Origin of the sequence: Synechococcus sp. W4D4 (genome assembly GCF_047716805.1) — a bacterium.
In the GTDB taxonomy this organism is placed as follows: domain Bacteria; phylum Cyanobacteriota; class Cyanobacteriia; order PCC-6307; family Cyanobiaceae; genus Vulcanococcus.
Genome location: NZ_CP180404.1, coordinates 2,246,670 through 2,353,904 on the forward strand (window position 1 = coordinate 2,246,670; position 107,235 = coordinate 2,353,904).

Annotated in this window: 116 protein-coding genes, 1 tRNA gene and 1 riboswitch (2 of these 118 running past the window's edge); of the genes, 43 read left to right on the forward strand and 74 right to left on the reverse strand. The window is 63.4% G+C overall.

What is annotated here, in order from left to right:
* Positions 1–349, reverse strand: partial view of a molybdenum cofactor biosynthesis protein MoaE gene (locus ACLM42_RS12295; protein WP_247909884.1) — the 5' portion only. Its footprint begins 104 nt before the window's first position; the window shows 349 of its 453 coding nt (coding positions 1–349); its start codon is at positions 347–349; the stop codon falls past the left edge of the window.
* On the reverse strand, positions 349–597 hold the full coding sequence (locus tag ACLM42_RS12300) for a MoaD/ThiS family protein (protein WP_247909885.1): 249 nt from the start codon (positions 595–597) through the stop codon (positions 349–351). The genes ACLM42_RS12295 and ACLM42_RS12300 overlap by 1 nt, the downstream gene beginning before the upstream one ends.
* A gap of 65 nt (positions 598–662) precedes the next feature.
* Here ACLM42_RS12300 and moaB point away from each other — a divergent pair, with 65 nt between their 5' ends.
* Both moaB and ACLM42_RS12310 read left to right on the forward strand, forming a co-directional pair.
* The gene (gene moaB, locus ACLM42_RS12305) at positions 663–1,166 is read left to right on the forward strand and encodes a molybdenum cofactor biosynthesis protein B (protein ID WP_247909886.1); all 504 of its coding nucleotides are present in this window, start codon (positions 663–665) and stop codon (positions 1,164–1,166) included.
* Positions 1,163–1,936 carry a sulfite exporter TauE/SafE family protein gene (locus ACLM42_RS12310; protein ID WP_415399275.1) on the forward strand — a complete coding sequence of 258 codons (774 nt, stop codon included), beginning with the start codon at positions 1,163–1,165 and terminating at the stop codon, positions 1,934–1,936. Before moaB ends, ACLM42_RS12310 begins: the two co-directional genes overlap by 4 nt.
* Here ACLM42_RS12310 and moaA read toward each other — a convergent pair.
* Entirely contained in the window at positions 1,933–2,961 is a 1,029-nt protein-coding gene (gene moaA / locus ACLM42_RS12315; protein ID WP_415399276.1) for a GTP 3',8-cyclase MoaA, read from the reverse strand. The two genes, ACLM42_RS12310 and moaA, sit on opposite strands and share 4 nt — an antisense overlap.
* The gene (locus tag ACLM42_RS12320; protein ID WP_247909889.1) at positions 2,958–3,545 is read right to left on the reverse strand and encodes a molybdenum cofactor guanylyltransferase; all 588 of its coding nucleotides are present in this window, start codon (positions 3,543–3,545) and stop codon (positions 2,958–2,960) included. Before ACLM42_RS12320 ends, moaA begins: the two co-directional genes overlap by 4 nt.
* A gap of 268 nt (positions 3,546–3,813) precedes the next feature.
* On the opposite strand from ACLM42_RS12320, the gene ACLM42_RS12325 reads away from it, so the two are divergent.
* Both ACLM42_RS12325 and ACLM42_RS12330 read left to right on the forward strand, forming a co-directional pair.
* Positions 3,814–5,367, forward strand: coding sequence for a NarK family nitrate/nitrite MFS transporter (locus tag ACLM42_RS12325; protein ID WP_247909890.1), 1,554 nt, complete (start codon positions 3,814–3,816; stop codon positions 5,365–5,367).
* Between the two features lie 81 nt (positions 5,368–5,448).
* Positions 5,449–7,671 (forward strand): molybdopterin oxidoreductase family protein, encoded by a 2,223-nt coding sequence (locus ACLM42_RS12330; protein WP_415399277.1) that lies wholly within the window; start codon positions 5,449–5,451, stop codon positions 7,669–7,671.
* On the opposite strand, the gene ACLM42_RS12335 is transcribed toward ACLM42_RS12330, so the two are convergent.
* Positions 7,652–8,119 (reverse strand): nitrate reductase associated protein, encoded by a 468-nt coding sequence (locus tag ACLM42_RS12335; protein WP_415399278.1) that lies wholly within the window; start codon positions 8,117–8,119, stop codon positions 7,652–7,654. The two genes, ACLM42_RS12330 and ACLM42_RS12335, sit on opposite strands and share 20 nt — an antisense overlap.
* A 132-nt stretch (positions 8,120–8,251) precedes the next feature.
* Here ACLM42_RS12335 and ACLM42_RS12340 point away from each other — a divergent pair, with 132 nt between their 5' ends.
* Both ACLM42_RS12340 and ACLM42_RS12345 read left to right on the forward strand, forming a co-directional pair.
* Positions 8,252–8,413, forward strand: a complete 162-nt coding sequence (locus ACLM42_RS12340; protein WP_247909893.1) for a hypothetical protein — start codon at positions 8,252–8,254, stop codon at positions 8,411–8,413.
* A 27-nt stretch (positions 8,414–8,440) separates the two neighbouring features.
* Complete coding sequence (locus tag ACLM42_RS12345; RefSeq protein ID WP_415399279.1) at positions 8,441–8,638, forward strand: hypothetical protein; 198 nt, start codon at positions 8,441–8,443, stop codon at positions 8,636–8,638.
* A gap of 9 nt (positions 8,639–8,647) precedes the next feature.
* Here ACLM42_RS12345 and ACLM42_RS12350 read toward each other — a convergent pair whose 3' ends face one another.
* Entirely contained in the window at positions 8,648–9,712 is a 1,065-nt protein-coding gene (locus ACLM42_RS12350; RefSeq protein ID WP_415399280.1) for an anthranilate phosphoribosyltransferase family protein, read from the reverse strand.
* A gap of 223 nt (positions 9,713–9,935) precedes the next feature.
* Here ACLM42_RS12350 and cynS point away from each other — a divergent pair, with 223 nt between their 5' ends.
* Entirely contained in the window at positions 9,936–10,388 is a 453-nt protein-coding gene (gene cynS, locus ACLM42_RS12355; RefSeq protein ID WP_415400185.1) for a cyanase, read from the forward strand.
* 69 nt (positions 10,389–10,457) lie between these two features.
* On the opposite strand, the gene ACLM42_RS12360 is transcribed toward cynS, so the two are convergent.
* The 4 genes from ACLM42_RS12360 to ACLM42_RS12375 form a co-directional block, all read right to left on the reverse strand.
* On the reverse strand, positions 10,458–11,243 hold the full coding sequence (locus tag ACLM42_RS12360) for a hypothetical protein (RefSeq protein ID WP_415399281.1): 786 nt from the start codon (positions 11,241–11,243) through the stop codon (positions 10,458–10,460).
* A gap of 3 nt (positions 11,244–11,246) precedes the next feature.
* Complete coding sequence (locus ACLM42_RS12365) at positions 11,247–12,137, reverse strand: formate/nitrite transporter family protein (RefSeq protein ID WP_247912008.1); 891 nt, start codon at positions 12,135–12,137, stop codon at positions 11,247–11,249.
* A 305-nt stretch (positions 12,138–12,442) separates the two neighbouring features.
* On the reverse strand, positions 12,443–13,996 hold the full coding sequence (locus ACLM42_RS12370; RefSeq protein WP_415399282.1) for a ferredoxin--nitrite reductase: 1,554 nt from the start codon (positions 13,994–13,996) through the stop codon (positions 12,443–12,445).
* Between the two features lie 212 nt (positions 13,997–14,208).
* A complete protein-coding gene (locus ACLM42_RS12375) occupies positions 14,209–14,400 on the reverse strand; it encodes a hypothetical protein (protein ID WP_415399283.1) in 192 nt (63 codons plus the stop codon).
* A gap of 63 nt (positions 14,401–14,463) precedes the next feature.
* Between ACLM42_RS12375 and ACLM42_RS12380 the strand changes: the two genes are divergently transcribed.
* Together ACLM42_RS12380 and cobA are read left to right on the forward strand one after the other, a co-directional pair.
* Entirely contained in the window at positions 14,464–15,057 is a 594-nt protein-coding gene (locus ACLM42_RS12380) for a hypothetical protein (protein WP_415399284.1), read from the forward strand.
* The gene (cobA, locus tag ACLM42_RS12385; protein ID WP_247909901.1) at positions 15,054–15,848 is read left to right on the forward strand and encodes a uroporphyrinogen-III C-methyltransferase; all 795 of its coding nucleotides are present in this window, start codon (positions 15,054–15,056) and stop codon (positions 15,846–15,848) included. The genes ACLM42_RS12380 and cobA overlap by 4 nt, the downstream gene beginning before the upstream one ends.
* Here the strand turns inward: cobA and ACLM42_RS12390 are convergent.
* The gene (locus ACLM42_RS12390) at positions 15,835–16,206 is read right to left on the reverse strand and encodes a hypothetical protein (protein WP_247909902.1); all 372 of its coding nucleotides are present in this window, start codon (positions 16,204–16,206) and stop codon (positions 15,835–15,837) included. The genes cobA and ACLM42_RS12390 overlap by 14 nt on opposite strands.
* 51 nt (positions 16,207–16,257) lie before the next feature.
* On the reverse strand, positions 16,258–16,461 hold the full coding sequence (locus ACLM42_RS12395) for a hypothetical protein (protein WP_247909903.1): 204 nt from the start codon (positions 16,459–16,461) through the stop codon (positions 16,258–16,260).
* A gap of 327 nt (positions 16,462–16,788) precedes the next feature.
* On the opposite strand from ACLM42_RS12395, the gene ACLM42_RS12400 reads away from it, so the two are divergent.
* Positions 16,789–17,139 (forward strand): PilZ domain-containing protein, encoded by a 351-nt coding sequence (locus ACLM42_RS12400; RefSeq protein WP_415399285.1) that lies wholly within the window; start codon positions 16,789–16,791, stop codon positions 17,137–17,139.
* Here ACLM42_RS12400 and ACLM42_RS12405 read toward each other — a convergent pair.
* Positions 17,132–18,697 (reverse strand): APC family permease, encoded by a 1,566-nt coding sequence (locus tag ACLM42_RS12405; protein WP_415399286.1) that lies wholly within the window; start codon positions 18,695–18,697, stop codon positions 17,132–17,134. The genes ACLM42_RS12400 and ACLM42_RS12405 overlap by 8 nt on opposite strands.
* A gap of 74 nt (positions 18,698–18,771) precedes the next feature.
* On the opposite strand from ACLM42_RS12405, the gene ACLM42_RS12410 reads away from it, so the two are divergent.
* Positions 18,772–19,242, forward strand: a complete 471-nt coding sequence (locus ACLM42_RS12410) for a hypothetical protein (protein WP_247909906.1) — start codon at positions 18,772–18,774, stop codon at positions 19,240–19,242.
* A gap of 11 nt (positions 19,243–19,253) precedes the next feature.
* Here ACLM42_RS12410 and ureC read toward each other — a convergent pair whose 3' ends face one another.
* From ureC to ACLM42_RS12430, 4 genes are all read right to left on the reverse strand, one after another.
* Positions 19,254–20,966: an urease subunit alpha gene (ureC, locus tag ACLM42_RS12415; RefSeq protein WP_415399287.1), complete on the reverse strand. Its 1,713-nt coding sequence runs from the start codon at positions 20,964–20,966 to the stop codon at positions 19,254–19,256.
* Between the two features lie 10 nt (positions 20,967–20,976).
* Positions 20,977–21,294 carry an urease subunit beta gene (locus tag ACLM42_RS12420; RefSeq protein WP_415399288.1) on the reverse strand — a complete coding sequence of 106 codons (318 nt, stop codon included), beginning with the start codon at positions 21,292–21,294 and terminating at the stop codon, positions 20,977–20,979.
* Positions 21,295–21,300: 6 nt separating this feature from the next.
* On the reverse strand, positions 21,301–21,603 hold the full coding sequence (locus tag ACLM42_RS12425) for an urease subunit gamma (RefSeq protein WP_247909909.1): 303 nt from the start codon (positions 21,601–21,603) through the stop codon (positions 21,301–21,303).
* A gap of 65 nt (positions 21,604–21,668) precedes the next feature.
* On the reverse strand, positions 21,669–22,580 hold the full coding sequence (locus tag ACLM42_RS12430) for an urease accessory protein UreD (protein WP_415399289.1): 912 nt from the start codon (positions 22,578–22,580) through the stop codon (positions 21,669–21,671).
* Between the two features lie 78 nt (positions 22,581–22,658).
* Here ACLM42_RS12430 and ureE point away from each other — a divergent pair, with 78 nt between their 5' ends.
* The 8 genes from ureE to urtE all read left to right on the forward strand — a co-directional run bounded on the left by ureE (position 22,659) and on the right by urtE (position 29,807).
* Complete coding sequence (gene ureE / locus ACLM42_RS12435) at positions 22,659–23,159, forward strand: urease accessory protein UreE (RefSeq protein ID WP_415399290.1); 501 nt, start codon at positions 22,659–22,661, stop codon at positions 23,157–23,159.
* Entirely contained in the window at positions 23,152–23,826 is a 675-nt protein-coding gene (locus tag ACLM42_RS12440) for an urease accessory protein UreF (RefSeq protein ID WP_415399291.1), read from the forward strand. Before ureE ends, ACLM42_RS12440 begins: the two co-directional genes overlap by 8 nt.
* A 45-nt stretch (positions 23,827–23,871) precedes the next feature.
* Positions 23,872–24,477 (forward strand): urease accessory protein UreG, encoded by a 606-nt coding sequence (gene ureG / locus ACLM42_RS12445; protein ID WP_415399292.1) that lies wholly within the window; start codon positions 23,872–23,874, stop codon positions 24,475–24,477.
* Positions 24,478–24,673: 196 nt separating this feature from the next.
* On the forward strand, positions 24,674–25,963 hold the full coding sequence (urtA, locus tag ACLM42_RS12450) for an urea ABC transporter substrate-binding protein (RefSeq protein WP_247909914.1): 1,290 nt from the start codon (positions 24,674–24,676) through the stop codon (positions 25,961–25,963).
* A gap of 92 nt (positions 25,964–26,055) precedes the next feature.
* Positions 26,056–27,210 (forward strand): ABC transporter permease subunit, encoded by a 1,155-nt coding sequence (locus ACLM42_RS12455; RefSeq protein ID WP_415399293.1) that lies wholly within the window; start codon positions 26,056–26,058, stop codon positions 27,208–27,210.
* A 4-nt stretch (positions 27,211–27,214) separates the two neighbouring features.
* A complete protein-coding gene (urtC, locus tag ACLM42_RS12460; protein ID WP_415399294.1) occupies positions 27,215–28,348 on the forward strand; it encodes an urea ABC transporter permease subunit UrtC in 1,134 nt (377 codons plus the stop codon).
* Positions 28,345–29,100: an urea ABC transporter ATP-binding protein UrtD gene (urtD, locus tag ACLM42_RS12465; protein ID WP_247909917.1), complete on the forward strand. Its 756-nt coding sequence runs from the start codon at positions 28,345–28,347 to the stop codon at positions 29,098–29,100. The genes urtC and urtD overlap by 4 nt, the downstream gene beginning before the upstream one ends.
* Positions 29,097–29,807, forward strand: a complete 711-nt coding sequence (gene urtE / locus ACLM42_RS12470; protein WP_247909918.1) for an urea ABC transporter ATP-binding subunit UrtE — start codon at positions 29,097–29,099, stop codon at positions 29,805–29,807. Before urtD ends, urtE begins: the two co-directional genes overlap by 4 nt.
* Positions 29,808–29,809: 2 nt before the next feature.
* On the opposite strand, the gene ACLM42_RS12475 is transcribed toward urtE, so the two are convergent.
* From ACLM42_RS12475 to gcvT, 9 genes are all read right to left on the reverse strand, one after another.
* A complete protein-coding gene (locus ACLM42_RS12475) occupies positions 29,810–30,631 on the reverse strand; it encodes an aminotransferase class IV (protein ID WP_247909919.1) in 822 nt (273 codons plus the stop codon).
* Positions 30,628–31,932 (reverse strand): anthranilate synthase component I family protein, encoded by a 1,305-nt coding sequence (locus ACLM42_RS12480; protein WP_247909920.1) that lies wholly within the window; start codon positions 31,930–31,932, stop codon positions 30,628–30,630. Before ACLM42_RS12480 ends, ACLM42_RS12475 begins: the two co-directional genes overlap by 4 nt.
* A 3-nt stretch (positions 31,933–31,935) precedes the next feature.
* Positions 31,936–32,628, reverse strand: coding sequence for a 7-cyano-7-deazaguanine synthase QueC (gene queC / locus ACLM42_RS12485; protein ID WP_247909921.1), 693 nt, complete (start codon positions 32,626–32,628; stop codon positions 31,936–31,938).
* A 14-nt stretch (positions 32,629–32,642) separates the two neighbouring features.
* A complete protein-coding gene (locus ACLM42_RS12490) occupies positions 32,643–33,272 on the reverse strand; it encodes a 7-carboxy-7-deazaguanine synthase QueE (protein WP_247909922.1) in 630 nt (209 codons plus the stop codon).
* On the reverse strand, positions 33,269–34,918 hold the full coding sequence (locus ACLM42_RS12495; protein WP_415399295.1) for a CTP synthase: 1,650 nt from the start codon (positions 34,916–34,918) through the stop codon (positions 33,269–33,271). The genes ACLM42_RS12490 and ACLM42_RS12495 overlap by 4 nt, the downstream gene beginning before the upstream one ends.
* A gap of 59 nt (positions 34,919–34,977) precedes the next feature.
* The gene (locus tag ACLM42_RS12500) at positions 34,978–35,463 is read right to left on the reverse strand and encodes a Dps family protein (RefSeq protein ID WP_247909924.1); all 486 of its coding nucleotides are present in this window, start codon (positions 35,461–35,463) and stop codon (positions 34,978–34,980) included.
* A 38-nt stretch (positions 35,464–35,501) separates the two neighbouring features.
* On the reverse strand, positions 35,502–36,650 hold the full coding sequence (locus ACLM42_RS12505) for an RNA polymerase sigma factor, RpoD/SigA family (protein ID WP_415399296.1): 1,149 nt from the start codon (positions 36,648–36,650) through the stop codon (positions 35,502–35,504).
* Positions 36,651–36,742: 92 nt separating this feature from the next.
* Entirely contained in the window at positions 36,743–38,566 is a 1,824-nt protein-coding gene (gene aspS / locus ACLM42_RS12510; protein ID WP_415399297.1) for an aspartate--tRNA ligase, read from the reverse strand.
* 45 nt (positions 38,567–38,611) lie between these two features.
* Positions 38,612–39,724, reverse strand: coding sequence for a glycine cleavage system aminomethyltransferase GcvT (gene gcvT / locus ACLM42_RS12515; protein ID WP_415399298.1), 1,113 nt, complete (start codon positions 39,722–39,724; stop codon positions 38,612–38,614).
* A 183-nt stretch (positions 39,725–39,907) separates the two neighbouring features.
* Here gcvT and ACLM42_RS12520 point away from each other — a divergent pair, with 183 nt between their 5' ends.
* Both ACLM42_RS12520 and ACLM42_RS12525 read left to right on the forward strand, forming a co-directional pair.
* Complete coding sequence (locus tag ACLM42_RS12520) at positions 39,908–40,087, forward strand: hypothetical protein (RefSeq protein ID WP_247909928.1); 180 nt, start codon at positions 39,908–39,910, stop codon at positions 40,085–40,087.
* Positions 40,088–40,201: 114 nt separating this feature from the next.
* Positions 40,202–40,597: a Crp/Fnr family transcriptional regulator gene (locus tag ACLM42_RS12525; protein ID WP_415399299.1), complete on the forward strand. Its 396-nt coding sequence runs from the start codon at positions 40,202–40,204 to the stop codon at positions 40,595–40,597.
* Between the two features lies 1 nt (position 40,598).
* On the opposite strand, the gene speB is transcribed toward ACLM42_RS12525, so the two are convergent.
* The 8 genes from speB to ACLM42_RS12565 form a co-directional block, all read right to left on the reverse strand.
* Entirely contained in the window at positions 40,599–41,453 is an 855-nt protein-coding gene (gene speB / locus ACLM42_RS12530; protein WP_415399300.1) for an agmatinase, read from the reverse strand.
* A complete protein-coding gene (gene speE / locus ACLM42_RS12535) occupies positions 41,450–42,319 on the reverse strand; it encodes a polyamine aminopropyltransferase (protein WP_247909931.1) in 870 nt (289 codons plus the stop codon). Before speE ends, speB begins: the two co-directional genes overlap by 4 nt.
* 65 nt (positions 42,320–42,384) lie before the next feature.
* Entirely contained in the window at positions 42,385–43,347 is a 963-nt protein-coding gene (locus tag ACLM42_RS12540; protein WP_415399301.1) for an amidohydrolase family protein, read from the reverse strand.
* A gap of 5 nt (positions 43,348–43,352) precedes the next feature.
* Positions 43,353–43,994: an AAA family ATPase gene (locus ACLM42_RS12545; RefSeq protein ID WP_415399302.1), complete on the reverse strand. Its 642-nt coding sequence runs from the start codon at positions 43,992–43,994 to the stop codon at positions 43,353–43,355.
* Position 43,995: 1 nt separating this feature from the next.
* The gene (locus tag ACLM42_RS12550; RefSeq protein ID WP_415399303.1) at positions 43,996–44,769 is read right to left on the reverse strand and encodes a Coq4 family protein; all 774 of its coding nucleotides are present in this window, start codon (positions 44,767–44,769) and stop codon (positions 43,996–43,998) included.
* Positions 44,770–44,812: 43 nt separating this feature from the next.
* On the reverse strand, positions 44,813–45,622 hold the full coding sequence (mazG, locus tag ACLM42_RS12555) for a nucleoside triphosphate pyrophosphohydrolase (RefSeq protein ID WP_415399304.1): 810 nt from the start codon (positions 45,620–45,622) through the stop codon (positions 44,813–44,815).
* A gap of 29 nt (positions 45,623–45,651) precedes the next feature.
* Positions 45,652–46,338 (reverse strand): class I SAM-dependent methyltransferase, encoded by a 687-nt coding sequence (locus ACLM42_RS12560; RefSeq protein WP_415399305.1) that lies wholly within the window; start codon positions 46,336–46,338, stop codon positions 45,652–45,654.
* A 23-nt stretch (positions 46,339–46,361) separates the two neighbouring features.
* Positions 46,362–46,835 carry a metal-binding protein gene (locus ACLM42_RS12565; protein WP_415399306.1) on the reverse strand — a complete coding sequence of 158 codons (474 nt, stop codon included), beginning with the start codon at positions 46,833–46,835 and terminating at the stop codon, positions 46,362–46,364.
* Between the two features lie 38 nt (positions 46,836–46,873).
* On the opposite strand from ACLM42_RS12565, the gene ACLM42_RS12570 reads away from it, so the two are divergent.
* Positions 46,874–46,945 (forward strand) — tRNA-Val (locus ACLM42_RS12570).
* A gap of 441 nt (positions 46,946–47,386) precedes the next feature.
* Here the strand turns inward: ACLM42_RS12570 and ACLM42_RS12575 are convergent.
* Entirely contained in the window at positions 47,387–47,575 is a 189-nt protein-coding gene (locus ACLM42_RS12575) for a hypothetical protein (protein WP_247909938.1), read from the reverse strand.
* Between ACLM42_RS12575 and ACLM42_RS12580 the strand changes: the two genes are divergently transcribed.
* The 3 genes from ACLM42_RS12580 (at position 47,559) to zupT (ending at position 49,612) form a co-directional block, all read left to right on the forward strand.
* Positions 47,559–47,960 carry a tyrosine-type recombinase/integrase gene (locus ACLM42_RS12580; protein ID WP_247909939.1) on the forward strand — a complete coding sequence of 134 codons (402 nt, stop codon included), beginning with the start codon at positions 47,559–47,561 and terminating at the stop codon, positions 47,958–47,960. The genes ACLM42_RS12575 and ACLM42_RS12580 overlap by 17 nt on opposite strands.
* A gap of 26 nt (positions 47,961–47,986) precedes the next feature.
* Positions 47,987–48,135: riboswitch (cobalamin riboswitch) on the forward strand.
* Positions 48,136–48,245: 110 nt separating this feature from the next.
* Positions 48,246–48,770, forward strand: coding sequence for a HupE/UreJ family protein (locus tag ACLM42_RS12585; RefSeq protein ID WP_247909940.1), 525 nt, complete (start codon positions 48,246–48,248; stop codon positions 48,768–48,770).
* Positions 48,771–48,823: 53 nt separating this feature from the next.
* Positions 48,824–49,612: a zinc transporter ZupT gene (gene zupT, locus ACLM42_RS12590; protein WP_247909941.1), complete on the forward strand. Its 789-nt coding sequence runs from the start codon at positions 48,824–48,826 to the stop codon at positions 49,610–49,612.
* 177 nt (positions 49,613–49,789) lie between these two features.
* Here zupT and ACLM42_RS12595 read toward each other — a convergent pair whose 3' ends face one another.
* From ACLM42_RS12595 to phnC, 6 genes are read right to left on the reverse strand one after another with little or no spacing between them, the layout of a single operon-like run.
* On the reverse strand, positions 49,790–50,395 hold the full coding sequence (locus ACLM42_RS12595; protein WP_247909942.1) for an HD domain-containing protein: 606 nt from the start codon (positions 50,393–50,395) through the stop codon (positions 49,790–49,792).
* The gene (locus ACLM42_RS12600; protein WP_247909943.1) at positions 50,392–51,162 is read right to left on the reverse strand and encodes a phytanoyl-CoA dioxygenase family protein; all 771 of its coding nucleotides are present in this window, start codon (positions 51,160–51,162) and stop codon (positions 50,392–50,394) included. Before ACLM42_RS12600 ends, ACLM42_RS12595 begins: the two co-directional genes overlap by 4 nt.
* Complete coding sequence (locus tag ACLM42_RS12605) at positions 51,159–52,160, reverse strand: phosphonate dehydrogenase (protein WP_415399307.1); 1,002 nt, start codon at positions 52,158–52,160, stop codon at positions 51,159–51,161. The genes ACLM42_RS12600 and ACLM42_RS12605 overlap by 4 nt, the downstream gene beginning before the upstream one ends.
* Positions 52,160–52,966, reverse strand: coding sequence for a phosphonate ABC transporter, permease protein PhnE (phnE, locus tag ACLM42_RS12610; protein ID WP_247909945.1), 807 nt, complete (start codon positions 52,964–52,966; stop codon positions 52,160–52,162). Before phnE ends, ACLM42_RS12605 begins: the two co-directional genes overlap by 1 nt.
* Before the next feature lie 55 nt (positions 52,967–53,021).
* Positions 53,022–53,918 (reverse strand): phosphate/phosphite/phosphonate ABC transporter substrate-binding protein, encoded by an 897-nt coding sequence (gene phnD, locus ACLM42_RS12615; protein ID WP_247909946.1) that lies wholly within the window; start codon positions 53,916–53,918, stop codon positions 53,022–53,024.
* Between the two features lie 45 nt (positions 53,919–53,963).
* Positions 53,964–54,728, reverse strand: coding sequence for a phosphonate ABC transporter ATP-binding protein (gene phnC / locus ACLM42_RS12620; RefSeq protein ID WP_247909947.1), 765 nt, complete (start codon positions 54,726–54,728; stop codon positions 53,964–53,966).
* A gap of 491 nt (positions 54,729–55,219) precedes the next feature.
* Here phnC and ACLM42_RS12625 point away from each other — a divergent pair, with 491 nt between their 5' ends.
* Positions 55,220–55,609 carry an arsenic resistance protein gene (locus tag ACLM42_RS12625; RefSeq protein ID WP_247909948.1) on the forward strand — a complete coding sequence of 130 codons (390 nt, stop codon included), beginning with the start codon at positions 55,220–55,222 and terminating at the stop codon, positions 55,607–55,609.
* Positions 55,610–55,623: 14 nt separating this feature from the next.
* Here ACLM42_RS12625 and ACLM42_RS12630 read toward each other — a convergent pair whose 3' ends face one another.
* The gene (locus ACLM42_RS12630; RefSeq protein ID WP_247909949.1) at positions 55,624–56,049 is read right to left on the reverse strand and encodes a hypothetical protein; all 426 of its coding nucleotides are present in this window, start codon (positions 56,047–56,049) and stop codon (positions 55,624–55,626) included.
* 1,294 nt (positions 56,050–57,343) lie between these two features.
* Here ACLM42_RS12630 and ACLM42_RS12635 point away from each other — a divergent pair.
* Positions 57,344–57,922, forward strand: coding sequence for a CAAD domain-containing protein (locus ACLM42_RS12635; protein ID WP_247909950.1), 579 nt, complete (start codon positions 57,344–57,346; stop codon positions 57,920–57,922).
* Between the two features lie 193 nt (positions 57,923–58,115).
* Here ACLM42_RS12635 and ACLM42_RS12640 read toward each other — a convergent pair whose 3' ends face one another.
* From ACLM42_RS12640 to ACLM42_RS12655, 4 genes are all read right to left on the reverse strand, one after another.
* Positions 58,116–58,433, reverse strand: a complete 318-nt coding sequence (locus tag ACLM42_RS12640; RefSeq protein WP_415399308.1) for a hypothetical protein — start codon at positions 58,431–58,433, stop codon at positions 58,116–58,118.
* Between the two features lie 333 nt (positions 58,434–58,766).
* A complete protein-coding gene (locus ACLM42_RS12645; RefSeq protein WP_247909952.1) occupies positions 58,767–60,191 on the reverse strand; it encodes an AAA family ATPase in 1,425 nt (474 codons plus the stop codon).
* A complete protein-coding gene (locus ACLM42_RS12650; RefSeq protein WP_247909953.1) occupies positions 60,191–60,331 on the reverse strand; it encodes a hypothetical protein in 141 nt (46 codons plus the stop codon). The genes ACLM42_RS12645 and ACLM42_RS12650 overlap by 1 nt, the downstream gene beginning before the upstream one ends.
* A 434-nt stretch (positions 60,332–60,765) precedes the next feature.
* Positions 60,766–61,068, reverse strand: coding sequence for a hypothetical protein (locus ACLM42_RS12655; protein WP_247909954.1), 303 nt, complete (start codon positions 61,066–61,068; stop codon positions 60,766–60,768).
* A gap of 517 nt (positions 61,069–61,585) precedes the next feature.
* Here ACLM42_RS12655 and ACLM42_RS12660 point away from each other — a divergent pair.
* Positions 61,586–61,813, forward strand: coding sequence for a hypothetical protein (locus tag ACLM42_RS12660; protein WP_247909955.1), 228 nt, complete (start codon positions 61,586–61,588; stop codon positions 61,811–61,813).
* A gap of 3 nt (positions 61,814–61,816) precedes the next feature.
* On the opposite strand, the gene ACLM42_RS12665 is transcribed toward ACLM42_RS12660, so the two are convergent.
* The 7 genes from ACLM42_RS12665 to ACLM42_RS12695 all read right to left on the reverse strand — a co-directional run bounded on the left by ACLM42_RS12665 (position 61,817) and on the right by ACLM42_RS12695 (position 67,604).
* On the reverse strand, positions 61,817–61,981 hold the full coding sequence (locus tag ACLM42_RS12665; RefSeq protein ID WP_247909956.1) for a hypothetical protein: 165 nt from the start codon (positions 61,979–61,981) through the stop codon (positions 61,817–61,819).
* Positions 61,978–62,214: a hypothetical protein gene (locus tag ACLM42_RS12670; RefSeq protein ID WP_415399309.1), complete on the reverse strand. Its 237-nt coding sequence runs from the start codon at positions 62,212–62,214 to the stop codon at positions 61,978–61,980. Before ACLM42_RS12670 ends, ACLM42_RS12665 begins: the two co-directional genes overlap by 4 nt.
* A gap of 238 nt (positions 62,215–62,452) precedes the next feature.
* On the reverse strand, positions 62,453–63,619 hold the full coding sequence (locus ACLM42_RS12675) for a tyrosine-type recombinase/integrase (RefSeq protein ID WP_247909958.1): 1,167 nt from the start codon (positions 63,617–63,619) through the stop codon (positions 62,453–62,455).
* Positions 63,620–64,023: 404 nt separating this feature from the next.
* Positions 64,024–65,562, reverse strand: coding sequence for a SulP family inorganic anion transporter (locus ACLM42_RS12680; protein WP_415399310.1), 1,539 nt, complete (start codon positions 65,560–65,562; stop codon positions 64,024–64,026).
* A 31-nt stretch (positions 65,563–65,593) separates the two neighbouring features.
* Positions 65,594–66,508, reverse strand: a complete 915-nt coding sequence (locus ACLM42_RS12685) for an oxidoreductase (RefSeq protein ID WP_415400186.1) — start codon at positions 66,506–66,508, stop codon at positions 65,594–65,596.
* A 14-nt stretch (positions 66,509–66,522) separates the two neighbouring features.
* Positions 66,523–67,338 carry a methyltransferase domain-containing protein gene (locus ACLM42_RS12690; protein WP_415399311.1) on the reverse strand — a complete coding sequence of 272 codons (816 nt, stop codon included), beginning with the start codon at positions 67,336–67,338 and terminating at the stop codon, positions 66,523–66,525.
* Positions 67,339–67,349: 11 nt separating this feature from the next.
* A complete protein-coding gene (locus ACLM42_RS12695) occupies positions 67,350–67,604 on the reverse strand; it encodes a hypothetical protein (RefSeq protein ID WP_247909961.1) in 255 nt (84 codons plus the stop codon).
* Between the two features lie 53 nt (positions 67,605–67,657).
* Here ACLM42_RS12695 and ACLM42_RS12700 point away from each other — a divergent pair, with 53 nt between their 5' ends.
* From ACLM42_RS12700 to ACLM42_RS12715, 4 genes are read left to right on the forward strand one after another with little or no spacing between them, the layout of a single operon-like run.
* Positions 67,658–68,116, forward strand: a complete 459-nt coding sequence (locus tag ACLM42_RS12700) for a protein phosphatase (RefSeq protein WP_415399312.1) — start codon at positions 67,658–67,660, stop codon at positions 68,114–68,116.
* Positions 68,116–68,739, forward strand: a complete 624-nt coding sequence (locus ACLM42_RS12705; RefSeq protein ID WP_415399313.1) for a 2OG-Fe(II) oxygenase — start codon at positions 68,116–68,118, stop codon at positions 68,737–68,739. The genes ACLM42_RS12700 and ACLM42_RS12705 overlap by 1 nt, the downstream gene beginning before the upstream one ends.
* Positions 68,740–68,788: 49 nt before the next feature.
* Positions 68,789–71,569, forward strand: a complete 2,781-nt coding sequence (locus ACLM42_RS12710; RefSeq protein WP_415399314.1) for a valine--tRNA ligase — start codon at positions 68,789–68,791, stop codon at positions 71,567–71,569.
* On the forward strand, positions 71,569–72,174 hold the full coding sequence (locus ACLM42_RS12715) for a TVP38/TMEM64 family protein (protein ID WP_415399315.1): 606 nt from the start codon (positions 71,569–71,571) through the stop codon (positions 72,172–72,174). The genes ACLM42_RS12710 and ACLM42_RS12715 overlap by 1 nt, the downstream gene beginning before the upstream one ends.
* On the opposite strand, the gene ACLM42_RS12720 is transcribed toward ACLM42_RS12715, so the two are convergent.
* The 3 genes from ACLM42_RS12720 to ACLM42_RS12730 are packed head-to-tail and all read right to left on the reverse strand — an operon-like array spanning position 72,159 to position 74,815.
* Positions 72,159–72,332 (reverse strand): hypothetical protein, encoded by a 174-nt coding sequence (locus tag ACLM42_RS12720; protein WP_247909966.1) that lies wholly within the window; start codon positions 72,330–72,332, stop codon positions 72,159–72,161. The genes ACLM42_RS12715 and ACLM42_RS12720 overlap by 16 nt on opposite strands.
* Positions 72,329–74,374, reverse strand: a complete 2,046-nt coding sequence (gene ligA, locus ACLM42_RS12725) for an NAD-dependent DNA ligase LigA (protein ID WP_415399316.1) — start codon at positions 74,372–74,374, stop codon at positions 72,329–72,331. Before ligA ends, ACLM42_RS12720 begins: the two co-directional genes overlap by 4 nt.
* 12 nt (positions 74,375–74,386) lie before the next feature.
* Positions 74,387–74,815, reverse strand: coding sequence for a DUF4864 domain-containing protein (locus ACLM42_RS12730; RefSeq protein WP_247909968.1), 429 nt, complete (start codon positions 74,813–74,815; stop codon positions 74,387–74,389).
* A gap of 83 nt (positions 74,816–74,898) precedes the next feature.
* Here ACLM42_RS12730 and ACLM42_RS12735 point away from each other — a divergent pair, with 83 nt between their 5' ends.
* Together ACLM42_RS12735 and ACLM42_RS12740 are read left to right on the forward strand one after the other, a co-directional pair.
* Positions 74,899–75,429, forward strand: a complete 531-nt coding sequence (locus ACLM42_RS12735) for a SprT family zinc-dependent metalloprotease (protein ID WP_415399317.1) — start codon at positions 74,899–74,901, stop codon at positions 75,427–75,429.
* Positions 75,430–75,562: 133 nt separating this feature from the next.
* On the forward strand, positions 75,563–76,138 hold the full coding sequence (locus tag ACLM42_RS12740) for a hypothetical protein (protein ID WP_415399318.1): 576 nt from the start codon (positions 75,563–75,565) through the stop codon (positions 76,136–76,138).
* On the opposite strand, the gene ACLM42_RS12745 is transcribed toward ACLM42_RS12740, so the two are convergent.
* The 7 genes from ACLM42_RS12745 to ACLM42_RS12775 form a co-directional block, all read right to left on the reverse strand.
* Positions 76,075–76,431 (reverse strand): hypothetical protein, encoded by a 357-nt coding sequence (locus ACLM42_RS12745; RefSeq protein WP_247909971.1) that lies wholly within the window; start codon positions 76,429–76,431, stop codon positions 76,075–76,077. The two genes, ACLM42_RS12740 and ACLM42_RS12745, sit on opposite strands and share 64 nt — an antisense overlap.
* A gap of 70 nt (positions 76,432–76,501) precedes the next feature.
* Positions 76,502–77,167 carry a chorismate lyase gene (locus ACLM42_RS12750; protein ID WP_415399319.1) on the reverse strand — a complete coding sequence of 222 codons (666 nt, stop codon included), beginning with the start codon at positions 77,165–77,167 and terminating at the stop codon, positions 76,502–76,504.
* Positions 77,127–77,807, reverse strand: a complete 681-nt coding sequence (locus ACLM42_RS12755) for a hypothetical protein (protein ID WP_415399320.1) — start codon at positions 77,805–77,807, stop codon at positions 77,127–77,129. Before ACLM42_RS12755 ends, ACLM42_RS12750 begins: the two co-directional genes overlap by 41 nt.
* A gap of 24 nt (positions 77,808–77,831) precedes the next feature.
* Positions 77,832–79,754, reverse strand: a complete 1,923-nt coding sequence (mnmG, locus tag ACLM42_RS12760) for a tRNA uridine-5-carboxymethylaminomethyl(34) synthesis enzyme MnmG (protein ID WP_415399321.1) — start codon at positions 79,752–79,754, stop codon at positions 77,832–77,834.
* 9 nt (positions 79,755–79,763) lie between these two features.
* Positions 79,764–81,179 carry a replicative DNA helicase gene (gene dnaB / locus ACLM42_RS12765; protein ID WP_247909974.1) on the reverse strand — a complete coding sequence of 472 codons (1,416 nt, stop codon included), beginning with the start codon at positions 81,177–81,179 and terminating at the stop codon, positions 79,764–79,766.
* A 115-nt stretch (positions 81,180–81,294) separates the two neighbouring features.
* Positions 81,295–81,753, reverse strand: a complete 459-nt coding sequence (gene rplI / locus ACLM42_RS12770) for a 50S ribosomal protein L9 (RefSeq protein WP_247909975.1) — start codon at positions 81,751–81,753, stop codon at positions 81,295–81,297.
* A gap of 38 nt (positions 81,754–81,791) precedes the next feature.
* The gene (locus ACLM42_RS12775; RefSeq protein ID WP_415399322.1) at positions 81,792–82,694 is read right to left on the reverse strand and encodes an acyl-CoA desaturase; all 903 of its coding nucleotides are present in this window, start codon (positions 82,692–82,694) and stop codon (positions 81,792–81,794) included.
* 62 nt (positions 82,695–82,756) lie between these two features.
* Between ACLM42_RS12775 and ACLM42_RS12780 the strand changes: the two genes are divergently transcribed.
* Positions 82,757–83,533 (forward strand): hypothetical protein, encoded by a 777-nt coding sequence (locus ACLM42_RS12780; protein WP_415399323.1) that lies wholly within the window; start codon positions 82,757–82,759, stop codon positions 83,531–83,533.
* On the opposite strand, the gene ACLM42_RS12785 is transcribed toward ACLM42_RS12780, so the two are convergent.
* Positions 83,530–84,393, reverse strand: coding sequence for an acyl-CoA desaturase (locus ACLM42_RS12785; protein ID WP_415400187.1), 864 nt, complete (start codon positions 84,391–84,393; stop codon positions 83,530–83,532). The two genes, ACLM42_RS12780 and ACLM42_RS12785, sit on opposite strands and share 4 nt — an antisense overlap.
* A gap of 288 nt (positions 84,394–84,681) precedes the next feature.
* Between ACLM42_RS12785 and ACLM42_RS12790 the strand changes: the two genes are divergently transcribed.
* From ACLM42_RS12790 to ACLM42_RS12805, 4 genes are all read left to right on the forward strand, one after another.
* The gene (locus ACLM42_RS12790; protein WP_415399324.1) at positions 84,682–85,980 is read left to right on the forward strand and encodes an aminotransferase class I/II-fold pyridoxal phosphate-dependent enzyme; all 1,299 of its coding nucleotides are present in this window, start codon (positions 84,682–84,684) and stop codon (positions 85,978–85,980) included.
* A gap of 27 nt (positions 85,981–86,007) precedes the next feature.
* Positions 86,008–86,397, forward strand: a complete 390-nt coding sequence (gcvH, locus tag ACLM42_RS12795) for a glycine cleavage system protein GcvH (protein WP_415399325.1) — start codon at positions 86,008–86,010, stop codon at positions 86,395–86,397.
* Positions 86,397–89,324 (forward strand): aminomethyl-transferring glycine dehydrogenase, encoded by a 2,928-nt coding sequence (gcvP, locus tag ACLM42_RS12800; protein ID WP_415399326.1) that lies wholly within the window; start codon positions 86,397–86,399, stop codon positions 89,322–89,324. Before gcvH ends, gcvP begins: the two co-directional genes overlap by 1 nt.
* Positions 89,325–89,439: 115 nt before the next feature.
* Positions 89,440–89,703 (forward strand): hypothetical protein, encoded by a 264-nt coding sequence (locus ACLM42_RS12805; RefSeq protein WP_247909981.1) that lies wholly within the window; start codon positions 89,440–89,442, stop codon positions 89,701–89,703.
* Here ACLM42_RS12805 and ACLM42_RS12810 read toward each other — a convergent pair.
* The 8 genes from ACLM42_RS12810 to ACLM42_RS12845 form a co-directional block, all read right to left on the reverse strand.
* Complete coding sequence (locus ACLM42_RS12810) at positions 89,700–89,906, reverse strand: hypothetical protein (RefSeq protein ID WP_247909982.1); 207 nt, start codon at positions 89,904–89,906, stop codon at positions 89,700–89,702. The genes ACLM42_RS12805 and ACLM42_RS12810 overlap by 4 nt on opposite strands.
* Before the next feature lie 101 nt (positions 89,907–90,007).
* Positions 90,008–91,837, reverse strand: a complete 1,830-nt coding sequence (locus ACLM42_RS12815; RefSeq protein WP_415399327.1) for a flavin reductase — start codon at positions 91,835–91,837, stop codon at positions 90,008–90,010.
* Complete coding sequence (locus tag ACLM42_RS12820) at positions 91,837–93,576, reverse strand: diflavin flavoprotein (RefSeq protein WP_247909984.1); 1,740 nt, start codon at positions 93,574–93,576, stop codon at positions 91,837–91,839. Before ACLM42_RS12820 ends, ACLM42_RS12815 begins: the two co-directional genes overlap by 1 nt.
* 134 nt (positions 93,577–93,710) lie before the next feature.
* Complete coding sequence (locus tag ACLM42_RS12825; protein WP_415399328.1) at positions 93,711–94,106, reverse strand: Hsp20/alpha crystallin family protein; 396 nt, start codon at positions 94,104–94,106, stop codon at positions 93,711–93,713.
* Positions 94,107–94,267: 161 nt separating this feature from the next.
* A complete protein-coding gene (locus ACLM42_RS12830) occupies positions 94,268–94,762 on the reverse strand; it encodes an MEKHLA domain-containing protein (protein ID WP_247909986.1) in 495 nt (164 codons plus the stop codon).
* Position 94,763: 1 nt separating this feature from the next.
* Complete coding sequence (locus ACLM42_RS12835) at positions 94,764–95,663, reverse strand: SWIM zinc finger family protein (protein ID WP_247909987.1); 900 nt, start codon at positions 95,661–95,663, stop codon at positions 94,764–94,766.
* Positions 95,664–95,667: 4 nt separating this feature from the next.
* Positions 95,668–98,787: a DEAD/DEAH box helicase gene (locus ACLM42_RS12840; protein ID WP_247909988.1), complete on the reverse strand. Its 3,120-nt coding sequence runs from the start codon at positions 98,785–98,787 to the stop codon at positions 95,668–95,670.
* An 18-nt stretch (positions 98,788–98,805) separates the two neighbouring features.
* Positions 98,806–99,252: a hypothetical protein gene (locus ACLM42_RS12845; RefSeq protein ID WP_247909989.1), complete on the reverse strand. Its 447-nt coding sequence runs from the start codon at positions 99,250–99,252 to the stop codon at positions 98,806–98,808.
* A gap of 11 nt (positions 99,253–99,263) precedes the next feature.
* On the opposite strand from ACLM42_RS12845, the gene alaS reads away from it, so the two are divergent.
* A complete protein-coding gene (alaS, locus tag ACLM42_RS12850; protein WP_415399329.1) occupies positions 99,264–101,930 on the forward strand; it encodes an alanine--tRNA ligase in 2,667 nt (888 codons plus the stop codon).
* A 91-nt stretch (positions 101,931–102,021) separates the two neighbouring features.
* On the forward strand, positions 102,022–102,213 hold the full coding sequence (locus tag ACLM42_RS12855) for a hypothetical protein (RefSeq protein ID WP_247909991.1): 192 nt from the start codon (positions 102,022–102,024) through the stop codon (positions 102,211–102,213).
* Positions 102,214–102,217: 4 nt separating this feature from the next.
* Here ACLM42_RS12855 and speA read toward each other — a convergent pair whose 3' ends face one another.
* Complete coding sequence (gene speA / locus ACLM42_RS12860) at positions 102,218–104,152, reverse strand: biosynthetic arginine decarboxylase (RefSeq protein WP_415399330.1); 1,935 nt, start codon at positions 104,150–104,152, stop codon at positions 102,218–102,220.
* Positions 104,153–104,267: 115 nt separating this feature from the next.
* On the opposite strand from speA, the gene ndk reads away from it, so the two are divergent.
* Positions 104,268–104,726 (forward strand): nucleoside-diphosphate kinase, encoded by a 459-nt coding sequence (gene ndk, locus ACLM42_RS12865; protein ID WP_247476780.1) that lies wholly within the window; start codon positions 104,268–104,270, stop codon positions 104,724–104,726.
* 67 nt (positions 104,727–104,793) lie between these two features.
* Here ndk and ACLM42_RS12870 read toward each other — a convergent pair whose 3' ends face one another.
* A complete protein-coding gene (locus ACLM42_RS12870; RefSeq protein ID WP_415399331.1) occupies positions 104,794–105,900 on the reverse strand; it encodes an FAD-dependent oxidoreductase in 1,107 nt (368 codons plus the stop codon).
* 93 nt (positions 105,901–105,993) lie between these two features.
* On the opposite strand from ACLM42_RS12870, the gene gatB reads away from it, so the two are divergent.
* A protein-coding gene (gene gatB, locus ACLM42_RS12875; RefSeq protein WP_415399332.1) for an Asp-tRNA(Asn)/Glu-tRNA(Gln) amidotransferase subunit GatB crosses the window boundary here: on the forward strand, positions 105,994–107,235 show its 5' portion. 231 nt of this gene lie beyond the right edge of the window; the window shows 1,242 of its 1,473 coding nt (coding positions 1–1,242); it begins with the start codon at positions 105,994–105,996; the stop codon falls past the right edge of the window.

Sequence of the window (107,235 nt, forward strand, 5' to 3'; positions counted from 1 at the left end):
AGCAGCGTTGGGCAGGACCGCGGCGGTCGGCCCAGACCGCGACGCAAACGATCGCCTCGTCCACCGCGATGCGGCCGACCCGATGTTCGATTAGGCAGGCCAGAGCGCCATGGCGTGTGCTGACGGATGCGGCGATGCGCTGCAGTTCCGCTTCCGTCATCCCGGGGTAATGCTCGAGCTCGAGTGCCACCACGCCATTGCCTGCGCGCACGCGCCCGATGAAGGAGCTCGTGGCCGCCGCCCGCGGGAGGCCGGCCTCCAGTAGTCCTTCCTCCCAGTGCTGCAGCGCCTCCAGGGGATCGAACTGCTCGGGAAGCAAACGAATTGCAATCGGGATCGGCCTGTCCATCAGCCCCCACTGATCGGCGGCAGGAAGGCCAGCTCGTCTCCGCTCTCGAGCGGCGTGTCGGTGCTGGCAAAGCGTTGGTTGATGGCCACCCGCACCCCATCGAGGGATCGGTCGAGGCCCAGTTCACCCCAAAGCTGTTGAGCGGTCGTGGGCTGGGCGAGCGGCCAGTCCCGCTCCCCCCAGCCAGCCTGCTCCCGCAAGCTGGCGAAGAGGCGGATGCGGATTGACCCTGGTGCGCTGGAGCCCATGGTTCAAACGCTACCCAGCAGGACGGGGAGGTTTGGCAGCATCAAAGCTCCGCTGCATCCCGCGCTTGGGCCTTTCGATTGCGCTGTTGACCGTCTCTGACACGCGGACCCTCGCCGAGGATCGCTCTGGGGCTGCGCTGCAGCAGCGGCTCGAGGCGGCGGGCCATCAACTGCACGAGCGGTGTTTGGTGCCGGACAACCGCTACCAAATCCGCTCCGAACTCAGCCGTTGGATTGCTGATGAGGCGGTGCAGGTGGTGATCACCAGCGGCGGCACCGGTTTGACCGGACGGGATGGGACGCCGGAGGCCGTCGAGCCGCTCCTGGACAAAACCATCGAGGGCTTCGGCGAGCTGTTCCGGGTGCTCTCCTTCGAGAGCATTGGCACCAGCAGCCTCCAGAGCCGGTGCCTAGCCGGCGTGGCCAATGGGACGGTCGTCTTTGTGTTGCCGGGGTCGCTGGACGCGGTGGAAACCGCCTGGGATCGCCTGATTGCGGCCCAGCTCGACGCCACGACCCGCCCCTGCAACTTGGTGCAGCTGTTCCCCCGTTTGCGCGAAGCGCCGTGACCGGCCTGGAGCCCGGGCTGCTGTTCGCCCTGGGGCTCATTGCCTTCCTCTATGCCTGCGTCGGCCATGCCGGTGCCTCCGGCTACATCGCCAGCCTGGCCCTCTTTGCGGTGCCGCTGGAGTGGATCCGGCCCATGGCCCTGGTCATGAACCTGGTGGTGGCGAGCCTGGCCAGTTGGCGTTTTTACCGCGATGGCCACCTGCCGGTTGTCGTTCAGCGGCGCCTGCTGTTCCCGCTGCTCTCCTGCTCCATCCCTGCGGCCCTGCTTGGCGGCAGTTTGCGCTTGCCCAGTGACGGCTTGAGCCTCTTCTTGGCCGTTGTGTTGCTCTTTTCTGCGCTGCGGCTTTGGCGCTCTCCCCAAGAGCGCACGGGCGGGGCGGTGGCCTTGCCGTCATGGCCTGTGGTTGTCCTGACGGGCGCGGTGCTGGGCCTGCTGGCCGGGTTGAGCGGGACCGGTGGCGGCATCTTTTTGACGCCGCTGGCGCTGCTCGCGGGTTGGCTTCCGATCCGCCTGGCGGCCGGGGTGTCCTCGGCCTTTATTTGGTGCAATTCCTTGGCGGGGCTCAGTGGTTGGTTGCTGAGCTATGGCGCTTCAGTCCTGCCTCCCGCTCCGCTCTTGCTGGCCCCTTTGCCGCTCGTGGCCTTGGCGGGAGCCCTTGGGAGTTGGTGCGGCAGTCGCCGTTTTCAAGAGGTCTGGATTCGCCGTCTGTTGGCGCTGGTGCTGCTGCTGGCCAGCCTGAAGTTGTCCGGCCTCTTGCCCTTGCCCTAGCCCCCCAGGTAGGCCATCTCCGCTTTGGGCTGTCCCGCGCGGGACGAGCGCTCTTCGCTGTAGCGGTCCTGGCGCTGACGCCAGAGCTGGCCCATCGCGAGCCGTAGCTCGCTTGGGCTTTGCAGCCAAGGCTTGAGGTCTTGGCCTTCGGAGGCAAACAGGCAGGTGTAGGCCATGCCATTGGCGGTGACCCGCAGCCGGTTGCAATCGCCGCAGAAGGGTTGGCTGATCGAGGCCACGACGGCGACCGAGCCGTTGCCATCGCGGTAACGCCAGCGGCTGGCGGTGCCATGGGCGGCCCGCCCGAGGGGCTCCAGGGGCCAGTGGCGGCTGAGGCGTTGGAGCATGTCCGCGGCGGGGACGACGTCCTCGGGGGACCAGCCATTGCGGTTGCCCACATCCATGGTTTCGATCAGCCGCAACTCCAGGCCGTGCTCTCGGGCGAGGGCGGCGAGGGGGAGCAGTTGATCGTCGTTGCGCCCGCGTTGGATCACGCTGTTGAGCTTCAGCGCCCCTGCGGCTGGATCAAATCCAGCGGCCTTGGCCGCGGCGATGGCCGCCAGGACCTGCTCCAAAAGCTGCTCCCCCTGCTGCGGCCGGCCACTCATCTCCCCCACCCGCTCAGGGTCGACGGCATCGAGGCTGATGGTCAGGCGTTGCAGCCCGGCTTGCCGCAGCCGCAGGGCGCGGGCTGGGCTGAGCAGGACGCCATTGGTCGTCAGCGCGATGTCCTTCAGGGCGCTGAGGGGGCTGCCTGTTTCCCGGCGGCCCTGGTCGATCGCCTCGAGCAGGTCGTCGAGATCGGGTGCCAACAGAGGTTCTCCGCCGGTGAGGCGCAGGCTGCTGACCCCCAGGCTGCAGGCCGCTTCGATCACCCGCAGCCGCTGCTCGGTGCTCAGCCTGTCGGCGGGTTCTTGGCCGTCGGGCTGGCAGTAGGGGCACGCCAGGTTGCAGCGCGCCGTCAGGGAGAGCCGCAGGACTCCGAGGGGACGCTGGAGTTGATCGGTGGCGGTGCCTGCGCTCATGCCATCAGCCTGGCGCGCTCGGCCGGGGTGTTCGCATTGATCAGCGGCTGGGCTGGGAGCACTACAGCTTGATGGGGGATGGTGGCGAGCCAGGCCTGCCAGCGCCGCTCTCCGCTGGCCAGGACCTCGGCCAGGCCGTTGCGTTGCTCGGGTCCACCGGGATAGATCCCCAGCAGGGGCTGCAGCCGCTCGCCGTCATGGGCAACGGCGGCCTGGCTGGGGGAGCGCCTCCAGTGCTCGATCAATGAGTCCAGTGTTCTTCGGTTGAGCTGGGGCATATCCACCGGCACCACTAGCAGGGCGCTGTCGCTGCCCCTGGGAAGGACCAGCTGCAGGGCGTGGAGGGGGCCTTGGGCGGGTGCGGGCTCCAGGGCCAGTGCAACACGCTCGAGCCCGGCGATCAGGTCGGCATGGCTGCTGTCTTGGCTGCAGACCGCCACGGAGGGGCAGACCTGGCTTAGGAGTTCAGCGGCACGCGACAGCCAGCTCCCGCCGTTGGGGTGGGGGAGGGCTGCTTTGTCCTGGCCCATCCGCCGGCTGGCGCCGCCGCAGAGCACTGCTCCCTGGAGCCGCATCGGAGTCATCGCTGCACGATGTAACCCCAGGAACCCCTGGAAGCGTCGCTGTTGCTACAAAACAGGCCTTGAACTACTACCTGCGGGATAAGTGATAAGTGCCATTAATTCCTCTCATTAGGCCGCGCCCTGCTTTGCGGTCGAGTTGCTCTTTGGTAACTGTCGTTACCCGAGTCAGTAGGTGGCGAGTGGTCCAATCTCTTCAGCGCTTGATGCGCTGTCCCCCTGGTCGCTGCTTTTTTGAAGGCCTGGGCTCATCCCACTGTCCCTGTCCTCCATGCTTAGCGATCTTTGGTCGCTCCAGGGGAGATATCGCACTCTTCATCTCACCTGGTTCGCCTTCTTCCTGACGTTTGTCGTCTGGTTCAACCTTGCTCCTCTAGCGACAACCGTTAAGGCCGACCTTGGCCTTGACCTAGGTCAAATTCGTACCGTTGCGATCTGCAACGTTGCACTCACGATTCCCGCTCGCGTGCTGATTGGCATGCTGCTGGACAAGTTCGGTCCCCGTAAGACCTATTCGGGCATTCTTGTCTTCTCGGTGATTCCCTGTCTGCTGTTTGCATCAGCGCAGGACTTCAATCAGCTGGTGGTTGCTCGCCTGCTGCTCTCCATTGTTGGTGCCGGCTTTGTGATCGGTATCCGCATGGTGGCTGAATGGTTTCCGCCCAAAGAGATCGGTCTGGCGGAAGGGATCTACGGCGGTTGGGGCAACTTTGGTTCGGCCTTCTCCGCACTGACTCTCGTCGCCCTGGCTGGCTTCCTCTCCTTCTCAGGTGGCTTCGAGCTCCCCACCGGCGCCATCTTGAATTGGCGTGGAGCAATTGCTCTGACCGGCATTATTTCGGCCGTCTACGGGGTGATCTACTTCTTTAACGTCACCGATACTCCCCCGGGAAAGACCTACCAAAAGCCCGCTAAGTCCGCTGGTCTTGAAGTGACCTCCATGCGGGACTTCTGGGGCCTGCTGGGCATGAATGTTCCCTTCGCGGCCATTCTCTGCGTGCTCTGCTGGCGCCTGCAAAAGGTTGGCTTCCTGAACGCCGGCACCTATCCCCTGGCGCTCCTCGCAGTTCTCGTTTGGTTTGGCTTCCAGACCTGGGGCATTATTCGCACCAACCGCGACCTGATCAACGGCGTTAAGCAATACCCCAAGGACGACCGCTACGAGTTCAAGCAGGTCGCCATTCTGGAGCTCACCTACATCGTGAACTTCGGATCTGAGTTGGCGGTTGTCTCCATGCTGCCGACATTCTTTGAGACCACGTTTGATCTTCCGAAGGCAACTGCCGGCATCCTGGCGTCCTGTTTTGCCTTTGTGAACTTGGTGGCTCGCCCCGGTGGCGGCCTGATTTCCGACAAGCTCGGTAGCCGCAAAAACACCATGGCCTTCCTCACCGGTGGCCTGGGCATTGGTTACTTGATCATGAGCATGATCAAGCCGGGCACCTTCTCCGGTTCCCTGGGCATCACCGTCGCGGTGTTGATCACGATGCTCGCCTCGTTCTTCGTCCAGGCCGGTGAAGGCGCCACCTTCGCGATGGTGCCCCTGGTCAAGAAGCGCGTCACGGGTCAGATCGCAGGTCTGGTGGGCGCCTACGGCAACGTTGGTGCGGTTGCTTACCTGACGATCTTCAGCCTGCTGCCGATGTGGATGGGTGGCGGCAAGGATCCCTCTGCAGAGATCGTCGCTTCCTCCAACAGCGCCTTCTTCCAGATCCTCGGGATTGCCGGATTGATCGTTGCTTTCCTCTGCTTCTTCTTCCTCAAGGAGCCCAAGGGTTCCTTCTCTGCAGAGCACGCTGACGAGAAGGTGCTCGTCAACGCTTGATTCACCCCCAACACAGGGGTCTGTTCGGGGCGGCCCCGTTGAGCTGCCCCTTTTTCATTTGACGCTGTTTTGGGTGTGGTGATGGCCTCCGGCAACGTGCGCAGCCAATGTCCCTACTGCGGGGTGGGCTGTGGTCTTGAACTGATTCCACCGGCCTTGCCGGGCCAGGCGGTCAAGCGTGATGCCGAGGGCAATCCCATGTGGACGGCTCGCGGTGACCGCCAGCATCCCTCGAGCCTGGGCCAGGTCTGCATCAAGGGGGCGACCGTTGGCGAGACCTTGGCCCGGGGGCGCCTTCGCGAGCCCCTCTATCGCGCCAGCCTGGACGAACCGTTCCAACCCATCACTTGGGAGCAGGCGATGGACCTGCTGGTGGGCCGCATCCGCAGCACCTTGGCCACCAAGGGCCCCGATGCGATTGCGATGTATGGATCGGGCCAGTTCCACACCGAGGACTACTACCTGGCTCAGAAGCTGTTGAAAGGTGCGTTGGGCACGAACAACTTCGATGCCAACTCCCGCCTGTGCATGAGCTCCGCGGTGGCGGGCTACACCCGCAGCCTGGGCTCCGACGGCCCCCCGGCCTGTTACGAGGATTTGGACCACTGCACAGTGGCCTTCCTGATCGGGACCAACACCGCGGAATGCCACCCGGTGCTGTTTCAGCGCCTCTTGAAACGCAAAAAGCGCAATCCCGGCAGCGTGAAGATCGTCGTCGTCGATCCCCGCTTAACGGAGACCGCGAAGGCTGCGGATGTGCATCTGCCCATCGCTCCTGGCACGGACCTGGCGTTGCTCCACGGCCTGGCCCATCTGGTCCTCCGTGAGAACGGTCAGGACCCGGCGTTCATTGACGATCACACCGAGAACTACAAGGCCTTCTTTGATCTCGCGGCTCGCTGGACGCCGCGCAAGGTTGCTCGGTTCTGCAACATTCCAGAAAAGCGGCTGCGGGAGGTGGCGGAGCTCTTCCACCGCCGTGAGCGGGTGCTCAGCCTGTGGTCGATGGGGGTCAACCAGCGGCGCGAAGGCACCGCGGTGGTGGGTGGTCTGATCAACCTGCATCTGTTGACCGCTCAGATCGGCAAGGAGGGTGCGGGTCCCTTCTCCCTGACGGGCCAGCCCAATGCCATGGGTGGACGCGAGGCCGGGGGCCTGGCCCATCTGTTGCCGGGCTACCGCGTTGTGACCAATTCCGAGCACCGCCAGGAGGTTGAACAGGCCTGGCAGTTCCCCGCCGGACGCATTGCGGCGGCCCCCGGCTTGGCGGCCTGGCAACAGGTGGAGGCGATGGAGCGGGGTGAGCTGGATTTGTGGTGGGTGGCCGCCACCAATCCTTTGGTGAGCATGCCGGACCTCGATCGGGTCAAGGCCGCGATGCGGCGCTGCCCGTTGGTGGTGGTCAGTGACGCCTACGCGGATACCGAAACCTCCCACTACGCGCACCTGTTGTTGCCCGCGGCCCAATGGAGTGAAAAGGCTGGGGCGATGACCAATTCGGAGCGTCGGGTGACCTATTGCCCGGCCTACCGGCCCCGCCATGGCGAGAGCCGCCCGGATTGGGAGGTGTTTGCCGAGGTGGGCCGGCGTCTGGGTTTTGAGGAGCAATTCAGCTACGCCTCTGCCGCGGAGGTGTACGCGGAATTCAGCCAGCTCACGGCGGGGCGTCTCTGTGATGTCTCCGGCCTCAGTCACGCTTTGTTGGAGGAGGCGGGCCCGCAGCAGTGGCCCTTCCCCGCGGGGGCATCAGCCAGCGGTGAGGCCAAGCGGCTCTACAGCGACCATCAATTCGCAACGCCTTCGGGTCGTGCCCGCTTCTGCACGGATCAACCCATGGGTCTGGCGGAGCCCCCCTGCGAGACCTACCCGTTGGTGCTCACCGTGGGCCGGTATCTCGGTCAGTGGCACACGATGACCCGCACGGGGAAGGTCGAGCGGTTGCAGACCATGCACCCGAAGCCCCTGTTGGAGGTGCATCCGCAAGATGCCCTGGAGCTGCACTTAAGGGATGGGGAGCTTGCCGCCGTGAGCTCCCGCCGCGGACACATCACGGCGACTGTGAAGGTCACCGATCGCATCCGACGGGGCTCCGTGTTTCTCCCGATGCATTGGGGGTTCACCCAGGAGAACGCCTGTGAGGCCAACACCTTGATGCACGATCAGGCCTGCCCGGTTTCCAAGCAGCCGGAACTCAAGGCCTGCGCCGTGATCGTTGCTCCAGCGGTGTCGGTGGTCAAGCCGCTCGAGCAGGAGGCCGGACGGCTCGAGGCACTCCGCCGCTGGTTTACGCCAGCACTTCACTGAAGGCCGCCTCCAGGTTGTGGTGGTCATGCCCCGGCCGCGCCAGCTTGCAGAGGGCAAAGCGCTCGAGCTCGCTGAGGGCGGACCACTGCTCAGGCCGGAGGGTGATGCCGCGGTTCTGGGCGGCGGCGGTGAGGAGCTCGGGGATCTCGAGGGGGTTCTGCCAGGTCTCCCCGGTTGAGATCGGCAGCGTTTTGGCCTGACCGTCGGCCATGGACTCGGTGCACGCCAGCAGGTGTTGGCGCAGTTGAGCGAGGCCCTCCGGCGTGTCCTCCCAGTCGACGATGCTCTGCCGTTGCGTTTGGTTCAGGGCCAGCCAGTGGTTGAGCTTGAGCTTGACGCCACAGAGATCCAGCTTGCGGCGCACGCAGAGGGGAATGCAGCGCCAGTTGCCGATGAAATCGCTCTCGAAGTCGAAGCAATGGCTTGCCGAGGGGGCCTCAGAGGTCACGGCCAGACGGGGTTCTGGTAGTGATTTTGACGCTTCTGGGGATTGCTGGCAGTGGGGTGAACGGTTTGGTGTCAACGGCACCCAAATGCGTCCGTTGATCTCTTCAAACTCACCTCAATCAACCGCTCTGCCATGCGTCTCGCCGTTGCTCTTGGGGTGTTGCTGGGCGGTTCCCATGGCTGGCTGAGCAGCGATCGTCTGTTGGCCGGCGCAGCCGCTTGGTCCATCGCACCGGCGGCTTCCACAACGTTTTGGACCGGTTCAGCTGGCGATGGCTGGCTGGCGTCTCCATAGTGGTTGGGTCGAATCCCTTCTGCCGTCATGGCAACCAAAACTGGAGTCGCGGCTCAGGGCCGCCATCCCCTGACCATTGCTACGGGTTTCCTCGGAGCCTTTGTTGTGGCGTCCTTGGGCGTTCAGCTCATCCGTAGCGCTTCCGTCGCGACCTCTGCACCCGCTCCGGTGCAGCCCGTGATCGCTGGTCAAGCCGCGATGTGGCAAGTCCTGGGCGAGCGCTGAGTTCGCTTGTCAACCCATCTCCTGGCGGAGCCGTTGGAGATGGGTCATGACGGCCCCTGAGCTGAGCAGTTCCCGGCAACGCTCCAGTCCGTTGGCATGGGTGCTCTCAAGACCCGCCTGCCATACATAGGTGCCGGCATTCCAGATCAGAGCAGTCGCGAGTTCCCCTTGCCCGCCGAGGGCGGCTGCGGCTTGGCTGCTCCAGGTCTCCAGTCCTTCCCAAAGGGGGTCGGCCCCGTAGCAACCGTTGTCCCTGGGGTGAAGGATCTGGCGTCCCTCGGCCTCGGGGCCTGGTCGGCCGGTGACGCAAGCCCGGCTGATGGGCAGATCGGTGCTTCCTTCGAGACCTTTCACGGTGAGCACGTTGGTTTCTCCGGCGAGTTCGAGTGCTTTCCAGGCCCGCGCTTCGGTGGGTGGGTGCACAAAGCCACTGACCAGGAGATGCTCGCCTTGGTGCGCAGTCCAGAGCAGTTCCAGGCTCGCGAGGGGTGGCCTCTTGCCAAGGTCCTCTCGATAGGGAATCAGGGATTCGGCATCGGGTAGGTGATCGGGTTGATGCACCAGGGCCAGATCGCAGCACTGGAGCTTCTCTTGCACCCACGCAACACTGCGGCCGGCCAGTTGGAGCCCCAGGGCGGCGAAGAGCTCCATGGCCGTGATTCCGTACTTCACCGGGATCCGGCCCGCCCCTTGCAGGACTACGGGCAGTCCGGCGCTGGAGAGCACTAGAGCGGTGAGCGGATAAATCGGGGCCGTTCGGGTCCGCCCGTCGAAGGGCATGCCGAAGCTGATGGCCGGCTTCTCGGTCCTGAGTTGAGGGCCCCGCTGGCGGTAAACATCGAGCATCCCGGTGAGTTCCTGGGGCTCGGGCCGGCGGATGCGGTGTGCGATCAGGAAGGCACCGATTTGGGCCGGACTGGCCGCTCCGTCGAGCATGAGCTCAAGGGCATGGGCGGCCTCTTCTCGGCTGAGACCACGGCTGGTGTGCTCACCACTGCCCACCTTTTGCAGGTACGCCTTGAATGTTGCTCGGCCTTGGGGCGTGCTGTCGGTGACGGGTGCGGCGACGGTCATGCCGACAGAGGGACAATGAATTGATTTTCTGTGGCCACAGGACCGGTTCTGGTAGCAGCGGCTACTAATCGGTTGCCGGCTCCGTAGCAACGGCTGCGCAGCGCGTGCGCAACTGCGGCGATTCTTGTTGCTGAACGGATGGCAGATAGCGCTCCATTCTGTTCGCTCCTCTCATCGCTATTGGCCTGTCTCCATGACGGTTACTCCCGCTTCCATGCCCTCGCTGGCTGCTCCTTCGCCAGCCACAATCACCGCCACCTTGATGGCAGCAAAGAAGGCCAAGGGCCTCAGCTTTGCCGACCTGGAATCCGCGCTGGGTCGTGACGAGGTTTGGATTGCTTCGTTGTTCTACGGCCAGTCCACCGCCTCGCCCGAAGAGGCTCAAAAGCTCGCTGAACTGTTGAGCCTCGATCACGCCATCACCGAGGCCCTGCAAGCCTTCCCGACCAAGGGTGGCCTGGATCCCGTGATCCCTACCGACCCACTGATCTATCGCTTCTACGAGATCATGCAGGTCTATGGAATGCCCCTGAAGGACGTCATTCAAGAGAAGTTTGGCGACGGCATCATGAGTGCCATCGACTTCACTCTGGATGTCGACAAAGTTGAAGATCCCGCTGGTGATCGCGTCAAGGTCACCATGTGCGGCAAATTCCTTCCCTATAAAAAGTGGTGAGTTGATCTCCCCATGCAAAAGCCCCCGAAAGGGGGCTTTTTTTATGGTCACAAACCTCAGAGTGAAAACCTAGGCATTGATGGCTTGTTCAATCCAGGCGCGATGTCGGATCTGGGCCTTGAGCTGACGCTCCAGCGGCTCTTCGAGCACTGTGCCGGCTAGCTGGCTGCGTAGGGCGAGCAAGTGTTGGCAGCTCTCGAGGCTGCCGATGCAACCGAGGGCTTGAAGAGCTGTCTCAGCCACACCTGGCAGTGCATCCAGGCTGATGCGGCTGCTGATCGCCTCTAAGACGACGGGTTCGTTGCGCCTTTGCAAAAGCTTGATTGTGGCGATGACAACCTCGGACCGGAAATCCTCCAGGAGAGGGGTCGTCAGCCGCAGAACTTCGCTGGCTTCGAGGCTGCGGTTGCGGAAGGTCAGCAGCGTCAGTCCTGCCAGGCGATGGCTTTGGCCAGGGGCCCTCAGTGCGTCTTCGATGATCGTGATGTCGATCAGGTTTCCCCAGCAACCCAGCGCTTCAAGCACCTCAGGCTCAAGCACGCCGGCATTGGGGAGCCAGGCCAAGAGTTGCTCGCAGGCTTGGGGGTGGTGACAGATGCCCAGTGCGCGGATCAGCGGTCTCGTGATGCCCTGCGATTGGCAGAGGGGAAGGATCCAATCGATAGCCTCGGGTCCAGCCATCCCCAAGCGCTCAGCCAGGCTGAGGGCCAGGGATGGATCACAGACCCGAGGCAGAAGGTTGCTCAGTTCCTCAAGGGAGAGGGGCTGCCGCCGCCAGCGTCCCAGCCGCTCGCTTAAAGCAGCTTCCTCCAAGGGTGAGAGGAGCCCGGAAACGGAGGCGACAGCGGTTCCCATGGATCAGCGAGCCCCCAGCTCAGCGGCCAGCTCGCGCTCGAGCTTGTCGTCGTGCTCGTTAGGCAGAACGTTGGCCATCTTGGTGCGATGGGTGCTGTAGAAGAGCATCCCGATGAACACCATCCCGCCGACGATGTTGCCAAGGGTGACGGGGATGAAGTTCCAGACGATCACCTTGCCGAAGGGGACGCCAGAGCCCAGCAGGGGACCGGCGGTGTGAAGGAACTGGTTCACCACGATGTGCTCCATGCCCATCGTTTGGAAGGCCGTGATCGGCAGCCAGCAGGCGAGCAGTTTGCCGGGGACGCTCTTGCTCACCAAGGCCATGGTCACGCCCAGGCAGACGAGCCAGTTAGCGACCAATCCGCGTAGGAAAGCCAGGAAGAAGCCAGTGCTGCCGAGGGCTTCGTACTTGGTGATGACGTTGAGCTTGTTCAGTTTGATGATCGTGGCGGCCACGACCTGCCAGCCCTTGCCTCCATCGGCAGCGGCCAGGGGTTCAACGGTGCCAGCGCTGGTGAGGCTGACCCACATGATCAGCGCCACCACCAAGGTGCCGATGAAGTTGCCGATCCAGACCCAGGTCCAGTTGCGGAAGGTGGAGCCCCAGCTCGCCTTGCCCGCCCAAACGCTCATGGGCAGCAGGGCGAAGTTGCCAGTGACGAGCTCCATGCCGAAGAGCACGATGCTGGCGAAACCGAAGGGGAAGAGCAGTGAGCCCAGGAACGGCATCTTGCTCTGGGCGGCCACAGTCAGAGCAAGAATGACGGCGAGGCCAAGGATGGCGCCGGAATAGAAACCGCGGATCAGCAGGTTCTTGACGCTGACCGTGGCCTTTTTGCCGCCGGCGGCAATCATGCCGTCGACGAGCTCGTTGGGTAAGACGTAGTCCATTTGTGAGGCTGTAGCGCTCATGTGCCGCTATAGAGAAGGTGGATGGGTGGTGGACTTAACCGCTGATGCGGTTCATCAAGCGAGAAACGATGTCTTGACTGCCGTTGGGCCGATTGACCGGAGCTTTGTCGTTGCCACTACTGCTGATCCAATTGACAAAGCGAGAAAAAAGATCGCGTTTGTTTGGGGTTGTTGTTGAAGTCATGTTGAGGATCAAGATGTCATCCAATTGAGGACAGGCTTCAGAAGAAAGGAGCACCTGATCTCAAAAACTGCGACTAATTTGTATTGACGACTGCGGTGTTCTAAGTCCGAGGCTTGGCGCCAAACTGTTCAATTAGAACTTCTTTAAGGACCGCTTGGATTTGACTTGCCGGTATTCCTTTGCGGTGCATTTCACCGACCTGTGGATTGGCACCTTGTGAACCGCCAATGGTGAGGTTGTAGCCCTCGCCCATGCCGCCGTCGGGTTGTTTGGTTTTGGTCCCGGTGAGGCCGATGGCTCCCATGTAGGCCTGGCCGCAGGTGTTCGGGCAGCCTGTCCAGTGGATCTTCAGCTCCTCCGGCAGAACCAATTCGCGATCGAGGGCCTCAGCGGCTGCGAGGGCCTGATCTTTGGTGTTGGTGAGGGCAAAGCTGCAGTAGGTGTTGCCTGTGCAGCTCACGGTTCCAGCGGCGATGTGGCTGGGGTGGAGGCTGAAGCGCTGCAGCAGCGGCTCGGCCTCAAAGGCCTGGATCTGGGTGCTGGCGATTCCAGTGAAGATGACGTTCTGATCTTCCGTGAGCCGGACTGAACCATCGCCATGGCGCTCGGCAAGTGCGGCGATGTCCTGGAAGTCTTCGGCGCGCAGGCGGCCGACGGGGATATGGACGCCGGCGTAGTGCAGGTCCTCTTGTTTCTGAGGGTGGATGCCGTAGTGGGAGCGGGGTTCGGCATCAAAGACTGAGCCCGGATCGGGGGTGAGGGGTCCGAAGCGCTCTTCAACCATGGCCCGGAATGTCTCCAGCCCCACCTCGTCGAGGTACAGCCGGAAGCGGCCCTTGGGGCGCTTGTCCCGTTCACCGTTGTCGCGCCAGATCTTGATGACGGCCTCGGTGATCGCGCAGATCTGATCCGGCTTGACCCAGGCATTCAAGGGGATGGCATAGGCATTCATCTGGGAGGAGAGGATGCCGCCAATCCAGACGCCGAAGCCCATCTCACCGTTGTTCTCAACGGGGTGGAAGGCGATGTCGTTGTGGAGCAGGAAGTTGTCGCGGGCGCCGGCGACAGCCGTGTTCCACTTCCGCGGCAGGTTGGAGAACTCGGGGTTGCCCTGGTGGTTGCTGGTGAGGAAGTTCTCAAGCTCCTGGGTGTAAGGCCGGGTGTCGAGAATTTCCAGGGGGTCGATGCCGGCAATCGGATTTCCGGTGACGTTCCGAGGGTTGTCGAAGGCCGACTGAATCGTGGTCAGGCCGACCGCTTTGAGTTGGTCCAGGATCTCGGGCAGGTCCTCCAGGAGGATGCCGCGCATCTGAATGTTCTGGCGCGTCGTGATGTCGGCGCTTCCGTTGCTGCCGTAGCGGGCAACGACATTGCCCACGACCCGCAGCTGCTCTGCGGAGATCACCCCATTGGGGACCCGCAGTCGCATCATGAAGAGCCCCGGTGTCTTGGGCCTCCAGAACATGCCGTACCACTTCAGGCGCAACTGAAGGTCGGTCTCGTCAACGTTTTCCCAACCCAGTTGGGCGAATTTTTCAATCTCACTACCAACAAGCAGGCCATCTTTGGCTGCCTTGTTCTGCTCAATCTTGTTGAGCTTTTTGCCTTCGAGCCAGCTGGGCAGTGTGTTGGACAGTGTTGGCGTTGCCACCATGGGAAAAAGGTTCAGATGAAGTCAGCAACTGAGCCGTTTCCAAAGAAATGAACGACTAGTGAGCTGAATAAAATCACTCTCCCTGTGCCCTGCTGTGTCGCCGTTGCTACGGATCGACGTTGTTCCTGGCCAGTGAGAAAAAGGGTGTCAACGGCTACCTAATGGGGCCCCGTCTTCCGGGTTGATGGTGTCGCTTTTTCGCCCCTGGCTGCTCAGTATTGGCGTCCGATTTCGCCCAGCATTCGCGTCGCACCCGTGCGAATCATTTGCCAGACCTTGCCCATGGCAGCGAGGTCAGCGTCCAGCTCACGCCTCCAGTGCGGGACGGGCTGCATCTGCCGGTAGCGGGGACGTTCGTAGGCAGGCCGTCGGCGGGAGCTGGGCAGGGGGCGAGTGGATGGCATCGTGAACCTATGGATCCGGTGGCAGCGACTCCATCAGCAGGGCCGGGGTGCTGGCGGTGGCCGTTGCTACCGAAGCCCCCTGGTGTAGAGCGCGCCCCCCTGCTCTTGGTGGTTCATGGCCACGCTGGTGGTCAGATCCCTCAGGTTCTGCTGGATCTCGTCGGAGATTTGGCCCGGGGTCGCCAAGCTCCCGTTTGGATGCAGGCCCTGACCGCGGAGCCCCTGGAGCTGCCCCCAGGTCTGCCGCTGGTCTTGGTTCCTCTTCTGCTGACTCCGGGCAGTCACGTACGCTCGGACGTCCCGGCCATTCGTCAGCGCTTGCGGGACCAAGGGCATCGTGTCCAAGCACTCCCTTTCCTGGGTGCGTGGGGGCCCTGGTTGGAGCACCTGCGCAGCTTGGCGGCACCCGCGGTCCTGCATCATCCGCTGCGGCAAGGGGTGGCGGACCGTTATCTCTTGGCCTTGAGCCAGTACCTGGGGGTGCCCTGCTTAAGTGCAGATCGCAGTGGTGAAGGCGATGCGGCGGCATTGCCCCTGGCCCTCGCTCCCAATCGGATGACGGCCCATCTGCGCACCGAAGACTCCGCCTGTCTGGCGTTGCTGGAGCGCTCCGCCACCCGTCAGTTTTTGCTCAACCTCCTCCTTGACCTGCCATGACCGCTGACATTGCCGGCAAGGTGTATTTGGTGGGCGCGGGTCCTGGTGATCCCGACCTATTGACGGTCAAGGCCCATCGCTTGCTGAGCCAGTGCGATGCGCTCGTCTACGACTCCTTGGTGCCTCGCGAGGTGCTGGCCTTGGTGCCGGAGGGCGCTGAGCAGCACTTTGTGGGTAAGCGCCGGGGGCATCACTCCGTGCCCCAGCCCAGCACCAACGCGGTGCTCGTTGAGATGGCCAAGCGCCATCGCTGTGTCGTGCGCTTAAAGGGTGGCGATCCCTTTCTGTTTGGTCGCGGTGGTGAGGAAGCGGCCCATCTGGAGCGCCATGGTGTGGCGGTGGAGGTCGTGCCCGGAGTGACCGCTGGCATTGCCGCACCGGCCTACGTGGGGATTCCCGTGACCCATCGCCGGGCGGGTAGTTCCGTCACCTTCGTGACGGGGCATGAGGAAATCGACAAGCGACGACCCGGTGTCGATTGGCGCGGTTTGGCCCGCAGCAGTGACGGTCTGGTGATCTACATGGGACTGCACAACCTGCCCCATATCTGTGAAGAGTTGATCGCTGGTGGCTTGGAGGCGTCCACCCCTGCGGCGGCGGTGCAGCAAGGCACGGTTCGCGGTCAGAAGGCGGTGGTTTCCACCTTGGGCGGTCTAGCCGCAGCCGTTCAGGAGGCTGAGTTGGCCTCACCTTCGATCGTCGTGATTGGCGATGTAGTGAATCAACGGGTCGAGAGCTGTGCCCCCGAGCCGGCGATGGTGGAGATGCCGATTCCCCTCAAACAGGGTTGAGTGCGATCTGCGGGCGCCGGGGTCGTCTCAGGTGCAGCCGCTGCAGGGACCAGCCCCGCTCAGGACTCATTTGCTGGGCGCTCAGCCAGCTGTCGTCGCGATCTTTAAGCGCTGCTCGATCGCTGACCTCTTCTCCGCCATAGAGCAGATGGATGATCCGATCGGGATCAATGTCCAGTTCAGCCACCTCATCCCAGAGGGATTGGCTGGCGTGGGCATCCGCCCGTCCGATTTGTGCATCCGCCAACTGCTGGGACAGAAGGATCACCAGGGCTTGTTCTTTGCGAGCGGTAAAGCTGTCACTGCTCACCATGGCCCGGCCCGGGCGGTTGGTGCAGCTGCTGGAGGGGGCTGTCATTGCAACCTTCCAATGATGGGACTAACGCTACTCAGATCCGCGCGAATTGGCTTAAGCCTCAGCGCGCCAATTCGGTAGTCCGAGCGCATCCCGCTGGCTGAAGCGTTCGCAGACGGCATAGGCCGCGGGCAGGTTGGCCACGCGCTCCCAGCTTCCGTCGCTGTCGTTGTGGTTCACGACGTAGCCACCGCCCCCATCACGGGCGATGCGGCAGCCGTCACCGGTGAGTCCGACGAGATGCAGATGGTTGCCCATGAATCCGACTGCTGATTGATTGATTTCTAAGGCCTGCGAATGGGCTCGGACTCTGTGTTCGTTTCCCCACGCAATCAAACTTGAGCCTTCAGAACACAATTGGAAGGGCCCTTCATTTTTTCTTCGGGATCGACCCTGATTGTGGCTGAATTCTTGGTTTTTGTAGGTCCATATGCTTAGGGCGGAGCACGCTGCGATGGATCGCCACTGATCCCCGATTGCGTTAAGTGTCAGGAACTCGTCATCCCTCGGGTTGTTTCTGGCTGAGGTATTGCCTCTCGCGCTGAATAGCTTGCGTTTGAAGAATCAGGCAGAGGGCTGGGTTCCGTGTCAGAGCCACTGGCTGAGCACCGACGAGAAAAGCGCTTCCCTGCGGTGCTTGCAGTCACCCTTCCCCTGCGCAGGTTCACCGCCGCACCTGGTCTGGATCATCGGCCTTGGCAGCCGGCTGATCTCTTGGATCTCAGCTCTTGCGGCGCGGCTGTGTTGGTCCAGGCCATCCAGCCTTTCGAGACTGGTGCTGAGCTCAGCCTCGATTGTTCAGGCCTAGCGAGTCTCGGTCGATCGCAGCTCGAGGCCGTCGTCCGTTGGTCGCAAGTCGCTGCGCATTTGGACGATTTGGGGCTGCTGGGCCTGGAGTTCACGCAGCCCTTGGCGTCTTGGCCCTCGATTAGTTGATCTGCACTTTGGCTTCGCTGGAGGCCTGCTGCAGCCGGGCTCCCACAGCGATAGGGAACATGGCTAGCGAGAACGCGCTGGCGAGGATGATCTGGGTCAGTTCGCCTCCCGGGACTAGGCGATCAGGACCGCTCACCTCGGCGAGCAGCAGCAATCCGAGCAAGTAGCCAAACCACCACCTGCCATGGGCTCCATCGACCCGTTGGCCGCGCCAGCGGTTGATCCCGGCAAAGATCAGGGCTGGAATGAGGACCAGGGCCATCGCTCCTTCAACCGCGCTGCGTCCGCACCACAGGACGGCGCAGCTGGAGATCATGAAGGTGAGTGGGCAGATGACCGCGGCCCAAGGCAGAGCAAAAGCGCGCTGGGCCGTCGGCAGCTGATGGCGCAGGGCCAGCAGGCTGACGGGGCCAACGGCGAGGGCAATCACCAAGCAGGCGGTGAGAAAGCTCACGACCTGCTGCCAGCTGGGTCCAAGCAGCAGCATCACGATTCCAATCACCAGGCTCAGGATCAGAGCCGTGCTGGGAACGGCTTGCCGGTTTAGATGCTCCAGTCGCTTGGGCAATAGGCCAAGGTTGCCCATCATCCAGGCGACCCGGCCTGACAGTCCCAAGTAGGTCATGGCGGTGGCTCCTGGGGAGATCACCGCGTCACTCAGCAGTAAACCCACCACCCAGCTCAGCCCGAGTCCCATGGCGATCGCGACGAGTGGTCCACCGTGGGCGCTGAGTTGCAGAGCCCCCCAGCCCCCGTTCAGGCTGCCGTGGGGGACGGCCACCAAGAACGCCAGTTGCAGCAACAGATAGATGGCAATGGAGAGGCCCAGGCCCAGGCCCATCGCCAGCGGGACGGTGCGTTGGGGATCTCTCGCCTCCCCCGCCAAATCCATGGCAGTGCGAAAGCCGAGCAGGCTGAAGAGGATGCCGCCGCCGCTGATGGCCTGAACGACTCCAGGCAGCCAGCTCTCCCCCTGGTTGGGAGGCCCGACACTCACCAGCAAATTGCTCCAGTCGGCGGCACTCAGCATCAGGGCGGCGGAGATCAGTAGGGGGACCACCAACTTCCAGCCGGTCAGCGTGTCGATCCAGCGAGCCAGGGTTTGCACCCCACACAGGTTGACCCAGGTCATCAACACCAAGAGCACGGCGGCGCAGCCCATCCCCAAGGGACTGAGCACCTGGCCTTGGCCGCCATCGAGGGTGAGCCACGGAAGGTCGCTGGCCAGGTACTGGATCATGGCCAGCACCTCAATGGTGGGCAGGGCCAGGTAGGCGATCCAGGCGCACCAGCCGCCGATGAAGCCAGCGAGGCGGCCATGGCTGAGCATCGGGATTTGCGCCAGGGCGCCTGAACTAGGGACAAGGGCTCCCAGTTCGGCAAACACCATGGCCAAGCCAAAGGCCAGAACCCCGCCGAGGACCCAAGCGATCAAGCTGGCGGCCCCGGCACTGCGGGCGGCATAGAAGGGAGCAAAGAGCCAGCCCGAGCCGATGGTTCCGCTGACCACAGCCAGGGTCAAGCTGCGCAGGCCGAGGCTGCGTGTGAGGCCGCTCATCGCCCTGACTCAGTATTTCGCTTCCCATCCTGGTTGGCTCTGGCTAAAGCGAAACCAGCGACCGTTGTCTTTTGATGTCGGCTTTCTTGCGTGCCGGGCTCACCGCCTTGATCAGTGGTGGTGCCCTGATGGCGTCTGCCCCAGCTCTGGCTTCCTGTCAGTTCCTTACCCCTGTGGGAGGCAATGGCCAGAGCAACGTCGTCACCAAGACCATCAGCCTCGGCAGCCCCTTGCCCTTCAGTCGTCCGAACTGGAACACCGACTTCTTCGTGAATCAGCCCTACCGCCGCTACAAGCTGTTCTTCACCGCCAACTCCTCAGTCAGTGCCACCTATCCAATCCAGGCTTTTCTGAAGTTCACCGATGGCTCGAATCTCCAGGTGGTGAACGAGTCCTATGCCCCCAATCTGGGGTCCGGGCGTCAGTGGGACATTCAGGCCGTTCCTGGCAAAACGGTGAACCAGGTGAACTTCAAGATTGGGGCCAGTCGTGATCAGGCGGCCACGGGCTTCACCTATCGAATCTCCGTGCAGGGCTGTAACTAACTCTTCTTTGCTCAGAGCAGGAAGTAGCGCTGCGCCATCGGCAGCACCTCGGCGGGTTCGCAGCTGAGCAATTTGCCGTTGGCAAACACCTCATAGGTCTGGGGGTCGACCTCCACCTTCGGTAGGGCGGTGTTGTTTTTCATCGCCGCCTTGCTGATGCCACTGCGCGTATTCAGGACCGGGACACAGGCGCGCTCCAGTCCCAGTTTCCGCGGTAGATCGGCATCGAGAGCTGCTTGGCTCACGAAGGTCAGGCAACTGGGGGCCAGCGCTTTCCCGAAGGCCGCGAACATGGGCCGGCCGTGCACGGGGCCGGGCGTGGGGATTGAGGCGTTGGCGTCGCCCATCTGCGCCCAGACGATCGAGCCACCCTTGATGACCAGCTCCGGTTTCACCCCAAAGAAGCCCGGCTTCCAGAGCACGAGATCCGCCAGCTTGCCCACCTCAACGGAACCGACCTGTTGATCGAGGCCATGGGCGATCGCTGGATTGATCGTGGTTTTGGCGATGTAGCGCTTGAGGCGGGTGTTGTCGTTGCGGCTGCTGTCCTCTGGCAGCGCGCCCCGCTGCACCTTCATCTTGTGGGCGGTCTGGAAGGTGCGGGTGATCACCTCCCCCACGCGGCCCATGGCCTGGGAGTCGCTGGCGATGATCGAGAAGGCACCAAGGTCGTGAAGGATGTCTTCGGCGGCAATGGTCTCCCGCCGGATGCGTGACTCGGCGAAGGCCACATCCTCTGGGATCTTGGGATCGAGGTGGTGGCACACCATCAGCATGTCGAGGTGTTCCTCGAGCGTGTTGCGGGTGTAGGGCCTTGTCGGATTCGTGCTGCTGGGCAGGACGTTGGCTTCGCCGCAGATCTTGATGATGTCCGGGGCATGACCGCCTCCAGCCCCCTCGGTGTGGAAGGTGTGGATCGTGCGTCCGCCGATGGCCCGGATCGTGTCTTCGACAAACCCCGCCTCGTTGAGCGTGTCGCTGTGGATGCAGACCTGCACATCCAAGCGATCGGCAACGCTTAAACAGCAGTCGATGGCGGCTGGGGTGGTTCCCCAGTCCTCGTGAAGCTTGAGCCCGCAAGCGCCGGCGTGGACCTGCTCTTCAATCGCCTCGGGGGTGGAGGCATTGCCTTTGCCGAAGAATCCCAGGTTGACCGGCAGACCCTCGGCCGCTTGCAGCATCCGGCCGATATGAAAGGCCCCTGGAGTGCAGGTGGTGGCGTTGGTTCCCGTGGCCGGTCCTGTTCCGCCGCCGAGCAGTGTTGTCACCCCACTGGCGAGTGCCGTTTCGATCTGCTGGGGGCAGATGAAGTGAATGTGGGTGTCGATCGAGCCCGCTGTGAGGATGTGGCCCTCCCCAGCAATCGCTTCGGTGCCTGGGCCCACGACGATGTCGACCCCGGCCTGGGTGTCAGGGTTGCCCGCCTTGCCGATGCCGCAGATGCGGCCATCGCGGATGCCGATGTCCGCTTTGACGATCCCCCACCAATCAAGAATCAGGGCGTTGGTGATGACGGTGTCGACGGCTCCATCGGCGCGGGTGGTCTGGGCTTGGCCCATGCCGTCGCGGATGACCTTTCCGCCGCCGAACTTCACCTCATCGCCGTAGACGGTCAGGTCCCGCTCCACCTCGAGGATGAGTTCGGTGTCCGCCAGGCGCAGGCGATCGCCGGTGGTGGGGCCGTAGGTCTCGGCGTACTGACGGCGGGAAATCCGGTAGGGCATGGGGTGTCAGTCAGTCGAGGGGGCCGTTGATCAGGCCGTTGAAGCCAAAGACGCGCCGCGTTCCGGTAAAAGGAACCAGTTGCACTTCGCGGCTGTCGCCGGGTTCAAAGCGGATCGCTGTGCCGGCAGGAATGTCGAGCCGTTGCCCCCGGGTGGCCTCGCGGTCGAAGTGCAGGGCGGCGTTGGCCTCAAAGAAGTGGAAGTGCGAACCCACCTGAACGGGCCGATCCCCCGTGTTGGCCACCAGCACCGTGGTGACGGGGCGGCCGCTGTTGAGTTCCATCTCGCCAGGTTCAGGAATCAGTTCCCCGGGAATCAATCCAGCCATGGCCGATCAGCGAATGGGGTCGTGCAGGGTCACGAGCTTGGTGCCATCGGGAAACACCGCCTCAATCTGGACTTCATGGACCAGCTCAGGGATCCCCTCCATCACCTGATCGCGGCTCAGCCAGGTGGTCCCCTCGGCCATCAGCTCAGCCACGGTTCTCCCGTCCCGAGCTCCTTCGAGCACAAGAAAACTCAGCCAGGCCACCGCTTCGGGATGGTTGAGCTTGAGACCGCGGTTCAACCGGCGTTCGGCCAGGAGGGCCGCGGTGACGATCAGGAGCTTGTCCTTCTCCTGAGGGGTCAGGTGCATGGCGGGGCAGAAGCCTGACATGACTCTGGTTCCGGGATGGGCTGTCCTCTGTTCAGGCTGAACAGTCAGGCACGTGTTCCAAGGGGGCTCTCCTGGAATGGCCAGACCCGCGGCGGCTCTGGCGTGGCTTGTCCTTGGACCGAGCGGATCAGGGCCCAAATCCGGCAAAACCAGAACCGGGCGGCCTGGCTGGAGGGGCCGCGGTAGCGGGCCACCAGTCCCTGCTCGAGGGCGCCGCAGGCCATGGTTCCCTCCAGGCCGGCTCGCTGTTCACGGCAGCTTTGGAGCAAGTTCTCGAGCGCTGATGGGCTCAGCACTTCCCCCGCAACCCAGGCCAGGGAGCCGAAGACCGGCTGAGCGGCCATGCCGTGCTCACCGGTTAGCGCTGCATCCTTGAGCTCGAGGCGGTCCACCAATTCCCAGCGCCCGCCGTTGGCTCCGTTGCGGTGGATCTCGAGGGCAGAGCGCCAACAGCCCTGCTCGAGGTCTTCGCCTGCTGCCGTTCGTCCCAGCCGCACGATCTCCGCGCCCAGAAAGCTGGCACCGGGTTCCAACTCGACGCGGCAGGTCTGCTCGAAGAGGCCATTGGCGTAAAGCACCAGTTCCTGCGGGAGCCATTCCAGTTGACTGCCACCCTTGAGGTCGAACTGCAGGGCTTGCCGAGACCAGATCCCCTGCGGTTGTTGACGGGAGCGTCCCACGCTTCCGTAGACCTTCTGGGCCGCGACGCTGGTGAGCAGGGCTTGGCTCTTGGCTGAGAGCTGGGCCGTGATCTGCAGTTCGTCCCCGCCTACGAGTCCGCCGGCGGTGTGCAGGATCGGCAGCTCGCAATGGCCACTGCTCTGCCATTGCGCCCGCTGCAATTTGAGCGGGGAGCTGGCCTGGCCTTGATGAATGGTGCGTTGGCTGTCCGCTGAGCCCCGCCTCTCGAACTGGAGGTCCAGCCGACCCCTCCAAGCGGATTGAGATTCAGCCATGGGCGCATACTCCGGCCCCGTCGCGCCCGCTTTGGTAGCAACCGGCACAAAGGTCGGGTGCGATGTCTCGTCAGGGTGATGGCCTTCGGATCGCATCAGGTGGAGCACGGTTCAGCCATTGTTTTGGTGGAGCGTTACCCCCAGGGCGTGCTGCTGGAGTCCGAGGCCTCGGCTCTGCAGTTGCCCCTCACGGCGGATGAGCGCACCAGCCTGCGGGGGCATCGCCGCAGCCGCTGCGGACGGGATTTGGTGCTGCAGCTTCCTCGGGGCGCGGCCCTCAAGCCCGGGGATCGTTTGTTGAGCAACGACGGCCAATGGCAGGTGCAGGTCGAGGCTGCGCCGGAGGCGGTGATGCAGGTGCGCAGCACCGAGCCTTTGGCCCTGCTGCAGGCGGCCTATCACCTGGGGAATCGCCATGTGGCGATGGAGCTGCACCCCGATCGCTTGGTCCTGTTGCAGGACAGCGTGCTGGCGGAGCTCCTACGTCAACGGCAGCTGCAGGTGGAGTGTCTCGATGCGCCCTTTCAGCCCGAGGCCGGTGCCTACGAGGGCGTTCCCCATGCCCACTCCCATGGTTAGTCGGCTTCGGCTCTATCAACTGGTCAGTCCTGCTTTGCCGGTGGGGGCCTTCAGTTATTCCGAGGGTCTGGAGGTGCTGGTTCAGGCCGGTCAGCTCACCTCGGAGCAGTCGATGGAGGATTGGCTCACCGCTGAGGTGCTGCGTGGTGGGGTGGCGATTGAGACCGCCGCGCTCGCGCCCTTGATGGCTCTTCTGCGCGCCTGGAGGGATGGAGCGCCGGAGGCGGAACACGAGCTGCGCAGCCTTGATCGCTGGTTGCTGGTGCAGCGGGAATCGGCGGAGCTGCGGGCTCAGCAACGTCAGATGGGCCGTTCGCTGTTGCAGCTGCTGGCCGATCTGGGCTGGCCCTTGCCTTGCGCCGGTGAGCCATTGGCCTGGCCGGCGGCCTATGCCTGGGCCTGCGCGGCCCTGGAGTTGGACTCCCCTGAGGTAGAGGAGGCCTACCTCTACTCCTGGGTTGCGAACCAGCTCAGTGCGGCGGTTCGCTTGGTGCCATTAGGCCCGACCCAGGCCCAGCGGTTGCAGTTGAAGCTCGCTCCGCTCCTCGCCGAGCGGGGGCAGGAGCTGGCGGCGAAGGACCCGAAGCAGCAGTGGAATGCTGCGGTGGGCGCGGGGATGGCCCAGTTGTTTCACGCGGAGCTCTACTCCCGCCTGTTCCGCAGCTGAGCCGATCACCATGCTCAACTTCAATGGTGCTAGGGGGCTGAGGCGATGACGACCAGTCGTTTGCGGGTTGGTGTGGCGGGACCGGTGGGCTCTGGGAAGACCGCCCTTGTGGAGGCCCTCTGCCTGCGCCTGCGCGATCGCCTTGAGCTGGCGGTTGTGACCAACGACATCTATACCCAGGAGGACGCCCAATTCCTGACCCGTGCTGGAGCGCTGGAGCCCGGGCGCATTCGCGGCGTGGAAACCGGAGGGTGTCCCCACACCGCCATTCGGGAGGACTGCTCGATCAACCGGGCTGCGGTCGCGGATCTGGAGGATGCCTATCCGAATCTCGATCTGGTGTTGGTCGAGAGCGGCGGTGACAACTTGGCAGCGAGCTTCAGCCCTGAGCTGGTGGATCTCTGCATCTATGTCATTGATGTGGCAGCCGGAGACAAGATTCCACGCAAGGGCGGTCCTGGCATCACCCGATCCGACCTGCTGGTGATCAACAAGATCGATTTGGCCCCGATGGTGGGAGCCAGCCTTGAGGTCATGGAGCGCGACACCGAGCGGATGCGCCCGGGCCGCAGCTGGTGTTTCACCAACCTCCATAGCGGGGAGGGCCTGGAGCAGGTCGAGGATTTCTTGTTGCAACAGCTACCGAAGTAGTCGCTGATTGGTTGCCATTGCTACCGCGGAATAGTTGTCTTCTCCTCTGATGAATTGGTGCAAGTCTGATCAGTCTCGCAATTGCCGATTTGGTGCTTCTTGCTACCTGGAGTTGCCTGCCTAGATCAATACATTCCTCGCACCGCTGAACGACGGCGGCGGCCTTCATCGAATCAAAGTTATGGCATCTCCTTTGATGCGCAAGTCTTCGTTGCGTCTGCTGACCGGTGCAACTGCCCTGGCTACTTCTCTGAGCTTGGTGGCCTGTGGCGGTGGTGACTCCGCCTCCAATGTTCAGTACGACGACACGGTCAAGGTCGGGATTCTTCACTCCCTGACCGGCACGATGGCGATCTCTGAATCCACTCTGGTGGATACCGAGAAGATGGCCATTGATGAGATCAATGCCGCCGGTGGTGTCACCGTTGATGGCAAGAAATACAAGATTGACTACATTGTTGAAGACGGCGCTTCCGATTGGCCGACCTTTGCTGAGAAGTCCAAGAAGCTGATCGACCAGGACAAGGTGCCTGTGGTCTTCGGTGGTTGGACGTCCGCCAGCCGCAAGGCGATGCTGCCCGTCTACGAGTCGAAGGACGCTTTCCTCTACTACCCGATTCAGTACGAGGGTCAGGAGTGTTCCAAGAACATCTTCTACACCGGCGCTACTCCAAACCAGCAGTCGGAGCCCGCGACCGAATTCATGTTCAAGAAGTCGCCTGCCGCCGGCAAGCCCTTCTTCCTGGTGGGATCCGATTACGTCTTCCCCCGCACCTCCAACACCATCACCAAGCAGCAGCTCAAGTCGCTGGGTGGCAAGGTCGTTGGTGAGGACTACCTGCCCCTGGGTAACACCGAAGTCGCTCCAATCATCGCCAAGATCAAGAAGGCGATGCCCAACGGTGGTGTGATCATCAACACCCTGAATGGTGACCAGAATGTTGCCTTCTTCAAGCAGATCCAGGACGCCGGTCTGACCCCGGCTAATGGCTACTACGTGATGAGCTACTCCATCGCGGAAGAAGAGATCAGCACCATTGGACCTGAGTTCCTGGAGGGCCATTACGGCGCCTGGAACTACATGATGTCGATCGACACTCCGGCATCGAAGAAGTTCGCCGCTGACTTCAAGAAGAAGTACGGCAGTGATCGCATGGTCGCTGACCCGCAGGAGTCGGCTTACAACATGGTCTACCTCTGGAAGGCCGCTGTTGAGAAGGCCAACAGCTTCGATGATGACAAGGTGCGCGAAGCCCTGATCGGCATTGAATTCGATGCACCCCAGGGCAAGGTCAAGGTGATGCCCAACCATCACTTGTCCCAGACCGTGCGCATCGGTGAGATCACCAAGGACGGTCAGTTCAAGATCCTCCAGTCCACCAACGGTCCTGTGGCACCCCAGGCCTGGAACCAGTACGAGCCCAGCTCCAAGGGCTACGCCTGCGACTGGACGGATGCCAAGAAGGGTGAGCGCTACAAGCTCTGATCGCTCTCTCCAGCTGCTCTGACTGATGGAGGAGTCCTTCCGGGGGCTCCTCTTTTTCTGCTTTCTTCCCTGCTTGCCTGCTTCGGATTTCCGTGCAACTGCTGTTTGAAAGCCTCTTCAACGGAGTAGCCATCGGCTCGGTGTTGCTGATGGCCGCCCTTGGACTGGCGATTGTGTTCGGCTTGATGGGGGTGATCAACCTCGCCCATGGCGAGCTGATCATGCTCGGCGCCTACACGACCTACGTCGTGCAGCTGATTTTCAAGCTGCCGGCCTTTGAACCCGTTTACAACCTCTATGTCTTGGTGGCGATTCCGTTGGCCTTTGTGGTGAGCGGCGTCGTTGGCATCCTGTTGGAGCGCACGGTGATTCGCCGCCTCTACGGCAATCCCCTCGAGACCTTGCTGGCGACCTGGGGGGTGAGCCTGATCCTCCAGCAGTTCGTGCGCAGTGTTCCCCTGGCGACGGCGGCGGGTGTGGTGCTTGCCCTGGTGGTGGGCTTCAGCTTGCCGTTACTCATGCCTGCCCCCTGGCTCGAGGGCCCGCGGGCTCGGATCGTGCGTGCCGGTTGCTGGGCGACCTCGGCCTTGGCTGGGGTGCTTTTGGCGGGGGGATTGGCCTCCCAGATCTCGCGGATTGCCCGCGCCACCTCTCGCAATGTCGATGTGACTGCGCCGCAATGGATGCGCGGTGGCTTGGAGTGGGCCGATCTCACCCTGCCGGTGCCCCGGTTGGTGATCATCGTGATGACGGTCGTCTCGGTCCTCGGCGTCACCCTGTTCCTCAACCGCAGTGTCTGGGGGACGCGCATTCGAGCAGTCACCCAGAACCGGTCCATGAGTGACTGCCTGGGTATCCCGACGGATACGGTCGACGTCTTGACCTTCGGCATCGGCTCTGGATTGGCCGGGATTGCCGGTGTGGCGGTCTCGCTCTTGGGTTCGGTGGGCCCAAACGTCGGCGGCTCTTACATCGTCGGTTGCTTCATGGTTGTTGTGCTCGGCGGTGTAGGCAATCTCTTTGGCGCCGTGTTGGCGTCGTTCGCCATTGGATGGCTCACGGATCTAATCGGTGCCGGTCGCCTGCTGACGCTCTGGCCAGCGATGCCGCCGCCGCTGGCCGCGACGGTGAAGTTCTTCGCCACGACGAGCATGGCGCAGGTGATGGTTTTCGCCCTGATCGTTCTGTTCTTGCAATTCCGTCCTGCGGGCCTCTTCCCGCAGAAGGGACGCATGGTGGAGGTCTGAGCAGATGTTCCAACGTTTTCAGCTTCAGCAGTCCCGCTGGCCCAAGCTCCTGCTTTGGGTGGTGATCATTGCCGCGATTGTCGCGGCACCAGCGGTCCTGCCGGTGTTTCGTCTCAACCTGCTGGGCCGTTTTCTCTCGCTCGCGATCGTGGCCCTTGGGATCGATCTGATCTGGGGCTTTACCGGCTTGCTCAGCCTGGGGCAGGGCATCTTCTTTGCCTTGGGGGGCTACGCCGCGGCGATGTACCTGCAGCTCAATAGCTCCGCCGATTTCCCCAATGGCATCCCGGAGTTCTTCGGTCTCTATGGCGTGAAGCAGCTCCCGGCGTTTTGGCTGCCCTTTCATTCGCCACTGTTCACCCTGGTGGCGATCTGGTTGATCCCGGCAGTCCTGGCTGCTGTGCTCGGCAACCTGGTGTTCCGCAATCGCATTAAAGGGGTCTACTTCTCGATCCTGACCCAGGCTGCCCTCCTGGTCTTTTTCAACTTCTTCAACGGCCAGCAGAAACTGATCAACGGCACGAACGGTCTCAAGACCGACGTGACCCAGTTGTTTGGTCAGATGGTGGGCTCGCCGGAGATGCAGCGCGGCTTCTTCTGGTTCACCGCTCTGATGGTGATCGCCGCCTGGGGGTTTGTGCGTTGGGTGGTTCGCGGTCGCTTCGGCGATGTGCTGATCGCCATTCGCGATGACGAGCCGCGGCTGCGGTTCGCGGGTTTCAATCCCACCCTGTTCAAGACGATCGTCTTCGCGATTGCCGGTGGCCTGGCCGGCATCGGTGGTGCGCTGTACACGGTGCAGTCGGGGATCGTTTCGCCCCAATACATGACCGTTCCCTTCTCGATCGAGATGGTCATTTGGGTTGCGGTTGGCGGCCGCGGCACCTTGGTTGGGGCCATCCTTGGCGCCGTTGCGATCAACTACGCCAAGAGCCTGGTCAGTGAAGCCTTGCCCCAGAGCTGGCTGTTCATCCAAGGCGGTCTGTTCATCCTGGTGGTCACGGCCTTGCCGGAGGGCGTGATCGGTTGGTGGCGCGGTGATGGGCCCCGCAACCTGCTCACGCGCTTTGGCATTGCCCGGCGGATTGGGACCTATCCGCAACTGGAACTGGAAGGACAAGAGGAGGTTCAGCCATGAGTGCGCCCTTGCTTGAACTGCGCCAGATCACCGTCAGCTTTGACGGATTTCTGGCCCTGCGTGATCTCAACCTCAGCCTCCAGTCCGGGGAGCTGCGGGCGGTCATCGGCCCCAATGGGGCAGGGAAGACCACCTTTTTGGATGTGATCAGCGGTAAGACCGCTCCCACCGAAGGGGACGTGGTGTTCAAAGGACGCTCCTTGGTGGGCCGGGCGGAGCACCGCATTGCCCGTCTGGGGATTGGCCGCAAGTTCCAGAGCCCCCGCGTCTTTGAGAAGCTCAGCGTTCAGGAGAACTTGGCCCTGGCGGTGAGCCGGCCCAAGCAGCCCTGGCCCCTGCTCTTCGGTGGCCTTGGCGGGGAGGAGCGCGACCGAGTGCATCACCTGATGGGCATCGTCAATCTCCAGAGCCGCGCCGACTGGGAGGCCGGAGCCCTCTCCCATGGTCAGAAGCAATGGCTGGAGATCGCGATGTTGGTGGGCCAAGACCCCGATCTTCTGCTGGTGGATGAACCGGTGGCTGGTCTGACGGATGAGGAGACCGACCTCACGGCTGACTTGCTCAAGTCCCTGGCCGGTGATCACACCGTGCTGGTGATTGAGCACGACATGGAGTTCATCCGCCGCCTGGAGAGTCCCGTGACCGTGCTGCACCAGGGCCATGTCCTCTGCGAGGGAACGATGGATCAGGTCCAGGCCGATCCCCGGGTGATTGAGGTTTATCTCGGAACATCAGAGGAGGAACACCCATGACCGCCCTGCTGGAGATCCGCGGTCTTAACACCTATTACGGCGAGAGTCACATCCTGCGAGATGTCGATCTCACCGTGAATGCCGGGGAGATGGTCTGCCTGATTGGCCGCAACGGGGTTGGTAAGACCACCCTGCTGAAGTCACTGATCGGTCTGCTTCGCGCGCGTCAGGGCACGATCGCGTTCAACGGCGTCGTCCTCGATCGCCAGGCGCCCTATCAACGGGCTCGCGCCGGCTTGGGCTATGTGCCGCAGGGGCGGGAGATCATTCCGCAACTGACCGTGGAGGAGAACCTGATGCTCGGGATGGAGGCTCTCCCCGGCGGGTTGGCTCGCCATCGCCGCATTGATCCCTTCGTCTACGAGCTCTTTCCGATCCTGCGGGAGTTCCTTCCCCGTAAGGGCGGGGACTTGAGCGGCGGTCAACAGCAGCAGCTGGCGATCGCCCGGGCGCTCTTGGGTCAGCCCAAGTTGTTGCTCTTGGATGAGCCCACCGAGGGGATTCAGCCCAACATCGTGCAGGACATCGAGTCCGCGGTGCGCCGGATCATTGCCGAGACCGGCATTGGGGTGCTGCTCGTGGAGCAGCACCTGCACTTCGTGCGCCAGGCGGACCGCTACTACGCGATGCAACGGGGGGGGATCGTTGCCAGCGGCCCCACTCGTGAGTTGAGCCAGGACGTGGTCAATCGCTTCCTCAGTGTCTGATCTCAGTCCATCAGAAGTGGATCAAAGAGTGCTCTGACCTCCTCCAGGGTTGAGTGGGGGAGAGCCTCTCCATCCACGCTCTTGATCGGCCTGCAGCTCAGGCTGTTGATCAGGAGCCAGCGGTCGCCGGCTTGGGGTTGGGCCTCGAGCCGAGCCTCCTGCGCGATGCCGCGTTTCAGCAGTTGCCCCCGCATGACCCCCGGCAGGCAGCCGCTGCTGAGCGCTGGCGTCAGCCATTGCCCCTGGCGCTGCACCAGCAGGTTGGCGGCGGTTCCGCAGCAGAGCTCACCGCTTGTGCTCAGCAGTAGGGCGTCATCGGCTCCTGCCGCTTGGGCCTCACGGCGGGCCTGGATTCCCTGTCCGTAGGCAAAGGTCTTGCAATGGCTCAGGCGGCTGGAGCCATTGCGCCGTTCATGGCGACTGACGATCGCCCGCAGCGGAGAAAACTGGGGGGGGGTGGCACTGAGCTGCAGCCAGAAGCGAGGCTCCAGGACTTCAGGTCGATCCAGACCGCGGCCGCCACTGCCCCCACTCCAGTTCAGCCGCAGGGCGCCATGGCCATCGGGCAGGTCGCAACGCACAATCGCTTCCTCCACCAGCGGTTGGACCACGGCCGTCTGGGGCGGCTCGGGTAGGCCCAGCAGTGCCGCACTGTGGCGCCAGCGCTCGAGGTGGGGCTCCAGCAACCGGGCGCGTCCATCCAGCACGAGCACCGTTTCAAACAACCCATCCGCGAGCAAGAGGCCGCGGTCGCTGAGGGGGAGCTGGAGCGCGTTGGGTTCGCCCCAGAGTCCATCGACCCAAGCCAGGCTGCGTCCCGTCATCCCAGGGCCTCCAGCAGCGGGTTCAGCTTCCAGCCCAGTTCCTCAGCCTCGGCTTGGGGATCGGAGTCGGCCACGATGCCGCAGCCCGCATGGCAGCGCAGGGTGGTGCCGTGTTGCAGCACGGTGCGGATCAGGATGCTGCTGTCGAAGCTGCCATCCCAATCTCGCCTGAGCAAGGAGCCGCAATAGGGCCCCCGGGCTACGGGTTCCAGTTCGGCGATGCGCTGGCAGGCGCGCAGCTTGGGTGCCCCGGTGATCGAGCCCCCTGGCCAGCAGGCCTCCAGTAGGTCCACCCAGCTGGTCTCCGCTCGCAGCTGCCCGGTGACAACAGAGGTGAGGTGGTGGACCTGCGCGTAACTCTCCAGGCCCACCAATTGCGGCACCTGAATCGAGCCGCTGTGGCAGACCCGGCCCAGATCGTTGCGCAGCAGATCGACAATCATCACGTTCTCGGCCCGGTCCTTGCTGCTGCAGACCAACTCCGCCGCCTGATCGGCATCCTGCTCGGGATCCCCCATCCGCGGCCGGGTGCCTTTGATCGGCCGGGTTTCGACCTTGCCGCTGGGACTGACCTGCAGGAAGCGTTCCGGGGAGGCCGAGATCACCGCTTCTCCGGGGGCGACCACCAGGCCGGCAAAGGGTGCGGGGCAGCGCCTTCGCAACCGCTCAAACAGCGCCAAGGGTTCAGCCGGAGCGTTCAGCTGGCTTGAGCAGCAGGCGGTGAGGTTGGCCTGAAAGATGTCCCCGCTGGCGATGCGCTCGCGGATCTGCTGGACCCCTTGGCTGAACTGCTCAAGGCTGCTATGCCATCGCCAGTCGGAGATGGCGGCTGCCGCTGCAGGGTCTGGCTTGCTGGCGGGCAGGCCTGCTGCCCAGCCAGCCATGGCTTCCAGGCGAGAGGGGTCGAGCCCTTCCAGCCAGAGCCGTCGCTCCTGCAGGTCGAATCGAAAGATCGGATCGTGGCGGGCGATCCAGAGGGTCGCCATCGCATCGGCCTTCCAGTGCGCCGCGGGTTCCACCCAGGCGGCGGCTTCGTAGCTCAGCCAGCCGCACCAGTGCCCCTCCGCCAGTTGTCGCAGCGCAGCAAAGGGATTGCTGCTGCCGGCTTCCTCTGGCAGGCCGCGGCAGACAATCTGCTCCAGCGGATCAGCGGCCAAGCTGGCCCAGCGCCCCAGGTTGCTGCCGTCTCCGTCGAGCCAGATCAGCCCTTCCGGGCCGAAGCGTGCGGCGAGGTGGCGGGCAAGGTCACCGGGTTCGATCCAGGGGAGCGGGTGCTGGCTCGGCAGTGGAGCTGTGCCCATCACTCAGGGGCTCGTGAGATCGGGGCGCCCGGCCTCGACCAGGGCCGCATCGCGAATGCGGCAGCTGTCGCAGACGCCGCAGGGCTGCTCGCCGCCGCTGTAGCAACTCCAGGTCTGCTCAATCGGGACCCCTAAGCGCAGGGCCTCCTCGACGATCTTGGTTTTGCTCCACTCCACCAGGGGCGCCCAGAGCTGGGTGCCATGGCCCTCTCGCCCCGCCTTGCTGGCCAGGTCCGCCAGGGTTTGAAAGGCGCCGAGGTAATCCGGCCGGCAGTCGGGGTAGCCGGAGTAGTCGACGGCATTGACCCCCAGCACGAGCCGTTCAGCCCCACGGGCTTCCGCCAGGCTGAGGCCGATGGCGATGAACACTGTGTTCCGCCCAGGCACATAGGTGCTGGGGATCACCCCTTCCTGCACCCCCTCGTTGGGAACCTCCATGGCGGTGTCCGTCAGGGCTGATCCACCCCAGGCGGCCAGGTTGACGCTGATGCTGTGGTGCTCGGCCAGGCCGATGGCTTCGGCCACAGCAGCGGCGGCTTGGAGTTCGCGCCGGTGGCGCTGGCCGTAGTCGAAGGAGAGACCGATGACGCGGTAGCCCTCCGCTTGGGCGAGGGCGGCGGCGGTGGCGGAATCCAGCCCGCCGGAGAGCAGGGCGATGGCGGTGGGCAAGGCTTCGGTGGAGGGCACCGTCTCCATGATGCCCACTCGCCTCAGCGCACCCCGAGCCACTTGTGGGATTGCAGGCTCAGGCGCCAGCGGGGCTGGGCTTGCACAAACTCCAGCGCCAGGGCCTGACCTTCGCGGCAGTCCCAGCCCGGTTGCAGCAGCCAAGTCGCCTGGGGGGCCTGGCTGGCACTCACCTCCGCAAACAGCAGGTCGGCGGGTTCGTGCACGACCACCTTGAGTTCATGGCAGCTCTGCAACAGCTCGGCCCGGGGTGGTTGGTGGCGCTTGGGCGAGAGGCTGATCCAATCGGGTGCTCCGCTGAGGGGATCCACTCCGCTGGTTTCCAGGTGAATGGGGAGCGAGCACCGTTGGCGGATGGCAGCGCAGAGGGCATCCAGGTTGTGGTGCAGCGGTTCTCCGCCGGTGATCACGACGAAGGAGGCCCCAGCGTTGGCTGCCTGAGCCGTCGCCTCAGCGAGGGCTTCGGGACTCTGCTGCGGGTGCACCTGGGCGGGCCAGGAGTGCTTGGTATCGCACCAGCTGCAACCCACCGTGCAGCCCCCCAGGCGGATAAAAAACGCGCTCCGTCCAGCATGGATCCCCTCCCCCTGCAGGGAGTGAAAGGTCTCCACGACGGGTAGGTCGCTGGAGCCCACTGGCTCCTGTTCACTCATGCGCCGGGGATGTTCGCCCCTTGGGCAATCGCTTCACTGGGGCTGGAGGGAAGGCGCTGTTGGGCTGCCTCGATCAGGCCGCGGAAGAGCGGGTGTGGCTGGCCGGGACGGGAGAGGAATTCCGGGTGGTACTGGCAGGCGGTGAAGAAGGGGTGGTTCTTCAGCTCAATCAGTTCCACCAGGCGCCCATCGGGGGAGGTGCCGCTGATCTCGTAGCCCGACTCCAGGAAGAGGTTCCGGTAGGCGTTGTTGAACTCGTAGCGGTGGCGGTGGCGCTCGTAGACCACCTCATCGCCGTAGAGGCGGTGGGCCAGGGTGCCGGGGGCAACCCGGCAGGGGTAGACGCCCAGGCGCATTGTCCCGCCGAGGTCCACCACATCCTGTTGTTCGGGCAGCAGGTGAATGACCGGGTGGGGAGTGTCCGCCTTCAGTTCAGCGCTGGTGGCACCGGTCAGGCCGGCCTGGTTGCGCGCCCACTCGATCACGGCGCACTGCATGCCCAGGCAGAGGCCCAGGAAGGGGACCCGTTGCTCCCGGGCCCAGCGGATGGCCGCCACCTTGCCATCAACGCCGCGGTTGCCAAAGCCCCCGGGGACGACCACGGCATCCATGCCGCGCAGCAGCACTTCCGGTCCTTGCTCTTCGATTTGTTCGGCGCAGATCCAATGCAGGTCCAGGGCCGCATCGCGGTCGATGCAGGCATGGCGGAGGGCCTCCACCACCGAGAGGTAGGCGTCGTTGAGCTGCACGTACTTGCCCACCAGGGCCACCTTCACGGCACGGCCGGGGTTGCGCAGCTTGGTGACCATCTGCTCCCAACGCTGCATGTCGGACTCGTGGTCCGTCAGCCCGAGGAGATCGAGGACCTCGCGGCAGAGCCCCTCCTGCTCGAGGGTGATGGGAACGGCGTAGATGCTGTCGGCATCGAGGGCGGGGATGACGGCTCGGGTGGGGACCCCGCAGAAGCCGCCGATCTTGCCCTTGAGGTCCTCGTTGATCTCGCGGTCGCTGCGGCAGACCAGCACGTCGGGCTGGATGCCAATGGAGCGCAGCTCCTTCACCGAGTGCTGGGTGGGCTTGGTCTTGAGTTCACCGGAGGTGCCGATGTAGGGCAGCAGGGTGACGTGGACATAGGCCGTGTCGTTGCGGCCCACATCGCCGCGGAATTCGCGGATGGCTTCCAGGAAGGGCAGCGATTCGATGTCGCCAACGGTGCCCCCGATCTCGGTGATCACGACATCGGCGCCGCTGTTGGCGGCGACGCGGTGAATGCGCTCGCGAATTTCACCGGTGATGTGGGGAATCACCTGCACGGTGCCGCCGTTGTAGTCGCCGCGGCGCTCCTTGTTGATCACCGATTGATAGATCGATCCGGTGGTCACGCTGTTCAGGCGCGACATGGCGGTGTCGGTGAAGCGCTCGTAGTGCCCCAGGTCGAGGTCGGTCTCGGCGCCGTCTTCAGTGACGAAGACCTCACCGTGCTGGAACGGGCTCATCGTGCCCGGGTCCACGTTTAAGTACGGGTCGAGCTTCAGGATCGACACGCTGTAGCCGCGGCTCTTCAGCAGGCGCCCCAAGCTGGCGGCCACGATCCCTTTGCCGATGCTGGACACCACGCCACCGGTCACGAAGACGAATTTGGCCATGGCTCCTGAAGCGACCCTTCAATGTACCGGCCGGATCTAGGGGCCCTCGCCGCTCAGGCCTATTGATCCAGAAGGCTGCGCAGCATCCAGGCGGTTTTTTCGTGAATCTGAAGCCGTTGGGTGAGCAGATCGGCGGTGGGTTCATCGCTGGCGGCATCGGCCAGCGGGAAGATGCTGCGGGCAGTCCTGGCCACGGACTCATGGCCACTGACCAGCAGCTGGATCATCTCCAGGGCGGGGGGCTGTTGCGGCGCTTCGGCAACGGAGGCCAGTTGGCCGAGGGCCGTGCCGCCATGGGGAGCGACGACCCCCAGAGCACGGATGCGTTCAGCGATGACGTCCAGGGCGGTCCAGAGCTCCGTGTACTGGTCCATGAACATCAGGTGGAGCGTGTTGAACATCGGCCCGGTGACGTTCCAGTGGAAGCCGTGGGTATTGCCGTAGAGGACGTAGGTGTCTGCCAGTAGGCGGCTGAGGCCCTGGGCGATCTCCTGACGCTGGGCTTCGGGGATGCCGATGTCAATCCTGGGCATGGAGCTGGCCATCTCTCGTGCGCGCTTCTGCGCGAGTGATAGCTGGATTTTCAGCTGCTGGGAGCGGTGTCTCCGTCGATGTTCAGCAAGTAGTCGTGAACGCGGCAGCGGCGTTGCGGTTGCCGCAGCTTGAGCAGGGCGCGGGTTTCGATCTGCCGGACCCGCTCGCGGGAGAGATGCAGGTCTTCGCCGATTTGGGAGAGGGTTTGAGGGGTGTCGTTCTTCAGGCCGAAGCGCAGGCGAATCACCTCGGCTTCGCGGCCGCTGAGTTCATCGAGAAGTGCCTCAAGGTCGTCGTGGAGTTGGGTCTTGGTCAGGGCTTGTTCCGGCGTGGCATGGCCGTCCTCAAGCAGTTCCCCCAATTCGGTGTCCTGATCACGGCCCACCCGGGTGTCGAGGGAGACGGAGCGCGGTACCCGCATCAGGGTGAGGCGAATCACCTCCTCGCTTAACCCCAACTCCTTGGCGAGATCACTGATGGAGGCGATCCGTCCGTGCTCGCTGGCGATCTTCCGCTGGGCTTTCTTGATTCGATTGAGCTTTTCGGTGACGTGAACCGGCAGTCGGATTGTTCGGCTTTGGGTGGCGATCGCACGGGTGATGCCCTGGCGGATCCACCAGTAGGAGTAGGTGCTGAAGCGGAAGCCACGGGTGGGGTCGTATTTCTCCACTGCCCGCTCGAGACCGAGGGTGCCCTCCTGGACCAGATCCAGCAGCTCCATGCCCCGTTGCTGGTACTTCTTGGCCACGGCGACCACGAGCCGCAGGTTCGCCTGGATCATGCGATCACGGGCGCGGCGACCTTGGTGGAGGGCCTGCTTGAGGTCGGTGATGTTGAGACCTGACAAGCTCGCCCACGCCTGCTGACCGACGCGAAGCGCCTCGCGCAATTCGCTGCAGTCGCGTTGAAGGTGGTCGGCCCAGAGGTGGAAGCTTGGCGCGTGTCCGAGGTGCGAGGCCAGTTGCTGACGGTTGTCCTCCAGGTCCACTAGGGCCTGGAGTTCCTTCGATTGCTTGGCGAGGGTTCGGCGTTCCCGCAGCAGCCGTTCTCGGCGCTGGACGAGGCGGGCAAGGGTGAGTTCCTCCTCATGGCTGAGCAGGTCAACGCGACCGATGTCCTGTAAGTACAGGCGCACCAGGTCGGTACTGGAGCGTTTACCGCTGGAGCGTGAAGGTGGACGGGGAGGACCTTTGGCCACAGACCGATGGCAGACGCCACTACACACCCTCGGGTCTCAACCGGCACTATCCAGAAAAGCCCCTATTTCTGTTCGGGTTGTGATCTGAAGGATCAGTCCTCTTCGTCCACCCAGGTGCTGGCCACATGCAGCTCCTCGAGCTGCTTCTCGGCCACGCCGCCGGGGGCGTTGGTCATCAAACAGCGCGCCTGCTGGGTCTTGGGGAAAGCAATGGTGTCGCGGATCGACTCCTCGCCCGCCAGCAGCATCACCATCCGGTCCAGGCCGAAGGCCAGGCCGCCGTGCGGCGGCGCGCCCATGTCGAGAGCCTCCATCAGGAAGCCGAACTGGGCATTGGCTTCCTCCAGGGGCAGGCCCACGGTTTCCAGGACCTGGCGCTGCAGCGCCGAATCATGGATGCGCAGGGAGCCGCCGCCGAGCTCCAGGCCGTTGAGCACCAGGTCGTAGGCCTGGGCGCGGGCCCCGGGCAGGGTCGTGGCCCACTGGTTGGGCTCTGTGCCTAGGTCCTCGGTATTCGGGGCGCAGAAGGGGTGGTGCAGCGCCTCGTAGCGGTTCTCGTCAGCGTTGAACTCGAACATCGGGAAATCCACCACCCAGAGGAAGTTCCAGCTGTCGTTCTCGCCGTCGGTCTTGACCATGCCCAGTTCCCGGGCGAGGTACTGGCGAACGCGGTCCAGTGCTTTGTTGACCGTGGCGGTGTCGCCAGCACCAAAGAGGATCAAGGTGCCGGGCTCGGCGCCCGTGCGCTGGAGCAGTTCGGCTTTCTTCTCGTCGCTGAGGTTGTCCTTGATGGCGCCGATCGTGTCGATCTCGCCGCCTTCGCGCACGCGGATGAAGGCCAGGCCGCCAGCCCCTGCCTTTTGGGCTTCGCTGAAGACATCACCGCCGGGCTTGATGCGCACATTGGAGACGGCGTCATTGCCGCCAGGGACGGCGATGCATTTGACCGAGCCGCCGGAGGCGACGGCGCCGCTGAAGACCTTGAAGCCCATGTCAGCGACAAGATCGCTGACGTTCACCAGCTCCATGCCGTAGCGGGTGTCTGGGCGATCGGTGCCGTAGCGCTCCATGGCGTCATGCCAGGTCAGCCGTGGGAAGGGGCGGGGCAGGTCGATGCCTTTAACGCTCTTCCAGATGGCGGCAATTAGGGATTCGTTGAGCTCCAGGATCTGCTCTTGATCCATGAAGCTCATCTCCATGTCCAGCTGGGTGAATTCCGGCTGGCGATCGGCCCGCAGGTCCTCGTCGCGGAAGCAGCGCGCCACCTGGTAATAGCGCTCGATGCCGCCCACCATCAGCAACTGCTTGAACAACTGGGGGGATTGGGGCAAGGCAAACCACTCGCCGCCGCAGACCCGGCTGGGGAGGATGTAATCGCGGGCGCCTTCGGGGGTGGAGCGGGTCAGGACCGGGGTCTCCACTTCGATGAAGCCCTGCTCTTCGAGGAAGCGGCGAGCCGCCTGGATGGTCTGGGCCCGCAACCTCAGGTTGCTGTTCATGCGCCCGCGGCGCAGGTCCAGGTAGCGGTGGCGCAGCCGCAGCTCCTCGCGGGTGTTCTCCTCGTCGTGCACCGAGACCGGGAAGGGCAGGTTGCCCTTGACGCTGTTCAAGACGGTGATGGAGCTCGCCAGCACCTCGATTTGACCGGTGGAGAGCTTGTCGTTGATCGCATCGGCGGGGCGCTCGCGCACCTTGCCCTCCACCTGGATCACCGTCTCGTTGCGCAGGTGTTCCGCCACGGCGAACATCTCGGCGCCGTTGTCAGGGTCAACCGTGATCTGAATGGTGCCGCTGCGATCGCGCAGATCAATGAAGATGACCCCGCCGTGATCACGGCTGCGGTCCACCCAGCCGCACAGCTGCACAGCCTGGCCGGTGGCGCTCTGACGCAGGTCGCCGCATCCGTGGCTGCGCATGTGGAAACAAGTGGGTGATCGGCGATTGTCCCACTTGGAGTGGGCTTAGCGCCGGTAGAAGGGGCGTTTGACCACCTCTGCAGCTTCGGCTTTGCCCCGAATCTCGACGGCTAGTCCGGTTCCAAGCTTGGCGGCGCCGGTGGCCACGCTGGCCAGGGCAATCCCGGCTTGAAGGCTGGGGGACCAGGTGCCGCTGGTGATGGTTCCGACCACCTGCCCGTCCTGGAGGACTGGGTAGCCATGGCGGGGGATGGCACGGCCCTGAAGCTTCAGCCCGACGAGGCGTCGTTTGAGCCCAGTGGCGGTTTGCTGCTCGAGGACCTCGCGGCCGATGAAGTCCTTGGGCATCTCCAGATGCACCAGCCAGCCCAGGCTGGCCTCCAGCGGGGAGGTGCTGGCATCCATGTCGCTGCCATAGAGATGCATGCCCGCCTCCAGCCGCAGGGTGTCGCGGGCGCCGAGGCCGCAGGGTTTGACGCCGCGCTCCAGGCAGGTTCTCCAGAAGCGTTGTCCTGCCTCGGCGGAGAGCAGCAGCTCAAAACCGTCCTCTCCGGTGTAACCGGTCCGTCCGACGAAGGCCTCGCCGATTTCAGGGAGCGTCAGCTCGCGGTGGCCAAAGCGCGGCAGGCCAGCCAGGGAGCAGCCGGCCAGTTCTTCCAGGTGTTGCGCGGCCTCTGGTCCTTGGAGGGCCAGGAGCGTGCCGGACCCTTTCAGATCGATCAGTTCGATCCCTGCGGGTTCCAGTTGGCTGCGCATCCAGGCCGTGTCGCTCTCGGCGCAGGCGGCGTTGATCACCAGCACCAGCTCATGAACTTGTTCGCTCTCCAGCCAGCCCCGGTCGTAAATGATCAGGTCGTCCCGGATCCCCCCTTCGGCATTGAGCAGGACGGAGTAGCAGGCCTCGCCGGGACCGATCCGAAAGAGGTCGCTGGGCACTAAGCCCTGCATGGTGTCCTTGACGTTGGCTCCCCGCAGCCGCAGGACACCCATGTGGGAGATGTCAAAGAGGCCGCATTTGCTGCGTACGGCTTGGTGCTCGTCGATCAGGCCGCTGAATTGCACGGCCATTTCCCAGCCGGCAAAGGGGACCATCCGTCCACCAGCATCCCGCGCCGCATCGAACAGGGGCGTGCGTTGGAGGGAAGGCGAGGCGGCCATGGCAGTCCAATGCTTATGCGGATCCTATGGATCTCTTTCAACAAGGGGAAGAGAACCGGGAGCTTTCCCAATCCCGGTGGCCGCCGGATGACGGCGTGATTACGTTTGGCAGCCCAAGCCATAAGAGCGATAGGCCCGCGTCCCTGCTGCAGAAGTTGCCGCCACTGCGCCTCCCCTAAGGGGGTGGAGTTGGGCTGGTGCCGTCTGCGCAAGCTGCCGATTCATCCGGAGCTGGCGGGGGAGTTGTGGTGCCACCACTGGACCGCTCGGCCGCCGCGTCTTCCTGTTGTGGGTCAAGGGGATGGTCTGCAGCCGGCGGTGCGCGACCGGCAGTTGGCCCTGGCGGACGTGCTTGAAAGCTGAAGCAAAGCCAAAGATCCGCTGTTTATTGGCTTTTGTTCTCTAGGCGTCCTGGCTGGCTCGGCTGAAGGTGTCAAGCTGACGCCATCCGGATGGGGTACGGGAGGTTTGAGGTCCATGGTCACTTCCACCGTCGCTACCCCCATTGAGTTGATGTCCGCCCAGGTGGACTGCGAGACCCTCTCCTTCCCGACGGGTGCGGCCATCTTCAGCAGCGGACAGACCGCGAACGCCATCTATGGGGTTCGCCGCGGGATCGTCGAGGTGATTGATTCCAAGGGCGACAAGCTTTGCTGCCGCCCCGGGGAACTGTTCAGCTACGAGGACATCGTCTGGAAAGACGGGGTCTATCGCAATGACGCCGTCGCCCGTACCCCGGTGGAGTTGGTCAAGCTCGATCGCCTGCGCTTCTTCAACCTGCTGCACAACCACCCCACCCTGGCGGTGCAGTTGATCGCCCAGCAGCATGAGCGCCTGCGGGAGCAGCGCTCCAGTGGCACCTGCGCCTACTGAATCAGCGATCCAACAGGAACAGCAGGCTGCGGACCACCTTGGCGGCCAGGACGCTGCTGACCCCGGTTGGATCGAGCATCGGCGCCAGTTCCACCACGTCGGCGGCCACCAGGTTGTGGTGACGGAGTTCATCGACCAGGGCCGCAAAGTCGCTCCAGAGGAATCCCCCCGGTTCCGGGGTGCCTGTGCCAGCCATCACGGCGGGATCAAACCAGTCCAGATCCACCGTGAGATAGAGCGGCTTGCCGCGCAGGGGCTTCAGTGCCTCGGCCATCCGCTCGATCGCTACCAGGCGCCCGGTCTGGCGCAGCTCTGAAAACTCCTCGCGGGTGCCGCTGCGGATGGCGATCTGCAGGAGGTGCTGGCTGGGAAGGACCTCCAGGCAGCGGCGCATGGCGCAGGCATGGCTGTGGTTGGCCCCCAGCCAGTCGTGGCGCAGGTCCGCGTGGGCGTCGAGTTGCACCAGCACCAGGTCGGGATGCTGCTCGGCAACGGCGGCAACTGCTCCAGAGCTGATCGAGTGCTCTCCGCCGAGCATCAGCGGTTTGAGACCCAGGCCGAGGACCGCCTCAGTGGCCTGTTTCACGGCGGCGACCACCGGCTCGGGGGCGCCGAAGGGGATGTCCACCGCACCGAGGTCGGCAATGGCCAGTTCCTCAAGATCGCGATCGAGCTGCGGGCAGTAGCTCTCCAGGCCTTGGCTGACCTCGCGGATGGCGGCTGGACCAAAGCGGGTGCCAGGCCGGAAGGAGGTGGTGCCGTCGTAGGGCACCCCAAACAGGCCCACCCGGCAGCCGGCGGGATCCCGTTGGCTGCCCATATAGATGGCGCCGTCGTTGTCAAATAGGTGGTTCATGCCTTGATCGCGCGTTCGATTGCGGCGGGGATGGCGTCAAAGGCGCCGCGCTGCCAGCGGGGGCTCCAGATCTCACAGCCATCGACTACGGCCGCGGCACGGGAGGGATCAGGCTCCAGATACCGGCGGCCGTCGATGGCCGCGAAGGTCCAACTCCACCAACCACTGGGGTACATCGGCACCCAGCCGTACATCGGGTCGGCGTGGCCAAAGACCTCGCGGATCACCTTGACGGTGTCGATGTGGACCTGGCGGAAGGCTTCGGGGGATTCGCTTTGGGTGGCGAAGACGCCGCCCGGTTTAAGGATGCGGCGGCACTGCTCAAAGAAGGCCCGATTGAACAGGCCTTCGGCGGGCCCAGCGGGATCCGAGCCATCGACGATCACGACGTCATAGCTAGCCGCTGCAGCGTTGGCGGCCCAGGCGATCCCGTCGCCCACGGTCAGCCGGAAGCGGGGATCACTCCAGCAGCCTCCACCGATGGAGGGCAGGTGCTGCTGGCTCCACTCCACCACCAGCCCATCGATTTCCACCATGTCGAGGTGCTGAACCCCAGGGTGGCGCAGGCACTCGCGGGCGGTCCCGCCATCGCCACCGCCAATCACCAACACCCGCTCCACCGAGGCGGCGCTGCAGAGGGCGGGGTGCACGATCGACTCGTGGTAATGCCGCTCCTGGCGCTCCGCGGTCATCCAGCAACCGTCGAGCAGAAGGCCTTTGCCGTAGCGCTCGCTCTCGATGATGGTGACCTTTTGGAAGGGGGATTGCGCTTCGGCAAGGACCCGACCAGCGAGGCCATAGCGAACACCGTCAAAAATCTCGTCCACCCAGCCAGGGGTTGGAGCGGGAGCGGCACTGTCGGCCATCACGGAGGCGTGGTGAGATCTCTCCAGATTTGCGCACCGCCGGTCCGCAGCTGCCCAAGGGTTGATCAGGTGTTCAGCTTCAGCAGTTGTCTGGCGTTCTGGTAGCCGATCGCCTCGCGTTCAGAGGCGCTTAGGGGCGTGTTCTGGATCCAGCGTCCCGCAAGAGCGATGTCTTCATAGGGGTAGTCCGTGGCAAACAGCACCCGATCGATTCCCATGGTCTCGATTGCACAGCGGAGCGGGGCCGGATCACAGACCCCGGAGGTGGTGATGTGAATGTGGCGGCGGATGACCTCGGAGGGACGCCCTTGCAGTTGGCTGGCGTAGCGGGTCACCGCGAATCGGCTGTCGAGCCGCCAGAGCAAGAAGGGCAGGGTTTCCCCCATGTGGCCAAGAATCACCTGGGCATCGGGGTGACGTTCGAACACGCCACTCACCACAAGCCGCAGGGCATGTTCGGCTGTATCCGCAGTCCAGGCCCAGGTGGCTCCCTCCAGTTGGGGTAGGCGGCTGCGCGGTGACTCCGCGGGGATGCCCGGGTGGAGATACAGCGGCACCCTGAGGCGCTCCAGTGTTCTCCAGAAGGGGGCAAAGCCGCTGTCGTCGAGAAAGCGTTGCTGGCTGCATCCATTCACCAGAGCGCCCACAAAACCCAGCTCTTCTACGCAGCGACTGAGCTCCGCGCAGGCGGCATCCACGTCCTGTAAGGCCAGGGCGGCGAAGCCGCGGAAGCGCTTGGGGTGCAGTTCGAGGCTGCGCTGAAGGTGGTTGTTGGCTTGGTGTGCGCAGGTCACGGCCTCGCTGGTGTTGCGGATGCCTTGCACGCCCGGTGCGGTTTGCGAGAGCACTGCGATCTGGATGCCGGCCTCATCCATGGCCCTCAGCCGTTCTTCGGCCAGCTCGGGCAGGAGGCGTTCGATCGCGACCAGTTGGTCTGGGTCGAAGAACGACACCTCCGCGGCCTCCGGCAGAAGACCAGGCGCGGCGAAGTGTTCCTCTAAGGCGATCAGGCTTGCTGGTGTTGCCATCGACGTCACGCGGTCATGGTCTGCATTGGAGGGCTCAACCCTTCCCCATGCGCGGCTGACCAATTCTGGATGGTGTCTTCCAGTTGCTTCACGCGATCAGTTCTTGATCCGGAGAGCTCCACCAGCAGCGGCACCTGTTCTGTCGGCATGACCTGCCAACGCTGTTGGCGGTAGATCTGCTTTAAGAGTTCATCCACCTCGTCGCGGTAGGCCAGGTCCACAGGGCGGATGCCGTCGTCTTCCATTGCGATCGGCCACTGCTCACTGATCGGAATGAAAACCAGAACGTCTAGGAACCTCAGGCTGTCTCGAACGGTGGGCACCAGTGCGTCCACAAAGGCATCGCAGATGTCTGTGGTGCCTTGATTGGCGGTGTACTGCGAATACGCGATGTAGTCGACCGGTGCGCGATCAAAGATCACGTTGTCTTGGCTGTCGTGATAGCGATTAACCCGGCTGGCGTTGTAGTGCAGCTGGATCCCGTTGTGGAGCCGCGTGGAACCGTCTTTGAATTCGATGGCGTACCAATCGCGTAAGGCCCGATAGGGCTCTTCTTCGCGGATGTACTCAGGGTGTTGATGAACCCAGTCATGCACAAAGGTGCTCTTGCCGAGTGAATGGGAGCCCGAGATCGCGATGCGCACCATCTCAAGCCTCTAAGGCTGCACTGATCTCTGGGTTGCTGCTCCAGCTCCAGGGGCCGCTGGTCACGGCTTCGAGCTGCAGCTCCTGGCGCAGCTCAGCGAGGTTGCGCTCCATCAGTTGCTCCCAGGGTTGAGCAAACAGAGGCTTGGCATTGGCCCCCATCTCCAGCCCTTCACTGATGCGGCCAAAGGCGTAGGCCGCGGTGTGGGCCCGCTCGGCGTGGGTCTCGAGTTCGTCGACAGGGGTGTCATCGCGGAACCAATTGAGCAGCAGGGCCATCAGGTCGGTGAAGGCCAGTCCGGGGTGGGAGAACTGGGCGACGCTGACGCTGATCACCCCCAATTCGCCGAAGTTGTCCAGGCTGAATCCCGTGAGGATGTGGTGCAGGTCGTGGGTCGCGTAGACCCGGTAGTTGATGTAGTCCGCGTCAGTCTCGAGGTTCCCGAAAAAGCTGGGCTCCGGGAAGAAGTTGATGTCGTAGCCCATGGCGCCTAGCACCGTGGCGTAGGTGTGCCCCAGGCTTCCCTTGGGGAGGGCCTTGAGGGCGGCAGCGTCATAGGGACCGCTCAGCTGCCGGTTCTTGATCAGCTGCTGGGCTTCGGGGTGCCGGGCGAGGCGCTTGCGGCAGAGCTGCATCGGGTTGGAGTCCCGCAGTCGGTGGGAGAGCTCAAAGACGTTCTGCGCGGAGTCCCCGCCGCCAGCCGCCAGGTCCATCAGGCCCAGGAAGCCTTGGATTTGCTCAGGGCTGGCTAGGCGATCGAGGTAGCGAAAACCCATCGGGGTTCAGCGCGGGATCCTCAAGCTAGAAACGGTTTTCTGTTCAGACCGCACCCTGCTGTTCGTTGCGGATCTGGGCCTTGGCCTGCTGCCAAAGGGTCTCCAGCTCTCGGATGCTGCGCCCTTGAAGGTCGCCGCCCAGGGCGGCCTCGACCCTTGAGAAGCGATCGAGAAAGCGCTGGTTGGTGCCGGCCAGGCCGGATTCGGGGTCAATGCCGCACCAGCGGGCCACGTTGACCAGGGTGAAGAGGACATCGCCGAGTTCCTCCTGGGCGTGGGCCTTGTCGCCTGAGGCCACGGCTTCCTTGAGCTCATCGAGCTCCTCGTGAACCTTCTCCCAGACCCCCTCCATGTCGTCCCACTCGAAGCCGGCCTTAGCGGCCTTCTTGGAGATGGTCATTGCTCCGGCCAGGGCGGGTTGCCCGCGCACCTTGCCGGTCAGGCGATCGCTCAGCGGGCTGGCGGATGGCGGGGCCTCGCCTTTCTCGCTGGCCTTGATCGCTTCCCAGGTCTCCTTCACCGCGTCGCTGTCCTCGGCGACGGCATCGCCAAAGACGTGGGGGTGGCGGCGGATCAATTTTTCGCTGATCCCCTGGGCGATGGCCTCGAGGTCGAAGCGCTGCTTCTCCTGGGCGATCTGGGCATGGAGGACCACCTGCAGCAGCAAATCCCCGAGCTCCTCCTTGAGGTGGGCGTCATCCCCGTGCCGGATGGCGTCGGCCACCTCGTGGGCTTCCTCGAGGACATAGGGAACGAGGGACTGGTGGGTTTGCTCCAGGTCCCAGGGGCAGCCCCCGTTGGGATCCCGCAGCTTGGCCACCACCGCGATCAGCTCATGGAGGGCGTCGCTCATGGGAATGGGCCAGCTAGACCCTCACGATCTCATTGACCCTGGGGCCTGCGGCTGAACCAGAGCCGGTTGAAGAGGGCCTGCAGCAGTGGCGTGGGGGGCTCCATTTCGGCGAGCCGCAACTGCGTTGCCAGGCGATCGGGATCCAGCGAGAAGACCCCGGCATTGCGGGAGGCCATCACGCGATCGATGGCCTCGGACTCCATTCCTTGGGCTTGGAAGCGGGCCCTGGCGATCGCCTGCCAGAGCTCCAGGTCCGCGTCCTTCTCTTCACTGAAGCTGCTGATCACCAGCACGCCCCCTGGGCTGACGCGGCCACACAGCTGCTGCAGGACAGGTTCTTGCTCAGCCGGTGGCAGGAGGTGCAGGACGTTCTGGCAGATCACCGCGTCAAAATGGCTCGCCACCTCCTTGAGCGCGTTGGGCCCCCAGGCGATTCGTTCGCCTCCTTGTGCTTCTGCAATCACGGTGTTGCAAAACCCCCGCATCTGCTCGCTCGGTTCCACCAGCTGCAGGGTTGCCTTAGGCATGGCCTTCAGCAGGCTTGGCAGTTCTTCCCCTGCCCCAGGTCCCACCACGAGCGCCGATGAGGCCGTTGGCACGAGGGCACCGAGGGCGGCCGCGGCGAGCTCAAGGTGGGCGTCGTAGGCGGGAATAATCCGGCGAATGCTCTGGTCGTAGTGGCGGCCGTAGTCGCCATCGAAGTCAAGGTGTGCCATCGCGCGGAACCGTTGCCTTTGCTTTAGCGACGTCTCCCCATCCGTGGCATCGGGTCCCCGTCCTGCACGAGGTGCAGCCAGGCACTGGCTTCGATCCCGATCAGGGCGACCAGCAGCAACCGCTCCGGCCGGCTCCATTGCTGCTGCATCCAGCTCAGCAGTTCTGTGCTCGAAGGTGGGTGGGCCAGGCCCGTCAGCAGCAGGGCGATGCCGATGAGATAACCGACGCGCACCAGGCTGCCGAGCACCGGCGCGTGGGACAGAACGGAGCGGTGCCGCAGGGCTTTGCGGTATGGCCACCAGAGCCAGCGCAGCGGTCCCCAGCGTTGGTAGGGCCGGGAGTTGGTGTCCAGATCAGGGGACAGCCAGAGGCCTCCCATCAAAAAGGCCAGGGTGCTGACGAGTGTTCCCATGGGCCCAAGCCAGGGCCACCAGAGCAGTCCATAGGGCAGGGCCAGCCAACAGGTGGCGCGGTCGTGTTGCTGGCCGCTGGCCATGGCCGGGGGTGAGCGCTGCCCTGCAGAATGCCTGAGCCGCCCGGTTAGCTCAGCGGTAGAGCGCCTGCCTTACAAGCAGGATGTCGCTGGTTCGAACCCGGCACCGGGCATTGCTCAGACCCCAGTCCAGTACTGGGGTCTTTTTGTATCTGCGAACAGGCGCACAGTTTGTCTAAATCAATTTGTGTGCAAAAGCGTGTGCAGATCGCTGGAGGTATCTCCGTTTTTGTGCGCATCGGAGCGGGTTTCGCACACGGCCCTGCCTCTTGATCCCGTCTGTTCGGAGTTGCCGAGCGATACCCCCAGAGCACCCCTCTGAGCGCTTAGAGAGGTCCCACGCCTGAGCCTCATCCGTGAGCGATACCCGAAAGAACCCCTACACAGGGGAGGCGTTCGAGCTCGAGCCTGGCGCTGAGCTTTATCAGTGGGGCGAGGCCAAGGTCCTGCTGTAGGTCAAGGACGGGTGCTACAAGCTCTGCACCGATCGCTGCAAAGTCTGGAACCGCCTGGATGGGCTGACCCTGGTGCGCTTCGAGCCTGAGGCGGCCTGATCAGCTGAAGGGGTCCTTGCCGGACTGAGCTGCCTCAAGGCGTTCCACTCGAGCGATCAGATCGCGAACGATTGCTCTGGCGCGCTCGTCGACCACTTCCACCCCGGCGAGCAGCTCCTCATGGCGGCTGGGGTCGGGGCCAGCCAGCCTCTCGCTACTTCCCCGAAACCCGATGCCGTGCCGAGCCACCCTGCACGCTCCCAAGCTCGCCAAGGCTTTGACCGATGACGAGTTAGGCATAGTGCTGGCCACGATCGCCAAGGCGGCCGATGGCCAGAGCCGTGGGACAGCCGCGCGCGACTTCGTCATGGTCAAAGGCAGCTACCTGATTGGTTGTCGCGTCACCGAGTTGTGCCGTTTGCGCTGGCAGGACATCGAGCCCCTGGAAGACGGTGCCCATATTCATTTGCTGGGCAAGGGATCAAAGGCCCTCACCGTTCGGACAAGTAAGGAGACCCTCGCACTGTTCGAGTCGCTCGGCCGCGGCGAGGCGGGGGAGTGGCTTGGGCACGCTCTTGATCGAAGCGGCCAGCTGGTCCTCTCCCGGTTACCCGGCGCTTCGTTCCGCCGTTAAGAGTTCAAGGGATCAGCGGGTGTTCTCTTGTAGGTTGCGGGCCTGGTTTCAGCGGTGATCAGCTGCTGAAGGAAACGGGGAAAGTCCGGTGGAAATCCGGCGCTGTCCCGCAGCTGTGAAGCGGCTTCAACAGATGCCGTCAGTCAGAACGCCCGCCAGTTCAACACGACGAGGATCGAAATGACTAAGGACTTGCGCGGCCAGCGCTAAGGCCTTGCACTGGCTTTTTGTGGCGCCACAGTCGTCCTGAGCTGCAGTCCAGCTCTGGCGCACCATCCCTTTGGAATGGGCGACTCAAGCAATTTGACTGCTCTTCAAGGCCTATTGAGCGGAATCGGTCATCCCCTGCTTGGACCCGACCACCTGCTCTTTTTGATTGCGATCGCTTTTATTGGCCTTCGCAAGCCAACAGCTTGGGTTCTCCCCCTTCTGGCAACAGGTCTTCTGGGCAGCCTTGCATCCCAGATCGTGCCTCTTCCAGATGCAGTCGCACCGTGGGCAGAAGCGATTGTTTCCTTGAGCTTGGTGCTTGAAGGCTTGATTGCCTTGAACAAGCTCCCGGCCAATCTTCTTCTGCCCCTAGTCGGCCTACATGGCTTTTTGCTCGGCAGCACGATCGTTGGAGCAGAACCAACCCCGTTGTTGACCTATTTCATTGGTCTTCTGGTTGGCCAGGGTGCTCTGCTTCTTGCTGTGTGTGCGGGTGCATCACGTTTGCGTGAATGGCTAGGTGCAAACGGCCAAAGGCTTGCTGCGGGAATCTGGATGGGTATTGGTATGGCCTTTGCCTGGGTGGCCCTCATCGACTGAACTCAGTTTGACGTTGATGTTCAGCACGATGAATTAAGTCAGTCATGTGGAATGTGCATGAGCAAGAACTCTTTGCTTTCTTGCTCACACTTGGTGCTGGTTTATCGACCGGTATCGGCAGTTGGCTCGGGGTGCTTAGCCGCCGCTTCAGCCCAGGCCTGCTGACCACCGCCTTGAGCTTCTCAGCCGGCGTGATGATCTTTGTCTCCTTCGTGGAGATCTTCCCGAAGGCGCGTCAGTCCCTGACCCCTGCCCTGGGCACCAGCACCGCTTACTTGGTAACGGTCCTGGCGTTTTTTGCGGGGATGTTGGCGCTGGCGCTGATCGATCGGCTGCTGCCGTCCCATGAGCTGGCGATCCTGCCGTTGCGGGAAGGGTCTGATTCCTCGGCCCTGATGCGAACGGGCTTGTTCTCGGCCCTCGCCATCGCGATCCATAACTTCCCCGAGGGGCTCGCCACCTTTGTGGCGGCTCTGTCTGAGCCCCGGCTTGGCATTGGCATCGCCATTGCCATCGCCATCCACAACATTCCTGAGGGGTTGGCGGTGTCAGCCCCCGTCTATTACGCGACCGGTAGCCGCAGTCAGGCCTTCTGGATTTCCTTTGCCTCCGGATTGGCGGAACCGCTCGGAGCGCTCATCGGTTACGTCTTTCTCCGCTCGTTCCTCAACGACGTGGTCCTCGGTCTGGTCTTCGCCAGCGTCGCCGGAATCATGATCTACATCTGCTTTGACGAGCTGCTGCCGGCGGCGCAGCGCACCGGTGCAAAGCATCATCTGATGATGGTTGGCGTCACCGCCGGCATGTTGGTGATGAGCATCAGCTTGGTGATGCTCAGTTAACGCGCCCGATGGTTGCCGCTTCTGATCAAAGCTGGCCCTGGTGGCCGCTCCTGCCACTTAGCTCTTAGTTGCAGTAAGAGGTCTCAAGGGCATGTCCCTGAGTTGTCCCTGATTTTTTGTGCAACTGGACTTGATGGTGTGCAACTTCCAGGGAGCTGACCTCGCTTGAATCCTGCTCTACAGGAGATGGTTCAAGACCATCTGCCTGTAGGCATCCAAGTCGGGCACTTCAACCCCATGAACCTTGGCCCGGTCGTCCCAGCGCCGCAGTGTCATGGCATCGTCCATCCCCTCTAAGGCCAACAGCCGTATTGCATCAGAACGGCTCAGCTCTCCGCCTTGGACGGCAAAGCTTCGTTTCGATGCATCCGATAGCCCTGCGTAATACGACTCATCGAGGGAGCACAGCAGCCGCTTGGCTGAGACATGCCGCTGTACGGGGGCAACAACCTGCGTGGGGAAGAACACCGAGAGTGCTCGGGCTGCCACGGCCTCATGGGCACAGTCTTGATCGAGGAAATCCCTCCGCTCATCGTGTTCATCGATCATCAGATGGCCGATGTCATGAAGTAGTGATGCCACCACCAGGTGGGGCTGCTGCGACTCCTGGTGGGCCAGATGCGCTGTCTGCAGAGAATGTTCCAGCTGCGTCACCGATGGGTCGTAGCTGGATTGCCCATGGGTGTTGAGATAGGCGAAGAGCAGATCAACACGCTCTTCGCGACTCGCCGCTTGCATGGATTTCATCCATTCCATGGCGTGGTCGGCCAGTGCAGTCGTCATGAGACGTCCTCCCCGAGAAAGTGGTTGATCAAGCTGACGCGCCCTTCCGCAAGCGCCTTCTTTTTGTGGTCGTAGTACTCCGATCGCAAATCGCCTTCTGAGCTGGCGTTGTAGGTGACGTACAGCGCGCGGCGGGAACGATCGGAGCGGTTGGTGCCGCTGCGGTGTGGTGCAAAGGAGTTGAAGAACACCGCGTCTCCAGCAGCCACAGGCATCGGCGTCCATTCAAGTTGAGCTGCCCGCTCAATCGGGAGGCATCCATCGGCATTCACATCGATCACCCCGTTGTGATTGGCCCCTTTGGCGAATTCCAAGCAGCCATTGCTCGTATCCGCTGAATCCAAGGCCAGCAGCATCGTGATGTGCAGCGAGCCAAACGGGTAGGCCGGGGCGTCCTGATGGGGGGCGTACCCGGCGGCACCGGGGTGCTTGTAGTTGATCTTTTCCTTGAACAACACCGGCGGTTCGCCAAACAAGGCTTCGAGCACATCGTGCACTCGTCCTTGGGTCAGGAACTGATGCAGGGGAGGGTGATCCTTGGCGAAGTCTTCGGTTCGTGCTTTCACCCGGCCATGGTCTGTGCTTTCGAAGTAGTGGCGGCCCAATGTCGACCCGTTGGAGATGTCGTCAATCCAAGCCAGCAGCTCGGCCAGGTCTTCGCTTGCCACCAAGCCAGGCACATGGACGACGCCGTCTTGTTGATGAAGCCCTTTGAATTCAAGGAGATCCTTCGGATCCCAGTGCGTTGTGGTTGTGGTGTTGCTCATCTGATCGGCATCAGGGTGGACTGAACAAGTGCCTTGAGATTGCGGGCCGCCGTCATGGCGATGTCTTCGCGGATGGATTGAACGGCTGACCCGATGTGCGGGGTGAGCACGGTGCGATCGCGTTGATCGATTAAGCCCTGGGGAATGGAAGCGGGGTGGTCCTCTCGGGCCCAGTCCTCCATCTCAAAAGCATCCGCTCCGTAGCCCCCCAGCTGGCCTGATTGCAGTGCCCGCACAACAGCCTGTTCATCCACCACAGAGCCACGGCATGGATTCACCAGCACGGCTCCTGGCTTGCACCGGGCCAACACATCCGCATTGATCAGATGCAGCGTGTCGTTCGTGAGCGGCACCATCAGCACCAGGTGATCACTGCGTTCAATCACGTCGTTGAACTGCACATGCTGCAGCTCAAGACGTTGCTCGGATCGGCGATCAAGACGAACGGGATCGCTGTACAGCAGCGTTGCGCCAAAGCCCCGCATGCGCTCGGCGAATTCCATGCCGAGTTGCCCCATCCCCACGATGCCAACCGTGCTGTTGATCACTCCCTTCGAGTAGAAATTTGGCCGCCATCCAGGGAACTGGCCTGTGCGCACGAAGGCATCCCCTGCTGGGATGGATCGCGCCAGGCTGATCAGAGTCGCAACGGTGAGTTCTGCCGTTGGTGCCGCCAACAAATTGGGGATGAATTGATAGCGAATGCCCCGGGCATCACAGGCAGAGAGATCGAAGTTGTCGAAACCACGGAGGGCTCCAGCAATCGAGCGCAGCCGCGGGCAGTGATCCAGAAAGTCGGCATCGACGCAATCCGGCATGAACACCAGCAGGCCGTCGGCGTCCGCTGCTGCTTCCAGCAGGGCGTGACGGCTCCAGGGCTCCCGGCTGCGATTGGCGGTGACCCGTGCGAAATCGGAGAGGAAGTCGATCACCTCCTCCTGCACATGGTTCGTGACCACGAGATGGGGCCGCTGTTGATGACTCATGAGGGTCGTCATTACACCATCCAATGCCGCAGGGCATTGCTCATCGAATCGAGCGCTGTGACCACCACAAGAACCACCAGCAGCAGGGCCGAAACCTGTTGGTACTCCATGATCCGCAGGGCACTGATGATTTCCAAACCGATGCCGCCGGCGCCAACGGCGCCCACCACCATCGAAGCCCGGAAGTTGTATTCCCAGCGGTAGAAGGTGACATCCGCCATGGCTGGAAACACCTGAGGAAGGATGCTGTGAACGATCACCTGCAGTTCAGACGCCCCCGATGAGCGGGCGGCTTCGATCGGCTCCTGATCGCAGAGTTCGATCGCCTCGGCGTAGAACTTGCCGATCATGCCTACGGAGTGAAGGCCAAGCGCCAGGGTTCCAGGCAGTGCTCCGAAGCCAACCGCAGCCACAAGAATCATGCCGAGAATCAACTCGGGAACGGCTCGGGTCACGTTGAGCACTGCCGTGGCGATCACGTAGAGCGCTGGGCTGGGGCTGGTGTTACGGGCGGCAAAGAAACAAAGAAGGAGCGAGAAGAACACCGCGATGGAGGTGCCTGCGATGCTCATCGCCATCGAGTCGATCAAAGGCTTGATCCAGAACGGCCACCGAGCGAAATCTGGCGGAAACATCTCTGGAAGCAAGTTGAAAATCGCCGGCACCCCAGTGGCGATCCGATTCGGATCAAACAGTCCAACAACGGCCAAGGAACCAACAACCGCCGTGAGAATCACCAGCACACGGAGGAATTGCTGCCGCCATCGCAGCTCATGGCGCCGAAGAATTGCGCGATGGGTATCAACGGAAGCACTCATAACGGAAAAACAAAAAGGTCCCGATGGTGGGAACCACCGGGACAGAGGAACGTGTTCAGTTGACGAACTTGCCGAGGTCGAGGCCCAGCAGATCACCCGCCTTGCGGATGCCGTCGTAGTCCTGATCGCTCATCACGGCGAACCCATCGGCCTTGAACGGCTTCAGGACGCTTTCGTCATTCAGTTCAATGAAGGTGGTCCTGATGGTGTCCTTCAGCTCAGGCTTCAACGACGAGCGCATCGTCCAGGGGTACTGCGGGATCGGCGCTGATTTGGCGATCAAGGTCACCTTGGTGGCGTCGATCTTGCCCTTCTTCTTCAGTGATTCGAAAATCGGGCAAGCCACCCCACCGGCCTGAGCGTTGCCGTTCTGAACGGCCAGTGCCACAGCGTCGTGGGCGCCGAGGAACACACCCTCGTAGTCCTCACCCTTGGTGAGACCATTTTCTTTGAGGGTCAGTTCCGGGAACAGACGGCTGGAGGTGGAGGCTGGATCTCCAAAGGCAAAGGTTTTGCCTTTGATTGCCTCAAAGTCGGTCACACCGGCTTCGGTGTTGCCGATCAGGCATGACTGGTAGGTCTTGGTGCCACCTTTGATCCGAGCGGCGAACGGTTCGATCTCGCTCTTGCTCTTGGCCAGGACGTAGGAGAGCGGTCCGAAATAGGCCAGGTCGAGACGGTCGTTGCGAGCCGCCTCGATCATGGAGGAGTAATCGGTGGTGACCACCAGTTCAATTTCCTTGCCGAGCTTCTGGTTGAGGTAATCCTTCAGTCCTTGGTTGTCCTGAATCACCGTTGCGGCATTTTCATCCGGGAGCAGGGCAACAATCAGCTTGTCGGGATCACTGGAGTCGGCAGACTTACCAGTTGTTGTTTGGCTGGAGCAACCAGTCAGAACAATCGCAGCAGAGGCAAAAGCAACGGCTGAAAAACGCGCAGCTTGGGACAACATGGGGATGAGATGAAGAGCAAGCCTGAAGTCGAGACGGCGGACTTATTAGGTGACCGCTGCCTCGAGCGTGTGGCGATAAAGAGCGTGAATCTCGCTTTCCTCAAGGGTCATGGAGTGCTGGTCGCAAATGATGCGACCAGCGGCCATGCCAATGATTCGATCAGCAAACTGGCGTGCGAATTCCACCTGGTGCAGGCTCACCAGAACAGCAATCCGGTCGCGTTTGCAGATGTCCTTCAACAGCGAAAGAATCTGCACTGAACTTTCCGGATCCAGACTGGCGATCGGCTCATCCGCAAGAATCAGACGTGGTTCCTGAACAAGGGCCCGCGCGATTCCGACGCGCTGCTGCTGGCCGCCGCTGAGGTCTTTGACGCGGGCCAGTGCTTTATCGATCAAACCCACGCGTTCCAGTGCTGAGAGGGCTTTTCGGCGATCGCTCTCCGGAAGTGGAAGCAGTGAACGCAGGAAACAGTGGTGTCCCAAGCGACCCATCAGCACGTTGTCGAGCACGGATAAGCGGTCAATCAGCTGGTGCTGCTGGAACACCATCGCCGTGTCCCGACGGTGGGCGCGGAGCTGCCGGTTGGTGCTCGCGCTGATCTCTCCGTGGTGGCGTGTTCGGATGCTTCCCGAACAGGGCTGAACCAAGACATTCAGGGAGCGAAGCAGCGTTGATTTTCCGGCTCCAGAGGAGCCCAGAAGAACAACAAATTCTCCATCTTGGAGTGAAAAACTGATATCACGTACTGCAAAATTGTTTTCCCCAAATGATACCGATAATTGCCGGATGCTTAACAGATCTTTCATTGTCTTGCTCTGCCAAGCACTTGCTTTGAAAATCTAACCTTCGTCTGGCACTGACGATTAACAAACGGATAAGGATAGGCAAAGACTTGCTTGTCATCCGCTAATTTTTAAATTTCTTGGTCTGATCTTATTCCGTTCATAACTTTTGGCTTCTTGTAAGCGAGCCTGTCGCCACTGGCTCATCGCATCAGCATCCCTTGATGAGTTCATAGCCCTGTTCGATGAAGAGTGTGGGGGAATCGACTCTCTCCTTCAGCGCCTCCGGTGAGCTCGAAGGTTGATCACTGTGTCGATTGCCGCCAGTACAACAAGCAGCGTGAGGCAAACAGCTTTGTAATCCAACATGTTCGGGCCTAAGTCAGCGCGATCTCGTTTTGGCTGGTGGCTTTGTCGCTATTTAAGGCAGTTGTTCATGTAGTCCAGAGCACATCCTTCTGTGTCCGGAACCCGTTGGTCGTAGTGTCAATCCATAAAGTTTTCTTGATGGATTAATGGGTCTGTTCGAGCGCCATCTCTCCGTCTGGATTGCCCTGGCGATCGTGTTTGGGGTTGGCCTTGGCGTTTGGTTCCCTGATGCGGCGGCAAGCATTGCGGCCCTGGAGACAGCAGGGATCAATCTGCCGATCGCGGTGCTGATCTGGGGAATGATCTTCCCGATGATGCTGGCGGTCGACTTCTCCTTCATCGGAGCGATTCGCCAGCAGCCGCGTGGTCTGGGTTTCCTGCTCTCGGCCAACCGCCTAAATGTGGCGATGAGCCGGGCGCAATGCCTCTCGATCGTGGTCGGCTCACCAACGCTGGCGGCAGGATCGGCGAACAACGTCGAGGAGGCGGAGCAACTCAACAGCCTCTGCCGAATCATTCAGGCCAGCCGGACCTAAGCCGTGCCCCTCGACTAGGACTCGGCAGTGAGGACCTGCTGCGTGACCGGGAAAGAGCGGCAGGTCAGTGGAAGGTTCGTGACCTGCGCCCGGCGTTCAACAAAGCCAGAGAGCGAACCGAGGTTGATGACCAGGCTGTCGGGGATGACATACAGCAGGGTCAGACGCTGATCATCGCGGATCGGAACCGGTGTGATGTGCAGCTCATCGTCCCTGAAGGTGTAACTGAAACGCCTCTTGTCGTCAGCACCTCGCTGGAAAGAGGGTGGTAGGGGAGCGAGCTTGTTGTGCTCGCGATCAAAGGCATACAGGCGCTGGGCCTGCTTGGAGTAGATCCAGCCCTGGCCTTGGTCGGACGCAAAGGTCTTGCGGGCCTCGTCGGTGAAGCCGTTCTCATCCTGCAAGCAGACCACTCGTTGGATGTCTTGGTCTGTCGACAAGGGTCAAGGGCTGCCAGTGCAGCCGACAAGCAAGGCAGCAGTCACTGCGAAGAACAAAGGACGTGGCGGCATGTCAGCGACAGAGAACTGAGCCAAACAACTTGAAGAGAACTGCCGGCATGGAGGGGCCGATCAAGAGTGGGGCGTCATTCCTCGGACGGCACAAGCTTGAGAGCAGGACCAAGCTCGTCACCCCCTCCCCTCTTGCGTTAGAAGCGCCAGCAGGGCCATAACCACTAAGGACACGGTCGAGTGATTCCCCGTGATCCGAGACGGGGGAGTGCCAAGCTCCCCCACCTCAATGATCCTGGCTGGGCGCTGAGAGGAAGTGACGTGTTCGCGTTCAACCTCCACTCTCACTGGAAACAGGCCCTCAGGTCCGCCCTCAGCGGCCGGGAGGCATCGCCGGCAAGAAGTTTCGTCAAGCGGTAGCAGTAAATACCTTCCGCCGTGGGAAAGTTCACAGTCATATGCACGATCTACAGACTCCCTTTAGGTTCTTTGGTGAACTGGTCGTTGGATCCGCCTTGCTCCTCATGGCTCGATCACTCAAAGAAGTCGGATTACTCGCTGCAGCGTTCTTGGTCGGCCTCGTCGCGCTCGAAACCTGTTTGCGCATGAACGGTCTGTAAGGGAACCAGCCCCCTCCCTGTAACCGCGATACCACTGAGCTTCATGACTGAATGGCTTAAGAGCCCGAGCGGCAATAGGGTTGCCCGCTTTTCTGGTTGTGGTCTAGGCCGAGCTGAGGTCACAAAAGCGCGTAAAGCGGGTTGGTCTGATCCTCTGGTCGAGCGGCACGATGTGATGAGTCATTCGCAAGCCCAACTGCAGTGGCATGGGTTACGCAGTGAGGGATGGACGGTCACCAACCCACAGTGGTGAAACCAGGGCGGGCAGAAAACTGGCCTTGAGAGCTGAGGGAAGGAAGTAACTCAGGCAACTGTCGTGTCGGCCCTGGAAGTAACAGCTCCTGGGTCGGGCTAGGGGAGGAAGCCGCGTAGGGGGAGCTGCACTTTCACCATCAGGTGTTTCCCCGAGAAAGCAGCACTGGCGATTACTGCTTTCTCGAGCAGCATTTCACATGGAAAGCCTCCGCGCGCTGTGCGCAAATCTTCTTAACTAATGTGATCTCGAATCCATGTTGGAGCGGTTAATCAAGCCGCTTTTGCTGGAAGCCTAAAGGACCACGGGTCGCTCATCTTCTGGATCAGTGCAAGGGTTAAAGCTTCTGTTCTTGCAAAAAGAACAATAAGTTTGTTTTCCACCTTGCCTTGGGTAGGCCAGTTTTAGGTTGAATCCTTTTGGCGCCTTCACTGATACCTATCTGTTGATTGGTCGCGAGTTGGTTGGCCCATGTCTTGATTGCAATGGGTGTATGAGTATTAACGAGGAAACGTCTGAGATTCCATTTCTGGATCCTGATAATTCATCAGCGACAGATGCCTTTGATGATCAAGGCGGCAATAAGTCGGCTGTCTTCCTCGCACCAGCAGAAGGGGGTGAACTTGTTGCGGCGCCATCCTCCGAGACCGAAAGAGAATACGAAGTCGATTTTGCCAAATCTCTTGAGCAATTTGTTCATGGGATAAAGCTTCTTGAGCAATTTGGCTTTTCTGAAATTAGGCAGACATATCCTGTGATTCTGGCATTGATGTGGTCATTGCTGGTTGGAGGCTCTCTTGCAGTTGGAATAAGCTGTATTACATCCATTAACAACCTTCCTGTTCTTGGGGGTGTATTTGAGAGGTTTCTTGAATTGGCTGGCTTTGCTTGGGTGGCTCGCTTTGCGGCATCAAAGCTTTTGTTGCATCAAACAAGAGCGGAGCTCTTCTCAAGGATCGCAAAGGTCAAGAAAGACTTGCTTAGATGAGGTGCCTGGGGTGAGGTATTTGCAAGTTAATTTAAGGTCTATCGTAGGATTTATTGTGTGATAGGTACATCAGTGTTTAATCGTATCTTTATTTGTGTGGCCTGGACTATACCGGCCGTGTTTGCCGTCAGCCTAGGGCGCAATCGTTATTACGTTCAATGAAAGTCGTTGTCTCCATTTGATTGACTGGTGGCTACCCCAGGATTTGCGCCAGTTCAGCCTGCAAGCGGATGCTTCCGATCACGCTGCCCATCTGGTTACTCTTCAAGCTCTTCTGCTGAACCTCATCGAGCAGGGCCAGCTTCGCGGCAATGAAGTCCTGGCGGTTGATCGACATATCGGCCTTCAGCTGCTCCCGTGCCTTGGCGAGGTAGACCGCCGCCTGACGCTTTTGGACCCCATAGTTTTCTGCACAGAAGAGCAGCAGCTCAGAGGTGCGCTTACCGCCGATCAAGAGCTTCGCGAGCTCATCGACTCGGCGATCACTTTCCTCAGCTGTCACTCGTGCCATCGCTATCAGTCTGCCAACTCAAATGAGTGGCCACTGTTTTCACTATTGCAGGGGTGGGGCAGTCGGCAGTGGGGCAGTGACTTATCCCCTGGGGTCTACCCCGTCGCCTCAGAAGGAGCAGAGTTCCGCGCCCTCTTTTGTGGGTTGGAACTGTTCTTTTTGTTCCATCCAGTCAGGGACAGGGTTTTGGTGGTGTTCCAGAACTGTTCCAGCACTGTTCCTTTTGTTCCTTGGAACACTTGGAACACTTGGAACACTCTTGGAACAATCTTGGGGCAGTGCCAGATCCCTTGCGGCGCAACGGTGGTACAAAAAGAACACTTATTTTTTATTTCATGTGTGGGGGAGTCGCCAACGGCACTCACCGATGCTCTGGCGGTCCTCTTCGATGAGTCCGTTCTGCTGAAGGGCGCGAAGGGCGCGTTGCACCTGCTTGGGAGCGCTGGCCGTTGACTGCTTCTCTGGGGGGAGGGCTGCCAATACGGCGCTGGTGGTGAGCCATTCCGTCGTGAGAGCTGCGTAGGTGGCTTTCTGCCAGCCCTTGAGCCGATCAATGGCGTCACCTTCATTGGCTTGCCGGCGCAGCTCACGCTCCTCTGCATCGGTGCCGATGTAGTCCCAGCTGTTGCCATTGCCGTTCTCGACAATGATTCGCTGGTTGATGGCGCCGCGTTTCTGAGAGGTGATCACCCGGCGTGGGGATTCCTCATGCAGCTTCTCCCGACCGGCTTCCACATGGGTTTCGTATCCAAGGCCGATGTGACGCGAGACAGCGCGGTCGATCGATCCGTGACCTGAACCGGAGTAGACGCCAACCGAGCCACTCATGGCTGATTGCTTGTTGCAGTGGTGAGTGACGATGCAGGTGTTGCCCTGGCGTGCGATCTCGATCTGACGCATCAGACGTCCGGCTGACTCATCCGCCTCCGAGATGCCTGGCGGCAGCACTGCCGAGAGGCTGTCGATGATCGTGATGCCGCCAGGGTGTTGCTGGTTCCAGTTGCGGATGAAACGCATCCCATCGGGGTTGAGCCTGAAACCGCCTCCAGAGGTCTTGAGGTGGATCCGGTCATGCAGCCGGTAGGTCAGGTTCTCGTGTCCCTCCACTTGCTCTCTGCGGACCAGATAGGCCAATCCCTGTTCTTCAAGGAGAGCGCCCCACTGCTGCCGGTCCTGGTCAGTGCCAACGATCAAGACAGAGCTGGAGTCGCTTGCGTTGATGCCGCGGCCGATGAATTGCTCTTGGCCGGTCAGAGCAGCGCGGACCATGGCAACCAGCAGGCGTGACTTACCAGCGCCTGGCATGCCGACCAGCAGGTTCAAGCCGACAAGGATCAGCTCATCGAGGAACCATGACTGGCCTGGAGCAATGAACTCTTGGCCGGGCTCAACATCGGGCTCGTAGGCCGAGACGCTGTTGTCGAGCTGGTCGAAGATTTCGGCGATCTCTGCGTTGGAGAGCCTGAAACCAAGATCGTTGGCAACGGCTTTGATCGCTTGCTTCTGCTCGCTGATGCGCCGGCTTGAGTTGATGATCTCCTCTGCTTTGAGGAGGAGCAGCATCCACAGCGCGTCATGGGTGAGGAGGGGGTCGCCATTGGTCCCTTCAAGCGCTTGATCCTTTTGGAGTTGCCAAGGTGAGATGTGCTCTGGGACTGCCTTGAGAGGTGGGCGAGGGATGTGGCGTTCTCGCTTCTCCTTTTCGAACGAGGCAGCAAGTTCGTTCAGGTCATCAAAACGGTCGAGGCTGTCCTCCATCAGATGACCTCCCCGAGGTAGTAGGTGCGGAAGTGGAACAGGTCATCCCATTGGGCTTGGATTGAGCGGCGGTACCCCTCAAAGCGAGCGCGGTGCTGTTCAGCCAAGTCCGGGTACTCACGCCACAGCTGCGGGGCCATGCGACCAAGAACGGTGGCGCGGTCCCTTGCTTCGGTGATGGTGAGGGTTGCCTCTCTCAGCTCTTCTGGGGTGAGCGAGTGAAGGTCAGGGATGGCCCAAGCGCGATCGTGCGCTGCATAGAAGGCCTGGAGTGCTTTGCGACCTGCAGCAGCAGTGGCTCGGACTGTGCCGGGCTCCTGTGGGCTGTAGACGCGGTGATGAGGAGACTTGGGCCTGTGAGGTCGGAAGACGGCAGCAGCACCATCGAACCCGCCCTTGCGGCTGGTGAGTGCCCACTCAGTGCCGTCGGCTTTGATTACATCGCCGAGCTTGAGATTGCCGACTCCGTTCGTTGAGCCTTGGTGGCAAAAGATGATGTCATGCGCCCATGCGCAGTCGGTGTCCTTCGTCCTGCCGCATGCCGGGCAGGGGGACTTGGGACCAGAGCGGTGCATCAGATGCGCTCCTCCAAGTCTTCGAGCCGTTGTGAAACGGCGTAGGTCTGGACCTTGTGGAGGTCCAGTAGCCGATGCGTTAGGTCCGTGCCCCCCTCAACAGTGCTGCCGAGCTGTTGCAGCTGGTTGATCGTGGTCTTCGCCGTGAAGGCAAGCAAGGCGCTGAGCTGAGCCAGCACTGGGATCAATGCCCTGGCGCCTTCTTCATCGAACGCAGCCGTGAGCTGCTTCTGCATCTCGGCGGCGTAAGCAAGCATTTCCTCCGTCGTCTCTGGAGGCTTGCCGAGGTCGATGTCTTGCATCAGGCAGCCTCCCTGTGCATGCGGTCGTTGAGATATGCCGCGATTGATTGATCGCGCTGGTCCGCTAACTCACGGATTGCGTAGGACAGTGCAGCGGTTCTGTAAGTCTCTTTCTCTTCGTCGTCGAGGAAGTCCCAGTCGGGTGGGGTAGGGATAGGGACATCCCAGATTGTTGTCGGGACCGGCGAGAGGTGCTGGTGTGCCTTGTTTAGTCCGAGTCTTGCCTTGGCATGTGCAAGGTGACGTGAGGTGCCCTGGGCGGCCGGGCGCGGGTTTGATTGCATTACAATGAGTTCAGGTTTGTTAGCCCAAGTCGTCTGCGGAGGGAAGGCCGTAGGCGACTTTTTTTGTGCCTTGTTGTTGGCGATGGATCTCTTCAGTCTGGCTAGGCCAGAGAGTGGAACAGGCGCACTAATCCACCACTCGGGGTCAACCCCAACAGGAGAGAAGTGCGACTCGGGAGGGTTCTTAGTCTTTGAAGGTGGCGGTGAGTCACCCCGTCCACAACCTCCTCCAAATGTCCACTCAGTTCGAGTCAGCCCTAAGAGATCAAGCTCAGTTCGCCGCGATGAACTTGGCGGCACTGGATCTCTGTCTCTCCCTGGATCAGAGCCACCCCGAAGAGGGCAAGCTGACCCCAGAGGCCATTGGGATGGCATACGCCTCCGTAGCGCGTCTGATGCCGTACCTGCTCGTAGAGGCGCTTGATCTGGAGACTGCCGCGGCCCACCGCTTAGAGGTCTGACGCTCACTCCACCTCCGGTCCTTCAAAGAGGCGGCGCTCGAGTGCTTCAGCTCTGTGGTGGCACTCGTTGGCATAGCGGACGTAGCCCTGCTTGCTCCACCAATGGGCGCGGGTGCGTTCCCAGTTGAGGGCAGCGACAAGGTGCTCGAACTTGAGAGCTGCTCTCATTGCTGCGCCTCCTTTTGCAGTTCACGCATGGCGCGATCGGCGGCGTAGGCCTGCTCACCTGCGCGGTGGATGGTTTGGCGACAGCGATCGATGTTCCAAGTGATCTTCGAGTTGCAGCTGAGCCCGCGTGCGTAGTGGACGCCTGGGCGAAGGACGCCGCCATGCGACTCCCTGGCGCGCCTGAGGGTGGCTTGGGAAATGCCCAGAGCTTCTGCTGCCTGCGGGGTTGGCAACCAGAGCTCTGCCTGTTGCGATTGCATAAGCGTGAGTAGGTATGACTAAACGCTATGCAGGCAAATAAGTAGCCCTCAGCCATATCGAGGCGTAGGGAACTTGTTGAGTCTCAGTTATGGGGCCGACCCTGAACAAATGGGATCAGGGGCGAACAAATGGGATCAGGGGTGAACAAATGGGATCAACATCACCCCGATAGATGGGGTCAACCCCGCCAAAATGGATTGCTACAGAGTGTTACTGCGACACCTTGGAAAGCTTTGCCATTGCGGTTCGGCGCTGCTTGGCTGCTGCCACCGCGTCCTTGACCGAGGTCTCGTCAGTCCAGTTCCCGTAGTACCGGAGATGGGTGTCGTGGTCGTGTCCCATCAGGCTCGAGGCCCAGCGGGTGCCCACCCCCATCAGGTGCGCTTGCCAAGCAAAGCCATGGCGCAGGCTGTATGGCGTCAGGCCTGGAGTGCTGGCCACCAGTGACCGCCAAGGCTGATACCGGCGCAGGTACTGAGCGAAGGCGTTCCCGACCAGCTTGGAGGTGTGCTGCCCCTTCTTGTATCCCTCAATCGCCGTCTGGATCTGCGGGGGGAGCTTGATCAGGCCGCTGGCCCATTGATGGGCGAGCTTGTCCCCAAGCCCCTCCAGCTCGACTGGCTCTAGCGCTTCAAGGATCCGCTCCTTGCCGCGGCCCTGTTCGCGGGCAGTCCGATTCATGTCCGCCCTATTGCGCTTGACCCCAGTGGTGCGCAGCTGGCCGTCTTCAAAGCGGAGGTTCGCCAGCTCAGCAGGGCGCAGGCCAAACAGGGCCACCAACCCCACCGCGAGGTAGAGGTCCCATCGCTTGTCGGCCTCCAGTGCTTCCAGCAACTGGATGAGCTGCTCTGGCTTCAGAGGCGGAGTCTGAATGTCGGTTGCTTGCCGATCGGCCATGCCCACCAGTTCCCGGCGCTTCTCCTTGGAGGTTGCCAAGAACAGCGAGGGCATCCCGCAGTCCTCCACGCAATGCCGCAGCAAGGCGGAGAGCTCCTGCAGGTTCCGGCGGCGCCCCTCACCGCCTGGTGCTGTGTTCTGCAAGTGCATCTCGGTGTAAGCCTTCAGCACCGCAGGCCCATCACCTGGAGCGGGCTTGGAGGCCATCACCTCAAGGAACCGTTTGATCACCTTGCGAGAGTCCCCGAGGGTGGTCTCCCTTAGGTCGCTGCGCTTGCGGAGGTAGTCCCTGCATGCCGCGGCCCATTCCCCCTCTTGGGCGCTGAGTGAGCTGGCGTCGATCTTGCGGACCCGCTTGGCGTTCTTCTTCCGCTCCTTGACGGTGGTGAAGGAGGTGTCCTCCCCCATCTCGGTGATGAAACTCTTGACCTCCTTGAGGACGGCCTGGCCGGCGCCGCGCTCCCAAGGAATGTCAGTCATGTAGTCCAGCCGCTTGCTGCTGCCCGGCTGCCTGTACCAGAGCCTTACGCGCTCTCTTGCATTGGAGACGGTCCAGCAGCCGACATGGGGCCCATCAGGGATACCCTCAGCCAGCACCATCCGGATTGCGTCGCCCAGCCCTTGGGGGTCCGCCATTGATCTGTGACTCGGTGCGCCAATAATTGCACACACTCCCTGCTTGTCTAACGGGATTCACTTGGTGCGCATTTGGCGCGTTTGTGTGCAAATCCGTGTGCAAATGGGCTCAAAACTGCCTACGCGTGAGCACGCAGATCTCCTAAAACCCTTGGTATGACTAGGAGACCCCTTGCGGCAACTGCACACAAATTTGCCTTACAAGCAGGATGTCGCTGGTTCGAACCCGGCACCGGGCATCAAGGCCGTTAGTGGGCTGACGACAGCTCACCTCCGCGGCCGCCGGCCTCTTCTGCCACGCCGATGCGTGCGAACAGGTTCGTGCTCTCTTGATTGAGGTTCACAACCTCAACATCACTGCCGCCAAGCTTGAGCTTGCGGATCACCTGGTCAAGGGCGGTCACGCCGCTTTGATCCCAGATGTGGGCTTCGCCCATGTCGATGGTGACGCGAGCAGGGTGCTCGTGCAGTTCAAAGCCCTGGCGGAAATAGATGCTGCTGACGAAGAACAGCTGGCCGCGGACGCGATAAATCCGGTGATCGCTGCCGCTGAGCTCGCTGCTCACCTCGATCACCTTGGCCACCTTGCGGCTGAAGAGAATTCCAGCCAGGGCCACACCGGAGAGCAGGCCCACCGCCAGGTTGTGGGTCAGCACGGTGACGACCACCGTCAGCAACATCACGGAGGTGTCGCTCTTGGGGATGCGGCGGATGCTGCGGATCGAATCCCAGTTCGCGGTGTTGATGGCGATCATCACCATCACCCCCACCAGGGTGGCCATGGGGATCTTATTCACCCACTGGCTGGCCAGCAGGATCATCGCCAGCAGGCTGACGCCCGAGGTGAGGGTGGAGAGGCGGGTGCGGCCGCCATAGCCCACGTTCATCACCGATTGGCCCACCAGGGCGCAACCGGCCATGCCGCCGAAGAGGGAGCTGACGATGTTGCCGATGCCTTGGCCGCGGGCCTCCTGGTTTTTGTGTGTGCTGCTGTCGGTGAGGTCGTCGAGGATGTCTTGGGTCAGGAAGGTCTCCATCAGGCCCACCAGGGAGATGGCCAGGGCCGTTGGCAGGATCAAGCCCAGGGTGCCCGTGGTGAAGGGAACCTGAGGTAGGCCGAATTGGGGGAGGCCGCCTGGCAGGGTGCCGAGGCTGCTCACCGTGGGCACGTCAAGGCCCATGCGAATGGAGATGCCGGTCGAGATGAAGATCGCCACCAGGGCCGAGGGGACGACCTTGGTGAAGCGCGGCAACACATAAATGATCACCAGGGTTAGGGCCATCAGACCCCAGACCGCTGGCAGTTGAGCTGAGGTGACCGCCACCTTTTCGGGGTGGAAGAAATCGAGCCCCAGCTGGGGAAGCTGTGCCAGGAAGATCAGAATCGCCAGGGCGTTCACAAAGCCCGCCATCACCGGCTGGGGCACGAAGCGCATCTGATGGGCCAGGCGCAGATAGCCCCAGGCGATCTGCAGGACGCCTGTCAGAACCCCCGCTGCCAGCAGGTACTGCAGCCCCATCCCTTCTCCGAGGGCGTTGCCCTGTTCCACCAGCCCGGTCATCAGCAGGGCGGTGGAGCCCGTCGCCGAAGTGATCATGGCGGAGCGCCCACCGACGACCGCCAGGGTCACCGAGAGCATGAAGGCGCCAAACAGGCCGACCCGCGGATCAACGCCGGCGATGCCGGAGAAGGCGATGGCCTCGGGGATCATCGCGAAGGCCACCACCAGGCCCGAGAGGATGTCCCGATGGGGTTTGCCCCACCATTCTTTGAGGGCGAAATTCATAGGACCTGCGGTGGCTGTCGTCTGGCGTTCCCTACCGGGAACTGCCCGCTTCGGCCGACCCTATCAGTGCTGCACTGACCTCCCTGAGGCGGGCGCAGGCCTCAGGATCCAGCGCTTGCGGGGGCATGCGGCAGCTCGTTGGGTAGCCCCGCAGGTTCCCGAAGCCCCCTGGTCCGTAGAACACCCCCGCCTTGGCCTCCGGGGCCGTGGCGGCATAGAGCTGGGGCAGGGCACCCATGGCGGCGCTTTGGAAGAGCGGGTCCATCAGGCGGTAGGCCAGCCCCTCAACCTTGGCGTTTTTTGAGGCCACGGAGGTGGGCTGCAGGTTGGTGCGGGCCAGTCCCGGGTGTGCCACGAGCGACTGCACGCTGGAGCCTTCCTGCTCCAGCTGGCGCTGCAGCTCCAGGGCCGTCATGGCGTTGGCGAGCTTGCTTTGGCCGTAGGCATCCCAGGGCCTGTAGCGCTTCTCCCCTTGGAGATCCTCGAACTGGATGCGGCCGAAATAGGCCGCCCCTGAGCTCACATGCACCACTCGGCCGCCAGGGCTCTGCTTCAGCAGGGGAAGCAAGGCCTGGGTCAAGGCAACGTGGCCCAGGTGGTTCACCGCGAATTGCAACTCAAATCCCTGGCGGCTCAGGGTCCGGGGCGGTGCCATCACCCCAGCGTTGTTCAGCAGCAGATCGAGGCTCTGCACCTGGGCGGCGGCCCGCTGCACACTGCCCAGATCCGCCAGGTCCAGTTCCAGGGGGATCAACTCAGCGCCGGTTTCCGCCTGCAGGGCTGAGGCGGTGGTGGTGGCTTTCTCCAGGCTGCGGCAGGCCAGCAGCACGGTGGCGCCTTTGGTGGCGAGGGCCCTGGCGCTCTCGAGGCCCAGGCCGCTGTTGGCACCGGTGATCAGGGCGGTCCGCCCCCGTTGATCGGGAATCTCAGCGGCGGTCCAGGGCACGGCGGGGCGGAGCACTACGTCCCCAATCGTCTCGCCCGCAGCTCCAGCACCGTGGGTCCGACCCAAAAACTGCCGGGGTCGGACGCGGCAGCCTGAATCTGCGCGAGCGTTTCGGCTTGATCCGCTGCGCTCCAGAGCCCCAGCCGTTGCAGCTGCAGCCCGTAGACCGCGACAAAGCGCTCCATCCACTGGGCCGCCATGGATCCCTGGCGACCCAGTACCGGCAGAGGCAAAAGCTCTTCGATTTGCCAGCCCCGAGCGGCGAGCAAGGACGGCAACTTGCGGTTCACGTCCGGGTCTCCGCCGGCTGCGCGGAAGCTCTGCTGACAGGCCTGGCCGAAGCGGGCCACCGCCTCCGCCCCTGGATGGAGGGCGAAGGTGTCCCAGTGGACGTATTCGTGGAAGAGCACCTGGGAGCCCGCTGGAAGGCACTGCTCAAGCCCCGTCAGCAGGGGCTCAAGGTCCGGCAGAAACATCGCTAGCCACCGGCACCAGGCCAGATCGAATGACTCGTCCGGCCAGGGATCCTTCAACAGGTCGTGTTGGCGGAACTCCAGCTGGGCCAGGTCGCCCCGCCGCGCCAGTTCTTGGGCCTCTGCGACGTAGTCCCCGCTGAGCTCCAGGCCCAGGACCCGTCCACTGGGGCCCACGCAGGCGGCGAGATCGGCGGCCGCAAAGCCAGGGCCGGCGCCCAAATCGAGCAGCCGTTGCCCGGTTCTGAGGCCAGCCCGCGTCCAGGCCGCTTGGCTGATGGGTAACCAGAGCTCGTGCTGAAAATGCAGGCGCTCCAGTTCGCTCTGATGGGTTCCGAGGACGTAGTCCGAGGCCATGGCCCCGAGGCTCAGTCTTCAGGGAAGAGCAGCGCGGCGAGTTCGTCGGGATCCACGTCATAGACGCGGGCCAGGCTGGTTTCGATCGCAGCGGTCACCTCGCCGGGGAGGAAGCGCATGGCGCTGAGGGCGTCGTCGGTGATCTCGTCGGTCAAAAGCTTGTCGCCGCCAAGCTTTTCGTCATTGATGACGGCCATCACCCAGCTCTGGTAGGCGTACACCAGATCGGAAAACTCCAGATCGGCATCGTTGAAGTCGAGGGCCATGGCTCGGCGTTCACTGGACCGCAGTCTGCACACTGATGGGGAGGATGGATGTCATGACAACTGCATCTCCTGACCCGCTGGCCCTGCAGGCGACCTTGGTGGATTTCGCCCTGGCGGAGTTGGTGCGCCAAAACCGCGAGAGCTTCCAGCCCCTCTGGAGTCGTGAGAGCTGGGCGAAATTGCTGATCTGGTTGGCCTTGAACTGCGGTTGCAGTGGCGATGAGGCGGGTCTGAAGACCTTCGCTGAGGCCATCGGTGCGGTCCAGACCGCTCGGATGCGCCGGGTCTTCTTTGAGCGGGAGCTGGGGGATCTGGAGCTGCAGTTGATGGCCGATCCTGCCGAGCAGCAGGTGCTGGTCCTGCCCCAAGGCCCCGCTGATGAGGTGCTCGACCCCGATCGAATCAGGCGCGCGCTGGAGCGGGTCGGTTTGAGCGAGCGTCTGCCGCCGGAGCGGGAGCGCTGGCAGCGCCTCGATGCCCTGGTGGCCATCCCCTGGTTGGAGTCGGCCTGATGGACCTGATCGCCCGGTACAGCAACCCTGGTTTTGAAGCCCTCTCCGATGGGGTGATGGCCTTCTTCGATCGCCGCGAGGACCTGCGGCGTCCTGGAGTGGCCTTTGGGCCCGATGGGACTGAGCCCGCCAAGGTCTCGACCGACATCAGCCTGGTCGCCATCGACCGCTCTGACCCCGAAGCCTTTGCCCTGGCGGAGGTGATCCTGCGCGGGGTCACGGCTGGCTTGGAGCGCTATCTGCAGGAGCGCCCCCTGTTTCGCGATTGCTGCCCGGATCAAGAGCTCTTCGTTAATCCGATCTTCAACCTGCAGCGCTATGCCCCCGGTGAGGGCTTCAAGCGCTGGCACTGCGACTGGACCATCAGCGATGAGGCCACCGAGCCGGTGCACCGCGTCATGGCCTGGATCCTGTATTGCAACAGTGTCGAGGAAGCCGGCACCGAGTTCCACTGGCAGGGGCACCACGAGGAGGCCCAGCGCGGCAAGCTCGTGCTCTTCCCCGCAGGGCCCTCCCACATCCACCGCGGCCGGGTGAATCAGAGCGAGAGCAAAACCATCGCCACCGGTTGGATTAACGCCGGTAGCCGGGAGGCCTATCTCAAGCGCCTGGCGGCGGGGTGAGTCCCCGGCGGCCCTTTGCGAGCATGGGTGAATTGCCTGATCTGCTCCCGTGACCGAGGCCACCGCCGCTGCTCCTGCCACCGCTGCGGAGGCTCTGTCCAAGACCTATGACCCGGTGGGTACCGAGGCGCGCTGGCAGCAGGCCTGGGAAGCACAAGGAGCCTTTCACCCCGACCCGAAGGCCCCCGGTGAGCCGTTTTCGGTGGTGATTCCACCGCCGAACGTGACCGGCAGCCTGCACATGGGCCACGCGTTCAACACGGCCCTGATCGACACGATCGTCCGTTTCCAGCGGCTCCAGGGCAAAAACGTGTTGTGCCTGCCCGGCACCGACCACGCCTCGATCGCCGTGCAGACGATCCTGGAGAAGCAGCTCAAGGCGGACGGCAAGCGCAAGGAAGACCTCGGCCGTGAGGCCTTCCTGGAGAAGGCCTGGGAATGGAAGGCCCAGAGCGGCGGCACGATCGTCGGCCAGCTGCGTCGCCTCGGCTACTCAGTCGACTGGCGCCGGGAGCGCTTCACCCTCGACGCCGGCTGCAGCGAAGCGGTGATCGAAGCCTTTAATCGCCTGCATGAGCAGGGCTTGATCTACCGGGGTGAATACCTGGTGAATTGGTGCCCCGCGTCTGGATCCGCCGTGAGCGATCTGGAGGTGGAGATGAAGGAGGTGGATGGTCACCTCTGGCATTTCCGCTATCCCCTGAGCAGCGGCAAGGGCTTCCTGGAGGTGGCCACGACCCGCCCGGAAACCCTCTTGGGTGACACCGGGGTGGCGGTGAATCCCAAGGATCCGCGTTATGGCGAGCTGGTGGGCCAGACCCTGACCCTGCCGCTGGTGGGCCGGGAGATTCCGATCGTGGCCGACGACCACGTCGATGCGGAGTTCGGGACGGGCTGCGTCAAAGTCACCCCCGCCCACGACCCCAACGACTTCGCGATCGGTCAGCGCCACAACCTGCCGCTGATCACAGTGATGGCGAAGGACGGCTCGATGAATGAGGCCGCCGGTCGCTTCCAAGGACTCGATCGCTTTGAAGCCCGCAAGGCCGTGGTGGCGGCCATGGAGGAGGAGGGCTTCCTGGTGAAGGTGGAGGACTACCGCCACAGCGTTCCCTTCTCCGACCGGGGCAAGGTGCCCGTGGAGCCGCTGCTCTCGACCCAGTGGTTCGTCAAAACCGAGCCCTTGGCGGCCCGCTGCCGTGAGGCGTTGGATCAGGCCGATCCACGTTTTGTGCCGGAGCGCTGGAGCAAGGTCTACCGCGATTGGCTCACTGACATCCGCGATTGGTGCATCTCCCGCCAGCTTTGGTGGGGCCATCGCATTCCCGCCTGGTTTGTGGTGAGCGAAACCGGCGGTGTGATCACCGACAGCACGCCCTATGTCGTGGCCCGTGATGAAGGCGAGGCCCAGCGCAAAGCCGAAGCCCAATTCGGTGCCGGTGCCGCCCTGGAGCAGGACCCTGACGCCCTCGACACCTGGTTCTCCAGCGGTCTATGGCCCTTCTCCACCATGGGTTGGCCCCATGCCGAGGCGGCGGATCTGCAGCGCTGGTACCCCACCAGCGTGCTGGTGACGGGTTTCGACATCATCTTTTTCTGGGTGGCCCGGATGACGATGATGGCCGGCGCCTTCACCGGGCGAATGCCGTTCCAGGACGTCTACATCCACGGCCTGGTGCGGGATGAGAACAACCGCAAGATGAGCAAGTCGGCGGGCAATGGCATCGACCCGCTGCTGCTGATCGACCGCTACGGCGCCGACGCTCTGCGCTTTGCCCTGGTGCGTGAGGTGGCCGGCGCTGGCCAGGACATTCGCCTGGACTACGACCGCAAGTCAGACACCTCCGCCACGGTCGAGGCCTCGCGCAACTTCGCCAACAAGCTCTGGAACGTCACCCGCTTCGCCCTGATGAACCTGGGCGGCGAGACCCCCGCGAGCCTGGGTGAGCCTGACCCTGCGGCCCTGCAGCTGGCGGACCGTTGGATCCTGTCGCGGCTGGCCCGGGTGAACCGCGATAGCGCTGAGCGCTACGGCAGCTATGGCCTCGGGGAGGCGGCGAAGGGGCTCTATGAATTCGCCTGGAACGAGGTCTGCGACTGGTACGTCGAGCTGATCAAGCGCCGCTTGAACCCCGGCGAGAACCCCAGTGCTGAAGCTCTGGCGGATCAACGCACGGCCCGCCAGGTGCTGGCCAAGGCCCTGAATGAATTGCTGGTGATGCTGCATCCCCTGATGCCCCACCTCAGCGAGGAGCTCTGGCATGGCCTCAACGGCAAGCCCGAGGAGACGTTCCTGGCCCTGCAGCCCTGGCCGACCCTCGACGTCTCGGCCCTGGATGACGACCTGGAGGCGTCCTTCGCCGACCTGATTGAGGCGATTCGCGTGGTTCGCAACCTGCGGGCGGTGGCGGGTCTGAAGCCCAGCCAGAGCGTCCCTGTGCGGTTCGTGACCGGTCGCACGGCCTTGGCCTCGGTGCTGAGTGCCGCCACCGCTGACATCACGGCCTTGACCCGCGCGGAGCGGGTGGAGGTGCTGGACCCCGCCGCCGCTGAGGCCAATCCCGCCGCCAAAGCCCTGGCCGGTGTGAGCGGTGAGCTTCAGGTGTTGTTGCCGATCGATGGCCTGGTGGATCTCGAGGCGCTGCGGGGTCGCCTGGAGAAGGACATCGCCAAGGCGGAGAAGGAGATCAAGGGGCTCTCGGGTCGCCTCTCCAATCCCAATTTCGCCTCCAAGGCCCCCCCTGAGGTGGTGGCGGAGTGCCAGGCCAACTTGGCGGAAGCGGAAGCCCAGGCGGAGCTGGCCCGCAAGCGCCTGGCCGACCTGGGTTGATGGATTGGCAGAGCTGGCTTCCGGTTCTGCAGTCCCCTGCTGGGGCTCTGCTGTTCATCCCCCTCTATGGGATTTGGGTGACGCTGCTGCTGCCGGGGGTCTGGGCGTCGATGCTGGCCGGCGCCTTGTACGGCACTTGGTGGGGCAGCTTGATCGTCTTTGTCGGGGCCTGCCTGGGGGCCGAAGCGGCCTTTTTGCTGGGACGCACCTGGCTGCGCGATTGGGCGCTGCGCCGGCTTGAGGCGTTCCCCAAGCTGCAGGCTGTTGAGCAGGCGGTCAGCCGAGAGGGCTTGAAGCTGGTGCTGCTCACCCGCCTCTCGCCAGCGTTCCCCTTCTCCTTGCTCAACTTGGCCTATGGCCTGAGCGAGGTGAGCCTGCGCGACTACACGATCGGTCTGATCGGGATCATTCCCGGCACGATCTTGTTCTGCGGCTTGGGGGCCCTCGCTGGCGATGTGGCCCGCTTTGGCGAGGTGCTCAGCGGTGAGGCCGATCCCTTGACCTGGGCCCTGCGGGTGGTGGGGATCGCCGCCACGGTGGCCTCGGTCTGGCTCGTGGGCCGCGCTGCCCAGCGGGCCTTAAAGGCCGATCAGCCGTCTGATTGATCCGGCAGCCGCCAGTCGCGCAGCGCCGCAATCAGCACGAACCAGCCCAGCCGCAGCTTGGCGAGGGTGCCGGGGCGCTGGGCTAAATCGGCGTACTTGGCCCGGCCGCATTCAGTCTTGATCCAGCGGTAGATCGCGGGTGGCTGCTGGCTGTTCATCGGACCAGTAGGGCTTGGAGGTTCGCTTCGTCGAGCACGGGGATTCCCAGGCTCTCGGCTTTGCTCAGCTTGCTGCCGGCTTCCTCGCCCGCCACGACATAACTGGTTTTTTTGCTGACCGAGCTGGTCACCTTGCCGCCGGCGGCCTCGATCAGGGCCTGGGCCTGGGAGCGGCTGAGGCTGGGCAGGGTGCCGGTGAGCACAAAGGTTTGGCCGGTCAGTGGGGCAGGCCCGCTCGGCTCAGGCTGCTCCTCTTCAGCGCTGGCCAGGCTGAAGCCCAGGCGCTCGAGGGCCATTAGCAGCTCCTGGTTGGCGCCGGTGGAGAACCACTGCTGCAGGCTTTGGGCGATCTCGCCGCCGATGCCGTAGACGGCGGTAATCGCTTCGGGGGTCTCCGTCGCGGCGGTGGCCAGGTCCGCAGCACTGGGGAAGGCCTTGGCCAGGGCTTTGGCGTTGACCTCGCCCACATGGTGAATGCCCAGGCCATAGAGCTGGCGGTGCCACGGCTGTTGCTTGGACTGCGCCAGGGCGGCCACGAGGTTCTCGGCGCTCTTGCTGCCCATGCGCTCCAGGCTGCAGAGCAGGGCCCCGTCGAGCCGGTAGAGGTCGGCGATGGAGCCCACCAGGCCCCGGTCCACCAGTTGTTCAATCAATTTGCTGCCCAGGCCATCGACATCGAGGGCGCTTTTGCTGACCCAATGGCGCAGGGCGCCGCGCAGGATGGCGGGACAGCTGCTGTTGACGCAGCGGGTGGCGGCTTCCCCTTCTTCGCGGACGAGCTCGGAACCGCATTCCGGGCAGGTGTGGGGGAGCTCCAATCGTTTGGCTGCGGCCGGGCGCAGCTCCGGCAGGACCCGGACCACCTCCGGAATGATTTCGCCGGCCTTACGCACGACGATCGTGTCGCCGGCGTGGAGATCGAGCTCCACCAGTCGATCGGCGTTGTGCAGGGTGGCCCGACTGACGCTGGTGCCGGCCAGTGGCACGGGTTCAAATTCGGCCACTGGGGTGATGACCCCTGTTCGTCCCACTTGGCAGCTGAGCCGCAGCAGTTTGCTGGGGGCTTCCTCGGCGGGGTACTTCAGGGCGATGGCCCAGCGGGGAGCCTTCTGGGTGAAGCCAGCGCTGTCTTGGAGCTTGAGGTCGTTGAGTTTCACGACGACGCCATCGGTGGCGTAGTTCAGCTGGCGGCGGCCGTCGTCCCAGTGCTCAAAGAACGCTTCGACCGCCTCCAGATCCGGCAGGAGCGCGGCGTTGGGATTGACCTTGAAGCCCGCTTGTTTGAGCCACTCCAGCGCGTCCCACTGGCTGGCGGGCCCTTCACTCCAGTCCTGGGGAAGGTGCAGGGTGTAGGCGAAGAAGTCGAGCTTGCGCGCGGCGACCACCTTGGGGTCCAGCTGCCGCAGGGTGCCGGCACAGGCGTTGCGGGGGTTGGCGAAGAGGGCTTCGCCGCGGGCCTGACGCTCGTTGTTGATGGCGGCGAAGGTGCCATCGGGGATCAGGGCTTCGCCGCGGACCTCGAGCCAGGCCGGTGGGTTCTCCAGCTGCAACCGCAGCGGGACCGAGGCGATCGTGCGGACATTGGCGGTGATCTCTTCCCCTTGCTCGCCGTCGCCGCGGGTGGCTGCCCGCACCAGCACCCCGTTCTCGTAGCTGAGGGCCAGGGCATTGCCGTCGATCTTCAGTTCACCGACCATCGGCAGGGCGGTGCCCGGCTCACGATCGAGCACCTTCAGCAAGCGGCCGTACCAGGCCTCGAGCTCCGTGGTGTTGAAGGCGTTGTCGAGGCTGAGCAGTCCAATCCTGTGGCGAACGCTGCTGAAGCCCGCCGCTGGTGCACCCCCGACCCGTTGGGTGGGGCTATCGACGGCAATCAGGCTGGGGTCGGCGTTCTCCAGCTCCAGGAGCTCGCGATAGAGGCGGTCGTAGACCGAGTCCTCCATCACGGGGGCGTCGAGCACGTAGTAGGCGTGCGCGGCTTGGTTGAGCAGGGCGCGCAGTTCGCTCGCGCGTGCCTGGGGCTCGCTGGTGGTGCTGCTCACGGCAGGGCGTGATCAGGCGGCGGCCATTTTTTGAATCCGATCGACCTTCCAGTCGTCCTCGACCTTGACGAAGGTGAAGTCCAGGGGAAGCTCGGCGTTGTCTTCGGCCTTGAGCTTCACGGTCAAGGTGATCTGGTCTTCCTGGATCCGGGGACGACCGGACTTGAGGTTGCGGTACTTGTTCAGCTGCAGTCCCGCCAGGAAGCGAATGAACTGCTGCCGATTCACGTGGGAGCGGTAGTTCTTGGTGGTCAGCAGGTAGGCGGCGTCAATCCGACCAGAGGCCACCTGGGTGAAGAACTGCTTGATCACCGGATTGATCCCCCGGGCTTCCAGCACCAGCTTCACGGCGGTGATGGTCCAGTAGAGGAGCAGGGCCCCGGCGCCAGCCAACAGGGCTTTGGTTCCGATCTGAGAGATCAGGGCCGTATTGAGGTCCATCGCGCCCGGGACGAGTACATGCGGCCCATGAGTCTGACTGACGGGCCCGTCAGAATGCGGCGCAGCCGTCCAGCTCCTTCGGCGTGCCCCTGGCCCCTCTGCTGCCGCTGTATCACCGCCTCAACCGCGAGCACTTCGAGGGTTCCTTGGCCAGCGCCGATGGGACCAGCCTGGTGAGCGTGCGTTGGAGCGATGGGCGGATGCGCCGTAGCGCAGGGCTCTATCGCTACGGACCGGGCATTAGTGAGATCGTCCTCTCGCGCCCGTTGCTGGAACCGCTGCCGCTGGAGGCGTGCCTCAGCACGCTTTGCCACGAAATGATTCACGCCTGGATTCATCGGGTGGTGCGGGCCGATGAGGTGCACGGCCCCCATTTCCGCGCGCGGATGGCGGCGATCAATGGGGCTCAGCAGGCATTTCAAGTCAGCGTGCGCCATAGCTTCCCCGTGCCGGCGCAACCAGCGAAGTGGCTCGCGCGATGCCCCGGCTGCGGTCTGCAGTCCCCCTACCGCCGCCGCCGCCAGGGGGTTGCCTGCCGGTCGTGCTGCGAGCGCTTTGAAGGGGGCCGTTGGAGCGCCCGTTTTCAGCTGGTCTTTGAGCGCTCCGCCGCCTAAGTTCCGCCCATGGCCACGGTTCTTTGGGTTTGGCAGCTCAGCGGTGTCTCGATCGCCCTGGTGGGACTGGGGCGTGAACGCTGGCTGCGTGCCCGTCGCCTGGGACGGGGGTAGGCCTCACTAGCCTGATCAGATGCCCGACTCCTACGACGACTGGTCCTCTGAGCGGCCTGAGCGCCCGGCCTACCGCCGTGGTGAGCGGCGCACCGAGCGGGGATTGGACCAGCGGATGGACCAATGGGTCTCGGCTGGTCGTCAGTTGGTGGATGGCGTTTCCGGTGCCCGTCCGGGCGCTCGCCGCTCCTCCAGCCTTCGTCTGGATCAGGTGGGTCGCTGGGTGGAAGACAAGATCGATTGGCTGCTGGAGGATGACGACGGCTGGCGGGAGTCCTGGGAGGAGCCCTCAGCGCCCCAACGACGCCGGCAGCCCTTGGATGCAATTTCCCGGCGGGGCCGCTCCATGCGGCCGAATTCGGCCCCTGCTCCAGTGCGCATGGAGCCGCAGCCCACGGCACCAGTTCCCGCTCCAGCGCAGGAACCCGTCGATCCTGACGCTTGGCCTGAAGACGAGAACTTCACGCTGAATCGCTGGAAGCGTGAGGCCAGCCCGCGGATGCCTGAGCGTTCCGTTGAGGTGGTGGACCCTCAGCCGTTTGATGCAGGCCTCGGTAGGTCGCTGCCTCGTTCAACCCGGCGGCGGGTGCGCTGAACCTGGTGCTTGGAGCGGGGGGTTCGGGTTTGCTGCTTCTGGACTTGAAAGGCGCAGCCCTGCTGTCGGAGTTGGGCGTTCACCGGCCCGATCAGATCGCGGGGCAGGTCCTCGGCCATTTGCTCGGCACTGGTGCTGATTGAAGCGCAGCCGTCCCAGAGGAGTTCCAGCAGGGATGCCCATTGCTCCACCAGTGTGAGCTGAGGTGGGCTGGTGCTGGTGTGGGGCCGTCTCCTGGAGCGGCGCCTGAGGGGAATCACGGTCATGACCATCACTTGCTGTAGGTCAATCATCCCGGGAGCACATTTCCCCGCAAGCTGTCAATCCTTTTTTGGCTCAACTCGTAACACCTGCAAGAAAATGTTATGGAGTTTTGTGTTCGGCGGGGCCGAGCCAGCGCTCCAGGAGTGGTGAGAACACCTCGCGGATCACCGTCAACTCCCGGCCCCCGCGGAAAAAGCGGTAGTGCCGGCTCCAATAGGGGCCAGGAATCCCAAACCCCTCCTCCAGCCAAGGCGCTTGAACGCGGGCTAGGCCATCGACCTCGCGGTAGAGCTCGGCGCGGTTGGCGGTAAGGCTGGTCCAGATGGGTTGATTGCGCGCCTGCAGGTGGTGGTCCGCTTGCTGTTGGTTCCACCAACTCTCGGCCCAGGCCAGGGTGAGGGGGCCGCAGCGCAGCCAGACCTGGCGCCGCAGCAAGGGGGGCTCGAGCTCTTCGACCTCTTGGGGGGCTTCCTGCTCCACCTGTTGATCCGCCTGCATGGCGATCACTTCCACCTGAACGGGCTGCCCTGTCAGTGACTGCAGGTGCCGGGTAGGACTGCCATCCCCCAGGAGCAGGAGGCGCCAGGGCCCACTGAGTTGAGGGCCATCGCTGGTGGCATCGCTGCAGCTTCCAGCGGCCACCGCCTCCGGGGTGGCTTGCCAGAGGGGCCGGGGCGAGGGCCAGAGCTCAGTGACTTGATGCGGGCTGCTCAGGATCTGGGCTTCAAAGACCTGCTCCGATGCTGACGCGCCGGCGCATGCCATTGCGTTCGATCAGAGCGCCATCGCTTTGGATCGAGATCAGCCGCCAGCCGCTGCTGCCGATTTGTTCCCCGACGAGGGCGTTGCTAGAGCTCGTTCCCTGCTGAAAAATGGCCGACCCCCGCTGGCCGGGGATTTGGACCACGCCGACGAGTTCGGGTAGGACGGGCTGCGGCGAAGTGGCCGCGATCTCAGGCGGGGCTGGAACCGCGGGCAGTGGTGGCAGTTGCGCGATCCAGGCTTCCTCCACTGGCGGCGGCGGTAGGGAGTCGCTGGAGGTGGGTTTTTCGCTGGTCTTGAGGTTGCGCAGGTCGCTCAGCAGCCGAGCGTTGCGCTCGAGCCGGAGTTGCCATTGCGCCGTGTTCCAGCCCTGCCAGAGCCCCACACCGCCACCCAGGGCGCAGAGGAGCAGTGCGGCGAAGAGCCACTGCTTGGAGTGCAGGCTTTGGAAGCGCGCCGTTGGGGTCGGACGGCTCGCCTGGGTTGGCGTGGCTTCGCGGACGTCGACTTCGATCGCCTCCTGCAGCTCACTTCTCTCTTTGCTCCCTTGCGGAGGTGACGGATGGAACACCCGATCCATCACCTGCTCGGCCTTGAGCTCCCAATAAGCCCTCGAGGTGTTGGTGGAGCGAAGGGGGCTCACGCGGGGTAGCGCTGTCGCCGAACCCTATCGGCTTTGCGGTGTGCTGACGAGGGTGCTGTTGCGGCGACTTTCCAATTCCAGCCAGAGCATCAGGGCCGTCACGTCGGCATGGCTGACTCCGGGGATCCGCGAGGCCTGCCCCAGGTTGCTCGGTTGAATGGTGCTGAGCTTCTCGCGCGCTTCCCGCGACAGGGTGCCGATGCCTTCGTAATCAATCCCTTCGGGGATGCTCCGTTCGGCTTGCTTTTTCAGCTGGTCGATTTGCTGTTGCTGCCGGGCCAGATAGCCGCTGTATTTGATGTCGATCTCAGCTCCCTCGCGGACATCCAGGGGGAGTTCGGCCTCGGCGAGGCCATGGCGCACCAGGTCTCCGCTGTGGAATCCCGGGCGCCGCAGCAGGTCGGCCAGGGTGATGGATCCCTTGATCGCCGCTTTGGTTTCCTCGGCCACTGCAGGCGCAACCGGGTCGCTGACTTTGAGGCGCACGCTCTCCAGCCGATGTTTTTCGGCCTCGATCGCCTCCTGTTTGCGCTGGTAGATGTCCCAGCGACGGTCGTCGATCAAACCCAGCTCGCGGCCGAGGGGGGTCAGTCGGCGGTCGGCGTTGTCTCCACGCAGGACCAGGCGGTATTCACTGCGGCTGGTCAGCACCCGGTAGGGCTCCCGCAGGTCCTTGGTGATCAGGTCATCGATCATCGTGCCGATGTAGCTCCCCTCCCGCGGGAAGTGGACCGGCTCCTGCTGCCGTAACTGACGCACGGCATTGAGGCCGGCCACGAGCCCCTGGGCCGCGGCTTCCTCGTAGCCGGTGGTTCCGTTGAGTTGGCCGGCACTGAAGAGCCCCTTGACCCGTTTGGTCTCCAGTGAGGGTTTGAGCTGGGTGGCGGGCAGGTAGTCGTAATCCACGGCGTAGGCCGGCCGCAGCATCACGCACTGCTCCAGGCCCGGCAGGGTGCGCAGCAGCTCCAGTTGCAGCCGCTCCGGCAGTCCCGTGGAGAAACCCTGGACATAGATCTCCGGGGTGTCTCGGCCCTCGGGCTCCAGGAAGATCTGGTGGCTGTCCTTGTCGGCAAAGCGCACGATCTTGTCTTCGATCGAGGGGCAGTAGCGGGGCCCTTTGCTGTCAATCACCCCGCCGTAAATCGGGGTGAGGTGCAGGTTGTCTTTGATCAGCTGATGGGTGGCCGCGGTCGTGCGGGTGATGTGGCAGCTCATGTGCTCACCACTGACCCAGCTGGCGGGATCAAAGGAGAAGAAGCGATCGGCGGCGTCGCTGGGTTGCTCCTCCAGTTGATCGAGGGCGATGCTGCGGCGGTCCACCCGGGCGGGCGTGCCCGTTTTGAGGCGGTCGGTTTGGAATCCCAGTTCCTGGAGGGCCTCGGTTAAGCCCTCGGCGGCCTGCTCACCCGCGCGGCCCGCGGACATCGATTGATGCCCAACCCAGATCTGCCCGCCCAGGAAGGTTCCGGCGGTCAGGATCACGGCCCCGGCGCTGTAGGTACTGCCGAAGTAGGTCCGCACGCCTTGGATGGCGGCGTCCTCGACCACGAGTCCGGTCACCATCGCCTCGCGCAGGGCCAGGTTTGGGGTGTGCTGCAGCAGCTGCAGCATCTGGCGGGAGTATTGGCGTTTGTCGGTTTGCGCCCGCAGGGCCCAGACCGCGGGCCCGCGGCTGGCATTGAGCACGCGTTTCTGCAGGGCGGTGGCATCGGCAAGCCGGCCGATCACGCCACCGAGGGCATCCACCTCGTGGACCAGCTGGCTTTTAGCCGGTCCGCCCACTGCCGGATTGCAGGGCTGCCAGGCGATCCGGTCGAGATTCAGAGAAAAGAGAGCGGTGCTGCAGCCCAGGCGAGCTGCGGTGATGGCCGCTTCACAACCGGCATGACCGCCGCCCACGACGATCACGTCGAAGTGCTCAATCGGGGCGAAGTCAGCGGAAACCATCCTTTGACGCTACGGCGCCGCCAGGTTGCGGAAGCGGGTGTACTGCGGCTCAAACAGCAGCTTGACCGTACCCACCGGACCATTCCGGTGCTTGGTCACGATGATCTCGGTGATGCCCCGGTCTGGGGTATCGGGGTTGTAGTACTCGTCCCGATAGATCATCAGCACCAGGTCCGCGTCCTGCTCGATCGATCCCGATTCCCTCAGGTCACTGAGCATCGGCCGCTTGTTGGTGCGGGACTCGACGCCCCGGCTGAGCTGGGAAAGGGCGATCACCGGAACGTTCAGTTCACGGGCCATCTGCTTGAGACCACGGGTGATCCGCGAGAGCTCTTGGACGCGGTTGTCGGAGCCGCTCCCTTCCATGAGCTGCAGGTAGTCAATGATCACGACCCCCAGCTCCTTGCCGCTCTCGGCCATCAGCCGCCGGCAGAGGGAGCGCATCTCCAGCACCCCCGCGTTTGGTTTGTCATCGATGTAAATCGGCATCTGCCCCAGGGTGCTGATGCCTTGCCCCAGCAGCGGCCACTCCTCTGGCTGCAGCCGGCCAGTGCGCAGCCGGCCGCTTTCGATGCCCACTTCCATCGCCAGCAAGCGGTAGGTGAGCTGCTCCTTGCTCATCTCCAGCGAGAACACGCAGACCGGCAGGTTGTGGAGCTGGGCCACGTTTTTGGCCAGGTTCAGCGTGATCGCGGTTTTGCCCATGGCGGGACGACCGGCAATGATGATCAGGTCGCTGCGCTGCAGCCCCTGGGTCATGGCATCGAGGTCGTAGAAGTTGACCGGGATGCCCGCAACGGCCGTTCCCAGGGAGCGGCTCTCGATCTCGTTAAAGGTGGCGGTCAGGATTTCGGCGGTGGGGGTCAGACCCGTGCTCGGCTTCTCCTGACTGATGGCAAAGATCTTCTGTTCGGCCTCATCGAGCACCTGCTCCATCGGCTTGCCCTGATCGAAGCCCAGCTGGATCACCTCGTTGCCGGAGCGGATCAGCTGACGGCGCAGGAATTTGTCCATCACCAGGCGCGCCACCTGGTCGATCGAGGCCGTCGAGAGCGTGCGCTCCACCAGCTCCACCAGCCGGCTGCTACCCCCCACCTTCTCGAGGGTGCTGGTATCCGCCAGCCAGGCGGTCATCGCCGTCAGGTCCGTTGGTTTGCCCTGGCTATGCAGCATCAAGGCGGTGCGATAGATCTCCCGGTGGGCGGAGAGATAGAAGGCCTCCGGTTGCAGGACATCGGCGACGCGGCCGATGGCATCTGGGTCCAGCAGGATCCCGCCCAGGACCGCTTCTTCGGCCTCCAGGTTCTGGGGCGGAACTCCATCCGGCATCGCCTCGAAACGCTCGTCGTCGCGTGGCCGACCCCGGGGCGCTCCGCGGCCGCCGCCCTCCTCGGCGTCGCTTTGGCTTAGGGGAACGCTCACCATTGCTTTGGGTGGGTCTGCAAATGAAAAGCCGTCAGTCCCGTTGGGGCCTGACGGCGAAGGGGGCATTCATTGTGACGGGAACCCTGGGGATCGCCTAGGTCACGTTGAACGGTTCTTAGTGGCTGACCACTTCCAGGTTGATCTCGGCGGTGACGGCGCTGTGGAGCTTGACCTGCACCTTGTAGGTGCCGGTGCGGTGGATTTCGGGAACGATGATGTCGCGGCGATCTACTTCCTTCTTGGTGGCGGCCTCGATGGCTTCAGCCACATCGGCGTTGGTCACGGTGCCGAACAGCACGTCATCTCCACCGGTCTGCTTCTTAACGGTGAAGCGGCCGATGGTGTCGAGGGCCGTGCGGAAGTCGAGCGCTTCCTGCTTGAGGGCGGCCTGACGCTCAGCTTCCTTAGCGCGGCGGTGCTCCACCTGCTTGAGGACCGCCGGGGTCAGGGGCACAGCCTTGCCTTGGGGCATGAGGAAGTTGCGGGCATAGCCAGGGGCAACTTCCACCAGGTCACCGTTCTTGCCCAGGCTCAGGACGTCCTCGCTGAGGACTACGGATACGCGCTTAGCCATGGGGTTGCAGTCGAACGATCAGCGAATTTGGCGATTAATCAGATTACGCCACCACTTGCGGCCTGTGCTAGCAGCGGAGCGGGCAGCCGCACCTGCTTGGCGAGGCCCAGCCGTTGCAGCAATTGGATGTGCATCCAGGTGAGGTCCGGTTCGCGCCAGCCCCAGCCATGGCGAGCCGAGTGGGGGTAGGCGTGGTGGGTGTTGTGCCAGCCCTCGCCAAAGGTCAGGGCGGCCACCCAAGGGTTATTGCGGGAGGCGTCGCCACTGCTGTGCCGGATGTAGCCCCAGCGGTGGGTGGCGGAGTTCACCAGCCAGGTGCAGTGGTAGACGAGCACCAGGCGTAGGGGAATCCCCCAAAGCACCAGGGCCCAGCCGCCGGCCCCGCTGACGCTGCCGATCCAGAACAGCAGTCCGGCCAAGGGCAGCTGCAGCAGCAGGAACCAGCGGTTCAGCCAGCGGTAGTACGGGTCCTTGGCCAGGTCCCCCGTGAACTGCGGCACGGCTCGCTCGGCGGGAATGTCGCGGAACATCCAGCCCATGTGGCTCCACCAAAAGCCGCGGTGGCTGTTGTGGTGATCTGAATCCGTATCTGAAAACTTGTGGTGGTGGCGGTGCAGGCCGACCCAGTCAATCGGTCCGTGCTGGCAGCTCAGGGCGCCGCAGGTGGCGAAGACGCGCTCCAGCCAATGGGGAACCCGCAGGGCCCTATGGGACAGAAGTCGGTGGTAGCCAATGGTGACCCCCAGGCAGGCCGTGACCCAATAGAGGATCACCAAGGTGCCGGTCGATTCCCAGCTCCAGAAGCGCGGAAGCAGGGCAACGAGGGCTAGGCCATGCAGGGCGGCCATGAAGCTGATCACTACCCAGTTGCGGGGGAGTTCTGTGATGGGCGACTGGGTGTGGTTGGCCCAGGCGCTACTGCGGCTAATGGTGGCGGTCATGCCCCCTCCCGATACGGACGCGTTGTTCTCGCTAAAATGGTAGCAGTACGGATCCGTATCGGGTGAATTATCGGGACGAACTCGAAGCGGGTCGGGATGCGTTTGGACATCTGATCAAGGTCTGGCACGAGCGGAATGGCTGGAGTCAAAGGGTTTTGCCGGCCTTGGCTGAGCGGCTTGAGCTCGGTCGGGTCCATAACTCCCAGCTCTCCAACCTGCGTAATCGCAAGTTGGTTTCCCCAGGGCCGGAGCTCTTTGTGGTGCTTGGGCGCCTCAATCAAACGCTGGCTCAGCAGGAGGCGATGGGGATTTCTGCGGATTTGCAGCAGCAAATCAGCGATCAGCCTGAGTTGCTCGCCGCTCTGCAGGCTTCTGCGCTCCCACTCACGACGGATGACGGAGTTCCCTTGGGACCGGCGGAGCTGTTCGAGATTTTTGTGGGCCTGCGTCAGCCCCCAGGGGCATTTGACCTCCGTATTGCGGTGGAGGAGGCCGCAGGTTTGAGCGCTGCCCTGGCGGAACTTCTGACGGCCGGGCGTCCCTGGCGGCTCTGCCGGGAGCAGTTGATCGCTGCCTATCCGGTGGACAAGCGGCAGCGACGGGAGCGCTTCGCCGAGGTGATGGCCGGTCAGCGGGACTACAGCGCTGAGGAGTTAGATGCTGAGCTGGCCGACCTGCGCCGGACCCTGGCAGTCCTGGGGGCGGCGGATGAGCAGGAGCTCGGCGCCGATCAATTTCTGGATCTCTTGCGCCAAAAAGCCCGACTGCTGGAGCAGCCGGGCCAAGGAGACGGTGAGTCCGATTTGGCGGATGCGATCCGACGTCAATTGCAGGCCTAGCCGGTGTAGCGGGCTTCGCGCACACGCTTGGCCCAGCCCAGCTTGCGCAGCAGCTTGATGTGCTGCCAGGTGATGTCGAACTCGAACCAGCGCAGGCCGTGGCGGGCGCTGGAGGGGTGGGCGTGGTGGTTGTTGTGCCAGCCCTCACCGAAACTCAGAATCGCGACCCACCAGCAATTGCGGGACAGGTCAGGGCAGTCGAAGTTGCGGTAGCCGAAGGCGTGGGTGGCGGAGTTCACCAGCCAGGTCACGTGGTAGACGAGCACCAGGCGCAGGGGAATGGCCCAGAGCACCAGGCCCAGGCCGCCGCCGTGGACTTGGGCGGCGTTGCCGTACCAATAGATGGCCGCGCCCAGAGGGATCTGCAGCAGCAGGAACCAGCGGTCGAGCCAGCGGTAGAGCGGGTCCTGGAGCATGTCGCCGGTGAAGCGATGGATCTCCTTGATCGCGGGGATGTCATGGAGCATCCAGTCGCTGTGGGCCCACCACAGGCCGCGGGCAGCGTCGTGGTGGTCGTTGGGCTGGTCGGAGAACTTGTGGTGGTGGCGATGCAGGCCCACCCACTCAATCGGACCGCTTTGGCAGGCCAGGGTGCCCATTACCACTAGGACGCGCTCCACCCACTTAGGAGCGACAAAGCTGCGGTGGGCCACCAGACGGTGCAGCCCCAGGGTGACCCCGATCACGGTGGTCCAATACAGGACTGCAAGCACGGCAACCCCTTGCCAGCTCCAGTACTGCGGCAGCAGCGCAAAGACGGCACCGATGTGGATCGCCAGCATGAAGCTGGTCGTTCCGAACTTGTATTTCTTCTGACTGCGTGGAAGCTGAGCACGGGGCACCACCAGAGCGGCGCGCATCCGAGCCTCCTGGGCAGCGGTGTACCCATTGGATCCGCTGGCTTGGTCCGCCCCGTCTCGCTGGGAGGGGTGGGCCGCCGCAGCGGTGTCGTGGGCTAGGACCAAAGTGAACTCCTGAAGGGGGCGCAGGCGTGGCTCGCTGAAATGCTCCAGAAAGGGAGCCTGCGCACCAATGGCCTGGGATGTCGATCTGCAGCACAAGGGCTGTAGTCAAGACATCAGTCCGAAAAATCTAGACGCCTGGCCCACCGTCACGCGGGAGCAGCATGGGTTCATCTGTGCATTGCCATGACCTCCCCCCACCAGGCCTGGGCTGCTGATCGGTTGGCCGTTGCCCTGGAGCGCACGGCTCCGGTGGTTCAGCAGCGTCGGGCGGGGATCAAGCCTCGGTTGCAGCGGGTCCTCGATGCCTTTGCCGCGGAGCGGCTGGGGGTGCACCACTTCGCCTCCGTCAGTGGCTACGGCCATGGAGATCTGGGTCGGGAGGTGCTGGATCGTGTGTTCGCCCGGGTGCTTCAAGCCGAAGCTGCGGCGGTGCGCCTGCAATTTGTGAGCGGCACCCATGCCATCGCCGCTGCCCTCTATGGGGTGTTGCGCCCTGGTGATCGGCTCTTGGCCCTGACCGGCCGTCCCTACGACACCCTCGAGGAGGTGATCGGCATCCGGGGCGAGGGGCAGGGATCCCTGGCGGAGTTTGGGGTCGCCTACGACGAGCTGGATCTCCTCCCCGATGGCTCTGTCGATGAGGCGGGTATTGCTGAGGCGCTGGCACTGCCCACGCGGATGGTCCTGATCCAGCGCAGCTGCGGCTACAGCTGGAGGCCCTCCCTAACCGTTCAGCAGATCGGTGGGCTGGTGGAGCGGGTCAAGGCGATTCAGCCTGGGTGTCTGGTCTTTGTCGACAACTGCTACGGAGAGTTGGTCGAGCTGCAGGAACCCACGGCCCTGGGCGCCGACCTGATGGCCGGCTCATTGATTAAGAACCTCGGCGGCACGATTGCCCCCACCGGGGGGTATGTGGCCGGGCGAGCGGACCTTGTGGAGCAGGCCTGCTGCCGGCTTACGGCGCCGGGCATCGGCAGTGAGGGGGGCACCGGCTTCGACCTGCACCGCCTGCTGTTTCAGGGACTGTTTCTGGCGCCGCAGATGGTGACCGAGGCCCTGCTCTGCGCTGAGCTCACGGCGGCGGTGTTTGACGGCTTGGGCTATGCGGTCAAGCCCCTGGTGGGCGGGGTGCGGAGTGATGTGATCCAGGCGGTGCGCCTGGGGTCCCCTGAGCCGCTGAAGGCGGTCTGCCGCGCCTTCCAGACCTGCTCGCCGGTGGGTTCTTATCTCGATCCAATTCCGGCGCCGATGCCCGGCTACGCCAGTGAGTTGGTCATGGCTGGCGGCACGTTTATTGACGGCAGCACCAGTGAGTTCTCCGCTGATGGCCCGCTGCGGGAGCCCTATGTCCTCTATGCCCAGGGCGGCACAACCCAGGCCCATGCAGAGCTCGCGCTGGAGCGGGCCCTGCTGGCATTAGCTGAATCCCATTACAAGGGTGGCCTTGGGAACAGCCGCCCCCCGGCAAATTCGACAAACTGACAACCATCTTTTGCTCCGGCGCGGCCCATGGGTCTGCACTATCCCGATGACTGCCGCTATTCCGAGAGTCACGAGTACGTGAAGTCCGAGGGGGAGCTGGTGCGCGTCGGCATCAGCGCCTTTGCGGTTGATCAGTTGGGCGACATCGTCTTCGTTGAATTGCCGGAGGTGGGAGCGAGCCTGACCCAGGGCTCCAGCTTCGGTTCGGTGGAGTCGGTGAAGGCGGTGGAGGACATGCTCTGCCCCATTGATGGCACGGTGGAGGCCCGCAATGAGGCGGTCCTGGCCAGCCCCGAAGAACTGCAGAACGATCCCTATGGAGAGGGTTGGTTGCTCTTGCTGCGCCCCTCGGCTCCGGCCCAGGTCGATGGCTTGATGGATGCGGCCAGATACGGCGCCAAGGTCGACGGCAACTGATGGATTTGAGCGCCTTTGTTCAGCGCCACATCGGCCCCACCCCCGCTGAGCAGCAGACGATGCTGCGGGATCTGGGGCTTGCTGATCTGGAGGCCCTGGTGCGCCAGGTGGTCCCAGAACCGATTCGCTTGGAGCCGGCCCAGGCCCTTGAGGGGTTGCCGGCTGGCTGCCACGAGGCCCAGGCCCTGGCGGAACTGGAGCAAATTGCGGCGGCGAACGAGGTGCGCCGTTCCTTCATTGGTCTGGGCTACTACGGCTGCATCACCCCGGCGCTGATTCAGCGCCATGTCTTTGAAAATCCCGCCTGGTACACCGCTTACACCCCTTATCAAGCGGAGATCAGCCAGGGGCGCCTCGAGGCACTTCTCAATTTCCAGACCCTGATCAGCGAGCTCACCGGCCTGCCGATCGCCAATGCCTCGCTGCTGGATGAGGCCACGGCAGCGGCCGAGGCCATGGCCCTGAGCCTGGGAGCCTGCCGCAACCGCAGTGCACGTCGTTTCCTGGTGGATGAGGCGGTGTTCCCTCAGACCTGGGCCGTCCTGCAGACCCGGGCCGAACCGCTGGAGCTGGAGCTGGAGCGGGTTAACCCTCAGGAGCTCCTGGAGCGGCCTGAGGCCTTCAGTGATGCCTTCGGACTGCTGCTGCAGTTGCCCGGTGCCTCCGGTGCGCTCTGGCACCCCGGTGCGGTGATCGCCGCCGCGCGGGCCGCTGGCGTGATCGTGACGGCGGCGGTGGATCCCTTGGCCCAGGTGCTGATGGCGCCGGTGGCCGAGTTGGGCGTTGAAATTGCGGTGGGAAGCACCCAGCGCTTGGGCATCCCCTTGGGCTTTGGCGGGCCCCATGCGGCCTTCTTTGCCACCACCCCCACCCACCAGCGCAAGATTCCGGGCCGTTTGGTGGGGCAGTCCGTGGATGCCGAGGGCCATCCGGCGTTGCGCTTGGCTCTGCAGACCCGTGAGCAGCACATTCGCCGGGACAAGGCCACTAGCAACATCTGCACCGCCCAGGTTCTGCTGGCGGTGATGGCCAGCTTCTATGCGGTGCATCACGGCCCCGAAGGCCTGAAGGCGATCGCCCGGCGCTTGGTGTTGCAGCGGGAGCTGCTGCGCCGCGGGCTCGAGGCCCTGGGGCATCCCCCCGAGCTAGCCCCTGGCCTGGACACCCTTCGGGTGCGCTGCTCCGAGGCGCCGGAATTGATTGCCCGGGCCGCGGCGGCGGGCTTCAATCTGCGCCCCGAGGCCGATGGCTTTGCCATCAGCCTCGATGAGTTGAGCGACCTCGATGAGCTGCAACGGCTGCTCTCAGCCATGGCGGCCCTGCCACAAACGGCGCCGGATCTGGCGCGACTGGAGCACACCCTGCTGCAGGAGAGCCAGGGACAACCCATTGAAGAGCGTCTGTGGGGGACCCTGGTGCCCCGTCGCACGCGTCCTTGGCTCCAGCAACCGGTGTTCCATCGCTACCGCAGCGAGACCGAGTTGCTGCGCTACATCCAGCGGTTGGTCTCCAAGGACTTTTCCTTGGTCCACGGCATGATTCCGCTAGGGAGCTGCACGATGAAGCTCAATGCCGCGGCGGAGCTGCTGCCGGTGAGCTGGCCGGGGTTTGCCGGTCTGCATCCGTTCGCTCCGGCCCACCAGAGCGCGGGCTACCGCCGTTTGGTGGCCGATCTTGAGCATTGGTTGGCGGCCATCACCGGTTTTGCCGGGGTGTCCCTGCAGCCCAATGCCGGATCCCAAGGGGAGTACGCCGGCTTGCTGGTGATTCGCGCTTATCACCGCAGCCGCGGCGATGAGCAGCGCCGGGTCTGTCTGATCCCAACCAGTGCCCATGGGACTAACCCCGCCAGCGCTGTGATGGCTGGCTTGAAGGTGGTGGCCGTGGCCTGCGATGGCCAGGGGAACATCGATCGGGCTGATCTGCAGGCCAAGGTCGAAGCCCACAAGGATGAGTTGGCGGCCCTGATGGTCACCTATCCCTCCACCCACGGGGTGTTTGAAGAGGGCATCCGCGAGATCTGCGCGTTGGTGCATGCGCACGGCGGTCAGGTGTATCTCGATGGCGCCAACCTGAACGCCCAGGTGGGCCTGGCTAAGCCCGGGGCCTATGGAGCCGATGTCTGCCACCTGAACCTGCACAAGACCTTCTGCATTCCCCATGGCGGAGGCGGACCAGGGGTGGGACCGATCGCTGTGGCCGCGCACCTGATGCCCTTCCTGCCCGGCCATCCCGCGGCTGAGGCCTGTGGGGGCGACCAGGCCATCGGTCCGGTGAGTGCAGCCCCGTGGGGCAGCGCCAGCATTCTTCCGATCAGCTGGATGTACATCCGGATGATGGGCGGGGCTGGCCTGCGCCAAGCGAGTGCCGTGTCCCTCCTGGCCGCCAATTGGCTGGCCCATCAGTTGGAGGATCACTTTCCAGTGCTCTATCGCGGCCAATCCGGACGGGTGGCCCATGAATGCATCTTTGATTTACGCCCGCTGAAGCGCAGTGCCGGCTTGGAAGTCGATGACCTCGCCAAGCGCCTGATGGACTACGGCTTCCATGCCCCCACGGTGAGTTGGCCGGTGGCCGGCACGGTGATGGTCGAGCCCACAGAAAGCGAGGGTTTGGCGGAGTTGCAGCGCTTCTGCGATGCGCTGGTCGCGATCCGCGCTGAGGCTGCGGCGATTGAGTCGGGAGCGATGGATCCTGAGAACAATCCCCTCAAACGTGCGCCCCATACGTTGTCAGCGGTCACAGCTGATGTTTGGGACCGTCCCTATAGCCGTCAGCAGGCGGCATACCCCCAGGGAGAGGAGCATCACCAGGGCAAGCTTTGGCCGGCGGTGGCTCGCATTGATAACGCCTTTGGTGATCGCAACCTGGTCTGTACTTGCCCATCGGTTGAGGAAATGGCCGTTTCATCGCCAACGGCTGCTTGATTTGGGCTTAAATGCTCTTGCGAAGGGAAAAGTTCAGAATTTCTTTCTGCTTTCTCCCTTGATTTCCCACCAATATCTGCTGCAACTGCAGTCATCGCTGTAGTTCAGGGGGCACATGAGCGACGAGACCAAAACCACTACCCTCGATCCCCTCTCCCGCGGCGAGAAGGACGTGAAGCTCCCCTCCCTGCAGGGCAGCCTCAATCAAGCTGCGATGACTGGCCAGACCCTTCGGGTTGAGGGCACCAACGTCTTGCGCGTTCCCTTCGGTGTTCGCCGTCCTCGCCGCACCCGTCCTGCCCGCCCTGAGCATTGGGCCACCGTCGTTCTGCCCTTCCAGGCGGGCGGCTCCACACCACCTCCGCCGCAGGCGGCCTAGCTGGCGTTCTGATTGAGGCGCCAGTCGATCAGTGCCTTGACGTCTTCGATGGAGCTGGCTGGTGCTCGGAAGGGCAGCAGCTTCATGGGACTGCGTTCGGGTCTGACCATCCACGAGAGATCCTTTTGGGGGATCAGCACAAAGCCGCGGTAGCGGACGATCCAGCGCTGTGAGGTTGGACTGGGGTTGGGTCGAGGTCCCATCCAGTTGCAGTGGCGTCGGAAATTCATTTCAACCCTTGTGGGGCTGAGATCGTCTGAATTCAGGTTTTCTTCCGCTGCAGATCACGAGATCTTGCAGGCCGTTAATAGTTGGCTCCGCTGCGGCGCTGGTGGACGGCGGTGGTGGCCTCTGGATCCACCAGAGCCCCGGATCCCACCTGGGCATAGATCAGCCAGTGGTCACCGCATTCCATCCGCTGTTTGACACTGCAGTCCAACCAGGCCAGGGCGTCGGGAAGGATCGGCTGACCGCCGGGGCTCTCCTCGAGCTCCAGTCCTGCGAAGCGATCGGCGCCCGGGGCAAAGGGCTGCAGAAATTGCTTCATTGGTCCGCTTTCGCGGCCTGAGGCCAGGACATTGAGGGCAAAGGAATCGCCGACGTGCAACAGGGCTTCCACGGCCCGGTCCTTGGCGACGGCCACCGTCAATCCCGGTGGGCTGAAGCTCGCTTGACTGACCCAGCTGGCCACCATGGCGCCGCTGAGTTGGCTTTCACCACTGCCTTTGCGCGTGGTGAGAACGCAGAGGGAACCCACCACACGGCCCAGGGCGAGGACGGCTGGGTTGCTGCGGCTTTCGCTGAGGCCGCCGCTGGTGCCGCTGCGGCGTTGGGCCTTCCGTTGCGCCGTGATCAGGCTGCGGCCGAGGCCGGTTCCGGTTTCCTCCAGGGTTTTGATCGTGGTGGCATCGGGGCTGAACTTCACCCGAATCGGTTCAAAGGCGAAGCTGAAGCCGCCGTCGCGCAACTTGCTCTCCAGGAGATCGATCGCCTCGCCGCTCCATCCGAAGCTGCCGAAGACGCCAACCGGTTTGGAGCGATCTCCTTCAGCGAGCACCGTGCCCAGGGCTGAAACGATCGGTGTCGGGGCATGGCCCCCCAGGGTGGGGGAGCCGATCAACAGCGCATCGGCACTGCGGATCGTCTCCAGCAGTTTTTCCGTGGGCGTGAACTCGCAATTCACGCTTTCGACCCGGACCCCCGTGCGGGAGACCCCTTGGGCGAGGGCATCGGCGATGGCGGCGGTGTTGCCATAGGCGCTGGCGAAGAGCAGGGCCACCGAGAGGCTGGAGCGTTCCTGGGATTCCCCCCAGCGCCGGTAGTCCACCAGCAGGCTCCGCCAGCTCTCGGCGATGGCCGGGCCATGGCCTGGGGCGATGCAGCGGATGGAGAGCTCATCAAGGCGGTTCAGCACCGCTTCCACCTGGCGGGCCATCGGCGCCATCAGGCAGTCATAGAAGTAGCGGCGGTCTTCCTCGGTGCTGCTGCGGTTGGCTTCCGCCCAGTCCTGGCTGCAGAGGTGGGCCGAGAAGAACTTGCCGCTCATCAGCAGGCCGGTGGTCTCCTCGAAGGCCATCAGGGCTCCGGGCCAGCGCGGGGTGGGGGCGGCCAGCAGGCTGATCGAGTAGCCGTCGGGGCGCTCGATGCTGTCTTCGCCCCGGACCACGGTTAGGGGTGGGAGCTTCGGCAGGGCCGGTCCTTCGGGCTCGCCGGCTGCTGTGGGTTTGCGCTGGGCCCAGAGGTCCTGCAGCAGCTTGGAGCCAGGGTTCGAGGCGATCAGGCGCAGCTTTCCCCAGCGGCGGGCCAGTTCATGCAGGAGGGCGATCCGGTTGGGGTTGACGTGGCTGACCACGACCTGGAGCTCGGTGCTGCTGGGGACTAGGGCCGAGAGCTGCTCCAGGTAGGGCTCGGCGAAGGAGGCACCGGGGGGGTGGATCAAGAGCGCCGCGGTGCGGCCGATCTGCTCGTCTTCCTCAGCGCTGGGCAGAAAGAGAAAGCTGTTGGCCGTGGTACCGCGCTCCAGGCCGTATTCGACTTCGAAGCGCAGACGTTTGGGACTCATGCCCCGCAGGCAGACCAGACCGGGTTCGACCGGCAGCTGAATGACCTGCCGTTCTGCGGTTGCTGTCGCCATTAGTAGTGGTTCCCCACTTTGCGGTGGTGCACGGCCGTGCGCGCCTCGGTGTCGGAGACGTTCCCCTGCTCGACCTCGCCGTAGATGATCCAGTGGTCAGGGCCCTCCATCCGCTGGCTGACGCGGCAACCGAGGAAGGCCAGGGCATCGCCGAGGACCGGGCCGCCATTGGCTACGCCATCAAGGATGTTGACCCCCTCGAAGCGATCCGCACCCGGCGGGAAGCGCTTGAGGAAGTGCCGCATCAGGTCTTGGTAATTGTCCTCCCGCAGGATGTTGAGCACGAAGCGATCGCCCACCTGCAACAGGGCTTCGATGGCGCGGTCCTTGGCCACGGCCACGGTGATGCCGGGGGGATCGAAGCTGGCCTGGCTGACCCAGCTGGCCACCATCGCGGAGGCCCGCTCGTCCTGGCGGGCGGTCACGACATAGAGACCACCAGAGAGGCGGCCCAGGGCTTTGTCCAGGTCGCCATCGAGGGATTTCATGGCTGCGATGGTCTTGGCCCGGGTGAGGAGTTGACCCAGGTCGGTCCCGGCTTCTTCGCAGCGCTGGTAGTCGTTCCCATCGGGAACCTGGCGGACCCGAAGCGGTTCAAAGGCTTCCTTCTGGCCCATGCTGCGCAGCTGGGAGGCGACCGCGTCAATCGGCTCGTCGTTGCCGCCGTAGGCGTCGTAGCTGCCGATCCACTGCTTGGGTTTCAGGGCCGCCAGCAGGGTTCCGATGGAGGCTTGGAGTTCGGGGTCGGGGTTGGCGGGCCAGGTGGGAACGACGACGGCGCTGGCCTCGCTGATCAGGGCGCTGAGTTCCTGGGCGTCGGTCGCGCGCAGGTCCACCAGTTGCACCTGGGCTTCCGCTTTGCCGATGCCCCGGGCAATGGCTTGGCTGAGGCGGTCGCAGAAGCCGTATTGGCTGAGATAGCAAACGGCGGCATAGGCCTCCCCTTTGCTGCGGTCGCTGCTCCAGTCCTTGTAGTCCCCCATCCAGAGGTTGAGGTGGTGGCGCAGCAGTGGACCGTGGCCGGTGGCGATGGTGTTGATCGTGCCCTCGAGGCCATCCATCCGCTTCATGGCCTGGAGGACGCTGCGGGCGTTGGGGCCCATCAGGCAGTCGTAGTAGAAGCGGAAGTCCGGAGCGAGGGAGCCGGGGTCCACATCAAAGGTGTCCTCGGAGCAGTAGTGCATTCCGAAGGCATCGCAGGTGTAGAGGATCCCAGTGCCGTGGTCGAAGGAAAAGATCGTGTCCGGCCAGTGCAGGTTGGGGGCACTGAGGAACTCAAAGCGGTGCTGGATCCCGCTCTCAGGGTTCGTTCCCAGGTCGAGCTCATCGCCGCTTTTGATGGCGCGGCTCTTGAAGGGGCGATGGACCTGGTTTTCCAGGAACTGAATGGCGACCTTGGAGCCCACGACTTCAATGTCTGGGTTGAGGTCGATGACGTGACCCACCAGACCGGAGTGGTCCGGTTCGGTGTGGCTGACGATCAGGACGTCGATCGCTTTGGGGTCGATTTGCTCTTTGAGCAGATCCAGCCAGGTCCCTTCGAACTTGAGGTGGCTGGTGTCGATTAAGGCGGTGCGCTCGCCCCGCACCAGAAAGCTGTTGTAAGTGGTCCCGTTGCGCAGGCCGAACTCAATGTCGAAGCGGCTGCGGTCCCAGTCCAGGGAGCGGATGGTGCTGGTGTCATTGGCGATGGCCTCGCACTGCAGGCTCAGCCGGGGCGTGCTGGCAACGACAGCCATGGGATCACCAGTGGGTTGGGTGAACTCTACGGAGCTTCTCTAGAGAGCTGGCTAATCCCGCAGTCAAAAAGCCCTGGCTTGCGGCCAGGGCTGGGTCCCGTCTCTCGTTGTTGGTGTGGTCTCTCTGCTCTCGCTTAACCCTCGACCTTGACCGAGACGGTGGTCATGGTTTGGGCCTTGGGGGCGGTGACCATCAGGAGGCCATCGCGGTAGTGGGCTTCCAGGCCCTCGCGGTCGATGCCGGAGGGGAAGCGGAAGCTGCGGCTCCAGGTTCCGTAGCGGAATTCGCTCAGGAGTGGAGCGGGGGCTTCGGCCGCCTCTTCGGGGGCGAGGCGCTCGGCGCTGATGACCAGAGTTCGATCGGTGGCTTTGACATCGATCGAGTCGCGCTTGACGCCTGGCAGTTCCAGGGTGATGGCGAAGCCAGCCTCGGTTTCACGCACTTCAGCGGCGGGGACACGCTCGGCGGTGTGCAGCTGCTGATCGAGTTGTTCGAACAGATCAAAGGGTGATTGGCGCAGGGTCAGCATGGCTGTTCCTCCAAGACTTGACTGGGCGGGGTGTTGCCCGCAACGCCAATGTGGCCCCGCTGAATGACAACGAAGAGGGCGAGAACCGACCCTTTGAGTACGGCCCTCACTCCTAGGGTTCGGTTGCTACGCCTTGGTTTTCGTGGGAGCCGAACCAGTTTTTAGAGCCACCACCAATCGCTGAAGGCCGCCGCTTGGCCGCAGGGGCGTCCATCGGGGTCGCTCAGGCACCAAAGCCGGGCGTTGTGGATCTGAAAGCGCCGGCCCGTGCGGCTGATGCGGATCCCGCTGTAGCCCTCGATCGCTTGTTGCTTCAAGGCCTGTTGCAGGGCCTGGGAGCGGCTTTGGCGCTCTTGGGGTTCAGCTGTGAGCCGCGAGGGCATGCCGACCATGGCGCTCCAGGGGCGCTCCCAGAGCTGGAGAGCCGCCGCGTTGGCGTAGGTCAGACAGGGGTCGCTGCTGCCGTCATGGGCCAGGACCACCAGATCTGCTGAGAAGAGTTCCTGGGCGGATGGGGCGAGCGCCCGCCCAAAGGCCTGCTGGTGAGAGCTGAGGATCTGATTGGCCAACTGGCGTTTCCCGGGGGTGAGCCAGGGTGCTGGTGCTTGCTCGAGTTGTTGCCGCCGCAGGCGGTGCCGGCGATCGCTCAGGGGCACCTCAGTCGTCCTGGTTCCGGCCTGCCGCCATGGCGGTGGCCATGGCGGCGGCGCTGAAGTTGGTTCCCTGGGCCTTGAGGTGCTCGACGAATTGCTTGCCGGCATCGGGGAAGCGGCCGTCTTCGGCTAGGGGGATGGCTCCGGCTTCATCCAACCCTGTGTCCCCCTCCATGGCCGGCGTGATGACCACTAGCCCGGGATCCAGGGCGGCCCCGTAGCGCCACCAGCGCTTGGGCTCGCGGATGGAGATCGGAGCGGGGTGGGCTTGAGGGGTGACGGCTGGGTGGGCGTCAGGGTTGGCCTTGGCTTCCTTCGCTTTCTTGGCCAGCAGGGCGCGGCGCTTCACCGCCAGGTCGCTGAGCAGCTGAGCGCGGGTGCGGCCCCGCAGTTGGAAGAGGACGAAGGGGTCTTCGCTGAAGCGCTCCCCCATTAAGTAGTAGACGGCGCTGACGTGCTTGCAGGGGTTGACCTTGTCCGGGCAGGTGCACTCGCTGCGGACCTCCTGCAACTTGAAGGGGAAGAGACGCTTGCCGCTGGCGGCGAAGGCCCGCTCGATGTCCTGCGGCATGACCCCAGCCAGGAGCTGGGCGGACCAACGGGCCTTTTGTCCCAGGGCCTCAAGGACGTAGTTCCAGTCCTCATCGTTGAGGACATCCAGCCAGAGCTTCACCTTGTAGGGGTCCTCGCCGCTGCCCTGCACCCGGGCGTGAACGCGGCGGCCTTCAAAGCGGATCGAGAGGACGTTGCCTTCACGGGCGTAGGCCCAGGCCCGCTCCAGGCGCTTCTTGAAGCGGTAGCCGTTGATCAGCTCCATCCACTGCTCAACCCACCAGGGCTGCTGGCTCAGGCCCTCATCGCCGAGCTGGGTGGTGATGCCGTTGGAGGGGGAGGTGAAGGTCATCGGATTAGTTCTCGCTGAGGGTGACGAGTTCTTTGAGTTGGCTCACATCCATGCCGCCGAGCCAATCCTCGCCGGAGCCAACGATGTCTTCGGCGAGTTTCGACTTCTCTTTAATCATGCGGTCGATGCGCTCTTCCACCGAGCCACTGGTGATGAACTTGTGGACCATCACTCGGTTCTGCTGGCCGATGCGGTAGGCCCGGTCCGTGGCCTGGTTTTCCACGGCGGGGTTCCACCAGCGGTCGATGTGGAAGACGTGGCTGGCGCGGGTCAGGTTGAGGCCGACGCCGCCCGCCTTGAGGGAGAGCAGGAAGAGTTGCGGGCCGCGGGGGTCGTCCTGGAAGCGATCGACCATGGCCTGGCGTTCGGTCTTGCTGGTGCTGCCGTAGAGGAAGGGAACCTCTTGGCGCCACCTGTGCTCCAGGTGAGCCTTGAGGAGGTGCCCCCATTCGGCGAATTGGGTGAAGAGCAGGGCCCGATCGCCCGCTTCCATCACTTCCTCGAGGATTTCCTCCAGTCGCTGCACCTTGGCGCTGCGGGCGGCAAACTCCTTGAAGAAGCTGGCATCCGCCTCCGCTGGGTCCTGTTTGAGGGCTAGGGCCGGGTGGTTGCAGATCTGCTTGAGCTTCGTGAGCAGCGCCAGCACCTGACCGTGTTTCTGGCCCAGGGGCGACCGGGCGATCGCATCGAGGCTCTCGTCCACGGTCTTGGAGTAGAGCTTCTTCTGCTCGGGGGCCAGGCCCACCCATTCGCTCAGCTCCACCTTCTCGGGCAGGTCGGAAATGATCGATTTGTCGGTCTTCAGGCGCCGCAGGATGAAGGGACCGACGCGGCCCTTGAGGTCCCGCAGCGATGACATGTCGCCGTAGCGCTCAATCGGCATCCGGTAGCGCTGCCGGAAGAAGGGTTCGTCGCCCAGCACCTTGGGATTGAGGAAATCCATCAGGGCCCAGAGCTCGCTCACCCGGTTCTCCACCGGCGTGCCGGTTAGGGCGATGCGGAAGCGAGGGCCCTTGCCGGGGCGTCCCATGTCGCGGGCCGCCATGGACTGCTTGGCCGCGTGGTTCTTGATTGCCTGAGCTTCATCGATCACGACCCCCTGCCAGTCGACCTTGTCCAGCAGTTCGCTGTCCCGTTGCAGCAGGCCGTAGGTGGTCAGGACCAGATCCACACCCTTCAGGGCTTTCTTCAGGGCCTCCGGGCTGGAGGGGCGTCGCGGTCCGTAGTGCTCATTGACCGTCAGGTCCGGGGTGAAGGCCGCGGCTTCCCGTTTCCAGTTGGTCAGCACCGAGGTGGGCGCCACTAGCAGCACGGGCCGCTTGAGCTCCTCTTCGGCCTTGAGGTGCTGCAGGAAGGCCAGTAACTGGATCGTTTTGCCCAGTCCCATGTCATCGGCCAGGCAGGCGCCCTGATCGAAGCGATGCAGGAAGGCCAGCCAGCCCAGACCGCGTTCCTGATAAGGCCGCAGTTGCCCTGCGAATCCGGGTGGTGCCGGCAGCGGATCGGGGGCTTTCTGCTGGTGGTACTGCTCGAGAACCGCCTGCAGGCGCGGACCTGCAGTGAAGGCGTGGACCGGCAGCCGAGCCAGGGTTTCCCCTTCGTTGCCTGTGATCCGCAGGGCGTCATCCAGGCTGAAGGGTGGTTCAGAGGAACAGAACTTCTCGGCGTTCTTGAGATCGAGGGGCCGCAGTTCGATCCAAGCCCCCTTGTGCTGCACCAGGGGGCTGCGCTTGGCCGAAAGCTTCTCGAGGTCCTTGAGGTTCAGCGTGACCCCGCCGATCATGAATTCCCAGCGCCAATCCAGGCTTTCACCAAGGGTGAAGCCGCGGGACTTCTCCGGCAGCTCGGCTGTGATCGCTAGGCCCAGGCGGCTGGCCAGGCCTCCGGAGAGGCTTGCGGGGAGGACAACCCCGACACCCACATCCCGCAGGCGGGCGGCCGCGGTCCGCACCAGCACGAATGCTTCCGCGGGGGTCAGCTGCATCGCCTCGGGGGTGGCGGCATCGAGGCCCCGCTCCAGGGGCTCAAAGGCCAGCAGGGCGCGGCCCAGGCCCTCGAGCAGCAGCGCTCCCGGCTGCTCCAGTTGAAGTTCACCGAGGGCCAGGTTGCTGTCGCCCGCGGCCCAGACCAAGCCGGCGGGCACCCGCAGGCTGGGGTCGGCTTCAGCCTGCAGGCCGAATTTCAGTTCCCAGAGTTCCTCCCCTTCCGGAGGGGTGAAGAGCTCCAGGCAGGCCCGCGCGGGAGCCACCTTGCCGGCCACGGTCTCGCGCCAGTGGTTACTGGCACCGCCAAGGCGCTCCTGGTCCTCCTCGTCGAGTTTGAGCTTCCCGTCGCGGCTGGCCAAGCCCTCTTCCCAGGCCGCCAGCAGGGGGTCGAGGCCTGTCGCACCGGGTTGGAAGGCTTCGCGCAGCTGTCCATCCACCAGCTTCTCGACGATGCTCGCCACCAAGAGCCGGTTGGAGCGGGGGCGACCGCAGGCCAGCTGGGGGTCTGGGCTGGAGGCCGCAACCACCTGGGGCATTCGGGAGGCCAGTTCTTCCAGCCGGCGGCGGTCGTCTTCTCGGTTGAGTAGGGGGCGCCAGCTGGCTTTACCGTCATCGCTTTCGGGCAGCCAGCGGCCCCGGGCGATCAGGCTGAGGCACCAGCGCTGCACGTGGCACCACCAGAGCAGGTCATCCCCGAGGCCAGCCTCATAGGCACCCGATAGGGGCAATTGGTTCAGCCAAGCGGCAGCCGGTCCAGGCTTGAGGAACCACCCCTCCACCTGCCAGGGCCACCAGCTCAGGTCCTTGGGCAGCGGTTCCCCCGACTGCAGCGGCAGGCCACTCCAAGGGCTCTTGTCCGTGCTTTTTGTCCCGCGGCTCTGTTGCTGACGGCTGGGCAGGGTCAGGGTGACGGTGGCCTGGCGCAGGTCCTCAGACCAGAAGTTGTTGTCGTCGAGCCAGGTGGCTAGATCGTCGAGATCCAGGCTCAGGGGATGGAAGGGCGCCTCGTCCTTCGGGTTGACGGGTTCGGCCACACGCCAGGTATCCGCCCAGATCAACAGGCCGGCGGTGGGCGCCTTGCCTTTGGCGAAGCTTCCCGCCGGGACGACGGGCAGCCAGGTGGCATGCAGCAGGCTCATGGAGGCGGGGCCTGGGGTTCAGGGGCGCCGCCGGATCGGTTCAACCCGGGTCACGACAAGTCGCGATAGGGCCATCGATCCGTGCAACACCAGCGCGGCGCCGATCAGCGGCAACCAAGCACGAATAAACCCCATCATCACAGTTGGCGCGACCTGAGCCAAGGTCTGGGTCCAAGGTTCCTGGAGCGGCCAGGGCAAAAGGGCTGGTAGGCCAAGGCTGTGGATGCCGCAGACCGCTCCGACCAGTCCCGCCTGCAGGTGACTGTCATTGGGGTCCACCCGCTGCAGGTGGAAGGCCAGGAGGCCGTAGAAGAACCCGCAGCCACCTGCCCGGAGGGCTGATTCCACTCCCAGTGGCAGCCCCAAGATCAGCGCGCTGAGGCCTGCTCCCAGGGCCCAGGCGATGGAGCGCAGCCGCAGTTCGGCCCGGCTGGGCCCTTCGGTGACAGGGGAGGCGGCGCTCATGCTGCGCGATCATGCCCGGTTCAGGCTTCTTTCGCTTCGTCATGGCCGCCGCTCCCCGCACTGGTGCTGAGATTCGTGCGGCCTTTCTCGATTTCTACGAACAGCGGGGCCATCAGCTGATGGCCAGTGCCTCCCTGGTGCCGGAAGACCCCACGGTTCTGCTGACCATTGCCGGGATGCTCCCGTTTAAGCCGGTCTTCCTGGGCCAGCAGCCCCGGCCTTCGGCCCGCGCCACCAGCAGCCAGAAGTGCATTCGCACCAACGACATTGAAAACGTGGGGCGCACCGCGCGGCACCACACGTTCTTCGAGATGCTCGGGAACTTCTCCTTTGGCGATTACTTCAAGGAGCAGGCGATCCAGTGGGCCTGGGAGCTGAGCACCACGGTGTACGGGATCAGCCCCAAGAACTTGGTGGTCAGCGTCTTCCGCGAGGACGACGAAGCCGAGCAAATCTGGCGCGATGTGGTGGGGGTCAACCCCAAGCGGATCATCCGCATGGATGAGGCCGATAACTTCTGGGCCTCCGGTCCCACGGGCCCCTGCGGTCCCTGCTCGGAGATCTATTACGACTTCAAACCCGAGCTGGGTGATGGGGGCATCGATCTCGAGGACGACAGCCGCTTCATCGAGTTCTACAACTTGGTCTTCATGCAGTTCAACCGCGACGCTGAGGGCACCCTCACGCCGCTGGAGAACCGCAACATCGATACCGGGATGGGCCTCGAGCGGATGGCCCAAATCCTGCAAAAGGTTCCGAACAACTACGAGACGGACCTGATCTATCCGCTGATTGAGGCTGCGGCGGCTCTGGCGGGTGTCGACTACAAGCAACTCGACGCCAAAGGGCAGACCTCCCTGAAGGTGATCGGTGACCACAGCCGGGCTGTGACCCAGCTGATCTGTGATGGCGTCACCGCCAGCAACCTGGGCCGCGGTTACATCCTGCGTCGCCTACTGCGCCGGGTCGTCCGTCACGGACGTCTCCTGGGCATCGATAAGCCCTTCCTGACGGCGATGGGTGAGGCGTCGATTGCCCTGATGCAGACGGCCTACCCCCAGTTGCTTGAGCGCAAGGAGGTGATTCTTGCTGAGCTGAAGCGTGAAGAGGCCCGCTTCCTGGAAACCCTGGAGCGGGGCGAGAAGCTGCTGGTCGATGTCCTGGCGGCCAAGCCCAAGCAGATCTCAGGTGAGCAGGCCTTTGAGCTCTATGACACCTATGGCTTCCCCCTGGAGCTCACCCAGGAGATCGCCGAAGAGCACGGCCTGGCGGTCGATCTGGATGGCTTTGAGCAGGCGATGGAGGCGCAGCGCCAGCGGGCGAAGGCCGCGGCGGTCAGCATCGACCTGACTCTTCAGGACGCCATTGATCAGATGGCCGCCGATCTGGAGGCCACCAGCTTCCGGGGCTACGAGTTGCTGGACCAGAGCAGCAGCGTTCAGGCGTTGGTGGTCAATGGTGAACCGGCCGTGCGGGCTGAGGCTGGGGACAGCGTTCAGCTGGTGCTGGACACCACGCCCTTCTACGGCGAAGGCGGCGGTCAGGTGGGCGACCGCGGGGTGTTGAGCGGTGATGGCCTGATCATTGCGATCGAGGCCGTGAGCCGAAACCGCAGCGTGTTCGTCCATAGCGGCCGGGTGGAGCGCGGCAGCGTGAGCGTGGGCGATGTGGTCCACGGCCAGGTGGATCGGGCCTGCCGCCGGCGGGCCCAGGCCAACCACACGGCGACTCATTTGTTGCAGTCGGCTCTCAAGCAGGTTGTCGATCCCGGGATCGGCCAGGCCGGCTCCCTGGTTGATTTCGATCGCCTGCGCTTTGACTTCCACTGCCCCCGGGCGATTACGGCGGCAGAGCTTGAGCAGATCGAGACCCTGATCAATGGCTGGATCGCTGAGGCCCACAGCCTCGAGGTCCAGGAGATGGCGATCGAGAAGGCCAAGGCCGCCGGCGCCGTGGCGATGTTTGGCGAGAAATACGCCGATGTGGTCCGGGTCGTCGATGTTCCGGGCGTTTCGATGGAGCTCTGCGGCGGGACTCACGTCAGCAACACCGCAGAGATCGGGCTGTTCAAAATCGTCAGTGAAAGCGGCGTGGCCGCTGGCATCCGCCGCATCGAAGCTGTCGCTGGGGCTGCAGTCCTCGCTTACTTGAACGAACGGGATGCGGTGGTGAAGCAGCTCGGAGAGCGCTTCAAGGCCCAGCCGGCGGAGATTGTTGAGCGAGTGGTGACCCTGCAAACCGAGCTGAAGGCCAGCCAGAAGGCTCTGGCCTCGGCGCGGGAAGAGTTGGCCTTGGCGAAATCCGCGGCCCTGGCGAGCCAATCAGAAGCGGTTGGCGACTTCCAGGTGCTGATTAGCCGCCTGGATGGGGTTGAAGGCGGTGGCCTGCAGAGCGCAGCCCAGGGTCTGGTGGATCAACTCGGCGATGGAGCTGCGGTGGTCTTGGGGGGTCTGCCGGATCCCTCGGATCTGGGCAAGGTGATCTTGGTGGCGGCCTTCGGCAAGGGGGTCATTGCCAAGGGGCAGCAGGCCGGCAAGTTCATTGGCGCAGTGGCCAAGGCCTGCGGTGGCGGCGGCGGCGGCCGGCCCAACTTGGCGCAGGCCGGTGGCCGCGATGGGGCAGCCCTGGATGCCGCACTGGAGCAGGCCAAAGGCGAGCTGACCGCGGCCCTGGGCTGATTCAGACAGCTCCCGAACCGTTCTCCTGGCGTTGCCAGGGGAGCGGCAGGAGGGGAATCCTGCAGGCAAGGACCGATGCAGGAGAGATTCGATGGCCAGCTCCTTTGAAATTCATGCCCGTCACCACTGGAGTTTCCAGTTGGTGCTGATGGGCAGCCGCCTGCAACTGGAGGGTTGCCGTGATGGAGAGGAGCCCCTGCGCTGTTCCACCTGGTTGGAGCCCCAGGACACGCCCCTGGACATGGCCCATGAACTGATGGCCCATCCCAGCTGCGCTGTTTGAGCGCTCAGCTCTGCAGGTAAGTCGTTTGCCTGAGGCTGGTCTCCAGGTGATCCATCAGGCGCCGGGCCTCCTGGATCTTGAGATTTCCCTTTTGGATCGCTGACTCGCTGGTCATGCGCAGGCGCTCCAGCAGGACCTCAGGGTCGTGTTCCATCGCTTCAAGCACCTCGGCGTTGGTGTCTCCGCGCACGACGTGATCGACCTGGTAGCCGCCTCCTGGTGAGAGACGGATGTGGACGGCATTGGTGGTGCCAAACAGGTTGTGGAGATTGCCCATGACCTCTTGGTAGGCCCCGCCCAGGAAGAGACCGATCAGGTAGGGCTCACCCGGATTCAGTGCGTGCAGCTCCAGCAACGGTTTGCTTTGTCCCTGGGCGATGAAGCGCGCCAATTTCCCGTCGGAGTCGCAGGTGAGGTCCGCGAAGTGCCCTAGCGCCTCAGGCTGTTCGTTCAGCCGGTGGATCGGTAGCAGCGGGAAGAGTTGCTCAATGGCCCAGCTATCGGGAACGGAGCGAAACACTGACAAGTTGGCGTAGAAGGTGGCGGCAAGCTCGGCCTTCAGGTTGCTCAGCTCCTCGGGGATCGCTTCATTACCGGGCAGTTTTTGGGCAATGGCCTGGGCGCAGGCCCAGGTGAGTTGTTCGGCAACGGAACGCTCCGGAAGGCTCATGTAGCCCAGGCGAAACGCGCTCAAAGCATCGTCTTTGAACTTGAGGGCGTCGTTCCAGGTTTCCTGCAACTTGGAGAGATCCCGATCGCCCTGCCCATCGACGGCTTCAATCTCAGCGAGGGTTTGGCGCAGGTTGCGGACCGTGAGTGCCTCGTCTCCCTGGGCCGCTGGGCAGCCGCTGGGCACGGTGCTTTGGCCCAGCACGTTGAAGACCAGCACAGAGAAGTGGCTGGCGATGGCGCGCCCGCTTTCAGAAACCAGGGTGGGCACGGGAACGCCGTGGGGTTCACAGCATTCCCGAACGGTGGCCACGACGTCGTTGGCGTAGTTCTGCAGCGAGTAGTTCGTCGAGGCCGATGTGGCGGTGCGGCTGCCGTCGTAGTCGACCCCGAGACCACCACCCACATCGAGGAAGCCCATCGGGGCGCCGAGCTTGGTGAGCTCGACATAGATCTGCCCGGCTTCCTGCAGGGCGTCCTTAAGAACGGCGATGTCGTTGATCTGACTGCCCACGTGGAAGTGCAGCAGCTTCAGGTCGTTCAGCAGGTTGGCCTTCTTCAGGGCCTCGACCGTGGCCAGGAGTTCGGGGATAGCCAAGCCAAATTTCGCCTTGGCGCCAACGGAGCTGCCCCAGCGGCCGGTGCTGCGGCTGGAGAGCTTGGCTCGGATGCCAATGAATGGGGCCGCGCCCAGGTCCTGGCTCGCCTGGATGATCCGCTCGACCTCATCGGCCTGTTCGATGACGACCACCGGTTGCCGGCCCAGTCGTCTGGCCAGGATGGCGGTTTCGATGTAGCGCTGGTCCTTGTAGCCGTTGCAGATCAGCAGCGCCTCGGGGTCGTCAACTAAGGACAGGGCGATCAGCAGTTCTGCCTTGCTGCCGGCCTCCAGGCCGAAGTGCCAGCGCTTGCCGCAGGTCACGAGCTCCTCGACCACGTGACGCTGCTGGTTGCACTTCACGGGGAAGACTCCCTGGTAGCGACCGGCGTAGCCGTACTGGGCAATGGCGCGTTCGAAGGCGGCATGCAGCCGCTCGAGCCGGTCTTCGAGGATGTCGTCGAAGCGGATCAGCAGGGGAAGGCCAAGGCTCCGGCCTTCCAGCCCCTGGACGAGATCCAGGAGATCAAGGCTGCCGCCCCGTTCCCCTTTGGGTTGCACGCTGATGTGACCGCGGGCATTGACCGAGAAATAGGGATCCCCCCAGCGATCGAGGCCATAGAGGGCTGCGCTGTCAGCCGCGCTCCAGCTGGCGTTTTCAGCGGAGACCATCGAGCCGGCAGCGGGGCAATGCCGGAAATCTAAGGACTCGTGCCCGGGGTGCCACGTGTGCTTGCCAAGCGGTAGGGCGGCCACGGACGATGGGCCGGATCTGACGTTTTTTGTTATGGCTGCCGAGCGCACCTTTATTGCCATCAAGCCCGATGGTGTTCAGCGCGGTTTGGTGGGCGAGATCCTCGGCCGCTTCGAGCGCAAGGGCTTCAAGCTGGTGGGCCTCAAGCAGCTCACCCCTAGCCGTGAACTGGCGGAGAGCCACTACGGCGTCCACCGCGAGCGCCCCTTCTTCGCTGGCCTGGTGGACTTCATCACCTCCGGCCCCGTGGTGGCCATGGTCTGGGAAGGCGACGGTGTGATCGCCAGTGCTCGCAAGCTGATCGGCGCCACCAAGCCCCTGGAAGCTGAGCCCGGCACCATCCGCGGTGATCTGGCCGTGAACATCGGCCGCAACGTCATCCACGGTTCTGACGCCCCCGAAACGGCTCAGTTCGAGATCGGTCTCTGGTTCCAGGCCTCTGAGCTCAGCGACTGGACCCCTTCTGATCAGGGCTGGCGCGTCGAGGGCTGATCCCTCCCATTCTCACGAGGCCGGGGAGCGCAAGCCCCCGGCTTTTTTGTGCCGCTCGTCGGTCGCCTTAGGAAAACCGCTTCCAGCTGAATGCTGCGAGCAGGTCCTCTTCCTCGCGGACAAGGATTTCCCCAAGAAGGCACTTGCGCAGCAGTTGGGCGGTGATGGCTGCCAGCAGAACGCCATTGCGGTGATGGCCGGCAGCTAGCCACAAACCGGAGATCGAGCTAGCCCCGAGCAGGGGACCTTCGTCGGGGGTGCAGGGCCGGAAGCCCCACCAGCGCTCCATCGGTGGCCAGTGTTTGGCCTCGGGGAGGAGCGCCGCGATGCCTGTCTGCAGTTGCCTCTGACCAAAGGGGGTCAGCCCAGTCGTGAAACCTGCATCCCGTTCGCTGGTGGCACCCACCACCAGCAGTCCGTCTTCTCTGGGGACCAGATAGGTGCCCGGGCCAAAGATCACCCGGGGCAGAGCGTCTTTCGGGCCCTGCAGCGAGAGCATCTGTCCTTTGACTGGATAGATCGGCAGCTCGGGCAGCAGCTCGGCACTCCAGGCCCCGCAGCAGAGCACGGCCTCACGGGCGTCGATGGTCTGGAGGTCGCCTTCGGCATTGCGTACGCGGATCCCCTGGAGGGTCTGGTCCTGCTGGAGCAGCTCCAGTACTTCAACGCCCTCCTGGAAGCGGACACCCAGGTCGACGCAGGAGCGCTCCAGGGCGCGCATGAGTTGGCGGCGGTTATCGATTTGTCCGTCCTGCTGGAACAGCAGTCCGGCCTGCCATCCCGGCCCGATGCCTGGGATTTCACGCTCGAGGCCCGCTCGATCGAGGGCTTGGCCCCAGGGAGCCGTGGGGTAGACGTCACGCTCCGCCGCTGAGGCGAAGGGCACCACGATTCCGCAGTCCCGCAGACCGCAGGACAGGCCGCTTTCGGCTTCGATCTGTTGCACCCAGGCGGGAATGCGCTGCAGGCTCTCTTGGCCCAGGCGCAGCAGATCACCGCTGAGCCCCTCGGCGTGGGGAGCGAGCATCCCGGCGGCCACAAAACCAGCCGCCTCGCTGCGCTGCCGGCTGAGGACCTCAACGGAGCGACCTTCCCGGGCGAGCTGATGGGCCAGGGCCAGTCCCATCAGGCCGCCACCCAGGATCAGAACTCCGTTGTCGTGGGCGGCTGTCATGGCCGATCCAGCGCGAACCGCCAGTGTTTCAGGTGATGCGGAGTGCTGACCAGAGGCCCTTCCATAGGATCAATCGACCGTCGGAGTTGGGACATGGCTGCTGAGGCCGCCTGGGAAGCAGTGATCGGCTTGGAGACCCATGTGCAACTGGGGACCAATAGCAAGATCTTCACCGGCGCCTCCACCACTTTTGGGGACGATCCCAACACCCATATCGATCCGGTGGTTTGCGGTCTACCAGGCACCCTTCCGGTGCTGAATCAGAAGGTGCTGGAGTACGCCGTGAAGGCGTCCATGGCCCTCAACCTGAATATTGCTGAGCACAGCAAATTCGATCGCAAGCAATATTTCTATCCCGACCTTCCGAAGAACTATCAGATCTCTCAGTACGACGAGCCCATTGCCGAGGACGGTTGGATTGAGGTCGAAGTAGCTGAGAAAGGCAAAGAGACCTACCTCAAAAAGATTGGGATTGAGCGCCTTCACATGGAGGAGGACGCCGGCAAGTTGGTCCACGCCGGTAGTGATCGCCTCGCCGGTTCGACCCACTCCTTGGTGGACTACAACCGCGCTGGCGTGGCCCTTGCTGAGATCGTGAGCAAGCCGGATCTGAGGACCGGCCGGGAGGCGGCGGAGTACGCCTCAGAGATCCGCCGGATCATGCGTTATCTGGGCGTTAGCGACGGAAACATGCAGGAGGGTTCCCTGCGCTGTGACGTCAACATCTCCGTGCGCCGCGGGCCAGATGCCCCCTTTGGCACGAAGGTGGAGATCAAGAACATGAACTCCTTCTCGGCCATCCAGAAGGCCTGTGAGTACGAGATTCAGCGTCAGATCAAGGCCTACGAAACGGGCGAGCCGATTGTTCAAGAGACCCGCCTCTGGGATGAGGGCAAGCAGCTCACCAAGAGCATGCGCAGCAAGGAGGGAGCCAGCGACTACCGCTACTTCCCCGACCCGGATCTCGGACCCATTGAAGTCAGCGAAGACCTGCGGGAAGGCTGGCGCTCTGAGCTGCCTGAGCTGCCGGCGGCCAAGCGCCACCGCTATGCCGAAGATCTCGGTCTGTCCCAGTACGACGCTCGCGTGCTGACCGATGAGCGTCCAATGGCGGAATTCTTCGAGGCGGCTGTTGCCGCAGGAGCGGATCCCAAGGGTGTCTCGAATTGGATCACGGGTGATATTGCCGCTTACGTCAATGCCAATCGCCTCAGCTACAGCGAACTGGCCTTCCGTCCGGAGCAGGTGGCGGAAATGGTGAAGCTGATCGATGACGGCAAGATCAGCGGCAAAATTGCCAAGGAAATCCTTCCTGAACTTCTAGAGAAGGGTGGC

What these genes read in the sequence shown, in the direction of transcription:
- ACLM42_RS12300 (WP_247909885.1), bottom strand. Translation starts at nt 597, where the DNA reads ATGGGCTCCAGCGCACCAGGGTCAATCCGCATCCGCCTCTTCGCCAGC.
- moaA (WP_415399276.1), bottom strand. Translation starts at nt 2,961, where the DNA reads ATGAGCGCAGGCACCGCCACCGATCAACTCCAGCGTCCCCTCGGAGTC.
- ACLM42_RS12320 (WP_247909889.1), bottom strand. Translation starts at nt 3,545, where the DNA reads ATGACTCCGATGCGGCTCCAGGGAGCAGTGCTCTGCGGCGGCGCCAGC.
- ACLM42_RS12325 (WP_247909890.1), top strand. Translation starts at nt 3,814, where the DNA reads ATGCTTAGCGATCTTTGGTCGCTCCAGGGGAGATATCGCACTCTTCAT.
- ACLM42_RS12330 (WP_415399277.1), top strand. Translation starts at nt 5,449, where the DNA reads ATGGCCTCCGGCAACGTGCGCAGCCAATGTCCCTACTGCGGGGTGGGC.
- ACLM42_RS12340 (WP_247909893.1), top strand. Translation starts at nt 8,252, where the DNA reads ATGCGTCTCGCCGTTGCTCTTGGGGTGTTGCTGGGCGGTTCCCATGGC.
- ACLM42_RS12345 (WP_415399279.1), top strand. Translation starts at nt 8,441, where the DNA reads ATGGCAACCAAAACTGGAGTCGCGGCTCAGGGCCGCCATCCCCTGACC.
- ACLM42_RS12350 (WP_415399280.1), bottom strand. Translation starts at nt 9,712, where the DNA reads ATGACCGTCGCCGCACCCGTCACCGACAGCACGCCCCAAGGCCGAGCA.
- ACLM42_RS12360 (WP_415399281.1), bottom strand. Translation starts at nt 11,243, where the DNA reads ATGGGAACCGCTGTCGCCTCCGTTTCCGGGCTCCTCTCACCCTTGGAG.
- ACLM42_RS12365 (WP_247912008.1), bottom strand. Translation starts at nt 12,137, where the DNA reads ATGGACTACGTCTTACCCAACGAGCTCGTCGACGGCATGATTGCCGCC.
- ACLM42_RS12370 (WP_415399282.1), bottom strand. Translation starts at nt 13,996, where the DNA reads ATGGTGGCAACGCCAACACTGTCCAACACACTGCCCAGCTGGCTCGAA.
- ACLM42_RS12375 (WP_415399283.1), bottom strand. Translation starts at nt 14,400, where the DNA reads ATGCCATCCACTCGCCCCCTGCCCAGCTCCCGCCGACGGCCTGCCTAC.
- cobA (WP_247909901.1), top strand. Translation starts at nt 15,054, where the DNA reads ATGACCGCTGACATTGCCGGCAAGGTGTATTTGGTGGGCGCGGGTCCT.
- ACLM42_RS12390 (WP_247909902.1), bottom strand. Translation starts at nt 16,206, where the DNA reads ATGACAGCCCCCTCCAGCAGCTGCACCAACCGCCCGGGCCGGGCCATG.
- ACLM42_RS12395 (WP_247909903.1), bottom strand. Translation starts at nt 16,461, where the DNA reads ATGGGCAACCATCTGCATCTCGTCGGACTCACCGGTGACGGCTGCCGC.
- ACLM42_RS12405 (WP_415399286.1), bottom strand. Translation starts at nt 18,697, where the DNA reads ATGAGCGGCCTCACACGCAGCCTCGGCCTGCGCAGCTTGACCCTGGCT.
- ACLM42_RS12410 (WP_247909906.1), top strand. Translation starts at nt 18,772, where the DNA reads ATGTCGGCTTTCTTGCGTGCCGGGCTCACCGCCTTGATCAGTGGTGGT.
- ureC (WP_415399287.1), bottom strand. Translation starts at nt 20,966, where the DNA reads ATGCCCTACCGGATTTCCCGCCGTCAGTACGCCGAGACCTACGGCCCC.
- ACLM42_RS12420 (WP_415399288.1), bottom strand. Translation starts at nt 21,294, where the DNA reads ATGGCTGGATTGATTCCCGGGGAACTGATTCCTGAACCTGGCGAGATG.
- ACLM42_RS12425 (WP_247909909.1), bottom strand. Translation starts at nt 21,603, where the DNA reads ATGCACCTGACCCCTCAGGAGAAGGACAAGCTCCTGATCGTCACCGCG.
- ACLM42_RS12430 (WP_415399289.1), bottom strand. Translation starts at nt 22,580, where the DNA reads ATGGCTGAATCTCAATCCGCTTGGAGGGGTCGGCTGGACCTCCAGTTC.
- ureE (WP_415399290.1), top strand. Translation starts at nt 22,659, where the DNA reads ATGGCCTTCGGATCGCATCAGGTGGAGCACGGTTCAGCCATTGTTTTG.
- ACLM42_RS12440 (WP_415399291.1), top strand. Translation starts at nt 23,152, where the DNA reads ATGGTTAGTCGGCTTCGGCTCTATCAACTGGTCAGTCCTGCTTTGCCG.
- ureG (WP_415399292.1), top strand. Translation starts at nt 23,872, where the DNA reads ATGACGACCAGTCGTTTGCGGGTTGGTGTGGCGGGACCGGTGGGCTCT.
- urtA (WP_247909914.1), top strand. Translation starts at nt 24,674, where the DNA reads ATGCGCAAGTCTTCGTTGCGTCTGCTGACCGGTGCAACTGCCCTGGCT.
- urtC (WP_415399294.1), top strand. Translation starts at nt 27,215, where the DNA reads ATGTTCCAACGTTTTCAGCTTCAGCAGTCCCGCTGGCCCAAGCTCCTG.
- urtD (WP_247909917.1), top strand. Translation starts at nt 28,345, where the DNA reads ATGAGTGCGCCCTTGCTTGAACTGCGCCAGATCACCGTCAGCTTTGAC.
- urtE (WP_247909918.1), top strand. Translation starts at nt 29,097, where the DNA reads ATGACCGCCCTGCTGGAGATCCGCGGTCTTAACACCTATTACGGCGAG.
- ACLM42_RS12475 (WP_247909919.1), bottom strand. Translation starts at nt 30,631, where the DNA reads ATGACGGGACGCAGCCTGGCTTGGGTCGATGGACTCTGGGGCGAACCC.
- ACLM42_RS12480 (WP_247909920.1), bottom strand. Translation starts at nt 31,932, where the DNA reads ATGGGCACAGCTCCACTGCCGAGCCAGCACCCGCTCCCCTGGATCGAA.
- queC (WP_247909921.1), bottom strand. Translation starts at nt 32,628, where the DNA reads ATGGAGACGGTGCCCTCCACCGAAGCCTTGCCCACCGCCATCGCCCTG.
- ACLM42_RS12490 (WP_247909922.1), bottom strand. Translation starts at nt 33,272, where the DNA reads ATGAGTGAACAGGAGCCAGTGGGCTCCAGCGACCTACCCGTCGTGGAG.
- ACLM42_RS12495 (WP_415399295.1), bottom strand. Translation starts at nt 34,918, where the DNA reads ATGGCCAAATTCGTCTTCGTGACCGGTGGCGTGGTGTCCAGCATCGGC.
- ACLM42_RS12500 (WP_247909924.1), bottom strand. Translation starts at nt 35,463, where the DNA reads ATGGCCAGCTCCATGCCCAGGATTGACATCGGCATCCCCGAAGCCCAG.
- aspS (WP_415399297.1), bottom strand. Translation starts at nt 38,566, where the DNA reads ATGCGCAGCCACGGATGCGGCGACCTGCGTCAGAGCGCCACCGGCCAG.
- gcvT (WP_415399298.1), bottom strand. Translation starts at nt 39,724, where the DNA reads ATGGCCGCCTCGCCTTCCCTCCAACGCACGCCCCTGTTCGATGCGGCG.
- ACLM42_RS12525 (WP_415399299.1), top strand. Translation starts at nt 40,202, where the DNA reads ATGGTCACTTCCACCGTCGCTACCCCCATTGAGTTGATGTCCGCCCAG.
- speB (WP_415399300.1), bottom strand. Translation starts at nt 41,453, where the DNA reads ATGAACCACCTATTTGACAACGACGGCGCCATCTATATGGGCAGCCAA.
- speE (WP_247909931.1), bottom strand. Translation starts at nt 42,319, where the DNA reads ATGGCCGACAGTGCCGCTCCCGCTCCAACCCCTGGCTGGGTGGACGAG.
- ACLM42_RS12540 (WP_415399301.1), bottom strand. Translation starts at nt 43,347, where the DNA reads ATGGCAACACCAGCAAGCCTGATCGCCTTAGAGGAACACTTCGCCGCG.
- ACLM42_RS12545 (WP_415399302.1), bottom strand. Translation starts at nt 43,994, where the DNA reads ATGGTGCGCATCGCGATCTCGGGCTCCCATTCACTCGGCAAGAGCACC.
- ACLM42_RS12550 (WP_415399303.1), bottom strand. Translation starts at nt 44,769, where the DNA reads ATGGGTTTTCGCTACCTCGATCGCCTAGCCAGCCCTGAGCAAATCCAA.
- mazG (WP_415399304.1), bottom strand. Translation starts at nt 45,622, where the DNA reads ATGAGCGACGCCCTCCATGAGCTGATCGCGGTGGTGGCCAAGCTGCGG.
- ACLM42_RS12560 (WP_415399305.1), bottom strand. Translation starts at nt 46,338, where the DNA reads ATGGCACACCTTGACTTCGATGGCGACTACGGCCGCCACTACGACCAG.
- ACLM42_RS12565 (WP_415399306.1), bottom strand. Translation starts at nt 46,835, where the DNA reads ATGGCCAGCGGCCAGCAACACGACCGCGCCACCTGTTGGCTGGCCCTG.
- ACLM42_RS12580 (WP_247909939.1), top strand. Translation starts at nt 47,559, where the DNA reads ATGCCGTGCCGAGCCACCCTGCACGCTCCCAAGCTCGCCAAGGCTTTG.
- ACLM42_RS12585 (WP_247909940.1), top strand. Translation starts at nt 48,246, where the DNA reads ATGGGCGACTCAAGCAATTTGACTGCTCTTCAAGGCCTATTGAGCGGA.
- ACLM42_RS12595 (WP_247909942.1), bottom strand. Translation starts at nt 50,395, where the DNA reads ATGACGACTGCACTGGCCGACCACGCCATGGAATGGATGAAATCCATG.
- ACLM42_RS12600 (WP_247909943.1), bottom strand. Translation starts at nt 51,162, where the DNA reads ATGAGCAACACCACAACCACAACGCACTGGGATCCGAAGGATCTCCTT.
- ACLM42_RS12605 (WP_415399307.1), bottom strand. Translation starts at nt 52,160, where the DNA reads ATGACGACCCTCATGAGTCATCAACAGCGGCCCCATCTCGTGGTCACG.
- phnE (WP_247909945.1), bottom strand. Translation starts at nt 52,966, where the DNA reads ATGAGTGCTTCCGTTGATACCCATCGCGCAATTCTTCGGCGCCATGAG.
- phnD (WP_247909946.1), bottom strand. Translation starts at nt 53,918, where the DNA reads ATGTTGTCCCAAGCTGCGCGTTTTTCAGCCGTTGCTTTTGCCTCTGCT.
- phnC (WP_247909947.1), bottom strand. Translation starts at nt 54,728, where the DNA reads ATGAAAGATCTGTTAAGCATCCGGCAATTATCGGTATCATTTGGGGAA.
- ACLM42_RS12625 (WP_247909948.1), top strand. Translation starts at nt 55,220, where the DNA reads ATGGGTCTGTTCGAGCGCCATCTCTCCGTCTGGATTGCCCTGGCGATC.
- ACLM42_RS12640 (WP_415399308.1), bottom strand. Translation starts at nt 58,433, where the DNA reads ATGGCACGAGTGACAGCTGAGGAAAGTGATCGCCGAGTCGATGAGCTC.
- ACLM42_RS12645 (WP_247909952.1), bottom strand. Translation starts at nt 60,191, where the DNA reads ATGGAGGACAGCCTCGACCGTTTTGATGACCTGAACGAACTTGCTGCC.
- ACLM42_RS12650 (WP_247909953.1), bottom strand. Translation starts at nt 60,331, where the DNA reads ATGGCCCCGCAGCTGTGGCGTGAGTACCCGGACTTGGCTGAACAGCAC.
- ACLM42_RS12655 (WP_247909954.1), bottom strand. Translation starts at nt 61,068, where the DNA reads ATGCAAGACATCGACCTCGGCAAGCCTCCAGAGACGACGGAGGAAATG.
- ACLM42_RS12660 (WP_247909955.1), top strand. Translation starts at nt 61,586, where the DNA reads ATGTCCACTCAGTTCGAGTCAGCCCTAAGAGATCAAGCTCAGTTCGCC.
- ACLM42_RS12665 (WP_247909956.1), bottom strand. Translation starts at nt 61,981, where the DNA reads ATGAGAGCAGCTCTCAAGTTCGAGCACCTTGTCGCTGCCCTCAACTGG.
- ACLM42_RS12675 (WP_247909958.1), bottom strand. Translation starts at nt 63,619, where the DNA reads ATGACTGACATTCCTTGGGAGCGCGGCGCCGGCCAGGCCGTCCTCAAG.
- ACLM42_RS12680 (WP_415399310.1), bottom strand. Translation starts at nt 65,562, where the DNA reads ATGAATTTCGCCCTCAAAGAATGGTGGGGCAAACCCCATCGGGACATC.
- ACLM42_RS12690 (WP_415399311.1), bottom strand. Translation starts at nt 67,338, where the DNA reads ATGGCCTCGGACTACGTCCTCGGAACCCATCAGAGCGAACTGGAGCGC.
- ACLM42_RS12695 (WP_247909961.1), bottom strand. Translation starts at nt 67,604, where the DNA reads ATGGCCCTCGACTTCAACGATGCCGATCTGGAGTTTTCCGATCTGGTG.
- ACLM42_RS12700 (WP_415399312.1), top strand. Translation starts at nt 67,658, where the DNA reads ATGACAACTGCATCTCCTGACCCGCTGGCCCTGCAGGCGACCTTGGTG.
- ACLM42_RS12705 (WP_415399313.1), top strand. Translation starts at nt 68,116, where the DNA reads ATGGACCTGATCGCCCGGTACAGCAACCCTGGTTTTGAAGCCCTCTCC.
- ACLM42_RS12715 (WP_415399315.1), top strand. Translation starts at nt 71,569, where the DNA reads ATGGATTGGCAGAGCTGGCTTCCGGTTCTGCAGTCCCCTGCTGGGGCT.
- ACLM42_RS12720 (WP_247909966.1), bottom strand. Translation starts at nt 72,332, where the DNA reads ATGAACAGCCAGCAGCCACCCGCGATCTACCGCTGGATCAAGACTGAA.
- ACLM42_RS12730 (WP_247909968.1), bottom strand. Translation starts at nt 74,815, where the DNA reads ATGGACCTCAATACGGCCCTGATCTCTCAGATCGGAACCAAAGCCCTG.
- ACLM42_RS12740 (WP_415399318.1), top strand. Translation starts at nt 75,563, where the DNA reads ATGCCCGACTCCTACGACGACTGGTCCTCTGAGCGGCCTGAGCGCCCG.
- ACLM42_RS12745 (WP_247909971.1), bottom strand. Translation starts at nt 76,431, where the DNA reads ATGATTGACCTACAGCAAGTGATGGTCATGACCGTGATTCCCCTCAGG.
- ACLM42_RS12750 (WP_415399319.1), bottom strand. Translation starts at nt 77,167, where the DNA reads ATGGCATGCGCCGGCGCGTCAGCATCGGAGCAGGTCTTTGAAGCCCAG.
- mnmG (WP_415399321.1), bottom strand. Translation starts at nt 79,754, where the DNA reads ATGGTTTCCGCTGACTTCGCCCCGATTGAGCACTTCGACGTGATCGTC.
- dnaB (WP_247909974.1), bottom strand. Translation starts at nt 81,179, where the DNA reads ATGGTGAGCGTTCCCCTAAGCCAAAGCGACGCCGAGGAGGGCGGCGGC.
- rplI (WP_247909975.1), bottom strand. Translation starts at nt 81,753, where the DNA reads ATGGCTAAGCGCGTATCCGTAGTCCTCAGCGAGGACGTCCTGAGCCTG.
- ACLM42_RS12775 (WP_415399322.1), bottom strand. Translation starts at nt 82,694, where the DNA reads ATGACCGCCACCATTAGCCGCAGTAGCGCCTGGGCCAACCACACCCAG.
- ACLM42_RS12785 (WP_415400187.1), bottom strand. Translation starts at nt 84,393, where the DNA reads ATGCGCGCCGCTCTGGTGGTGCCCCGTGCTCAGCTTCCACGCAGTCAG.
- ACLM42_RS12790 (WP_415399324.1), top strand. Translation starts at nt 84,682, where the DNA reads ATGACCTCCCCCCACCAGGCCTGGGCTGCTGATCGGTTGGCCGTTGCC.
- gcvH (WP_415399325.1), top strand. Translation starts at nt 86,008, where the DNA reads ATGGGTCTGCACTATCCCGATGACTGCCGCTATTCCGAGAGTCACGAG.
- gcvP (WP_415399326.1), top strand. Translation starts at nt 86,397, where the DNA reads ATGGATTTGAGCGCCTTTGTTCAGCGCCACATCGGCCCCACCCCCGCT.
- ACLM42_RS12805 (WP_247909981.1), top strand. Translation starts at nt 89,440, where the DNA reads ATGAGCGACGAGACCAAAACCACTACCCTCGATCCCCTCTCCCGCGGC.
- ACLM42_RS12810 (WP_247909982.1), bottom strand. Translation starts at nt 89,906, where the DNA reads ATGGGACCTCGACCCAACCCCAGTCCAACCTCACAGCGCTGGATCGTC.
- ACLM42_RS12815 (WP_415399327.1), bottom strand. Translation starts at nt 91,837, where the DNA reads ATGGCGACAGCAACCGCAGAACGGCAGGTCATTCAGCTGCCGGTCGAA.
- ACLM42_RS12820 (WP_247909984.1), bottom strand. Translation starts at nt 93,576, where the DNA reads ATGGCTGTCGTTGCCAGCACGCCCCGGCTGAGCCTGCAGTGCGAGGCC.
- ACLM42_RS12825 (WP_415399328.1), bottom strand. Translation starts at nt 94,106, where the DNA reads ATGCTGACCCTGCGCCAATCACCCTTTGATCTGTTCGAACAACTCGAT.
- ACLM42_RS12835 (WP_247909987.1), bottom strand. Translation starts at nt 95,663, where the DNA reads ATGACCTTCACCTCCCCCTCCAACGGCATCACCACCCAGCTCGGCGAT.
- ACLM42_RS12840 (WP_247909988.1), bottom strand. Translation starts at nt 98,787, where the DNA reads ATGAGCCTGCTGCATGCCACCTGGCTGCCCGTCGTCCCGGCGGGAAGC.
- ACLM42_RS12845 (WP_247909989.1), bottom strand. Translation starts at nt 99,252, where the DNA reads ATGAGCGCCGCCTCCCCTGTCACCGAAGGGCCCAGCCGGGCCGAACTG.
- alaS (WP_415399329.1), top strand. Translation starts at nt 99,264, where the DNA reads ATGCCCGGTTCAGGCTTCTTTCGCTTCGTCATGGCCGCCGCTCCCCGC.
- ACLM42_RS12855 (WP_247909991.1), top strand. Translation starts at nt 102,022, where the DNA reads ATGGCCAGCTCCTTTGAAATTCATGCCCGTCACCACTGGAGTTTCCAG.
- speA (WP_415399330.1), bottom strand. Translation starts at nt 104,152, where the DNA reads ATGGTCTCCGCTGAAAACGCCAGCTGGAGCGCGGCTGACAGCGCAGCC.
- ndk (WP_247476780.1), top strand. Translation starts at nt 104,268, where the DNA reads ATGGCTGCCGAGCGCACCTTTATTGCCATCAAGCCCGATGGTGTTCAG.
- ACLM42_RS12870 (WP_415399331.1), bottom strand. Translation starts at nt 105,900, where the DNA reads ATGACAGCCGCCCACGACAACGGAGTTCTGATCCTGGGTGGCGGCCTG.